This window comes from Halomonas eurihalina, assembly GCF_008274785.1.
In the GTDB taxonomy this organism is placed as follows: Bacteria; Pseudomonadota; Gammaproteobacteria; order Pseudomonadales; family Halomonadaceae; genus Halomonas; species Halomonas eurihalina.
In genome coordinates, this window is the sequence record NZ_VTPU01000004.1 from 108,295 (window position 1) to 222,457 (window position 114,163).

Here is a 114,163-nt window from a genome sequence, read left to right on the forward strand (position 1 = left end):
GACAGGCGAGGAGCGCGAGGCCCGGCAGGCGCGAACGATCCACCATGATCGCATCCATATCATCGCCGAGGGCGCAGACGACGACACGATCTACGGCATCCCGGCCAACGAAGCCGGTTTCAATGACCTGATCACCATCGAGAAGCTGATCGGGGCCGGCGGCGAGGGTTTCTGGAAGACGGCCCGGGGTGCGTTCAGCCTGCACGCCACCGGTGATAACGGCATCGATGTCGACGGGCTGGCCCAGATGTTCGGCGTTGCCGTTGATGAGGTAGGTGACAAGCTCAATGAGGTCGCCGCCGACCTCTCTGCCGGCATGGACAAGCTGCTGATGCTCGGCAACATGGAGGCCAAGGCACTAGCCTACCAGCTACCGCAGCCCGAGCAGTTCTTCGCCGTTACTATGCAGTCCTATGCAGCCAGCGTGTCATGCCCTGTGCCCGAATTGATCGGTCAGCAGATTGCGCAGCGTTCCAGCGACGAGAACTCGCGTGCGTTCGCCAAGACGATCATGACGCGCCGCCGGCGAACGATAGGCCCGAATATCGAGCAGTTGATCGCCAAGCTGATGCGGTTCGGTGCGCTGCCGGCGTTCGACTTCTATGTCGCCTGGGACGACCTGACCGACGCGACATTCGAGGAGAAGCTCGGCAACGCCAAATCGATGTCAGAGGCCAACAAGTCCTCGGTGGGCACCGGTGAGCCGCCTCCATTCCGAGCCAACGAGATTCGGGATGCCGTCGGCTTCGATGCCGATACCGACCTGGACGATGACGACGACGATCCGGAGGGTGGCAATGCCGGGGCAACCGATAGTTCCGCGCTCGACGAATAGCCCGGCCCAGACCACCCGGCAGCTAAAGGCGGCCAGGCGCTCCATCCGGGAGTCGTTGCGCGTTGTTCGTGACGGTGTCATTGAGCGCATCCAGCACGACATGCGGATGATGCTCGGCAACCGGTCGGATCGATACCGCTACCTGCTGGATCAGGGCCAGCTCGATGCCATCAACGACTACATCGCTGGCCTGATTGCTCAGGAGGTGATGCGGGGCAACCAGGGTGACCCGATCATCGTCCAGCAGTCGGTTACTGCCTACGAGGCGGCCACGGCAGCGGCGGTGACTAACATCACCACCCAGTCTGAGCAGGCGTTCCGCAACGTCGAGCAAACGCTGATGTCGGAGCCGTACCGCCGGCGGATCGGTTATGTGCGTTCTCGCGTGTTCGAGGAGATGCAGGGATTTACCGATCAGACCCGGACGGACCTGGCGCGAGTGCTGTCCGAGGGGATGGCTCGCGGTGAGTCGCCAACCGAGATCGCTGGCAGGATCCGTGATCGTGTCGGTGCGGCCATGTCGCGTGCCGAGAAGATTGCCCGCACTGAGATCAACACCGGACACCGCCGGGCGATCTGGGATCAGGACGAACAGGCCAATGCTGATGGCATCAATACTCGGTTGCTGCACTCGTCGGCTTTGATCGCGGGGCGTACCCGTGAGACGCATGCGCGGCGCCATGGCCGGGTGTACACTCGACAGGAAGTCGAAGATTGGTACAGCCGCGACGGGAACGGCATCAACTGCTTATGCACGCAGACCAGCGTGCTCGTGGACGCCAACGGCAGGCCGCTGAGCAGCCGTCTCCCGAAGAAGATGCAGAAGCGCGGCCAGTCGTTCAGAGCCGAGGCCTATGGACACGCCTGACCACCCCGATTACATCATCTGCTATGTGCAGGGCCTGTTCGAGTTCCGCCGCATCGAAGAATGGCGGACCCTGCAGGGCATCGATGGCAGGTTGCGCAAGCGACCGATCCCGGAACTGCACCCGGGCGAGGTGCTTGCCGTAGAGCCGCACAAGTCCACGTATCACATCATCAAGCACGACGACTGACACCACACAGACATCCAGGCCCAGCCATCGCGCTGGGCTTTTCTATATCTGGCCCTGCCACTCGGCGGGGCCTTCGTGTTTCTGGAGGCCCCATGCCCAAGCAAGTCCACGCGCACCTGGTGACACAGGTCAACGCCTCGAAGATCACCAAGGAGGTGATCGACGGCGAGGATCACTATCGCATCCCGTCGGCGACGCTACCCGACAACGTGGTGATGAATGGCGGCCTGTATCCGGCTGACGAGATCGAGAAGGCCTATCGCGGCCTCGAGGGCACGCCAGCGCCGCTCGGCCACCCGAAGGCGGGCAATCAGTTCGTGCCGGCCATGTCGCCGCGCGCGATGAACCGCTACAGCGTTGGCGCCTGGAACGAGAACGTCCGGCGCGAGGCTGGCCGGGTACTGCTCGACAAGGTGGTGAACATCCGGGTCGCCAATCAGACCGAGGGTGGCCGCCAACTGATCCAGGCCATCGAAAAGCAGGAGCCGATCCACACCAGTACCGGCCTCACGCTGCAGCAGCGCACCGGCAACGGTGAGAGCAACGGCAAGCCTTATACCTGGATCGCCACCCAGATGAACTTCGATCACGACGCCATCCTCCTGGGCGAGCCCGGCGCGGCCACTCCATCCGAAGGCGTAGGCATGTTTGTCAACGCCGAAGGCAATGAGTCCGAGGTGCTGACCGCCAATGTCGAGCTCACAGACGACGAAGAAATGGCCATCACCGAAATGGCCGAGCACATCATCGGCATCGCGGATCGTGCAGAGCGCCGCGAACAGAACAAGGGCCGTATCGACAAGCTCGTTGCGGCCATCAAGAGCGCTTTCGGGGGCGCGCAGGAAGCCTCCGCCGTTAACCACGAAGCCCCGGAGGGCGAAGAGATGTCACTGACGAAAGAAGACCTGAAAGAAGCGATCCAGCCGCTGGTCGATGCGCAGAACGCTCAAAAGGCCCAGATCGATGAGATCAAGTCCAACCAGGACAAACAGGGCGAGACCATCGGCGAGCTCAAGACCAATGCCGACGAGCAGAAGAAGGCTGCCAATGCTGAGCTCGACGAGAAGCTCAAGGCTGCTGGCTTCGAAGATGCGGACCTGGAAGGCATGAGCGTCAACGCCAAGAAGAAGGTGCTGGCTAAGCAGCCGGCCGCCAGCGGCTTCCATCTCAACACCGCCTTCGGCAACGGTCAGCAGGCCGAAGACACCAACACCCTGCCGGAGTAAGCCGCCATGACCAACTTCACCAAGTACGGCAAGAACGTGATCTTCTGCGCGCCTGCGCAGATGCTCGATCAGCCGCTCCGCAAGGAGGCGCCGGTCGCAGCCGCGCACCTGCCCGGCACAGTGGTGCACCTGGACGGTGATGGCAAGTTCGGCGCCGGCCCCGGTGGTGTCAGCTATGTGCTGGACAAGGACCACCTGGGCCAAGGCTTCGTCGATACCGCCTACGAGATCGATGATCGCGCCACGGCGCTCTATGGCCAGTCTGGGCTGATCTTCAACGTCCTGGCGGACGGCAGTCAGACCATTGCCGAGGATGCCCCGCTGTGGGCGCAGGGAGGCGGCACTCTGACGGCCACCGATCCCGCCGACGGCTCGGCCCCGTATGGACATGCCGCCGAATCCATCACCACGGGCACTGGCGCCGAGCTGGTCGCCGTCAAGTTCATCTAAGGAGCGCTCCATGTGGATTTTCGACAAACCGAGCGTGGCGGCGAACCGGAACCTGCGAGGGCAGTTTGAGTACCTCCAGGCTCACCGGTCCCTTCACGCCAACCAAGAACAGTCGTTCGCCAGCGTTCCGCTGCCGGGCCTGACGGGCAATGCCTCGTCTCCGGTCCCGTACCCGGTCTATGCCGAGATGGACCAGCAGACTAAGGCCATCATGCGCGATCCCAACGTTGATGTGCTGCTGAATGACCTGATGCCGCTGGCCCGCTCGCTGAACATCGGCAAGATGTTCCACCAGTACCGCCAGGCCGGCGACGGCGGCGCCGTGACTACCAGCATGTCCGGTCTCGAGCCGATCCCCAATGATCAGACCCAGTACAAGCACGATGGGGCGATCATCCCGGTGCACCAGTCCGGCTATTACCGCGAATGGCGCGAGCTGGCTGGCCAACGCTCCGAGGGCTGGGACGATCTGCTGGATGACCAGGCGGCCTCTACTCGCACCGTGCGGGAGAAGATGTCGGCCTACATTCTCGATGGCCAGGAAGGTCTGGAATTCAAGGGCATCCAGTCCTATGGCATCCGCACCGGTGCCAACTCGGCCAAGGCCACGATCAGCATCGATCTGACCTCGAATGCCACGCCTCCGGATGAGGTTCGCAACGAGTTCATCCGCCTGCGCGACATCATCCGCCGTGACAACCGGGTGTCTCTGGACCTCAACGTCTATGTGTCGCCGGAGATCGCCGCGACCCTGGATCGCTACTACGTGCTCGAGGGTCAGGTGACCGCGACTCGCACGCTCCGCCAGGAGCTGGAGAGCCTGGAAGGTATCGGCGCTATCAAGGAGCTGTCCGGCCTTTCCGGCAATGAGCTGACCATGGGCGCCCTGTCTCAAGAGTACATCATGCCCCTGGTTGGCCAAGCTGTGTCGAACCTGGCGCTGCCGCGCCAAACCCCGTTCGCTCGCCACCAGTTCCTGGTGTGGTCCGCCCTGGGCCTCGAGCTGCGTGTGGACTACAACGGTCGCACCGGCTGGCTGTACGCCTCCGGTAGCTGATCATCGATCACCGGCCCCTTCGGGGGCCGCATTTCGTAGGAGCGCATCATGAAACTGCGTGTGACGAAGCCGAACCTGTATCGCAACAGCCGTCGCTGCCATATCGGCGAGCAATTCAGCGTGGAAGGCGACACCATCCCGACCCTCTACAAGGGCAAGGTCGAGGTCGTGCCCGAGCCGGTTATGGAAGTGGCCACGCCCGACGCTCAGGCCAATGACACCGGCAACCAGGGCAATGGTGATACCGGTGCCGAGGCCGACGAGCAGCGCCGGCAGTGGCTGCTGAACCAGATCGAGGAACTGACCGGCAAGCGCCCGGGCTCGAACAGCAAGATCGAGACCCTGGAGGCCAAGTTCGAAGAGGCCAAGCTGGCCGCTGAGAAGGAGTAATCATGGCCGCCACGATCACCGTCGAAGACGTGCAGAACTACGGCATCACCGGCGCCGCCGCCATGCTGTCTGACTACATCACGGTGGTCGATGGCGCCGATGACTGCCTCGATGCCCGGGGCGTGCCGGAGTCCACGCAGCGGATACTTAAGATCAATGCGGTGGGGCACCTGGCCACGCTGGCCGCCGGCGGGCAGATCAAGAGCCAGTCGGCGCCATCCGGTGCGTCTCGGTCGTTCGCCACTCCCCAGGGGCAAGGCATCGACTCCACGAACTGGGGCTCGGCGCTGCGCTCGCTGGATCGGTATGGGTGCGTGACTCGGCTGCTGGAAGCTGACAAGCCCAAGACATTCATGATGAGCGTCGGGCCTGGTAAGCGGAGGGCATGCTGATGTCGGCCACGGCACGATGGAGTTACACCAACGACGCCACGATATGGCGCCAGGGGCCGCGTGATCCCGTGACACGCGAACCGACGTGGGGAGCGCCCACCACGATCAAGTGCACGTTCGAGACCAGTGGTGGCGTGCAGACCGACGACAACGGGCAGGAGTTCGTGCCTGCCGATACGGTATGGCATGAGGACCCGACGCCGATCTCTGTCGGCGACCGGATAGTGATCGGCGAATCTCTGACTGATGACGAGCCGCCATCTCGCGCGAAGACGATCCGCAAGCTCGGAACCTGGGATATGTCGTTCTTCGGCGAGACGCCAGATCATGCGATCTATACGGGGTGAATGATGCCAGTCCGTGGAGGCCGCAACGTGCGGCGCAACGCCAAACGCCATATCGGCCGTATCGCCGGCAGCCAGACCGAGCGGGTGGTCACCGAGATCCTGATCATCGGCGAAGGCTATGCCGTTGATCTGACGCCAGTCGATACAGCGAACCTGATCAACAGCCGGTACCGTCGCATCACGAACGAGCAGACCGGTACTAAGGGGGTGATCGGCTATACCGCCGAGTATGCGGCCGCTGTCCACGATGGCGGGCCGAAGAACTGGCAGAAGCCCGATGCCGAGGACCAATTCCTGCGTCGCGGCTTTGAGCGGGACGGCATGGGCGACATCCGCGCCCACATCCGACGGAGCTACCGCAACTGATGCTGAATCTCCTCAACACCGTAAAGGGCCACCTCGACCAGGGTGGCCTTTTTGATGGCTGGTCGGTCGTTTTCTACCGCTGGTATGACGACGACACAGCCGCTGATGCACCGCCGACGGTGCTCATTCGGCCTGACGGTGGCGGTACGTCCGACCAGTACGGGCAACGCCCCGACGTGGTGATTGCCGCCATGGGGGCCGTCAACGACCCGGTGACGCCGGGCGATCTGATGCAGGCGGTCAAGCTGTACCTGCTCGAGCATTTCTCCGCGCCCCAAATCGTCAACTTCGAAATCCTGGGCGACGTCGCCGGGCCGATGATGTCGGCAAACGGGCGCCCTGTGTATCAACTCAACGTCCGCTGCTGGACAGAAAACCTCTAAGGAGCCGTCACCATGGCTATGGATCCCGTGAAGAAATACCTGGGCCGCGAGGCGCTTGTCGAGCTGGCCTTCACTGACCCCAACGCCAGCACCGAGCCCGGTGAGTGGCTGACCATTGGCGCCATGCGCGGCAAGGAGTGGGGCGCCGAATGGCAGACCACTGATGCCACGACCGATGACAGCCCCAACCTCACGCAAGAGAACCTGGTGACGTACAAGTCGAGCGAGATCAGCTTTGACGGCCTGGCCACCAAAGACACCACCAAGAACGTCGACGCGGTCGAAGACTTCGTGAATGACCCGGTGGGCAACAACAGTGAGACTGGCTACCCCCACGTCTATCTGCGCATCACCGTGCCGCGCCCAAATGGTGACCTGCGCACCTACACCGGTACCGCGCTGCTGACGTCGTTTCGCAATACCGCGCCCCACGACGACGTGGCTACCTGGTCACTGTCCGGCAACTCGTTTGCCTACACCATTGCCACTGAACCGGCGGGCACCTGATGGCCAACACCTACGCGGGCGAGGTCGGCATCGACTGGCGAGGGCAGGAGTATCTGTTCCGCCCCTCGCTGGCCGCCATCGCGTCGCTGGGCACGCCGGCCGAGCTGGTTCAGTTGCTCACGCGCTGCCAGTCGGCAGGGCCTGATGGATTCCTGGCGTCACTGTCGGTCCTGCTGGCCTGTTACCAGGGCGACCCCGACGACCTGGATCGGCTGGCCGGCTACATCCGGGAGCATCGGGGCAGACTCCGGTTCGTCATGGGCGCCATGCAGCCCAGCGAGGTGCATATCATCGGTGCCCGGCTGGCCGTGGCTGGCATGGTCGGCGAACCCAAGCGAGGCAAGGGTGATGGCAAAGAGGCCGTCGAGTTCGATCCAGCCGAGTACGTTGGTGTCGCACAGGCGCACCTGGGTATGTCATCCGTCGAGGCCTGGCAGATGACCATGATCGAGCTGCAGCGAGCGATCGATGCCAAGTTCCCGCTGAGCGAGGAGGAAAAGCGCAAGGAAGAGATGCCGACCGAGGAGCAGGCCGAGGCTGTGGTGGCGCATGTGCAGGCGCTGAGGGAAAAGCGGAAGAAAAGATGAGGGGAGGGGAACGGGTGGCATCCTTGCCGCCCATCATGAGTGATGATCTTTAGTAAGAGTTACAGGCGCTTGCAGTGGTCACATTTCCGCTTGCCGCCTGTACCTGACTTGCGATTCCGATCCTCAATATTGTTTCCTTCAGTGCATTGGTTGTTGTCGTGGTATACGTCGCTATCCTCAGCGTGAAACGGACTTACCTTGGCCATGTTTCAGCTCCTGCGTTGCTCTATTTGTTGTGTGCAGGGCGTGGTTCGCCCTCAAACTCAGGCTAGACCACTCCCACGCGCCCTCAACTGACCTTCCATCCATGCTGGATGGGTGGCCAGGTGTGGCTTTCTTTACCCTATGGCGCCTCTTGCCTCCCTGCGATACGCTGATCAGAGAGCCGCCAACCAAGGCGGCCGGCTAACAATACGCAAGGGAGGCTCTACCATGGAGCTGAAGGAAAAACTTTCTGGAATCGCTCGCCGCGGGCAAGAGCAAGCTGGCCACATCAATAATGAGGAGGCGACCAAGACGGCGCTAGTGCTGCCATTCATTGGGGCTCTAGGGTACGACCCTTTCGACACACGAGAGGTGGTTCCCGAGTTTACCGCCGATGTTGGTACCAAGAAGGGAGAAAAGGTTGATTTTGCGATAAGGACTGATGGGGCGCTCTCAATTTTGGTCGAGTGCAAGCCTATAGGTACAGATTTGTCGAACGTTCAGTACAGCCAGCTGTATAGATATTTTGCTTGTACTGATGCAAAATTTGCCATTCTGACGAATGGTTTTGAGTACCGATTTTATTCAGACCTGGATTCCGAAAATAAACTAGACAATCGCCCTTTTTTTACGTTCAATCTTGATGAGTTAAGCGATCAAGATATCGATGAGCTTAAGAAATTTTCTAAGCCGAATTTCGACATAGACTCTATTCTTGGTACAGCGAATCGCCTGAAGTACACGAATCTGGCTAAACAGGCTATAGATTCAGTCTTCCATGAGGCACCCGAAGAATTTATAAAATTTATAGTCAGTCAGATATACGATGGTAGACAGACGCGCCAAGTGATTGAGGAATTTACGCCCATAATCAAGGATGCCTGTAGGCTATATATCCAAGAACAAGTAGCTCTGAGATTGCAAGGCGCTCTCGTCAGGAACGCTGGTGCCGATGCATCACATGTCGAAGACGAGCCATCAGAAGACGAGCCGGATGAAAATGATGACGGCATTGTCACTACTCAGGAAGAGATCGACGCTTACAATATCGTTAGATCTATCCTCGCCGAAGATGTAGACATCAGTCGTATTGCTATGAGGGATGCGAAGTCATATTGCGCAATACTGTTAGATGATAACAACCGAAAGCCGATTTGCCGCCTGCATTTCAACTCAAAAAGCGTCAAGCGCGTTGGGTTCTTCACTGAGAAAGACGAAGATAGAGTTGAGGTGAAAGGGGTGGCTGATATATTCCAGTATCGCGACAGGTTGAAGACGACCCTGAGTGAATATCAGGATTGAGACGAGAGGTATGAAGAAACGGGAAACAGCGATGGTAGCCGGGCTGGTGGTGGCGCTGGCGAGTTCCAGATGACCCTGGCACTCGACGCCGCCTGACTTCACCTCGCCTTGCTGCCCCGCTATGCTGGCGGGAACCGATGACGCAGAGAGGTCGGCTACGTGCAGGACGACGCCCTCAAGGTTCGCGGACAGCCAGTTCATACCCTATTCGCCAAGCACAAGAACGATCTTGATGTGATGCTTGCCTGCTGTGATGCGATAGAGGCGAACTGCCGGAAGCATGGCTGCCGCGTCTTCCCGGTGCCTGCTTATTTCGAGCGGGGCGCGATACGCTCCAGAAAGCTCAAGGACTACGAGACAGAGGTCTCGATCCTGCGTCGCTGGGTGGTGCTTGAGGATGCGTATCTCTCGCAGGCTGGCAAGCGGCCTTCCGGCAACACGAAGCTGCGCGAGCGTCTGAAGAAGGCGGAGAGAATAAAAGGAGGCTGTGCGTGAACGATATTTTGCATACTGTTAGCGGCATACCAGGGCATCCGCTGCTGTGGCTAGCGGTTTTGGTGGCTGGCTATTTCCTGCCTTTGATAATTGCCGCGTGGCGAAATATGCCCAATGCAGTAGCTATTAGTGTGCTGAATGTAGTCGCTGGCTGGACATTTGTCGGGTGGGTAGTTGCCTTGGTGTGGTCGTGCCTAGATAAGCCTGATAGTAGATAGAATCTTTTCCGAATTGAGCAGCCATAGCCCCGCCTTTGAGCGGGGCTTTTTATTGCCCGGAGGCAGTATGTCAGAGTCAGTCGGCTCCATTTACTACACGGTCGATGCCCATACCCGGGGGTTGCTGGAGGCCGAACGAGACATCAATCGCAGCACGCAACGAATGGGGCGAGACTTCGAACACGTAGATGAGCGCTCCTCGCGTGCATCTAAGTCCATGAGCCGGCTGACCCCCATCGCTGGAGCCGTGAAGGCGGCGGCGGTCGGTGGCGCGGTGGCGCTCAGTGGATTCTCGGCTGCCCTTCTGGTGGTTGCTCGGTCGGCTGCTACTGCTGCGCGCGAATTGGAGAACCAGGCACGGCTTGCCGGTGTGTCAGTCGAGGCTTTTCAGCAGTTGGCCTATGCCTCCAAGAGCGTGGGTGTCGAGCAAGGCAAACTCGCCGACATCTTCAAGGACACCCAGGATAAGATCGGCGACTTCCTGGCGACGGGTGGCGGTGAGCTGAAGGACTACTTCGAGAACATCGCGCCGTTGGTCGGCCAGTCTGCGGATGAGTTCCGTGAGCTGTCCGGCCCTCAAGCATTGATCAAGCTTCAGAAGGGCCTCGATGCCGCTAATCTTTCGATGGAGCAGCAGGTCTTCTACCTCGAGTCGGTGGCGGATGAAGCATCATTGCTCCAACCGCTCCTCAGGAACAATGCCGAAGGCCTCCGGCAGATGGCCAAGGAAGCTCGTGACCTGAATGCCGTCCTATCGCAGTCGGAGGTGGACCGCCTGAGCGAGCTGGCTCAGGGGTTCGACCAACTGGCCCAGCAGATCCGCACCGAAACGTCCCGGGCCATTCTGCAGTTTGATGATCTGATCAAGGGTGCACTCGAGAGTGCCAGCGAGGGCCTAACGGCTCTGGCTCGTGGCTTCAACGTCTTCATGGATTCATTCCGCGAGGATGCGGCCAAGCGATCGATCGCTGGCATCAACGCTGAGCTGGATGAGGTCTTCGATAACAAGCGCCGCCTCGAAAAGCGAATCGACATGTTCGGGGAGGAGTCGGCGCAAGGACAGCAGGCTGCCGGCGCGCTGCGTGAAGTAAAGGCTGAATACGACGCTCTGATAGACCGCAAAAAAGAACTGCAGACCACTGGCAGTGGGGTCACCGTGCCGGATGAGCTGAATCTGGAGCGGATAAAGCCTTCGGGCAGCCGGCTGCCAGGACTTGGCGGAGGTGGCGGAAGTGGTGACCCCGACGCCGCCAAGAAGGCTCGCAAGCGATTCGAGGCTCTGAAAAAGCAGCTCGAAACCGAGCGCGAGACCATCGAGCGTGAATATCGTGAACGGAACGCGCTGATCCGCCGGTTCACCGAAGAGGGCTCGAGGGAGCAAGTCAGGCTTCTAGAGCGGAGCTCTAAGGAACGCCGCGAGGCGCTACAGGGCATCTCCGAGGAATACCAAGGCCTGATCGACGAGCTATATCCGGTTCGTGCGGCCCAGCGTACATTCCGGGAAGAGATGGAGCGCCTGGAGCTGGCCCAACAGATAGGGATGATCGACGATCTCACGGATGCCCAGCGGCGCCTGCGCGAGTCTATGCGCAGCGACGAGAGCTGGCAGGACGCCTACGGGTTCAGCCCTGACGATACCAAGCAGCTCGACAAGGCCAATGATGCCGCCCGCGAGCTCGGCATGACGTTTTCGTCGGCATTCGAGGACGCGATTGTCGAAGGTAAGGGCTTCCGAGAGGTGCTCCAGGGCATCGCCGAGGATGTCCAGCGCCTCATGATCCGTAAGAGCATCACGGAGCCGGCAGCCGACGCCCTGGGCAGTATTGACTGGGGCGGCATGGTGGGCAATTTCGCCGGCAGCCTCTTCGGTGGAGGCGGCGCCACGGTCAATACATCCGGCGTCCAGGCCATGGGGTATAACACCGGCAGCTTTGCCGATGGTGGTTATACCGGCGCCGGGGGCAAGCATGACATTGCCGGCGTTGTGCACCGTGGCGAGTACGTCATGCCCAAGGACGTGGTTGAGCAGCCAGGCATGCTCCCTATGCTCGAGAAGTTGAAGAGCACGCGCGGGTACCTCAAAGGCGGCTTAGTAGGTGGTGGATCATCATCAGTACCCGCTGGCTCAAGCGTCGTCGTCAATGTCCATACAGATAGCGGATCGCAAGTCACCCGGCAGGAATCCCAAGGCCAGAGCGGCACCCGGCAGATCGATCTCTACATCGAGCGCAAGGTCGAGGGAACCGTCAATCGCATGTTCGATAGCGGTCAAATGGACCGCCGTATGCGCCGTTTTGGCGCGCGCCGCCAATCCACCTGATAAGGAGCCGTCATGCCCACATGGCCCGCATCGCTGCCACAGCACCCCTTGATCAAGGAATACGCGGAGACGCCACAGAGCAACGTCATCCGGTCACCAATGGATGTAGGTCCAGCGAAGACTCGCCGCCGCTCCACGGCCACGACCACGGAAGCCGAAGTCGTGTACCTCCTGACAAGTGGTCAGCGGCAGACATTTCTGGACTGGCTCAATAACGACATAGCCGGCGGCGCGCTGCCGTTTGAGTGGCCGCGGCCTCGAGCCGGCGTTGAGTCAGTCCTGATCAAGGGCGACCCGCCGTACAACATGGAACCTGCCGGCCAGAAATGGCGCCTCTCCATGACCCTCGAGATCCAGCCGTAAGGCGCGAATCACTCATCGCGCAGTGACGACAGTGCTATCTCCAGTGCCTCGGCATACTCGTTATTCGCCACAGCTCTGGCTGCACTTTCCTCAAGATACTGCTGTGCTGCTGATTCGGTCTCAAACGTCTGGAATTCGGATAGGGACTGGATCAATTGAGGGGTCAAAGTATCCAGTTGGGGACGGATGTCATTGGCCAGGTTCGGTGGATTGCCGAAAGGTGGTTGCGATTCCTTCTGCCACTGCTGATGCAACTGCTTCTGGACCGCCTTGCTAGCATCGAACTGGTCCTGGAAGAAGGCGCGCGCCAATTGGTGGTCAACTCCCTGATGCTGCGCCTCTTCCACCACTTGTTTCAGAATCTGTGCCTCACGCTCTGGCACGTTGATCGGTGCCTCGGAGTTCCATTTGGCCATGGCCACATCGGGAGCAATGGACAGACGTTGCTCTACCTGTGCAATCAGTCCATCTACCGTCTCCTGGGCTTCATCGGAGGCTTGCTGATCCGCCGCCACAACGAAGCCGCTGATAAGCAGGCCTGCTGTAATCCAGCCCAGGTGGCGAAGCCCCAGGCGTCCGGTTCCCAGTAAAGCTCGATTCATGACTTGTCTTCCTTGTGGTCTTCGGGATGTTTCAAGTGCCCAGTCCGAACCGATCATCTGCCATCACTGTTCTCCCTGCAACCAGATGCCCCGATCTGAATACCCATCCATGCCCCGCCTCGAGCGGGGCTTCTTGTTTCTGGAGCCCCTATGTCAATCCGCCAGATCAGCGCCGAGGGGCTGCGTGACATGTTCGCGCAGAACACCGATGCGGCGGTTTTCGCTCTGTTGACGTTCACGCACCCCAGTCTGTCGACGCCGGAGCGAATCGCGAACAACACCGAGGCCATCACCTACGACGGCCATGAGTACATGGGATTCCCGTTCAAGTTCACGCCCCCAGCGGAGGACGAGGAGCGCGAGGCCGTGGCCACGGCGAGGGTGAGCAACGTGGATCGTCGCCTGGCCGAGGTACTGCGGCAGATCCAGGGCCTGGCCGGCGTCGACATTCAGGTCGTTCGTTGGAAACAGGGTGCCGTCACTCGCGAGATGCACATCCCGGGCATGTACCTGATGAGCGCTGACATCGACACCGAGACGGCGTCACTCCAGATCAGCCACGCCTTCGACATCCTCAACGAGCCGGCGACCCAGGACATTCTCAATCCCGGCACTGCACCCGGCCTGTTCCGATGATCGACGTCACCGAGTACATCGGCCTGCCGTTCGAGTCGGGTGGCCGAGGGCCGCGCTATGACTGCTGGGGCATCATCCGGCGCGTCTACGCCGACCACCTCGACATCGAACTGCCCCTGCACACCGGCTACGCCGACACGCTGACCGACGACACGTCCCGGCTGATGGTCGCCGCCCGCTCCGAGTGGCGCGAGGTCACCGACCCCGAGCCATGGGACGTGGTGATGTTCAACGTCGACGGCAAGCCCAACCACATCGGCCTCGTCATCGCCCCCGGCCTGATGCTGCACACCACGCGGCACAAAGACGCCTGTATCGAGAGTTTCTCGGCCCCGCAGTGGCGGGATCGATTGGAAGGAATATATCGCTATGACCACGATTGTCGCCCGCCCGAGCCCGGTTCGCTCTGACCTCTACACCGCCGAGATTCCCGATGGCACCAGTCTGTCTGCTGTCCTCGGTGAGGCGCCGGAGAGCGTGCGGGCACAGATCGATAGTGAGGTCATTCCACGCGAGTGCTGGGCCGACCCGCTGCCCGCCGATGCACAGGTGCTGATCACTGGCACGCCCGAGGATGATGGTATTGGCCGTGCCATCGCGATGATTGCGGTTGCCGTAGCGTCCGCCTACACCGGCGGCGCTGCTGCGGCTGCAATGGGGTTCACCAAAGGAACGGCGGCATTTGCTGCAGCGTCAGCGGCGACATCTGCGGCGGTTACCGTGGCTGGCACTCTGGCCGTTAATGCTCTGATCCCGCCGGAGATGCCGAGCGAGAAGTCCCCGACATCCCCCAACGTCCGTAACTCCATCACCGGCACGCGCAACCAGATCGACAAATACGGCGTCGTGCCGCGCGTCTACGGCAACCCGCGCTGGTATCCGAAACTGGCGGCCAATCCGGTGACCGAGATCGCCGGTAATGACCAGTACCTGCGCATGCTGCTGGTGCTGGGCTATGGGCCGCTGGAGGTGGCGGGCCACCGGGTGGGCGACGGCTACAGCGTGCTCAAGGATGTCGACGTCGGTGATGCCATCACCATCGGCGAGACCAACCTGGGCGATTACGAGGACGTTGAGTGGGAGATCGGCATGCCCGATCAGCTTACGCTGATGACGCCCGACATCGCCGAGGAGCAGGTCGGCGTCGCGCTGAATGCTCAGGGTGAGCCCCAGGCCGACACTTGGGTGTCGGATGGCAATAGTGCCACCCGCACCACGGGCCCGGGCGCCAAAGAGATCAGTATCGATCTGGTGTTTCCCCAGGGCTTCTTCTGCATCAACGACAACGGCACCCGCTCGGGGCTCGACGTCGAGTTTCGCATCGAGTATCGCGAAGCGGGCACCAGTGCGTGGACGGTGCAGGACGACGCTTGGCGGATCGGTGGCGACCAGGGCACCAAAGACACCTATCGGCTGAACCGTCGCTGGAGCGTGCCCAAGGGCCAGTACGACGTGCGTGTGACCCGCGTGCGTTCCCGCCATGGCGGCGTCCAGGCGATCTACACCGACTGCCAGTGGTCCGTGCTGCGTTCTGTCCAGGATGGCCCGGCCTATACCGGCAACCATGTGCTGATGGGCCTGCGCATCCGCGCCACGGACCAGCTCAACGGCGTGATCGATCAACTGCGCATCCGCACTCAAGCCGTGCTGCGCGTGTGGGATGGGTCTGCCTGGGTGATGCAGGCCACCAACAACCCCGGTTGGGCCTACATCGATGCGATGACCGGGCAGCAGGTCGGCAACCCTATTGGCGATGATCGTCTGCACCTCGAGGACATCGTCAACTGGGCCGCGTTCTGCGACAACCAGGGCCTCGAGTATCACCACGTGCACGACGGCGACGAGACCGTGCTCGACCGCGCGCGCTCGATTGCCGCCGGCGGACAGGGCAGCTTCGCGTTCCGCGATGTCGGCTTCAGTATCGTGTTCGACGACCCCAACACGCCCGTCGTGCAGGCGATCACCCCGCGCAACGCCAGCGGGCTCAGCTCGAGCATCCAGTACAAGGACCTGCCCCACGGCATCCGCGTCAAGTACGTGGACCCGGACACCTGGTCCGACGCCGAGCGCATCGTCTACCGCGATGGCTACGACGAGACCAACGCCACCCGTTTCGAGGACTTCCAACTCCAAGGCGTGGCCAGCGCCGACCAGGCCTGGCACCACGGCAACTACCACCTGCGCCAGGCCATCCTGCGCCCGGAGACGTTCCGCGCATCGATGGACTGGGAGCACCTGGCCCTCGTGCGCGGCAACCGCGCCTTGTATCAGTTCGACGCCATCCTCGTGGGCCTCGGCAGTGCCCGGGTGAAATCCGTCAGCGGCAACACCATCACGCTCGACGAGCGCCTGGAGTACACCGAGCAGCGCGCCTACGGCGTTTCCGTGCGCGGGGTCGACGACGGCCAAGGCGCGCCGGCGCTGATGGCCAGCCAGGTCACCGGCGACACCATCGGCGAGACCGACACCTTCACGCTGGTCGAGCCGCTCGACGTCGCGGTGGGCGACCTGGTGGTCTACGGCGAGATGGGCAAAGAGTCCATCGACGCCAAGGTCACCCGAATCGAGCGCGGCCCCGACTTCACGGCTGACCTCACCTTCGTGCACGCCGCACCGGACATCTACGACTACAGCTCCGCGCCGGTCTTTGATCCGGGCATCACCAACCCGATTCCGCCGGACCGCGTGCGTCCGCCGATCCCGCAGATCACGTCAGTGCGCGGCGACGAGACAGCGGCCCAGCAGCGCCAGGATGGCTCGTTCACCACGCTTATTCGCGTGGCGTATGCGTTCAACACTCAGGTCGGGCTGCCCAATCTCCAAGTCGAGGCGCGTTATCGCGTCGTGGGCAGTGGTGAGTGGGAGCACGCCGGGCCGTTCACGGCGTCCGGCAACCTGACGATCCGCGATGTCGATGAAGAACTGGACTACGAGATCCAGTTGCGGGCGCTCAATGGCTCCATGGCGTCCGTGTGGTCGCAGACCGCGACGCTGACGGTCACCGGCCAGGCCGTGCAGGTGCCACAGTCCATCGAGGTGCAGCGCGGCACGTTCTCGCTGACCTTGATCCCCAAAGGGCTGTACAGCGGCGCACAGTACGAGTTCTTCCGCTCGTCTGCGCCGCTCGCCCTGGGCGACGTCGAGACAAGCGCCCAGCACTTGAGCGTGGGTGCCGTGCTGGTCGATACCGACCTGATGCCGGACACCACCTATTACTACTACGTCCGGCAATGGACGGTGTCCCGGGTATCCGCGTTCGCCGCTGTCGAGGCGACAACGCGCAACGATCCGGCTGCCGTGATCAGCAACATCTCGGGCGAGATCAAGCAGGGTGACCTCTACCCGGCGCTCTCCGACGAAATCGACAAGATCGGCGCCAACGCCGGCGCTATCGCTGGCATCCAGGACGACCTGGACCAGACCCAGCAGCACCTCAGCGATGAAGCAGCACGGCTCGACGACCGCGTCGATGGAGTCCAGTCGAGCCTCGATCAGACCCAGCAAGAGTTGGATAGTGAGACAGCCCGCCTGGATGACCGGGTCAACACCGTCCAGGGCGACCTGGCTGACGAGTCGGCCCGGCTCGATGGCCGGGTGAGCAGTGTCCAGAACTCCCTGGAAACTACCCGCAACAACCTCGAGGCGGCCGATGCCGACCTCGATCAGCGGCTCGGTGAGGCGGAGACCGCTATCGTCGAGGAGGCCGAAGTTCGTCGGACCGAAGACGAGTTCACCGCGTCTCGTCTCGAAGGGCTCCAGGACACCGCCAATGACCACGAACTGCGTATCGGCTCCCTCCAGCGAGTGCAGCAGGAGGGTGATCAGCTCGACGCCATCATCTATGAAGCGCTGAATGCTGAGACAGCGAACCGCCGGGCGAGCATCCGCACCGAGGAGCGGATTCGCATTGATGGCGATAGTGCTCTGGCCATGCGTGCGGACTCCCTCGAGGCCAGTGTCGGCGACCTAGATGCAGCGATCACCACCGAGCAACAGGCCCGGGCCGACGAGGACAGCGCTCTGGCGTCGCAGATCGGTGAGCTGAGCGCCAAGGTGGACGCCCTGCCGCAGTTCGCCAGCGGCTTCGAGAGTGGCAGTGACTACGATCAGTGGACGGCAGCCGGCGGCTCCACACTGACGGCCGAGACAGACAGCGTCTACGCCGGGCTGCAATCCGGCCTGATCACCTCGACGGACGCCTCTCCCAACCCTTGGGGCACAGACAATGCCGTCTATGTGCGCATACCCGCCGGAGTGACCGAGGCGTTCGAGGGTTTCGAGATTACGATCAGCATCGCAGCAAGACAGCCCGATACCAATGCGGCTGCCGAGATCGCTGTCGCCTACTCGACCGACGGGGCTGGCAATTCCGGCTGGCAACATTTCACGCCGGACTCGACGTGGAGCGTTTTCGAGTTCAGCTACACCGTGCCGGAAGGCGCGAGTGGGTCGCGTGACATCCTGCGCATTTGGGCTGACACGTCCGGCTCAGGTCTCGGTGTGATCATCGATGGCGTGCGCGTCAAGCGTGTGGCCGGCGAGGTGCAGGAGATCACCGCTGCGCTCGAGCAGGAACAGCAGGCCCGGATCGATGGCGATGACGCGCTGGCTAGTGACCTGTCCGCCCTGACGACCCGTGTCGGCGATAACGAGAGCGGCCTGACGGCCGAGCAGCAGGCCCGGGCGGATGCCGACTCAGCCATGGCTTCGGACATCCAGGACATGGGTGCTCGAGTCGGTGATGTCGAATCCGGCCTCACAACCGAGCAGCAGGTCAGGGCAGATGCGGATAGCGCCCTGGCCAGCCGGGCATCGTCCCTCGAATCGCGCACCGATGATGTCGAGGCGGGGCTGACGAGCGAGGAGCAGGCGCGCACCAATGCCGATGAGGCCCTGGGTTCCCGGCTGACCGCTGTCGAGGTCACCAGCGGGGACAACACGGCAGCGATCACCGGAGAAGCCGAGGCGCGCGCGACCGAAGATGAGGCCCAGGCTCGCACGCTGGAGAAGGTTTCGTTGACCAGTCAGCAGCAGTCCGCCGCGATTGCCGCACTCCAGCGCCTCCAGCAGGAGGGCGAGGCCATCGAGGCCATTCAGTTCGAGTCGATCAACGTCGAGACGGCCAATCGTCGGGCGTCGATTCGGACCGAGGAGCGTGTGCGCACCGACGAGGATAGTGCCCTCGCCGTCCGGGCCGATCAGCTCGAGGCCAGCATTGGCGACAATTCAGCGGCGATCACTGCCGAGCAGCAGGCTCGAGTAGACGGTGATAACGCCCTGGCCTCGGATCTCTCCAGCCTGGACACCCGAGTTGGGGATGCCGAGTCATCGCTGACGCAGGAACAGCAGGCCCGGATCGATGGGGACCAGGCGCTCGCGTCTGATGTCTCCAGTCTCGACAGCCGCATAGGCAGTGCTGAATCGGCGATCACTGCCGAGCAGCAGGCGCGCATCGATGGTGACAGCACCCTCGCCAGCCGGGCCAGCTCGCTGGAAACCCGGATGGGTGATGCAGAGACGAGCATCACCGAGGAAGAACAGGCACGCATTGACGGCGATGATGCGCTCGCGAGCCGGGCATCGAGCCTCGAGACGCGCATGGGGAGCGCGGAAACCTCTATCACCGAGGAACAGCAAGCGCGCACCGACGGCGACGAGGCCCTGGCGACTGACATCTCCGGGCTGCAGGCGCGGGTCGGTGATACCGAGTCGGCGATTCAGGCTGAGGAACAGGCCCGTGCAGACGGTGATGAGGCCCAGGCTACGCGTACTGATACGGTCATCGCCCGGATTGGTCGCATGCCGACCTGGGCCTCCTCGTTCGAGCCTGGCGACGACAAGGATCGCTGGTCGGCTGGCACCGATACAAGCATCCTCGACGCCGCCGTCACGCCGAAGGCAGGCACGAACTGCGTGCGCATCCATTCTAGCCGGGCCAGCGCCGATCCCTGGAACGGGAGTCATGCCGCCTCCGCTGCCATCCCCGAGGACACGGCGATGGCGTTTGCTGGCAAGCGCATTCGCGTGACGATCTTCGCCCAGCGCTACGACTCGAACCCAGCTCCCCAGTTTGCGCTGTCCTACTCGACCAACAGCGCCGGCAACTCGGGCTGGCATCATTTCGAGGTTGCTGTGTCGGGCGAGTGGCGCCGGTTCTCGTTCATCTACGATGTTCCGGAGGCGGCCACCGGCAATGCGCAGATCCTTGTCTGGGGTGACTCAAGCGGCAGCACCGAAGGCCGGGCGACAATCGTCGACGCGCTGTCCATCGAGGCGGTGGCCAACGCCGAGGACATGCCGGAGATCGCCGAGAATCAGGCAGCGATACAGCAGGAGCAGCAGACGCGCATTGATGGTGACGAGGCACTGGGCCAACAGATCAGCACGGTCCAGGCCCAGCTCGGCGAGGACATCGCGAGCGTTGAGCAGACGGCTCAGGCGAACATCGATGCCCAGGCGGACCGCATCAATGCGATGTGGACGCTTCGCCTTGACGTCAATGGCCGGGTGACGAGTGTCGGGCTGGCGAACGATGGCGAGGAGACAGAATTCGGCATCATCGCGGACCGAATGTTTATCGCCGACCCTGACGACCCGGCCAGCGCCGATGTGCCGTTCATCTTCGATAACGGCCGCCTGCTGCTGAAAGAAGCCCTGATTGATCAGTTGACGTTTGGCAAGCTGACCGACGGTTCAGGCAACTTTATCGTCGACAGCAATGGCCGGATCAAGGGCGAGTATCTGGTGGTTGATGCGGCGGAGTCGTCAAATTACCAGGCTGGTCAGTCAGGATGGAAGCTCGGGAAAGACGGCAGTGCCGAGCTGAACAAAGTCAACGTCCGAGGGAATATCGATGTCCGTGGGCTGACGGTTTATAACTCGGCTCCCTCCTTCGTTATCACCGACTCGTACAGTGGTAACAATACCATTCACTATATATGGGGCCAGTCTACAACTGACGCCAATGCCCCATTGGTCGATTGGAGAAGTGAGCCTGAAGGGATTAGATATTGGGCGACGGATCCGTACAGTGGCACGGATGCTCTAACATTCACCAATTTGATTGATAGAACTTATGCAGTGAATGCAAGGGGGGCATCATCATCAGCGTATATAAACCTTGATGTTGATCTTCAATACTATATAAGAGCATTTTTAGATGACTCTGATAGGTCAACAGCCAGGGTAGAGTTTGATGGAGAACTCTTGGTGTATGACGGAAGCGATCTCGTCAGAAAATCAGTTATTATCCACGGAGAAGATAGTTCACGAAATTTTAGGACAGAAGCTGTTGCAACAGAGGGTGTAAACACCTCGACCACAGTAGCGATAAAGCTAAAAGAAACTGATGGAGACCTTCGTGTTGTGTTTCGGCTGCGTGGGTATTGCTACACGCAGCGATATGCCGATGGCCACAACGCCACGTTCATCTTTGAATCACGACGCTGTGAAATGGATGCCCTGATTTCACGAATCTAATCGACTTACCAAGCCGCCCTCGAGGCGGCTTTTTTATGGGAGGCCCCATGACGGATGCCGATGCCATCACGCTGCTGCAAGACCTCTCTGCCGAGGCGCAGGCCGAGCAGGACGCGCTCGCCGGAGCACGCAGCGACTTCGACGACGCCAAGCAGGCGCTCAACAACTCAATGACGGCGGTATCCGGGCGCCTGGCGTCAATGGACCGCCACGTCCGCTACGCCATCGACTTTTTCGGAGTGTAATCCATGGCAGAACTTGACCCCGCTTTGCAGGATGAGATCAGCAATCTGCAAACACGACACACGGCTCTTGTCGACGCGGTGCGCAACTACTCCGGCGGCAGCATCGCGCAGGCGACCAACGACCTGCTGGCCGCCCAGGCGCAGACCGAGAGCACGATTGATGAGCGCGAGACGGCGCTGCTCGGGTTGATCCAGCAGCAGACCGACAAGCCGGTGCCATCGCTGATGCTCGATTTCCTGGAGCGGATCTACATGCGGGGTGCTCGTCGCCTCGAGCACGGCATCGACCCGTATAGCATTCTTTCCGTCAACCGTGGGTCTACTAAGTGGGTGTGGGGATCACAGGGAAAGCTCGAGGAGATCCCAGCCGACACCATAGCCTATGAATACAGCCCCACCACTGGAGAGCCATTAGGTCACCTCAACGAGCCGGTGTCTACTAATGAAATACCTGAGTGCAACAACTGGGGTGTCAACACTAATGAGGTTGACCGACCTGGTGGCGCAGATGCCTTTCCCGGAGGTAAGAGTGGCACGACCGCAGATAGAATCGTACCCACTTCAGTGTCTGATAACCACTTCGTACGCCAGCCTAACAACCCTGACAACACTGATGCTGACATCTCATATTACTTTCACTTCAAGCCACAGGGTTACGAACAGGTCCAGATCAGGGTTAATGGATTCGGCGGATCAGTTGGGGCTACATTCCACGCCGGGTCTGAGACGGTCACTTGGATGGCCCCTGACACGACTTATGTCAGGATAGTGCCTCTTCCTGATGGGTGGTATCGGTGCGAAGTTGCGGGAACGGTGGTTACCGGAGGAAATGGCTCCTTCGTCCACATCTTCATTATGGACGGTAACGATAATAAGTCTTTCGCCGGCGACGGCACTAGCGGCATCGATGTTTATTGGGGGCAGCTTGAGATTCGGAACGCTCCTACGTCGCCGATCTGGACAAATGGTTCTACAGAAACACGGCAGTCCGACAATATCCAAGTTGTCGCTGATGGTTGGCAGAACCGTCGCCAAGCCTCTCTTCACGTTGAAATGTCTGTCAAAGAGGGCGGTGAGAAAGAAGATAATGTCGCCACGCTTGGTGCCGGCCGAGGCAATGAGCGCATGGTGTTGTCGAAAGAAGGCCAGATGTATGTGACGACCCCCGAGGGAAGTAATTTCAATGGAAATTCTTACGACCTGAACTTTCATCCAGAATTTACCAGATACGCCGTAAGTTACGAAGAAGCCGGGTCAATGCATATGACTATCGACAATGGAGCCAACTCTCGCTCTCCCGGCGCGATGAACGGTAAACATTTGGACGTTACGCGCATGACTCTAGGAACGCAGCACACGAGCGCCACCGATGTGATCAATGGCTATATCCGACGGGTGCATTACTACCCGTTCATGATGGACCTGGCTGATCTGGAGGCCCTGCAATGATCGACGCGATTCTCTATATCCCGGACTTCTCAGCTCTCCTCCAGGAACTCAAAATGTATCACCCCGAGTACCTCAAGCAGCGCACTGACACCGGTGAGGCCGTAGAACCACCGGAGATCGTCAATCTGGCCCACACGCCGCTGATCCGACAGGGTGACGCGGCTATGACCTATGTGCGGCTGCGCGAGCACCAGGTCGAAGCGTGGCGGGCTCTGTCCAGCGTCGAGATGCTGGCCAGGGCTGAGTACGTGGGCGAAGGCACAGCCGATGTGGTCTATGCCCAGGTGCTCGACGATCCTGAGCGCCTGGCCACGTACGACAGCGTCTACGACCGGACGCCGAGGGAGGTGCCGGACGGTGAGGGCGGCACGATTACGTGCACGCCCCCGGATCGGTTCGGGATCATTGCGGGAGCGTGATCAAAGAAAAAAGACGTGTGGCCGACCAGAGCGGCCGCTCTTCTTTCTAACGTGTAGGGTAGTGACCGTACATCCGTCTATACGATTCCGCTGAAATATGGTTGTCGGCTAAAATTCTTAATTTCTGTCGACTTACAACCTCGTCTTTGTGGTAAATAGGTTCTTCATCTAGGGTATCGAGGACCAACTCCTGTATGGCCAGAAAAAAATCATCTTTATCACCTACCCACTCCTTATTATCAAAATACTTCTCTCCGGATATGAAGACGCATTCTTGGTCATCTCCATTTTTATCGTAATCTTCATATTTATAAGCGTAAACCTCGAATAGTTCATTCGGAAAAAAATCGACTAGTTCTTCAGGAGGTTTTCCGATTAGGTAAAGACAGCCGGAGTTAGGTGTTGGCCTATACGCATCTTCAATGGTGAGGTTTATTACTCCAAAATTATATTCAAAGTTCATTTTAAACTCCTTTGGATAATAGTCGATGAGTTTCATCTGTCAGCGTAGGATTTCTATATTTTGACGGCAGTATGTAATTTGTTTGTGCTTTGTAAATAGCTTTATGTTTCCTTGGGCGTGTGAATGTAAATTATGCCGTGACTCATTTTTCAGATATGGGGCTAGGGAAGAAATTTAGGTTAGTGGTATGGTGTGCAGCCTGTAGCCTTGAGGTCGCGAAAGTGGTCTCGTACATACTGCACAACCTGCCAAGAGCGGACTATGCTTGCCATGTAGTAGCGCTCACAGCATGCGGCGCTGATCAACTCGTTGACATGATCGTCACCGCAGGACTGCGCGGTGACGATCCCCAGCAGTCTCTCCGAAAGATGTGCACTAATGGCCGATGAGATCGCGCAGGGGGTCGTGGTATACACTAACTCGATAATCTTTGTATCCGAGAATGTATCCGTCAGTTGCGGGATCCGACGTCAACCACGCCCCGATAAGCACGACTTCATGTGTGAGGTTTCTAAATTCCCCCATCCAAAAATGGAAATCTTTTGGGTTTTCCTTGGTCGGATTGCTGGCAGCCCAGTCACCCAGCGGGTTTTCAGAGCACGACCCAGTGCGCACAATCTTAACGGTGCGTCTTTCTTCACTCACTGTATAGACGGTAGCCTCACAATTTTCTTCATGCCCGGGAAGCACTGCGGGGCCTTCTTTGAGATCACCCATTCGGACGACCCTCCTCTCCTGTCGATTGATGGGCAGGCAGGAGATACTTTCGCCATGCCTGCCATTTTGTATTTGTAAAATACCACGGGGATCTCAAGCTTCCTTTGTGACGCTAGGAAAGTCTTGAGTCGCGAAATCGTTCAAGTGTTCGGTAAGTTTTTAAAGTTTTTGATTGTCAGTTGTAGAAAAATATTTATGTTAGCATGTTTGATCAAGGATTGTTGTCGTGGTGATAATCGCGATTGCCTGTTATAGGCAAGGATATTTAAACACCGTAGCTTTTAAGGTTCTATCTGGCAACATATGAATGTTTTAAATTGTATCAATGGGTTTCTTTGCTTTTCCTGAGGTAGGTCAATGAAAATGATGCCATGAATTTTTCGGTATTGGTCCGGTGAGGGCATTTAGGTTATCGGTATGGTGTGCAGTCTGTAGCTCCGGGGGCGTGATGGCGATTTCCTACATGACGGGCCGGACATGTCGCACAAGTAGCCCGCCAAGCGTGGACGATGCTGTAGCTCGGGTGACGCCCACAGTATGCGGCCCCAGGGACGAGGTCGCCGCCACGGATGATAGTCTCGTCACGGTGACCTCAGGCAGCTCCAGGCCAAGGATGGCCGCCCCTAATTAGGACCGCCTTACAACGCTTTTGCCATAAAGTGGGGTTGTGAGGCGGCTCCATGACTCACGTGTGTACTATTGCGGCGGTGCTGAGTAGTTGAGAAGAGAGGAGCGCTCACCCGCCCGTAGGTTGACGACGGTCAGGGGGCATGAGCACGGCCATGCTCTCTGGCTGGATCGGCGTGGCCGCGGAAGCGTGGTGGTTGGGTAAGTCTGGTTAACGCACATAGCATACCCAGATCATTATCAGATCGCTCTCCAAGCGACGCGCTTAATATTGTCTTTTGGGCCGGTTCTGATGTAGCGGGCCGGCCCAGTTATCGTATCAGTGCTGTGACTGGCAGGTAACGTGTCTTGATATTTATCAACTATCAATGTTCCGCGTAGGTGGTTGCTGCGTACTTCACGAAGTAACGCCACTTCAATATCGATTGGCGAACTTGTTATTGGGTAATAGTTAGACCCTTTTCGCACCTCATTCCACCCTTCTTTAAGTAGCTGACTGAATACTTCGTTAGCTTTCATGTGCGCTCCAGTTATGCGTTATGCGAAGGCGGTTCGGAGGTTTTGTTTTTGTGGTTCGTCGTTTTGTTGTAGCACTTCTGGTTTTTTCGGGATGTAGTGGGTTTGCTTCTTTAAGTCGTTCTGTTGTTGTCTTCCGCGTTGTGGTTGTGGTGGTTTCCTCGACTGCTAAATAGTTTTTATTTAATAATATCCGCCCCTGCTATGGGCAAGGGCGGTAAGCATTTTTCGAGTTGATTCCGTTGTTTTCCTTTTGGCAGCATTGACTCCTCTTTTATAAGGGAGCTACGGCGTTGTAGTCGGATTGTACACCACCATCCTCGACAATGGGGCCATCATCGAGGATGCCACCAGTACCTACCCTTTCGGCGTTGTAATTAGACTGTACGCCACCATCGTTGACAATGGGCTCGTCATCGAGGATACCGCCAGTGTTTTTCCTTTCGGGGTTGTAGCCGGATTGCACGCCGCCGTCTTTGACGAGGGCTTCGCCGTCGTTGCTCCCCATCTTGGACATGTCGTGGGATTGGCCAGCATGCCCGTCGTCTGACATTCCGCCTTCATGGTGGTCTGCCATGACCATGCTGGAGAGTAGGGCCATTGCGCCCATCAGTGCTGCTGCTTTAATGACATGCATCATGGTGAACCTCGCATATATTAGTTGCTCTATCCATGTCGGGGGTTGTCCGCAACGGAGATACTCAACCTATAGTCGGATGGGATTACTGTGCGGTGATGGTGGTCATCACGAGGTTTCCGTCCATCTTGATCGGGCCGTCTTCCGAAGCGCCGAGCGTATACTCGAACACGCCGGTCTCCATGCCGCCTTCTTCGCTGTGAACCATCAACATCAGCTGATCGCCGGAACTGACGTCCTCGGTCAGCAATGCGGTGACGTCCATGTTCTCGCCCTTCTTGAGCGGGGCATGGCCGACCACGGGGCCTGGTTTCATGCTGTCGTCAGTTCGGTGTACTACCAACCAGCCATTGCTGTTCGCCATGACCTTCTCGGCGGACACCGAGCCATCTGCGGTAGACTGGTCATCGGCCCAGACTTGCGGATGCATGTCTGCTTGAGCGAGGGAAGCACCGGCGAGCAGAGCAGTGGATACGAATGCGCTTGCCATGAACTTGGTCATCATCATTCTCTCCTTGTATTCCGAAGCACGCCCTACCGATCAAAGGGTTTATGGAGGGCGTGTTCGTAGTTACGAGTGGAGAGCGCGCAAGGTTTCAAGTCAGCATTAAAAAAGTTATAGGTGTTGCGACCTCCCCCTTTGGTCGGTGGGATAGAGGTAGCCGTGGATTGCAGGGCCCGTCGGTTGGCCGGTAGGAGAGCCGCCCGGAGGTTCAATGCTGATGCCGAAGGTGGCCTGTTTAAGCAGGTCGGGATCGTAGTCGCGTAAGGCATCGGCATCCAGGCTGAGGTCGTCGTTCAGCACGCCCACAGAGCGAGGGTCAGGTCCGAGCTCGGCTGACTTGATCCACAGTTGATAGGTGCGATCCGGCAGTGGTTCCGCCGTCACCGGCTGTACGTTGAGCCGACGGTTGTCGAGGTCAACGGCGAGCATGAAGGCTGGCTGCTGGTCGTTCTGTGAAAATACGGCCACGAAAGGGGGCTGGGGCGGTGTCGAGTCGAACGGTACGACCAGCATGATGGCTAATGCCAGTGCTGCAGCGGAAGCGAACGCAGTACTCCAGCGCCAGAATCTAAGGCGACGATGCAGCCCGAGCAACTGCGTCGTGCTGCTTTCACTGGCGTCTTTTTCGGTCTCGAGTACCGCGATGCGGCGCTCGATCCGCTCTAGAAGATCCGGCCCCGGGGCTACATCTTGGATTTCGTTGCAAAGCGGGGCAAGACGAGCTTCCCAGGCTAGAATTTGTGCGTCCAGGTTAGAATCATGCTTCCGACGTTGGGCTGCCTCAGCACGCTCGTCGACCTCGAGGGTGCCCAGCACATATTCGGCGGCCAGCATATCGATGTCGTCGTGTCCAGTCATGACGCCAGGCACCCCTTGAGTTGCTTTAAGGCTCGGTGGAGCCAGGTCTTGACGGTATTCACCGGCTGTTCGAAATACGCAGCTAAATCAGCGCGCGACCAGCCATCCAGGTACGCCAAGCGCACCATGTTCTGGTGATTGGCTTCGAGTTCCTCCAAGCAGGCGTGCAGTTGCCGGGCATCTTGTTCGTGCTCAATGTGTTCGTGGGCGCCGGTCTCGTCAGCGGAAATCTGTGACAATACGTCCTCAGACTCATGAGGAGCCCTAGACTGGCGGCGCAATTCGTCGATGGCTGAATGGCGAGCGATGGCTACCATCCAGGTAATGGGGGAAGCCCGACTGGCTTTGAATTGTGCCGCCTTCTGCCAGATCGTGACGTAGACATCCTGGATGACATCGTCCGTTCGACTCCGCTCTTTCAAGATACGCAGCACCGTGCCATAGAGTTTCGCCGAGGTGGCCTCATACAGCTGGGCGAAGGCGGGACGATCGCTTTGGGCAACGAGCTGGAGCAGGTTGCGGAGGTGATCGTTGGGCGATGGCGTCGCGGGTGAGGTGTCGCCGCAATGCGTTGAAGAGGGCTGTGGGTTATCGGACATACCATCTTCCCTGTTGATGTCATCGAGCAAGCGCCATGCAAGGACAGACTAGCGTGTCGCCGCCGTGCAGGCCAATTCGGGGTCATGTGAGAGCATGGCGTGGAGGCTTTGAGCGCTGCAGGCCGATCCCCCCTTGCGCTCGATCCGCTTTCGCCACTGCGTGATCTGGTACTGCGTGGCCACGTCACGTCACGTCTCAGTCGTCACCCAGCTGACCAGCCAGCCCTCGTCTGCGCGTGTCACATCTACGTTCTCGTTCTCGCTGATCTCATCGATCAGTCGATCCCAGTCGTCGAGGTTGTCGCCCTCGGCTGGCTGGAGCTGGACCTGGCGTTTCTCCCGGCGGTTTGCCGCGGCGATCTCGGTTTGAATGCGCTGGCCGAGCAGCTCGTATGAGGTAGGGCGATGCTTCTTGGCCATGGTAGAGACTCCCTAGTTTGAGGCTGTGTAAATATACAGCATCGGCAGGAAGAGGGGGAGGGTGGCAAATGGTGGCGAGTAGCAGGTCGCTGATGAAGAGAAAAAGCGGGGTGTACCAATACTGTACCAACCCCTCATGAAGCCCGCGCTATGCGTGCTTTGTCGTCCAGTCCATCATAGGCGCGACGGAAAACCGGCGAGCCCTATCTGCGGCGTTATTTAACGACATATCAGCTAATTACCCTTCGTATCGGTATTCGTCCGATCACGTTCAATACCTCTAATACCGCCCAGAACCGACCTTGGTGTACCTTCCGCGCACGGAGTGTTTTGCGGTGCCTGGCTTCAACAGGCGGGGTGGTGCGCCATAGGCGATATGCCGGAAGCGCGGTGTTCAATGGCGGGTATTGTACGTAAGAAGGGCTATTCGGCCCAGACCAGGACGCTTTCGCCACTAAGGGGTAGGACGTGACCTGCTGGACCGCGTTGTCGCGTTTGAACGCCGATGCCGGTTGCTGTGTCGGTGACATGGGCCATGGGCTGGCGACCGGCTAGGGGCGTGGTCCGGGAATGTCACGCTCACTAGGTGTCGGTTTCTATACATTCATGTGGCTTGGCGTCAGGGGCTTCTGCTTAGATGTGTGCGGAAACGCTCGGCTGGTTCATGTGCCAAGGACGTCGGGCTCTCCCCGTCGTGACACTCCAGATACCTGCCGATCAAGGCATACCCAAGGCTATAGCCAGCCCACGGAGGCTGGTCGCCTTGACCAAAGAACCATGCTCCATGGCAATAGTTGGAGGTGTTCCAATATCGCTGCGCCTCTTTCTCGCAGATTGCCAGTTCTGCTGTGCTCAGTGCTCGCTCCCAAGGTTCGGGTGCAGAACCATAGAGCTGACGACTGAAGTGCCCCGCCAGTCCTTCGGATACTAGTGCCTCTCCGAGGGTTTCCCCGTATCCTGGGCCTTGCCAACGCATGACATGATGAAGTTCATGAGCCACCATCCGCTCAAACGGCTCACCCATGTTCCGGGCGAAATTCTCATTACCTGGATCGAGGGTGAGTTGCATCATGGTTCCTGTCGGGGCATAACCGGCGAAGCCCATAATATCGATGACTCGTCCAGGCCAGACCTGTACGACGATATCCAGGTTGATGGCCGTCGAAACCCGTTCCGCACGGTGACGTGCGGCTGATATTCCCTTGTCAATGCGGTCGAGCCAATCGTCCAGTTGGCCGCAAGCGTTGGCATAGTGCACGATCCATTGTGTCATTTTGCACTCCTTCACGCGGAGTAGTGAGAGGGTGATAGCGACGCAGGCGTGAGGAGGGGGATCGGCTGTGCTTTCCTTTCCGGGGCGCGAGATGTGGCTTGATCGTGAGCTGTCGCCGGATAGTGGCATGGAACATTCTTGTGCTGCGATGGTCATTGCAGTAACTTGGAAATGCTCACGTTTGCATCCTATTTTATCTTCTCTCCGGGTGATGCGTCTGTCTATGCGTCGTTTTGTCACTGCTTGTCTAGCCTTGCTGGTCTTCGGGGCCATGCTTTCAACTGCGCCTATGGGTGTGGGAGAGGTGCCGGCTGCGGACAAGGCGTTGGTAACCTTTTCGTGGGGGGATGTCTCTCCCGCGGCGTTGCTGCCAGATACAAGTGATGGGGATATCGACGAGCTTGCAGGCTCCGCCTTTCTCTCAGCGAGGATCACCCCTGCATCGAGCGTGGTGCCGCGGCCTTCCGCAGAAGTCCTGCACCATCGCGCGGCTCAGTCCATTCGGGCTCCGCCACAGTACCTCTGAATTCTTCTCTCCAACATCCTGGCTCTTCTCTGTATTAAGTTATGAGCCGCTTTTGAGAATGTCCCGCGCGCCTTGCCGACGTGGGTTCTATTCAGAGGTTTGCGAAATGAAATTCTTGCCCTTGTCACGACTCGATACCGCCGATCACCTGGTGACTCCCCAGGAGTTCTTCGACATTGAAAGAAGTTCTCCGGCTCTCAATCTGATGATGGACTTCCGGCAGTATCACCCTCATGCCATCAGTGCTTCGATGCCGGCACTCTGGGCTGCCAGCCTGATGGAGACTGAACAGGTGGATTGCAAGCTGGTGGTCGATCGCCAACGGGAATTCATCGGCCTGTTGACCCAGGAGCGCCTCTCGGAGCAGAGCCTGATTGCTGCCCAGGCGAAGTTCGGCATTGACCGCAAGAGCCTGACCGTTACCGACTTGATGCTGCCTCGTTCTGCCATGCCGGCACTGGACTACGACGACCTGGTGAGAGCTACCGTGGCGGATCTGGTGGCGACGCTGCGTGAGGCGGGCGAGCCCTATTGCCTGGTGCGGGATAACACGCAGCGGCAGATCCGAGGGTTGATCTCCGTGAGGGAGCTGTCCGCTCGCCTGCATCAGCAGGTGTCACTCAAGCCCCAGGCCTCTGTGCTCAACGTGCTGAATGCGCATGGTTGATAGAAATGCTCTTCCGAGCCATATGAGCGGGCTTTCCCGAGCCCGCTCTGGCATCTCTTGCCGTTACCCGATGCGAGATAGGGCGAGTAAACTGAATAACGCGCTTCAATGTATCGGAAGAGACGAGGTGGAGTGATAGTCTGACCGCTCATCCTCGGGTCGAGGGAGCGTTCATGAATGGATGGCATCGAGTCATGGCGAGCATCATGCTGTCGCTGTTGGCGGGGTGTGGCAATGGCGAAGAGCAGGGGAATGACTCTGCCGAACGGCTTGGTGGGGTGGCCCAGCCAGAAGAGGAGCGAGACACCGAGCCCGCGTCCGAGCTGGAGCCCTTCGATCAGGATGTTGCTCTTGGGGTGTCGGTACGGTTGGATGAAACGAGTCGATTGCGGGTCGAGGGTACGACCAATCTGCCGCCGGATACCCGATTGCGTGTGATGGCCCAGCGAAATGCCAGTGGGGTGAGTTGGCGAGAGAGCGTCGTGGTCGAGGAGGGCGGTTTCGCCGCAGGCCCATTCGGGCCAGGAAGTGGCCTACCGGAAGGTGCTTATCGCATTCGTGTGACAATGCCGCCGATCAGTGTTCAGCCCGTTTCCGTGCAGTCTCGTCTGGGGCGGCAGGGGGAGCACCTTGGAGGGCCTTTGGTTGTGGGTACGAAGCATGGCCAGGGGCGGGTCATCGAAGCCCAGTGGTCGTTGCGCATCGTGCCGGGCGTTGGTGTCCAGATGTCGCCATGACGTCCAGTTCCGGGCCTTGTGAATGCCCCGGTGGATGTGTGCTGCCGGGTGTTGGCCAGGTGCGTATAATGTGGCCAATCGCCCTGATGGCAGGGGCTACTTTTCACCGACCGGACCTAGGACGACATGACCGTACGTACTCGTATCGCGCCATCTCCCACCGGGGATCCCCATGTAGGCACGGCCTATATTGCCCTGTTCAACCTTTGTTTCGCTCGTCAGCACGGCGGCCAGTTCATTCTGCGCATCGAGGATACCGACCGCCTGCGATCCACGACGGAGTCCGAGCAGATGATCCTGGACTCTCTGCGCTGGCTGGGGCTCGAGTGGGATGAAGGGCCGGATGTGGGAGGCCCTCATGGCCCCTATCGGCAGAGTGAACGCGGCGATATCTATGCCGAGTATGCCCGGCAGTTGCTCGATGCCGGGCATGCCTTCAAGTGTTATCGCACCAGTGAAGAGTTGGATGAGCTGCGCGAGGAGCGCAAGGCAGCCGGCCAGCACCTGGCGTTGAAGCCTGATGACTTGGCCTTGCCCGAAGCAGAGGTCGCGCGTCGCGAGCGTGAGGGATGGCCCCACGTGGTACGCATGAAGGTACCGACCGATGGCACCTGCGTGGTCGAGGACATGTTGCGCGGTACCATCGAAGTGGACTGGGCGCAGGTGGATGCGCAGATTCTGCTCAAATCCGATGGCATGCCGACCTATCATCTGGCCAATGTGGTCGACGATCATCTAATGGGGATCACGCATGTGCTGCGTGGCGAGGAGTGGATCAACTCGGCGCCCAAGCATCAGTTGCTCTATGAGTACTTCGGCTGGCCGATGCCGGCGTTGTGCCACATGCCGCTGCTGCGCAATCCGGACAAGTCCAAGCTTTCCAAGCGCAAGAATCCCACCTCGATCAACTACTATCGCCGCATGGGCTTTCTGCCCCAGGCCGTGGCCAACTATCTGGGGCGTATGGGCTGGTCAATGCCCGACGAGCGGGAGAAGTTCTCTCTCGACGAGATGATGGCGCATTTCGATATCCAGCGTGTTTCGCTGGGTGGGCCGGTCTTCGACCTGCAGAAATTGACCTGGCTCAATGGCCTCTACATTCGTGAGGATCTCGATGACGATGCGCTGCTGGAGGCACTGAAGGAGTGGGCCTTCAACGAAGCTTATGTGCGCGAGATTCTGCCTCAGGTACGCCCTCGGGTGGAGACCTTGTCTGAAGTGATGCCGCTGGCCGGACATTTCTTCTCCGGACTGCCGGCGATCGATGAAGAGAGCTTCGCTAAGGTCAAGCTAGAACGTGAGCCCTTGCTCAAGCTGTTGCAGTTTTTGGTCTGGCGTTTCGAGGTCGTTCCGGCCTGGAACAAGGAGGCGCTGCTCGGTGAGGTGAAGGCATTGTCCGCTCACTTCGAGCTTAAGATGAAGGATTTCCTGGCGCCGGTGTTTATCGCCGTTACGGGTTCGTCCTCGAGTACCTCGGTCATGGACGCCATGGCTATCCTGGGATCCGACATGACGCGTGCGCGCTTGCGCCATGCCATCGAGGTGCTGGGTGGCGTCTCCAAGAAGCAGGCCAAGCGCTTCGAAAAGGAATTCCGCGAACTCTAATGTCATAGGAAAACGCTGAAGTTCCGTCGCGAGCGACGGTAGACTGGTCGCCGCCGCAGCGCAGCGCCCGGAGTGTACCTGCTACATGAGGAGCGCGAGTACCGCCGGCGGCCAGGATATCGAGCGCAGCAGGAAATTCTCGTTTTCCCGTTGACGAAGATGGGGCGTGTGGGTAATATACGCACCGTCTTCACGAGATGCGGGGCCTTAGCTCAGCTGGGAGAGCGCAACACTGGCAGTGTTGAGGTCAGCGGTTCGATCCCGCTAGGCTCCACCAGTATCTCACTTCGAAGTCGATGCGTCCCATTCGTCTAGTGGTCTAGGACACCGCCCTTTCACGGCGGTAACAGGGGTTCGAACCCCCTATGGGACGCCACTCTTTCTTTTGCTTCTCTATCCAGAAATCCCCTTCTCTGCTTGGTGACGCTGGGCCTTGTTGTGTCCATTCGTGTCGATACTCGGCATGCGTATGTGTCTCACTCAATGCTTCTAAAGCCTGATTTCAGGCTTGACTTGTCCACGTCTCCCGTTCTCGCCGCTTGGCAGTCAGTATGACTCGCCGCTAGCCCGCATGGTGCTGGGCTTCTCTTGAAAAATGTTTAAAATCAATTGCTTATCATCGGGTCAAAAATTGATCAATTTAAGAGCGGGCCGCTGTTCATGGCGATTCAGGGACGTTTTGGAAAGGTTTTGAACAGGGTTATCCACAGAATGTGTGGAAAAGGCTTCAGGGGTGCTGGAGGGCGCCGAGCAGGAGGATAGCGGGGTGTTGTTCCTCCTGCTTAGAGCGGTATCAGTGTTCAGTCAAAGGCGCGTAGTCGGCGCAGCAGGGCGGAGGTATCCCAACGTCCACCGCCCATAGCCTGAAGGTCAGCGTAGAACTGATCCACGAGGGCGGTGACGGGAAGACGGGCCTGGAGGTGGCGTGCTTGTTCCAGGCAGATCGCCAGGTCCTTACGCATCCAGTCGATGGCGAAACCGTGGTCATATTCGTCGTCGATCATGGTGCGATGGCGATTCTCCATTTGCCAGGAGCCTGCCGCGCCTTGCGAGATCACCTCGACGACCCTGGATGGGTCAAGCCCGGCGCGTTCGGCGAAGTGCAGCCCTTCCGAGAGCCCCTGGACCAGGCCGGCAATGCAGATCTGGTTGACCATCTTGGTCAGTTGGCCGCTGCCGGCCGGCCCCATCAGGTTCACGGCACGCGCATACTTAGCGAGCAAGGGCTCGACCCGTGTGAAGTCGGCCTGGCTACCGCCGCACATGATGGTCAGGGCGCCATTCTCGGCGCCTTGCTGGCCACCGGAAACCGGAGCATCGAGAAAGCCGATAGCGCGTTCGCGGCAGGCCGTGTCGAGGGATTCGGCCAGGCTGGCGGATGCCGTGGTGTGGTCGACCAGCAGACTGCCCGCCTGCATGCTGTGCAGGGCGCCGTCGTCGCCAAGAGTGACCTCTTTCACGTCATCGTCGTTGCCCACGCAGAGCAGTACCAGGTCGGCCTGTTTCGCGGCCTGGCGCGGTGTCGCATGGTGATGGCCGCCGTGGCGTTCGACCCAGTCTTCGGCCTTGGCGGTCGTGCGGTTGTAGACGTGGATCTCCAGGCCGGCTCTGGCCAGGTGGCCGGCCATGGGGTAGCCCATCACGCCGAGGCCGATGAAGGCGATGCGGTTGATTGTCTGGCTCATGTGTTGCTCCCGAGTGCAGGGGGGGAGTGATTGGTTGTCGGCGATACCGCCGAAGACGAAAAAGGCCACCGCGAGGGTGGCCTTTTCTGTACTGGGTTCACATCGTCGGCGAACGATCAGTCGGTGGGGTAGTCGCGCTTGTCGTGCCCCACGTAGAGCTGGCGCGGACGGCCGATCTTGTAGCTGTCGCTGATCATCTCGTGCCAGTGGGAAATCCAGCCGATGGTGCGTGACACGGCGAAGATCACGGTGAACATGTTCTTCGGAATGCCCATGGCCTTGAGGATGATGCCTGAATAGAAATCGACGTTCGGGTACAGCTTGCGCTCGATGAAGTACTCGTCTTCCAGGGCGATCTGCTCGAGGCGCTTGGCGATCTTGAGCTGTGGATCGTCGGCGCGGCCGAGTTGTTCCAGTACCTCGTCGCAGGTCTCTTTCATGACCTTGGCGCGCGGATCGAAGTTGCGATAGACCCGGTGGCCGAAGCCCATTAGCTTGAAGGGGTCATCCTTGTCCTTGGCGCGGTCGATGAAGCGCTGGATGTTTTCCTCGCTCTCGTCGCCGATCTCGTCGAGCATGTTCAGCACCGCCTCGTTGGCGCCGCCGTGGGCCGGGCCCCAAAGGGCGGCAATGCCGGCGCTGATGCAGGCGAAGGGGTTGGCGCCGGTGGAGCCGGCCAGGCGTACCGTGGAGGTGGAGGCGTTCTGCTCATGGTCGGCATGGAGCATGAAGATGCGATCCATGGCCTTGGCGTACACCGGGTTGATCTTGTATTCCTCGCAGGGGTTGCTGAACATCATGTAGAGGAAGTTCTCTGCATAATTCAGGTTGTTGCGAGGATAGTTGAAGGGCTGGCCGACGTTGTACTTGTAGGACATCGCCGCGAGTGTTGGCATCTTGGCGATCAGGCGGATGGCGCTGATCTCGCGATCTTCCTGCTTGGTGATGTCCAGGTGGTCGTGATAGAAGGCTGCCAGGCCGCCGACCACGCCGCACAGGACCGACATCGGATGGGCGTCGCGGCGGAAGCCCTTGAAGAAGTTGGCCAGCTGCTCGTGCACCATGGTGTGCGAGGTGACGCGGTTCGCGAAGTCTTTATATTCGGCCTTGCTCGGCAGTTCGCCGAACATCAGCAGATAGGACAGTTCGACGAAGTCGGAATGCTTGGCCAGTTGATCGATGGGATAGCCACGGTGGAGCAGCATGCCCTTGCCGCCATCGATGTAGGTGATGGCGGACTGGCACGAGGAGGTCGCCATGAAACCAGGATCGTAGGTGAAGAGACCTTCCGCGCCCAGGCCGCGAACGTCGACCACGTCCGGCCCAAGGGTGCCGGAGTAGATCGGCAGCTCGATCGCCTTGTCCAGGCCCTCTACCGTCAAAGTCGCTTTCCTGTCAGCCATGATGGCCTCCTCTGCGTGTTCATGATGAGCCGATAAGTCCTTATCTCGCAGAACTTGCCGGCAAAAAGGTTTGCCCACTATAGAAGCGTGCTCACGATTGTCAATTGGCCTATTGGCGCCATTAGTTCTACCGATTTATCAGTACTGTATGGTCTTTGTACATGAAATGGTGCTTCGCACCATGCATGACGCGGTCTTCGTGTCGGCGGTGAGGGAGGGGAGGTGGCGCGGCGAAGCCGCCGATTTTTTCCGCCTTGATGCTCCACTCTATAGGCGTGTGGGCCGAGGGCTAATTTGTCAGAGGCCGGGGCATGACCCTATAATCTTGTCCCGCGACTGGCAGGAAACGGCAATCGTGACCGCGTCGGTCACGATTGCCCCTTCCCGAAACCACCGCCCGCTTCGGGGCATGCCCAAGTGCCCAGCGGCGGGCCAAGAGAGTGTGTATAGAGCCGTGAATAGCAAACGACCCGTAAACCTGGATCTGTCCACGATACAGTTCCCCCTCCCCGCCTTGACGTCCATTGTGCACCGCATTACCGGCGTCATCCTCTTCATTGGCTTGATCTTCGGCTTCTGGGCGCTGGATGCGTCGCTGTCGTCGGCTGAAGGCTTCGCGAGCGTGCAGGACGCCCTGGCTCACAACTTCCTGGCGAAGTTGATTGCCTGGGGGCTGCTGTCCGCGCTGGCCTTCCACTTCGTGGCTGGCATCAAGCACCTGCTGATGGATATCGATATCGGCGTGACCCTCGAGGGGGGCGTCAAGAAGGCGCAAATCACCGTGGCGGTGAGTGCGGTCCTGATCATTCTGGCGGGAGTCTGGGTATGGTAACCAACATCACGAACCTCGGGCGCAGCGGGCTTTCCGACTGGCTCGTACAACGTGCCTCGGCCATCGTCCTGGCTCTCTATACACTCTTCATCGTCGGCTACCTGCTGTTTTCCCCGGGGCTGGATTACGCCACCTGGAGCGGCCTGTTCGCCCAGACCTGGATGCGGATCTTCTCGCTACTGGCCTTTGTGTCGCTGTCGGCTCATGCCTGGGTTGGTCTGTGGACCGTGACCACTGACTACCTCAAGCCGACCGGCATCCGTATTGCCGCCCAGTCCATCATCATCCTGGCCATCTTCGTGTTCCTGGTCTGGGGCATTCAAGTTCTGTGGGGAGCCTGATCCATGTCCAACATGCGTAGTCTGACATTCGACGCCATCATCATCGGCGGTGGCGGTTCCGGCATGCGGGCCGCCCTGGAGCTGGCCAAGTCCGGCAAGAAGACCGCCGTGCTGTCCAAGGTCTTTCCGACCCGTTCGCACACCGTGTCCGCCCAGGGGGGTATTACTTGCGCCATCGCCTCGGCCGACCCCGATGACGACTGGCGCTGGCATATGTATGACACCGTCAAAGGCGGCGATTACATCACCGACCAGGAAGCGGCCGAGTACATGTGTTCCGAGGGTCCCAAGGCGGTCTTCGAGCTCGAGCACATGGGGCTGCCATTCTCGCGTTTCGAGAATGGACGCATCTACCAGCGTCCCTTTGGTGGTCAGTCCAAGGATTTCGGCAAGGGCGGGCAGGCGGCCCGGACCTGTGCGGCGGCTGACCGTACCGGCCACGCGCTGCTGCATACCCTTTACCAGAATAACCTGAAGAACCAGACCACCTTCCTCAATGAGTGGTATGCCGTCGATCTGGTCAAGAACGCCAACGGTGACGTGGTGGGCTGCATCGCCATGGATATCGAGACCGGCGAAGTGGTGCACGTCAAGGCCAAGGCCACCGTGCTGGCAACCGGTGGTTCCGGTCGCATCTACTCGTCCACAACCAACGCTCTGATCAATACCGGCGACGGTATCGGCATGGCGCTGCGTGCCGGCATTCCGATGCAGGACATGGAAATGTGGCAGTTCCATCCCACCGGCATCTATGGCGCTGGCGTGCTGGTCACCGAGGGTTGCCGTGGCGAGGGTGGTTATCTGGTCAACAAGGACGGTGAGCGCTTCATGGAGCGCTACGCTCCCAACGCCAAGGACCTGGCCGGTCGCGACGTGGTGGCGCGTTCTATGGTCATGGAAATCCTCGAGGGGCGCGGTTGCGGCGAGAACGGCGATCACGTCTACCTCAAGCTCGACCACCTCGGCGAGGAAGTGCTTGGCAAGCGCCTGCCCGGCATTGTCGAGCTGTCCAAGACCTTCGCCCATGTGGATCCGGCCAAGGAGCCGATTCCGGTGGTACCGACCTGCCACTACATGATGGGGGGCGTGGCCACCAATGTGCATGGCCAGGCCATCGCCCAGGATGCTGATGGCAACGATCATATCGTCAATGGTCTGTACGCGGTGGGCGAGGCGGCGTGTGTCTCTGTGCATGGTGCCAATCGTCTGGGTGGTAACTCGCTGCTCGATCTGGTGGTGTTCGGTCGTGCCGCCGGCATGTTCATCGAGAGCGCCCTCAATGAAGGGATCGACTATCTGGCGGCCAGCGACGATGACATTGAAGCTGCCATGCGCCGGATCAATCGCTGGAACGAGTCCGAGGACGGCGAGAGCGTGCCCGAACTCAAGCGTGCGCTGCAGGAGATCATGCAAAGCGATTTCGGCGTCTTCCGCCAGGAAGACAACATGCAGAAGGGCGTGCAGCAATTGGCCGAACTGCGTGAGCGCATCGCCAATGCCTATCTGCCGGACAAGTCGAATGCCTTCAACACCGCGCGTGTCGAGGCGCTGGAACTGGATAACCTGATGGAGGTCGCCGAGGCCACCGCCATCGCTGCCCTGGAGCGCAAGGAGAGCCGTGGCGCGCATTCCCGCTACGACTATCCGGATCGCGACGACGCCAACTGGCTGAAGCATTCGATGTACTTCCCGGCGGAGAAGCGTCTGGGGCAGCGCGAGGTCAATTTCGCGCCCAAGACCGTCGACATGTTCGAGCCGAAAGTTCGCACCTACTAAGGGGGAGTCACGATGTCCACGCTTCAGGTATCTCTGTACCGCTACAACCCGGAAACGGACTCTGCTCCCTACATGGAAGAGTTCCAGATCGACACTCAGGGCCGTGACATCATGGTCCTGGATGTTCTGCACATGGTGAAGGAGCAGGATAGTGGCCTGGCCTTTCGCCGTAGCTGCCGTGAAGGAGTTTGCGGCTCCGACGGCATGAACATGAACGGCAAGAATGGCCTGGCCTGCATCACGCCGCTGTCCGAGGTGGTCAAGAAGGGCAAGCTGACGCTGCGTCCGCTGCCCGGCCTGCCGGTGATTCGCGATCTGGTGGTCGACATGGGGCTGTTCTACAAGCAGTACGAGCGCATTCAGCCGTACTTGCAGAACGAGACCCCGGCGCCGGCCATCGAGCGGCTGCAATCACCGGAGGAGCGCGACAAGCTCGACGGTCTCTACGAGTGCATCCTGTGTGCCTGCTGCTCGACCTCTTGCCCGTCGTTCTGGTGGAATCCGGACAAGTTCGTCGGCCCGGCCGGTCTACTGCAGGCCTACCGCTTCCTGGCGGATTCCCGCGACGAGGCCACGCGCGAGCGCCTGTCCGAACTCGAGGATCCGTTCAGCGTGTTCCGCTGCCGGGGTATCATGAATTGCGTTGCGGTCTGCCCGAAGGGACTCAACCCGACACGCGCCATCGGCAAGATCCGTGAGATGTTGCTGGCCAATGCCACTTAAATGATGGCTCGCGGCTTGTTATCATACTCACCGGCCCTGAGTTGCGGCGCATCGTCGCAACCCTGACCCGGTGATTCGTTGAAAGCCGGTGCCCTGTGCACCGGCTTTCGACCATCGAAATCAAGGGCGGGTCCACCATCGGTGGCCGCCACCGATGTCGTCACGGATGAGCCGTGCGACGCCGATACCACCCCATCAGTGCAGGGTGACCGAGAGATGCAACAAGGCATAATGGAGTTGATGTGGCGCTCCTCGCACGTTAGTGGTAGTAACGTCCACTACGTGGAAGCGCTCTACGAGCAGTATCTGGATGATCCCGCGGCCGTTCCTGATGAATGGCGAGAGTACTTCGATACACTGCCTAGGCTCGATGGCAGCGCCGCCCCCGACGTTCCGCTTGCCCCTACCCGCGAACAGTTCTATCAGCTAGGTCAGCAGCGACGCACCGCTCAGGCCGCCTCGCCCGACAGCGGCGAGAACAAGAAGCAGGTCAAGGTCCTGCAGCTGATCAACGCCTACCGTGTTCGCGGACACCAGAAGGCCGATATCGACCCCCTGGGCCTGCGCAGTCCGACGCCCGTTCCCGATCTCGACCTTTCCTTCCATCAGCTCTCCAAGTCCGACCTGGACACCGAATTCCAGACCGGCTCGTTCTTTCTGGGCGCCGACAAGGCACCGCTGAAGGAGATCGTCGAGGCGCTGCAGCAGACCTACTGTCGCAGTATCGGCTGCGAGATCATGCATATCGTCGACACCGAGGAGAAGCGCTGGCTGCAGCAGCGCTTCGAGTCGGTGCGCAGCGCACCGAAGTTCAGTGAAGATGTGCGCAAGCATGTGCTGGAGCGTCTGACCGCCGCCGAAGGACTGGAAAGCTACCTGGCCTCCAAGTATCCGGGGACCAAGCGTTTCGGTCTGGAAGGGGGGGAGTCCTTCATCCCCATGATGGACGAGCTGATCCAGCGCAGTGGCGGCTACGGCACCAAGGAAGTTGTCATCGGCATGGCCCACCGTGGCCGTCTCAACATGCTGGTCAACATCCTCGGCAAGAACCCCTCCGAACTGATCGACGAGTTCGACGGCAAGAAGGTGGTCGAGCGTGGCTCCGGCGACGTCAAGTATCACCAGGGGTTCAGTTCCAACGTCATGACGCCGGGAGGCGAGGTCCACCTGGCGCTGTCGTTCAACCCGTCGCATCTGGAGATCGTCGCGCCGGTGGTCGAAGGCTCTGTACGGGCCCGCCAGGATCGCCGCAACGACCCGGATGGCGGCAAGGTGCTGCCGGTCAACGTGCACGGTGATGCCGCCTTCGCCGGTCAGGGCGTGGTCATGGAGACGTTCCAGATGTCCCAGACCCGCGCCTACGAGACCGGTGGCACGATACATATCGTGATCAACAACCAGGTGGGGTTCACGACCTCGCATCCCCGCGACTCGCGTTCCACCGAGTACTGCACCGATATCGCCAAGATGGTCCAGGCGCCGATCTTCCACGTCAACGGCGACGACCCGGATGCCGTGCTGCATGTGACCCAGGTGGCGCTGGACTACCGCCAGCAGTTCAAGAAGGACGTGGTCATCGACCTGGTCTGCTATCGTCGACGCGGCCACAATGAGGCCGACGAGCCTTCCGGCACCCAGCCGATGATGTATAGCAAGATCAAGGACCACGCCTCCTCGCGCGCCCTGTACGCCAAGCGCCTGGTGGGTGAAGGCTTGCTCTCCGAAGATGAGATCAAGTCGATGGTCGAGACCTACCGAGACGACCTAGTGGCCGGCAACCATGTAGCCAATGCCCTGGTCCAGCAACCCAACACCGCCCTGTTCGTCGATTGGAAGCCTTATCTCGGCCACGAATGGTCCGGCTATACCGACACCAGCATCGACCTGAAGCGCCTGCAGCGGCTGGCGGCGAAGATGTGCACGATCCCCGATGGTGTCGCTGTCCAGCGGCAGGTCGCCAAGATCTACGACGACCGTCGCAAAATGCAGGCCGGTGGCATGGCGGTCAACTGGGGCTTCGCCGAAACACTGGCCTATGCCACGCTGCTGGATGAGGGGCATCCGGTTCGCCTGACCGGTCAGGACAGCGGTCGCGGAACCTTCTCCCACCGCCATGCGGTCATACACAACCAGAACGATGGCACGACCTATGTGCCATTGCAGCATATCGCCGAAGGGCAGCCGGCCTTCACCATCCACGACTCCTTCCTCTCGGAAGAAGCCGTACTGGCGTTCGAATACGGCTACTCCACCACCGCGCCCAATGATCTGGTGATCTGGGAAGCCCAGTTCGGCGATTTCTTCAACGGCGCCCAGGTAGTGGTCGACCAGTTCATCTCGTCCGGCGAGACCAAGTGGGAGCGGCTGTGTGGCCTGACCATGCTGTTGCCCCATGGCTACGAAGGGCAGGGGCCCGAGCACTCATCGGCGCGTCTGGAGCGCTTCCTGCAACTGTGTGCCGAGCACAACATGCAGGTCTGCGTGCCCACCACGCCGGCACAGATCTATCACCTGCTGCGTCGCCAGGTCATCCGCAAGCTGCGCAAGCCGCTGATAGTGATGTCGCCCAAGAGCCTGCTGCGCCACAAGGAAGCAACATCGGACCTCGACGAGCTGGCCAATGGCCACTTCCAGATGGTGTTGCCCGACCAGGGCAAGCGCGATGCCGCCAAGGTGGAACGTATCATCATGTGTGCCGGCAAGGTCTATTACGACCTGGCCAATTGGCGCGAGGAAAATGCCCGTGACGATGTGGCCATCCTGCGGCTCGAACAGCTCTATCCCTTCCCCGAGGAGGAGCTCTTCGAGGCGATCAAGGACTACACCAACGTCAACGAGGTGGTGTGGTGTCAGGAAGAGCCGTTGAATCAGGGCGCCTGGTACCCCAGTCAGCATCATATGCGGATCGCTGTCGAGCGCCTGAAAGCCGGGCTGGGTGGACGGCTCAAATTCGCCGGTCGGCCGGCTTCTGCCGCCCCCGCCGCGGGCTATATGTCCGTGCATACCGAACAGCAGCGCCAGTTGGTGGAAGACGCCTTCAACCTGTAAGGCGACCCACCAGGACGAGAGAGAACACACAAGGGATACGAAATGGCTACCGAGATCAAGGCACCCACCTTTCCGGAATCCGTTGCCGAAGGCAGCGTGGCCGCCTGGCACAAGAAGCCGGGCGATAGCGTTGAACGTGATGAACTGATCGTCGAGATCGAAACCGACAAGGTGGTGCTCGAGGTCGTGGCACCCGAGGCCGGCACCCTGAGCGAGGTGCTGGCGGAAGAAGGCGACACCGTGACATCCGAGCAGGTCCTGGGTCGCCTCGGCGAGGGTCAGGCGAGTGGTGAGTCGCAGGACGCGGACAAGTCCGAAGATAAATCCGAAGAGTCCGAGGGTGACAAGCCGGCCGCCAGTGGCGCTCAGCATGAGGTGAAGGCGCCGACCTTCCCCGAGTCCATCCAGGAAGGCACCGTGGCCAGCTGGAACAAGCAGGTCGGCGAAGCGGTCAAGCGTGATGAGGTGCTGGCCGAGATCGAGACCGACAAGGTGGTGCTCGAAGTGGTCGCGCCTGCCGATGGTGCTCTGGTCGAGATCAAGGCCGAAGAAGGCAGCCAGGTCGAGTCGGAAGCTGTTCTGGCGGTATTCGGCGAGGGTGCCGGTGGTGATGCCGCGCCGAGCGTCGGCGAAGGCAAGGCAGCGGCCTCTGCCGATGATGGCGCAAGTGACGAGAAGGTCGGCGACAAGATCCTCGCACCGGCAGCGCGCAAGCTGGTCGCCGAGCACGATCTGGACGTCAACAAGATCGAAGGCACCGGCAAGGGCGGGCGTATCCTCAAGGAGGATGTGCAAAAGGCCGTGAAGGATGGCTCCGCCAAGAAGACGGCTGCCAAGTCCTCCGCCGGTTCCAAGCCGGCCACCGCGGCGGCACCGGCTGTCGAGGGAGAGCGTGCCGAGAAGCGCGTGCCGATGACCCGCTTGCGTCAGACCATCGCCAAGCGTCTGGTCCAGGCCCAGCAGACCGCCGCCATGCTGACCACCTACAACGAGGTGGACATGGGCGCGGTGATGGACCTGCGTGCCCAGTACAAGGACACCTTCCTCAAGGCCCACGACACCAAGCTCGGCTTCATGGGCTTCTTCGTCAAGGCGGCCTCCGAGGCGCTCAAGCGTTTCCCCGATGTCAACGCCTCCATCGATGGCACCGACATCGTCTATCACGGCTATCAGGACATCGGCGTGGCCGTCTCCACCGACCGTGGCCTGGTTGTGCCGGTGCTGCGTGACACCGACAGCATGAAGATCGCCGATGTCGAGAAGGGCATCGTCGACTTCGGCAAGCGGGCACGCGACGGTAAGCTCGGCATCGACGAGATGCAGGGCGGCACCTTCACCATCACCAATGGCGGCATCTTCGGCTCGCTGCTGTCGACGCCGATCATCAATCCGCCGCAGACTGCGATCCTTGGCATGCACAAGATCCAGGAGCGCCCCATGGCGGTGAACGGCAAGGTCGAGATCCGCCCGATGATGTACTTGGCGCTGTCATACGATCACCGCATGATCGATGGCAAGGACGCGGTGCAATTCCTGGTGACCATCAAGGAACTGCTCGAGGACCCGGCGCGTCTGCTGCTGGACATCTGAGCCGCGGGATAACGAGCCTCTCAGCGAAGAGCAACGATAGGAGCCGACATGGCTGACAAGTTTGATGTAATCGTCATTGGCGCGGGCCCCGGCGGGTACGTTGCCGCTATCCGGGCTGCCCAACTGGGCCTGAAGACCGCCTGTGTCGAGAAGTGGGTCAACAAGGAAGGCAAGACCGTTCATGGCGGCACCTGCCTGAACGTGGGCTGTATCCCGTCCAAGGCGCTGCTCGAGTCGTCCCACAAGTTTGTCGAAGCGCGTGACCACTTCGCGGAAATCGGCATCGACATGGACGCGCCTACGCCGAACATCGCCAAGATGCTCGAGTTCAAGGAAAAGGTGATCGCCAAGAACGTCGGCGGCATCAGCGCGCTGTTCAAGGCCAATGGCGTGACCGCCATCGACGGTACTGGCAAGGTCACCGGCAGCAAGGAAGTGGAAGTTACCGATCACGATGGCAAGGCCACGACCTACGAAGCCGACAACATCGTCGTCGCCGCCGGCTCCGTGCCGGTGGAGATTCCGCCGACGCCGCTGACCGACGACTTGATCGTCGATTCTGCCGGTGCCCTGGAATTCCAGGAAGCGCCGAAGCGTCTCGGCGTGATCGGCGCCGGCGTCATCGGCCTGGAGCTCGGCAGCGTGTGGAGTCGTCTGGGCAGCGAGGTCACCATCCTCGAGGCCATGGACGACTTCCTGCCGATGGTCGACAAGACCATCGCCAAGGATACCCAGAAGCTGCTCAAGAAGCAGGGCCTTGATATCAAGCTCGGCGCCCGCGTCACCGGCTCCGAGGTCAAGGGTAGCGAGGTCGTGGTCAAGTACTCCGACGCCAAGGGCGAGCAGGAGATCACCTTTGACAAGCTGATCGTCTGTGTCGGTCGTCGTCCCTATACCAAGGGTGTGATCGGCGAGGGTGTCGGGGTCGAGCTGGACGAGCGCGGTTTCATCAGCGTCGATGACCAGTGCCGCACCAACGTGCCGAGCGTCTACGCCATCGGTGACTGCGTGCGTGGCCTGATGCTGGCGCACAAGGCCTCCGAAGAAGGCGTCATGGTGGCCGATATCATCGCCGGCCATAAGGCAGAGATGAACTACGACGCGATCCCGAGCGTGATCTACACAGCGCCGGAAGTCGCCTGGGTCGGCATGACCGAGGAAGAGGCCAAGTCCGCCGGCATCAAGGTGGAGACCGGTTCCTTCCCGTTCTCTGCCAACGGTCGCGCCCTGGCCAACAACGCGCCGGATGGTCAGGTCAAGATCGTCACCGACGCCGAGACCGACCGTATCCTGGGCGTGCACATTCTCGGCCAGCATGCCGGTGAACTGATCGCCCAGGGCGTGATCGCCATGGAATTCGGCTCCAGCGCCGAAGACCTGGCGTTGACCTGCTACGCTCATCCGAGCACCTCCGAGGCGGTACACGAGGCAGCGCTGGCGGTGGGCGGCCATGCCATCCACATGGCCAACCGCAAGAAGCGCAAGTAAGACAACAAGCGCCACCTTCGGGTGGCGCGTCGTTTCCGGCCATGAATCGGAAGCGAACGGTGATGGTCCGGCCTCGAGCCCTTGCGACGAGCCTGCTGGACCATCGTTCGAGTCACATGCAACCAATGGCATGAATCGATGAACCTTCACGAGTATCAGAGCAAACAGCTGTTTGCCGACTACGGCTTGCCGGTATCCAAGGGCTTTGCCGTCGACACCCCCGAGGAAGCGGCGGAAGCCTGCAAGAAGATCGGTGGCGACAAGTGGGTCGTCAAGGCCCAGGTGCATGCCGGTGGCCGCGGCAAGGCCGGCGGCGTCAAGCTGGTCGAGAGCCCGGAAGAGGCCAGTGCCTTCGCCGAGCAGTGGCTGGGCAAGAACCTGGTGACCTTCCAGACCGACGAGAAGGGCCAGCCGGTCGCCAAGATCCTGGTCGAGAACTGCACCGACATCGCCGATGAGCTCTATCTGGGCGCCGTGGTCGATCGCGGCACGCAGCGCGTGGTCTTCATGGCTTCCACCGAGGGTGGTGTCGAGATCGAGAAGGTCGCCGAGGAGACGCCCGAGAAGATCCTCAAGGCCGAGATCGATCCGCTGGTCGGCGCTCAGCCGTACCAGGCCCGCGAGCTGGCCTTCAAGCTGGGGCTGTCCGGTGATCAGGTCAAGCAGTTCACCAAGATCTTCCTGGGCCTGTCCAAGCTGTTCCACGACAAGGACCTGGCGCTGCTCGAGATCAACCCGCTGGTGATCACCGAGGAAGGCAACCTCCACTGCCTGGACGCCAAGGTCAACCTGGATGGCAACGCCCTCTATCGCCATCCGGACCTGCAGGCCATGCGCGACCCCTCCCAGGAGGACGAGCGCGAAGCCGACGCCGCCAAGTGGGACCTGAACTACGTGGCTCTGGAAGGCAACATCGGCTGCATGGTCAACGGCGCAGGCCTGGCCATGGGCACCATGGACATCATCAAGCTCCATGGCGGCCAGCCGGCCAACTTCCTCGACGTGGGTGGCGGTGCCACCAAGGAACGCGTCGCCGAAGCCTTCAAGATCATCCTCTCCGACACCTCCGTGAAGGCCGTACTGGTCAACATCTTCGGCGGTATCGTGCGCTGCGACATGATCGCCGAGGGCATCATCGGCGCCGTCGAGCAGGTGGGCGTCAATGTCCCGGTCGTGGTGCGTCTGGAAGGTAACAACGCCGAGCTGGGTGCCGAGAAACTGGCGTCCAGTGGTCTGAACATCATCGCTGCTACCAGCCTGACCGATGCGGCTCAGCAGGTCGTCAAGGCAGCGGAGGGCAAGTAATGAGCATCCTCATCGACAAGAACACCAAGGTCATCTGCCAGGGCTTCACCGGTGGCCAAGGGACCTTCCACTCCGAGCAGGCGATCGCCTACGGCACCCAGATGGTCGGTGGCGTGACGCCGGGCAAGGGCGGCCAGGAGCACCTGGGCCTGCCGGTGTTCAACACCGTTGCCGAGGCCGTCGAGGCGACCGGCGCCGAGGCCAGCGTGATCTATGTGCCGGCCCCGTTCTGCAAGGACTCCATCCTCGAGGCCGCCAACGCCGGCATCAAGCTGATCGTCTGCATCACCGAAGGCATTCCGACCCTGGACATGCTCGATGTCAAGGTGAAGTGCGATGAGCTCGGCGCGCGCCTGATCGGCCCGAACTGCCCGGGCGTGATCACCCCGGACGAGTGCAAGATCGGCATCATGCCCGGCCACATCCACAAGGCGGGCAAGGTCGGCATCGTGTCGCGTTCCGGCACCCTGACCTACGAGGCGGTCAAGCAGACCACCGACCATGGCTTTGGCCAGTCGTCCTGCGTGGGTATCGGCGGCGACCCGATCCCGGGTTCCAACTTCATCGACATCCTCGCCGAGTTCGAAAAGGACCCGGCCACCGAGGCTATCGTGATGATCGGTGAGATCGGCGGTACCGCCGAGGAAGAGGCCGCGGCCTACATCAAGGAGAATGTCTCCAAGCCGGTGGTCGCCTACATCGCTGGTGTTACCGCGCCTCCCGGCAAGCGCATGGGCCACGCCGGCGCCATCATCGCTGGCGGCAAGGGCACGGCCGACGAGAAGTTCGGCGCCCTCGAGGCTGCAGGCGTGAAGACCGTGCGTTCACTGGCCGAGATCGGTGACGCGCTGAAGGAAGCCGCTGGCTGGTAAGCCGAACCAGCGTCTTTCGATGCAGGAAAAGGGCACCTTCGGGTGCCCTTTTCTCGTTGAAGGGGGGCGTGCGAGACGTTACCCGGCGAATCGCTGTCTGGCGCGGAGTATCGTGAATGCGAGTGTCGTGAATGCTGCTGGTCATGACGCTAATGGAAAGACGCCGTTCGTACCAGGCCGCATCATGGCGAGCACAAAATCAACAGCCTCAGGGTTTTCGTCGCCATGATCTATACGCTTGCGATCCTGTTCAGCCTGATCGCCTACTTCGTCATCGGTCACTGGGCCGGTCGCCGGGTCAAGCACCTGGACGACTATCTGGTCGCCGGTCGCAATGCACCGACCTTTCTCATCCTCGGCACCCTGGTGGCCAGTTACCTGAGTACCAGCGCCTTTCTCGGGGAAACCGGCTTTGCCTATCAGGGCTATCCTTTCGTGATGCTGATCTTCGCTGCCCTCAGTACCTCGGGATGCCTGCTCGGTGCGCTAGCGTTTGGTCGTTACCTGCGGCGTAGCGGGGCACTGACGGTGCCGGAATTCTTCGGTAAGCGCTTTGCGTCACGGCGCGTTCAGGTCATCGCTGGGTTGACCACCGTGGTCGGGTTGGGGGCCTATCTGCTGGGCGTCATGCAGGGTGCCGGCATCATGTTCGCCGAGTTGACCGGCATGCCGTACTGGGTCGGTCTGGTGCTGGTATGGCTGACCTATACGGGCTTCATTCTCTATTCGGGCTCGCCTGGCGTCATGCTGACCGATACCGTCATGTTCGTGATCTTCTCCGTGGCGGCGCTGGGGGGCTCGCTGTACATCATCCACGACCTGGGAGGCTGGTCGGGCGTCATCGAAGGACTCTTGGCCCAATCGGCGAAGCCGGGTATCGCGCTTTGGCATGGTGTCATCGAAGGGGAAGGGGCGACGTTCAGCTCGCCCGGCGAAGCCCTGACATGGGGGCTGACGCTCGGCCTAGTGTGGGCGGCCGTGCTGGCAGCGAGCCCCTGGCAGTCGAGCCGCTATCTGATGGCGCGCAACGAGCATGTCGTCATGCGCTCGGCCATGCTCACCGCCGTGGCGCTGGCGATCTTCTATGCCTTGATGATGATGACCGGGGCGGCCATCAATCTTTACGACACGGGGCTCGATTCCGAGCGGGCCATGGTGTGGTCGGCGCTCAACATCCTGCCGCCCTGGCTCGGCGTGATCATCCTGACCGGCGTGTTCGCCGCCGGGCTGTCGTCCTGCTCGACCTTCCTGTCGATCATCGGCTTCAGCCTTTCCAATGACATCCTGCCTGCCGCTCGCAACGAGGCGTCGGCAATGCGTGCCAGCCGCATCGCTGTACTGGCGGCTGGCTTGATCGCCTTGCTGCTGGCATTGTTCCAGCCGCCGGCGGTGATGGCCGTGGTGTGGTTCGCGGCAACGCTGTTTGCCTCGTCCTGGGGACCGGTGGCGCTGATGAGCATCTGGAGTCGCCGGATTACCGCCGCCGGAGCGGGCTGGGGCTTGACCGTGGGCTTCGTCGGCAATCTCATCCTGTCGTTGGCGGACCAGGCCGGTTGGGTGCAGTTGCCGGTCTATCTGCATCCGGTGGCGATCAGCACGCTGGTGGCCCTGGTGGTCATCCTGGTGGTATCGCGCCTGACGCGGGTGAGCGAGGAAGAGCGCGAGTACCTGGCCTTTCTGCATCGGCATGATGCGAGCCTGGAGGCCAACTGGAGCAAGGGCTCGCGCCGGGTGGCGATCGTCACCATGCTCTCGGGCATCGGTGTGGGGCTCTTCCTGTGGCGCCAGTACGCCGAGACACTGGCCAGCCTGGCCGAGGGCTATGGCGTTTCCCAGGGCGCGGTCCTGGGGGCCTATGGCCTGGCCCTGGGGTGCGGAGTCATGCTGCTCATCGCGGGTGGCGTGGGCTATCGGGTGGCGCGCTCGCGGAAGGTTGCCGAACGTAGCGCGAGCGTTGCCGGGATACCGGAGTGAGTGTCGAGGTATTGCCTGCGTCGGGACCCGACGGGCGTTTCAGCCAGCGCCCTACCAGGATCACGAAGGCCGGTGCGCCGGCCAGCAGGTAGAGGTGATAGGTGACCAGCCGCCATACGACGACGGCGGCGGCGGCCTGGGCAGCGGGCATCAACGGCATCAGCAGTGTGCCGACGCCGAGTTCGGCGGCGCCGGCGCCGCCGGGCAGGATGCTGATCTGGCTGGCCGCCATGGCCAGCATCTGGGTCAGGAAGGTCCAGGCCCAGTCGACATGGGCGCCCACGCCGAGCACGGCCAGGTAAAGCAGGCTGTAGCGCAACAGCCAGTGCGCCGCGCACAGGCCGAGTATGCTCGCCAGCCGGGCGGGAGGCAGGCAGAGCGTGGCGATCAAGGCCAGGCGGCAGCTGAGCAATCGTCTGGCCAGCCAGCGGCGCCGCCGGGAGGAGAGGCGGCGCAGCCACCAGCTCGGGCGCTGACGCAGCAACTGGGGCAGGCGCAAAAGCGACAGGCCGACCAGCAGCATCAGCCCGACCAGGCTCAGCATGGCGACGGCGAGCAGGCCTTGATGTGGCCAGTTCACGTTGCCGCTCAGCGATATGCCGATCAGCACGCCGAGCATCGCCAGGAAGAACAGCATGTCGCAGCCCTGGTCGACCAGGAACACCGCCGACCCTCGTGACGGGGAGAACCCCCGTCGTGCCAGCAGGGCCAGCAGGGTGACGGCGCCGCCACTGCCGCCGGGAGTGGCGCAAAGGGCGAACTTGGCGGCCATCTCGATGGCCAGTGCCTGGCCCTGTCCGAGCCGGCCGGCGCGTCCGTCCAGCAGCAGGCGCAGGCGAAGGGCGTTGAGATTCCAGCAGGTCACGGTCATGACCAGCATCAGTGCCAGGATGCCGATCGGAAAATCAGCCAGGGCATCGAGGACATCCTTGCCACCCAATAGCCAGGGCACCACCAGGGCCATGGACAGGGCCAGCCCCAGCCAGCCCCAGCGGGCCAGCAGGTTGCGTTCTCTGCGTGGTCGATCCAGCCGCTCAGCCATGCCGTGAGAAGCTGGAGGCTGCGGTGTTCGGGACCAGGGCGGTGTAGTGGTCTAGCAGGCCGTCGATGACGTTCTCCCAGCGGAAGCGACGCTCGACATAACGGCGCGCGTGCCGACCACTCGCCTGGACGTCGTTGATGAATAGCTCCTCGACCGCTCGGGCCATGTCCGTCGGATTCTGTGGCTCGCAGAGGATGCCACCGCCCAGCGGGACGTTTTCGATCAGGGCGCCGGCGCGGGCGGCGATGATCGGCAGGCCGCAGGCCATGGCCTCCAGGGCCACCAGGCCAAAGGTTTCCCGGGTGCCGGCATGGATCATGGCATCGGCGCTGGCCAGGGCGCGGGCCACCTCGCGGCTGTCGCAGCAGCGGGGCACCACGGTGACATTGTCGGGAACCCGGGTCGGCATGCCGGGCCCCATCAGCAGCAGGTGGTAAGGCGAGCCGAGCCGTTGCATCACATCGAGCAGTACATCGACGTTCTTCTCGCGGGAATTGCGCCCGGCGAAGGCCAGCAGGCGGGTCTGCTCGGACAGGCCCAGGGCGGCACGCAGGCTTGGGTCGGCGCAATCCGGGTGAAAGGTCTCCAGGTCCACGCCGAGAGGCTGGACGCGCACGTTATCCACGCCCCATGACTCGAGGCGCTCGGCCATGGCCCGGCAGGGGGCCATCACGCTGTCGAAACGGCCGTAGAGATCGGCCACATAGCCTTTCAGCCGGCGCTTCACGGCACCGCCGAAGCGATCTCCCATCAGGCGTGGCAGGTCGGAGTGATAGAACCCGACCACCGGCACGCCCAGGCGCTGACCGGCCTCGAGGGCGGCCCAGGCGGTGACGTAGGGGTCGCCGGCCTCGATCAGATCGGGCGACATGGCCTCCAGAGCTGCCTGCCAGGGACGGCGACGTAGGGGAAAACGATAGCCTTGGCCTAGCGGCAGGCGCAGGGCAGGCAAAGTGTGCAGGTCGCCCAGGGCATCGCGCTCGGCGCCGGGCACCAGCAGGCTGGTGCGGATGCCGTCGTGGCCGGAAAGGCAGCGATGCTTGGCGCTCAGGTAGGTGCGCACGCCGCCGCTGGCGGGGGCGTGGAACATGGTGACGTCGACGAGATGCAAGAGACCTCCCGGTAGTGCCGGTAACTGTCTCCAGTCTATGCATACTTTACGACAGTTCGACGACACGAGACTTTGATGAAAAGTGCCTGTGCTCGTCGACTTTTCTGATGGGGCTCAATGCAAAACGGCGGCCCGAGGGCCGCCGTTCGTTCTTGTCGCATCGGGCGGAGGCGTCCGCTCAGTCGGCGGGGCGACCCACCAGCGAACGCGTTTCCTCGCGGGCTTCGGTCAGCGCGACCCGGACCGGATCGCCGAGCTTGAAGCGCTCTTCGCCCTCGATCTGGATGCGGCCTTCCTTGTCGTCGATCACCACCTTATCGCGGTCGCTGTGCATCAGCGGGGCGGGCACGAAGGCGGTGGCGCCATTGGCGGTCAGGCGCACTCGCATGCCGCCACGGTTGATGGCGATGATCTCGGCGTCGAAGGCCTCGCCGGATTCGGCGTGGGTGCCAAGGTAGCGCACATAGAGCCAGTCCTTGACGTCACGTTCGGCCATGCGGTTCAGGCGGCGGCGCTCGGTCAACTGCTCGGTGAGCTCGAGGCTGGCTTCCGCCGGGGCCTGTTCGCCCTTGAGCACGCGCTTGATCAAGCGGTGGTTGACCATGTCGCCGTACTTGCGGATCGGCGAGGTCCAGGTGGCGTAGGCAGACAGCCCGAGGCCGAAGTGCGGCCCCGGGCGGGCCGACATGCTGGTGAAGCCCTGGAAGCGGCGCAGTCGCGCGTCGAGCCATGCGTCGTCGCGGCCTTCCAGCTCGCGCTTGAGTTCCTTGTAGCGCGGCAGTTCGGTGAGGGCTTCCAGCGCCACCTCGATGTCCTGATCGGCCAGGAATTCGCGGGCGGCTTCGGCCTTGTCCGGCTCGAAGGCGCGATGAACATTGAAGATGCCGTGGCCGACATGCTCGGCCAGCAGGTGGGCGCAGCAGGCATTGGCCGCGATCATCGATTCCTCGATCATGCGGTTGGCGATGCGCCGCTGCTCGGTGCGGATGTTCAGCACGTTGCCGGCATCGTCCAGGTCGAAGACGTAATCCGGCCGGTCCTTGAAGACCAGGGCATGCTCGGCGCGCCAGGCGGTGCGAGCCTCGGTCAGGTCGCGCAATGCCTTGAGCTGCTCGCCGATGGCCGGCTCGGGAGCCCACTCGCCCTGGTCTTCCAGCCAGTCGGAGACATCGTCGTAGGCCAGCCGAGCGTGAGAACGCACCGTGGCGGCAAAGAACCGGTAGTCGCCGAAGGAGCCGTCGGCTTCCACGTCCAGGGTGCAGGCCAGGGCGGGGCGGTCCTGGTTCTCCCATAGCGAACAGAGGTCGTCGGCCAGGTGCTCCGGCAGCATGGTGACGTTCTGTCCGGGCAGGTAGACGGTGAAGGCGCGAGTGCGCGCTTCCAGGTCGACGCCATCGCCTTCCGCGACATAGGCGGTGGGGTCGGCGATGGCAACGGTCAGTCGCCAGCCGCCGTTGTCCCGGGGCTCGATGCGCAGGGCATCGTCCATGTCTCGGGTCTTGGCGTTGTCGATGGTAAAGAAGGGCGCCTCGGTGAGGTCCTCACGCTGCAGGCCCTCATCGCGCAACGGCCAGTCATCGCCGCCTTCGGGGCTGGCCTGTTCCAGAGCATGGCGAGCCAGGGTCACGCGCCAGGGCACGGCCGGGTTGTCGTGCTTGGCGACCAGCTCGTCGATCTGGGCGAAGAAGGCACGGTCATCCGGCTTGAGCGGGTGACGCACGAGACGGGCCTCGACCCAGTCGCCATCGTCGAGCGATGCCTCGTCGAGGCTGCGCTTGACGCGCGCCTTGAGGACGTTGCTGATCGATGGGTGGTCGGGGATCACCGCCAGTCGACCATCGCGCTTGCGCACCCGGGCAATGAAGCGCTCCAGGCCCTGCTCGATCAGGGTGTCCGGCTCCACCGACTTCTTCTCGCCTTCCTCGTGGAGGATCGCTCCGACACGGTCGCCATGCAGTACCTGCTTCATGGCGGGGGGCGGCACGAAGTAAGAGGTGCCGTCCTCGGTTTCGAGAAAGCCGAAGCCTCGCTCGGTGGCCTTGATCACGCCTTCGACTCGAGGCGTGTTGTCGCGAATCTGTTGCTTGAGCTGAGCAAGCGCCGAGTTGTTCTGCAGCATGATAACGATCGAATGGCGGGATAGGAGGGTCACTATACGGATTCCGTCGGCCCACGCCAATCGTGGCAGGGCGCTCTTGGGGCTTCTGGCGCCTCGGCTCCGGCATGCTCTCGTTTGGCATGGGTTGCGGGTAGCGGTTCGGACCAAGGTATAAGATAAGTGGTATTTAATTGGTATTGTTAGTGGTCTATATTGGTCCTATATCGATGCTGCACGAGAGCGACCATGGATCGCCGATTTCAACAACTGCGACTCGATCCTGAGCTGTCCACGCCGCTGTACCACCAGCTGGCGAGCCGGCTGGAGGAAGCCATCGAGGAAGGAGCTTGGCAGGCCGGCGAGGCGCTGCCTTCGGAGCGGGCCCTGGCCGAGGCGCTGGATGTCTCGCGGATCACGGCCCGCAAGGCGCTGGACCGGCTGGCCGAGCTTGGTCTGATCCGGCGTACCCGAGGCTCCGGCACCTTCATCACGCCGCGTCTCAATCAGCCCCTGACACGCCTGGCGAGTTTCACCGAAATGCTGACCCAGCGTGGCTTCACGCCGCGTTCGTGCTGGCTGTCGCGATGCCTGGCCGCCCCTTCGGCCGACGAGAGCCTGCGCCTGGGCCTGAGCGGCGATGCCCGCGTCGCGCGGCTCAAGCGCCTGCGCCTGGCGGATGGCGTGGTCATGGCGGTCGAGGAGAGCTGCCTGCCGCAGTCGGTACTCGACGATCCCCAGGGGGTGGGGGATTCGCTGTATGCCTTCCTGGAGGAGGCGGGCCGCCCGGTGGCACGCGCACTGCAGCACGTTACGGCAGTCAATGCCGACGCCGAGCTGGCGCGGCTGGCCGAAGTGCCGGAAGGCCAGGCTCTGCTCAAGGTGACCCGTCAGGGCTATCTGATCGACGGCACGCCGGCGGAGCTGACCGTTACCTACTGCCGCACCGATTACTACGACTTCATCGTCGAGCTGACACGTTGAGCCCTGACGCTGAGTTCTGACGTTTAGAACGAACCGGGAGACACCATGCGCTACGGCAATATCCTGACACCCGACGGTTGGCGGCTCGGCGAGTTGCACTGGCACGACGGACACATCAGCCGCATCGACGGCGAGCCGGTCGATCCTGAGCAAAACGATCTGCCGCGCCTGTTGCCGGGGTTCATCGACCTGCACGTGCACGGTGGCGGCGGCGCCGATGTCATGGAAGGCGGCGCGGCGGTGGCCACGGTGGCGCGGACCCATGTGCGTTTCGGCACCACCAGCCTGCTGGCGACCACCATGACGGCACCGGATGACGATACCCGGCGCGTGCTGGGGGACGTCGGCGCCTACATGGAAGCGCCGGACCCGTCGGCCACTCGCGTGCTGGGGGTGCATCTGGAAGGCCCCTACATCAATCCGGGCAAGCTCGGTGCCCAGCCGTCCCATGCCCGGCTCGGCGTGCTCGAGGAAGTCGAGGAACTGCGCCGGCTGGCGCCGATCGTGCTGTTGACCCTGGCGCCGGAACTGGCCGGTCACCTGACGCTGATCGAGCAGCTCAGCGAGCGGGGCGTGCGCGTGCAGATCGGCCACACCCTGGGCAGCTACGAGGAAGGCGTGGCGGCGCTGGAGCATGGCGCCCATGGCTTCACCCACCTGTTCAATGCCATGTCCGGACTGCATCACCGCAAGCCCGGTATGGTCGGGGCGGCCATGGCGCATGCGGAGTATGCCGAACTGATTCCCGATCTGTTGCACGTGCATCCCGGTGCCATTCGCGCCGCCTTGCGCTGCATTCCGCATCTCTATGCCGTGACCGACTCCACCGCCGCGGCGGGCATGCCCGATGGCGAATACCGCCTCGGCGAGCAGGCGGTCACCAAGTGCCTGGGCGGCGTGCGGCTGGCCGATGGCACCCTGGCCGGCAGTACCCTGACCATGGATCAGGCGCTGCGCAACCTGGTCGATCTCGGCCAGACGCTGGCCGAGGCTTCCAACCGACTTTCCCGCTATCCCGCCGATTTCCTGGGTCGCCATGACCTCGGCCGCCTGGCCGAAGGCGCGCGCGCTGATCTGGTGGAACTGGATTCCCGATTGAACCTGAAAGCCGTCCATGTCGGCGGTCGACTCGTCGTCGAAGGAGACGCTCATGTCACTGATGCTTGAAGAAGCGCGCAACGCCCCGGAGCGCGTGCGCGGCCAGTTGCAGCGCAACGCCGACGTACTGGAATCATTGGGCGCCCGACTGCGCGAGCAGCCGCCGTCCGGCGCCATGACCGTGGCCCGGGGTAGCTCCGATCACGCCGCGGCCTATTTCGCCTATCTCTGCATGAAGCACCTGGGCATTCCAGTGGCTTCGCTGCCGCCCTCGCTTTCGACCCTGGCCAAGGCGCCCTGGCGCCTCGACGGGCAACTGGCGGTGGCGATTTCGCAGTCCGGGCAGAGCCCGGATCTGGTGGCCACCCAGGAAGCCTTGGCGCGGGGCGGGGCTCGCACCCTGGCGCTGGTCAACACGCCGCAGTCGCCATTGGGCCAGGCCAGCGACCTCGAAGTGCCGTTGTATGCCGGCGAGGAGCGCAGCGTGGCCGCCACCAAGAGCTACCTGGCGACGCTCTCTGCTGCTGCCCAGTTGCTGGCGTACTGGACTCGGGATAGCGACCTGCTGGCCGCCCTGGACAGCTTACCGGAATGCCTGAGCCGGGCGGCCGATCAGGACTGGAGCGAGGCGGTCGAGGCACTCGTCGACGCTGATCGCCTGATGGTGATCGGACGCGGTGCCGGCCTGGCGGTGGCCCAGGAAGCAGCCCTCAAGTTCAAGGAAACCTGCGCCATCCAGGCCGAACCCTTCAGTGGCGCCGAGGTACGGCACGGCCCGATGGCCCTGATCGAAGCCGGCTATCCGGTGCTGGTGTTCGCGCCTCCCGGTGTCGAGCAGGCCGGCCTGCTGGAACTCGCCGACTGGCTCGGCGGAGTCGGAGCCCGAGTACTGCTGGCTGCCGACGAGTCGGTGGCCGGGCGCCATCTGACGTTGAGCGACGCCGGCCACGAGGACCTGCAACCGCTGTCGGTGATCCAGAGCTTCTATCGCATGGCGGCGGAACTCGCCGAGGCCAGGGGCAGCGACCCGGACAAGCCACGTCACCTGCGCAAGGTTACCTGCACGTTGTAAGCCTCGGGCTGCGACAACAACAATGTATCGGAGTCGATCATGTCTTCCTCCAAACTGACCCTGGTGGCCCCGGCCACTGGCATCGTGACGCTCTTGTCCGATGTTCCCGACCCGGTCTTCGCCGGCGGAACTCTGGGCGAGGGCATCGCCCTGGATCCGCTGGAGCCCGTGCTCCACGCGCCTTGCGACGGCGAGGTGGTGCAGTGCGCCAAGACCCGGCACGCCCTGACGCTGAAGACCGAGCAGGGCGTCGAGGTACTAATTCACCTGGGACTGGATACCGTCGAACTTCAGGGCCAGGGCATCGAACTGAACGTCGCGGTGGGGCAGCAGGTGAAGACCGGCGAGCCACTGTGCCGTTTCGATCCCGAGCTGCTGGCCGAACGGGCCCGGTCTCTGATCACGCCGCTGGTAGTGACCGATGACGCCGGCTGGCGCCTGCGTCTCGAGGCGAACGCCACGGGCGGGTATGTCGAACGTGGCGCCGCGCTGATGAGCCTGACGCCCGCGGCGGCGTCCGTCGCGGCAACGACCGAGCGCACAGGGCCCTGGCAAGAACGCCGCGTGACGCTGGCACTCGAAGCCGGCTTGCACGCCCGGCCGGCCGCCCGGGTGCGCGCCATCGTGAAGCGGCACGACGCCGAGGTGCGACTCGTGCATGGCGATGCCGAGGCGCGCGGCGACAGCGTGAGTGCCCTGATGAATCTCGGCCTGGCCGAGAGTAGCGAGGTGGTCCTGCACGCCCGGGGCGACGATACCCAGGCTGTATTGGCGGCCATCGCCGAGCTGCTGACCACGCCGGAAGGCGCCGAACCGCAGCAGGAAGCGGCGATGCCGGCCTCCGTGGCCGAAGGTGAGTTCGCCGGTCTCGTCGCCAGTCCGGGTCTGGCGATCGGCCCGCTGGTGACGGTGAGCCTGCCGCTGCCGGCAGTGCCTTACGACGGACGTGGCGAGGCGGTCGAACGCGAGGACCTGCGTGCCGCCCTGGAGGGGGTCGGGCGTTCCCTGGAAAACGCGCGCGAGCAGGCCGAACGGCAGGGTCAGCGCGCCGAGGCGGATATCTTCGAGGCGCACCTGGCCTGGCTGGACGATCCGGGGTTGCTCGAGTCGGCCACGGCCCGCATCGAGGCCGGCCGCAGTGCCGGTCAGGCCTGGCGCGAGGCGCTGGATGACGAGGCCGAACAACTGCGGGCCACCGGCAATGCCTTGCTGGCGGGACGCGTGGCCGATCTGCGCGACCTGCAGCGCCATGTCATGGCCGAGTTCGCCGAGGCCGGCGTGGCCCCGCTGCCCGATGTTCCCGAAGGGGCCATCCTGGTAGCCGATGATCTCTCTCCCTCGCAGTTCGTCGCCCTTGCCGAGCGCGGTCCTGCCGGGTTGTGCCTGAAGGCCGGCGGCACGACGTCGCACGTGGCGATCCTGGCCCGGGCGCGCGGCATTCCCTGCCTGGTGGCAATGGGCGAGGCACTCGAGGACGTGAGCGGAGAGCGTGCGGTGCTCGACGCCCATGCCGGGCGTCTCGAGCCCGCGCCCGACGAGGCGCGCCTGGCAGCGGTACGCGAGGCCCTGCGCCGCGATGCCGAGCTCCGCGAGGCCGAACGCGCCGAGGCCTTCGAACCGGCGGTCACGCGAGACGGTCGCGAGATCGAAGTGGCGGCGAACATCGGCGACAGCAGCGAAGCGCGCCTGGCGGCCGAATCCGGCGCCGACGGCGTCGGCCTGATGCGCAGCGAGTTCCTGTTCCTGGGCCGCGATACCGCGCCCGACGAGGCGGAGCAGCGCCACGAGTACCAGACCAGCCTGACGGCGCTCGGCGGCAAGCCGGTAATCATTCGTACCCTGGATATCGGTGCCGACAAGCAGCTGCCCTATCTGCGACTGCCCGAGGTGCCCAACCCGGCGCTCGGCGTGCGTGGGGTGAGGCTGTGGCATGACCAGCCGGCACTGCTCGATACCCAATTGCACGCCTTGCTCGGCGTCGTGCCGCTGGATGCCCTGCACATCATGGTGCCGATGGTCAGCGAGGTTGGCGAGCTGGCCTGGGTGCGCGAGCGGCTCGAGGCCGTTGCCGTGGAACGAGGCCTCACGGAGCGGCCGCGTCTCGGCGCCATGGTCGAGGTGCCCAGCGCCGCCCTGTGCGCGGCGAACCTGGCCGAACAGGCCGACTTCCTGTCGATCGGCACCAACGACCTGACCCAGTATGCCCTGGCCATGGATCGCGAGGATTCGCGCCTGGCGGCCCGTGCCGATGTCCTGCATCCCGGTGTGCTGCGCCTGATCCAGGCCACCGTCGAGGGCGCCGCCGGACGCTGCCCGGTCGGGGTGTGCGGCGCGGCGGCCGGCGATCCGCTGGCCGCCTCCCTGCTGGTGGCGATGGGTGTCGATGAGCTGTCCGTCGAGCCGGCCCGGGTGGCCGCCATCAAGGCGATGATCCGTTGGCTCGATGCCGCTTCCCTGGCCCGCGAACTGCCAGATCTGCTGGCGATGCCCGATGCCGCAAGTGTGCGTCGGCGTCTCGCCGAGATCCATGAATCCGTTTCCGACACCACAACAACAACTCCCGAGAGGATCCCATCATGATTCGAGAACTCGGCTCCCGCCTCATGGCCGGGCTGCAACTGCTCGGACGTTCCTTGATGCTGCCCATCGCGGTGCTGCCCGTAGCCGGCCTGCTGTTGCGACTGGGCCAGCCCGACCTGCTGGATATTGCCTTCGTGGCCGCCGCCGGCCAGTCGATCTTCGACCATCTGGCGCTGATCTTCGCCATCGGCCTGGCGGTCGGTTTCGCCGACGACAGTAACGGCGCGGCTGGACTGGCCGGGGTGGTCGGCTACCTGGTGCTGGACGCGGTGCTGCACACCATCAACCCCGACATCAACATGGGGGTACTGGCCGGGGTGATTATTGGCTCCGTGGCAGGGTTGATCTACAACCGCTACCGGGCCATCCAGTTGCCGGAATACCTGGCCTTCTTCGGCGGGCGGCGTTTCGTGCCGATTGCCACGGGCCTGGCGGCGGTGCTGCTTGGCATCGTCTTCGGCTGGGGCTGGCCGGCGATCCAGGCGGGCATCGATAACCTGGGCCATTGGCTGATCGAGGCCGGCGCGCTCGGCAAGTTCGTTTACGGAGCGCTCAATCGCCTGCTGATCGTTACCGGGCTGCACCATGTGCTCAACAGCTTCGTGTGGTTCGTGTTCGGCAGCTTCGATGGCGCCACTGGCGATCTGAATCGCTTCTTCGCCGGCGATCCCAGTGCCGGAGGCTTCATGGCCGGCTTCTTCCCGGTGATGATGTTTGGCCTGCCGGCCGCGGCGCTGGCCATGTATCACGCCGCGCCCAAGGCACGCCGTGCCCAGGTGGGCGGCCTGCTGATGTCGCTGGCGCTGACCGCGTTCCTGACCGGGGTGACCGAGCCCATCGAGTTCACCTTCATGTTCCTGGCGCCGCTGCTCTATGTGTTCCATGCGCTGATGACCGGCCTGTCCATGGCACTGATGCAACTGCTCGACGTGAAGCTCGGTTTCACCTTCTCGGCCGGCGCCTTCGACTACGCCCTTTCTTATGGCCTTTCCACCAATGGCTGGCTGATGCTGCCGGTCGGCCTGGCTATGTTCGTGCTTTACTACGGTGTCTTTCGCTGGACGATCCAGCGCTTCGACCTGCCCACGCCGGGCCGCGACGAGGAGACTGCCATGTCCCGCCCGGCGGAGGGGCAGGCCAGCGAACGGGGACCGGCCTTCGTCGCCGCGCTCGGCGGGGCAGTCAACCTGCGCAGCGTCGGTGCCTGCACTACGCGGCTGCGTCTGGTGCTGGCCGATGCCGACGCCATCGACGAGCCGGCCCTCAAGTCGCTGGGATCGCGCGGCGTGATGCGCCTCGGCGGTGGCGGCCTGCAGGTCGTGCTGGGACCCATCGCCGATGGCGTGGCCGACGAGATTCGTGCCGCCGTGGCCGCTGCCGGCGTCGAGCCGCCGGTATCCGAGGCCGGCACGCCGCATCAGCCGGTGGAAGAGACCGCCGAGGCATCGCTGTCCGACGATCAGGTCGCCGCTTGGCTGGCCGCGCTCGGCGGGCGCGACAACCTTCGCAATCTTGCCGCCCGGGCCGGGACTCGCCTGCGCGTCGAGCTGCATGACGAGGCATCCCTCGATACGGCAGCACTGAAGGCGCTGGGGTGCTTCGGTTCGATGGCCGTCGGCGAGCGCACCTGGCATCTGGTGGTCGGCCCGCAGGCCTCCGCCATCGCCACTTCCCTGGCGGCGCGGGGCTGAGCGTCGACCCTCTTGTTGACAGCACGGTGGCCGCACGGCAAACGCCAGTCATCCCGTTCGGGGCTTCGCCCTGGACGGGCTGTTAGACTGGCGGCTCATTCATCGTGTGAGGGACAACGCATGACGGCTCACCTGATTGTCACGGATCTCGACGGAACCCTGCTCGGCGCCGATCACGCCCTGGCGGATGTGACGGTCGATACCCTGCGCGCCCTGGCGGGGCAGGGGCATCGCATCGTGCTGGCCTCCGGTCGACATTATCGCGACATCCTGGCATTTCGCGATCGTCTCGGCATCGAGGCCCACATCATCAGCACCAACGGGGCCTATACCCATGCGCCGGATGGCCGGCTGATCGAGGCGCGCCACCTGCCGAGCGGGCTGGCGCGCGAGCTGATCCGGTTGCCGCGCCCCGAGGCGGTGCGACTCAACCTCTATCATGACGATGAATGGCTGATCGATGCGCCGGCGCCTGAGTTGCTGGCCTTGCATACGCATACTGGCTTCGGCTATCGGGTGGCCGAACTCGACGGCTTGGATGGCGAGGGCGTGGGCAAGGTGCTCTACATCGGTGAGCCCGCCATGCTCGGCGAACTGGAGCAACAGGCGCGACGTCGCGCGGAGAGGGAGCTGCACATTACCTACTCCATGGACAACTCGCTGGAGATCATGGCCGGCGGGGTCAACAAGGGCACGGCGCTGACCGCCTTGCTGGCGCAACTGGAGATCCCGGCCGAGCGCTGCCTGGCCTTCGGCGACAATCGCAACGACATCGAGATGCTCGATCTGGTCGGCGAGGCCCACGTGATGGGCAATGCCCACCCGGCCTTGATGGAAGCGGTGCCCGGTGCGTTGCGCATCGGTTCCCACGACCAGGCTGCCGTGGCGCAACGCCTGATCGAGCGCTTCGCGCTCTAGGAGCTCCGGGGCCGGCGTTGTCCGCTGTTGCCACCTTGGTGGTATCGCCAGCGTGTGGGGAGGGGCCTAGAGTATCGAGCATGATGATGTTCGACACGGCGCTCATTGAGCGCCACCGCTGCCGGTGACAGTGCCGATGACGACTCCTGCCGCCACCCTGGTCGTGGTCGACGATGATCCGGAGATCCGCGACCTGCTCGCCGATTACCTGACGCGCCACGGTTACCGTGCCCTGATGGCTGAGGACGCGGAGGCGTTGCGTGCCTTGCTTGCTACCGAGCGTCCCGACCTGTTGATCGTCGACTTGATGCTGCCCGGCGACGATGGCTTTGCCATTTGCCGCGAGGTACGCCGGGACAGCGAGGTACCGATCATCATGTTGACCGCCAGCCCCGACGAGACCGATCGGATCCTCGGGCTGGAGCTCGGTGCCGATGACTATCTGGGCAAGCCCTTCAATCCCCGCGAGCTGCTGGCGCGGGTCAAGGCGGTATTGCGCCGTTGCCGGCCCCGCGGCGACTCGGCCGGCCCGGAGATGGCCCGAATCGTGGCCTTCGGCGACTGGCGTCTGGACCGCGTGACGCGTGAGCTGATCGACGAGCGTGGCGCACGTAGTGCCCTGTCGGGGGCCGATTTCTCGCTGCTGCAGGTCTTCCTCGAGCATGCCGAGCAGGTGCTCTCGCGGGAGGCCCTGTTCGACCTGACCCGTGGGCGTCCGGCGCCGCCGCTGGATCGTTCCATCGACGTGCATGTCTGCCGGCTGCGCCAACGGCTGGGTGAAGACGCCCAGCACTCGCAGCTGATTCGCACGGTGCGTGGCATGGGCTATGTGCTGGCGGCCCGGGTGGATGCGATCGCGTGAGGCGTGCCACCAGGCGACACTGGCGACGTTCATTGGCACGGCTGCTGCCGCGCTCCCTGCGTGGCCGTTTCCTGTTGATCATGGTGGTCGGAGTGCTGGGCGCGCAGCTCGCCAGCTACGCCATCTGGACGGCCCAGGCGCGCGATGGCCAGCTCGCCCGGCTCGACGAACTATCGCGCAATATCGCCTACAGCGTCGCCTCCACGGTGCGCTTCTTTCGCTCCCTGCCGTATGACTATCGCCATATTGTGCTCGACCAGCTACGCGACATGGGCGGTACGCGCTTCTTCGTCAGTGTCAACGACCACCGTATCGAGATGAACGATATCGGTGAAGGGCCGGCGAAGGCGCTGGTGATCGACAACTTTCACGATGTGCTGCGCGATGAAATCGGCGTGACGGACGCCGAGGTAACCTTTACCCGGCCCGATACCCTGCGCTTGCTCAACAACGAGGTGTTGCTGCACGACATGCCGCCGCGCTGGGGGCAGCATAGCCTGATGAGTGCGCCGCTCTCGCAGCCAATCCTGGTGATACAACTGCCGCTGGAGCGCGGCCAGTGGCTGTATGTCGCCACGCTGCTGCCGGTGTCGGATGTCTTCCATGACGGCGGCTGGCTGTCCGGTGACCGGCTGTTCGTGGCGTTGATGGTGCTGCTGACGGTCATCGGCCTGTCGTGGCTCGGCATTCGCAGTGCCACCCGAACCCTGGCGCGACTGTCGCGGGCCGCTCGCCGGCTGGGCGATGATCTCGACAGTCCGCCGCTCAGTGAAGGAGGGCCCCGCGAGGTGGCGGCGACGGCCATCGCCTTCAACCGCATGCAGCGGCGCATCCAGCATCAGGTGGAGGAACGCGAACGGCTCTTCTCGGCGATTTCCCACGATCTGAAGACGCCCATCACCCGCCTGCGCCTGCGTGCCGAAATGCTCGACGATCCGGTACTTCGCGAGCGTTTCTGCGCTTCTCTGGACGAACTGGATCAACTGGTCCGGGGCGCGCTGGATTCGGTCAAGGGCCTCGACATGCACGAAGAGGTCGAGATGATCGAGCCGCTCGCCCTGTGCGATGAACTGGCCGGGGAGATGGCATTGCAGGGCGGCGAAGTGCGGGTGATAGGGAAGGGCGCGCCAGTGGCCGTCAAGCCGCTGGCCTTCAAGCGCTGCCTGACCAACCTGCTGGAGAATGCCATCTTCTATGGCCAGCGCGCCGAGGTGCGGCTCGAGGATACGCCGGACAGCCTGCAGATGACGATCCGCGATCATGGCCCCGGCATCGAGGCGGCGCAGCGCGAGCGAGTCTTCTCGCCCTTTGTGCGGCTCGAGCCGTCGCGCAGTCGCCATACCGGTGGCAGCGGCCTGGGGATGGGCATTGCCCGGCATATCATCCAGGCCCACGGCGGCCGGCTGGCGCTGGACAATCACCCCGAGGGTGGACTGGTGGTGAGCCTGACGTTGCCCAGGGCAGACCCTGAAACGCTGTAATACTTTGCAACATCAGCAAAGATGGCGACATCGTCGCCGAGCCGTACAGTGGATCGGCATGCCGGAAGGTATCGGTCCCGGTCCTTGATCCCATTCCCTGTCCTTGACCTCATTCGTAGGGAGAGCCTCGTGAACATCTTCGATCCCGACTTCCTCGATGCCCATGTGCGCAAGACCATGGCGTTCTACCACCCGCGCGCCATCGACCCGCAGGGTGGCTTCTTTCATTACCTGCGCGACGATGGTGCCATCCTCGACCGACGCCATCGCCACCTGGTGTCGAGCGCCCGCTACGTGGTGACTTATGCCCGCTTCGCGCGGCACAGCGGCGAGCCGGAGTATCGCCACTGGGCGCGGCACGGGCTCGACTACCTGGAACGGGCCCATTTCCAGACGGCCTATCAAGGCTACGCCTGGACCCTGTCGAACGGCGAGGTGGAGGACGACACCAACCACTGCTACGGGCTGGCCTTCGTGTTGCTGGCCTACGGCGAAGCGCTCAAGGTCGATGTGCCCGGGGCACGGCAGGGCCTCTACGCGACTCACGCCATGCTGCAGCGGCGGTTCTGGGAACCGCAGCACGGGCGTTTCGCCGACGAGGCCGACCGCCAGTGGCGCGTGTCTGGCTATCGAGGCCAGAACGCCAACATGCATGCCTGCGAGGCGCTGATCTCGGCTTACGAGGCCACCGGAGACGCGGGCTTCCTGACCCAGGCGATGACCATCGCCCGGGCCATCGTCGGCGCCAATCGCGACCATGAACATGGCTGGATCTGGGAGCACTACGATGCCCAATGGCGTCGTGACCTGGATTACAACCGTGACGACCCGAGCCACCTGTTCCGCCCCTGGGGCTATCAGGTGGGGCACCAGACCGAATGGGCCAAGTTGCTGGTCATGCTCGAGCGATACCGGCCCGAGGCCTGGCTGTTGCCCACCGCCGAGCGCCTGTTCTCGAGTGGCGTGGGGGCCGGCTGGCATCCGCAGACGGGGGGCCTGGTCTACGGGCTCGACCTGGACGGGCGGATCAGCGACGCCGACAAGTACTTCTGGGTGCAGGCCGAGAGTTTCGCCGCGGCGGCCATGCTGGGCGAGCGGACCGGCCGCGATATCTACTGGCGCTGGTATCGACGGCTCTGGGACTTCAGTTGGCAGCACATGATCGATCATCGTCACGGCGCCTGGTATCGACTGCTCGATGCCGACAATCACCGCTATTCCGACATCAAGAGCCCGGCGGGCAAGGTGGATTATCACACCATGGGGGCTTGTCAGGACGCCATGGCAGCATTGAAGGCGAGGCCATACCGCTAGGGGGCCGGGGACAAGCCGAAGAGGAGGTCCGACGCCAGTGAAGGCGTCGGTAGCGTACAGGGAGGTATCCTCGCAGGCTTGTCGGCGGATCAGCTCCGAGCGACCCCCCTGTCTGCAATAACCTTGGGCCTTGCTGGCGAGGAGTTATGTTACCGGTCTGTAACATTGTTTCGGCATTGCAATAGTTCGGCAACACTATTCAGTACTTGGTAATCCCCCGGGACGGAGGAGTGCGCTAGCGTGATGGGAGCCGCTTCGGCGGCGCATGACAACAACAATTCAGGAGGCACGTCCTATGCGCGCATTGATGCGATTCTCTCCACTCCGCCACACCCTGCTGGGGCTGGCCGTGGCCGGCGCCCTGGGCGCCGCCGGGCAGGCTCAGGCCGGCGAGGTCGAAGTTCTGCACTGGTGGACCTCCGGCGGGGAGGCCAAGGCGGTGGGCGAATTGCGCGACCTGCTCGAGGCGGAGGGCCATGAATGGAAGGACTTCGCCGTGGCCGGTGGTGCCGGCGACAGCGCCATGACGGTACTCAAGTCGCGCGCCATGTCCGGCAACCCGCCGGCGGCCGCGCAGATCAACGGGCCGGAGATCCAGGAGTGGGGCGAGTTGGGCCTACTCGGCAACCTCGACGATGTAGCCGAAGAAGGCAACTGGGACGAGCTGTTGCCCGAGGTGGTGTCCGACATGATGCGTCACGACGGCCATTATGTGGCGGTGCCGGTGAACGTGCACCGCGTCAATTGGCTGTGGGCCAATCCCGAGGTGCTCGATGATGCTGGCGTCGAGATGCCGACCACCTGGGACGAGTTGTTCGCCGCCGGCGAGACGCTGCGCGAAGCGGGATACGTGCCGTTGGCCCATGGCGGGCAGCCCTGGCAGGATGCCACCACCTTCGAGAGTGTGGTGCTGAGCCTCGGCGGCAGCGATTTCTATCGTCGCGCCTTCGTCGACCTCGATGAACAGACGCTGCAGAGCGACACCATGATCGAGGCGCTGACCACCTTCAAGCGCCTGCGCGAGCTGATGGACGAGGGCATGCCGGGGCGCGACTGGAACCAGGCCACCGGCATGGTGATCGACGGCGAGGCCGCCATGCAGATCATGGGCGACTGGGCCAAGGGCGAATTTACCGCCGCCGAGATGCAGGCCGGCGAGGATTATGTCTGTGCGCCGGTACCGGGCACCGAGGATGCCTTTACCTTCAATATCGACAGCTTCGCCATGTTTCAGCTCGACGACGAGTCCGCGCGGCAGGCCCAGCAGACCCTGGCTCGGCTGATCCTGGAGCCGGATTTCCAGAAGACCTTCAACCAGATCAAGGGCTCGATCCCGGCGCGTCCCGATCTCGACATGAGCGGCTTCGACAGTTGCGCCAAGCGCTCCATGGAAGCCTTCCAGGCGGCGCGTGACGCCGACACCCTGGTGCCCAGCATGGCGCATCGGATGGCCATGCGCAGCGATGTGCAGGGTGCCTTCTTCGACATCATCACCAACTACTTCAACTCGAGCGACATGACCGCCGAACAAGCCGCCGAGCGGCTGGGGCAGGCCGCCAAGCTGGCCATGTGATGTCCATGCGGCGCCCGCCGGAGCGGGTGCCGTATTCTTCTCGAGCCTGAGCTAGCCCTTGAGGTAGCCCTATGAAATCCGTTTCGACTCCCGGGGAGGCGGCGCGGCCTGTCGGCGCGCCGGTCTCGCGTCCCAGCGTGACCGGTCATCTCCAGGCCTGGTTGCCCAAACTGGTGCTGGCGCCGTCCGTGGTGATCTCGCTGTGCTTTGTCTATGGCTTCATGCTGTGGACCTTCGTCCTCTCCCTGACCGATTCGCGCATGCTGCCGAGCTACGACTTCGTCGGCTTCGCCCAATATGCGCGACTGATGAACAATGAACGCTGGTGGGTGGCGGCCACCAACCTCGGCGTGTTCGGTGTGCTCTTCGTTGGCCTGTGCCTGGTACTGGGGGCGGGGCTGGCGATCCTGCTCGATCAGCGCATCCGTCGCGAGGGCATGCTGCGTACTCTCTACCTGTATCCCATGGCGCTGTCGTTCATCGTCACCGGGGTGGTGTGGAAATGGCTGCTCAATCCCGGTCTCGGTATCCAGGCCATGGTGCGTGGCTGGGGATTCGAGTCCTTCACCTTCGACTGGCTGGTGGACCCGGACATGGCCGTCTACACCCTGGTCATCGCGGCGGTATGGCAGGCCTCGGGCTTCGTCATGGCGCTGTTTCTGGCCGGGCTGCGCGGCATCGACGACAGCATCCTCAAGGCCGCCCAGCTCGATGGGGCCAGCCTGCCTCGCGTCTACTGGCGGGTGGTGATGCCTTGCCTGCGTCCCGTGGTGTTCAGCGCGGTGATGATCCTCTCGCACATCGCCATCAAGAGCTTCGACCTGGTGGTGGCGCTGACCGGCGGCGGGCCGGGCTATTCTTCGGATCTGCCGGCGACCTTCATGTACGCCCATGCCTTCACCCGCGCCCAGATCGGCATGGGCTCGGCCAGTGCCATCCTGATGCTGGGAGGCGTGCTGGCGATCCTGGTGCCTTATCTCTATTCGGAATTGCGGAGCCGTCGACATGGATAACGTGATTCGATCCCGGACCCCGGCGGCGCGTGTCTGGCGCCTGATGCTCCACCTGACGCTGCTCGTGGCGGCGCTCTGGTACCTGCTGCCACTGGCGGTAATGGTACTGACCTCCATCAAGCCCCTCGGCGAGATCGGTGCCGGCAGCCTGCTGGCCTTGCCCGAGAACCCGACGCTGGCCCCCTGGCTGAAGGCCTGGGGATCGGCCTGCACCGGCATGCGCTGCGATGGGGTGAGCGGTTACTTCTGGAACTCCTTCGCCATCGTGATTCCCGCCGTGATCATCGCCACCCTGATTGGTGCCCTGAACGGCTACGCCCTGACCAAGTGGCGCTTCAAGGGGGCCGAACTGGTGTTCGCGATGATGCTGTTCGGCTGCTTCATACCGTTTCAGGTCATCCTGCTGCCCATGGCCCAGACTTTGGGCTGGCTGGGGCTGTCGAGTTCGCGGGCCGGTCTGATATTCGTGCATGTGGTATTCGGCATCGCCTTTACCACGCTGTTCTTCCGCAACTTCTACGTCTCGATCCCCGACGAGCTGGTCTCGGCGGCCAAGCTCGACGGCGCGGGCTTCTTCCGTATCTTCTGGCGAATCCTGCTGCCGGTGTCCAAGCCGATCATCGTGGTCTCGGTGATCTGGCAGTTCACCCAGATCTGGAACGACTTCCTGTTCGGCGTGGCATTTTCCGGGCACGACACCCAGCCGGTGACGGTGGCACTCAACAATCTGGTCAACACCTCCACCGGCGTGAAGGAATACAACGTCGACATGGCCGCGGCGATGATCGCCGCGCTGCCGACCCTGGTGGTCTATGTGCTGGCCGGCAAGTATTTCGTCCGGGGGCTTACCGCCGGTTCGGTAAAAGGATAACAACGCGAGGTAATTCGCCATGTCAGCTCTGGAAATCGACAATGTCTGCAAGGATTTCGGTACGACCCGGGTGCTCGAGGAGGTCAGCCTGGCTATCGACTCCGGGGAGTTCCTGATCCTGGTGGGGCCTTCAGGGTGCGGCAAGTCGACCCTGATGAATGCCATCGCCGGCCTGGAGCCGGTCACGTCGGGGCGCATCCTGGTCGGCGGCGACGACATCACCTGGCGAACCCCCGCCGAGCGCGACATTGCCATGGTCTTTCAGTCCTATGCGCTATATCCGAGCATGACGGTGCGCGGCAACATTGCCTTCGGCCTGGAAATGCGCAAGGTGCCCAGGGCCGAGCGCGAGGCCGCCGTGGAACGGGTCGCCGACCTGCTGCAGATCTCGCACCTGCTGGATCGCAAGCCGGCGCAGCTTTCCGGCGGCCAGCGTCAGCGCGTGGCCATGGGGCGCGCCCTGGCGCGGGAACCGCAGATCTATCTCTTCGACGAGCCGCTTTCCAACCTGGATGCCAAGTTGCGCGTCGAGATGCGCACCGAGATCAAGAAGCTTCATCAACGGCTTGGCACCACCATCGTCTATGTGACCCACGACCAGATCGAAGCCATGACCCTGGCCGACAGCATCGCCGTGATGCGCGATGGTCGGATTCTGCAGCTGGGTACGCCAGACGAGGTCTACAACAACCCGGTGGACAAGTACGTGGCGGGCTTCATGGGCTCGCCGTCGATGAACTTCATCGAGGCGGAACTGGCGGGCGAGCCCGGGGCGTATCGATTGCATATCGCCACCGAGGGTGAGGCGGCACTGACGCTACCGTGGCCGACATCGCGCGAGACACCGGCCTTGGCCGAGCGCCTCGGGCAGACAGTGACGCTCGGCCTGCGCCCCGAGCACTTCGCCGAGGAAGATACCCGCCTGGGCGATCGGGCCGAGGGCACGCCGCTCTCGGCCAGGGTCAGCGTGGTCGAGCCCACCGGTGCCGATATCCTGCTGCGCCTGCCGCTTGGCGATACGGAGATCACCGCCCGGGTGGGCCCGGACTGCCAGGTCGCACCGGACGAACGGCTCGGACTGCGTGTCGACATGCGACGCGCCGTGCTGTTCGATGCCGACACCGACGCTCGCCTGGCCTGAGGAGAAACCGCCATGACACAGGAATTCCCTGAGCTTTCCGAGACGATTCGCGAGACCAAGCGGCGCCTGAAGCGCGACCTGCCCCATTACCGCGACGCCTTCGAGCGTGCCCGAGATGACATCCTGGCGCAGGTCGAACGCATCCAGGCGGAGCGCGCCGCCGGCGAGCATCCGATTCCCCGCTTCGCGGCCGATGACCTCATTGCCGGGCGGCTCTCCGAGGTCGAGCGGCAGCACATTCGCCAGCGTGGCGCCTGCGCTGTCGCCGGGGTCTTCCCGGTCGAGCGAGCGCAGCGCTGGAACGCGCAGATCGGTGATTACCTCGAGCGAAATCACTTCATGCAGCGTCTGGCGAATGCCGCCGACGACCCCTATTTCGGTGAACTCGAGCAGGGCAAGCCGCAGATCTACGGTGTCTACTGGTCGCCGCCCCAGGTGCAGGCGCGCCAGGACGGGCGGTTGCGCGACGTCCAGGTATTTCTCAATCGCCTGTGGGATGCCGGCGAAGAATTCGATGCCGGTCATCTGGCCTGCTATGTCGACCGGCTGCGCCGCCGACCACCGGGCTCAGGAAGCCTGGGGCTGTCGCCGCACGTCGATGGGGGCTCCGTGGAGCGCTGGCTCGACGACGGCTTCCGCTACGTCTATCGCCATGTCTTTCGCGGGGTGCCCGAGCGCTTCGACCCCTTCGCGGCTCTGGGGCGTACTCAGGTGCGCGAGATCGCTTCGCCGGCGGTATGTTCGATGTTCCGCACCTTCCAGGGTTGGACGGCGCTGACACCGCAACGCTCGGGCGCCGGCACCCTGAACCTGATTCCCATCGCCAATGTGATGAGCTATCTGTTGTTGCGGGCCTTGCAGGACGATGTGCCGGAGGATGAGCTGTGCGGTGCCCGGCCCGGTCGCGCGCTGTCGATCGATCCCCATTGGCACGCGCCGCTGCTGGAAGCGCTGACGCCGATTCCCGATCTCGATCCCGGCGACACCATCTGGTGGCACTGTGATGTGGTGCATGCCGTGGATCCCGAGCACACAGGCGAGTACGACAGCAACGTCATGTACATTGGGGCCGCGCCCTGGTGCGACAAGAACGCGGCCTACCTGCCGGGCCAGTGGCAGGCCTTCATCGAAGGGCGCACGCCGCCCGATTTCGCGCCGGACGACTTCGAGGTCGACTTCACCGGCCGCGCTCGGCCGGCGGATCTTGGCGAACTGGGCCGCCAGCAGATGGGCGGGTGAAGCGCCTGCGGCCTGGATGCCTCAGGACGGGCGCTTGTCCTTGTTCTCGAGGCGGCGCAGTTGCTGCCAGAGATCGCGGCGCAGGTCGTTGAGGCGGGGCCGTTCGGCCTCATCGAAGGCCAGCGGCCGGGTCAGGCGCTGGGTGCGCAGCCCGAGCCGTGCCCCCAGAAGGCCGACGCCGAGGCCCTGGGCGGCCCGGGTGGAAAGCCGGCCGGCGAGATCCAGCGAGAGCATCTGCATGCTGGCGTCGCTGGCCAGTTCCGTGGCGCCGGCGAAGGCCATCTGACGGAAAACATCGCGCAGCAGGCTAATCCGGGCGGCATAGCCGAGCTCCAGCCCGTAGAGTCGGCACAGCCGGTCGATCATGGCCAGGTGGCGCCAGGCGACCAGGCCCATGTCGACCAGGGTCAGTGGGCTGACCGCCACCATGACGGCGGTCTCGCCGCTCATGCGCGATATCAGCCGCCGTGCCTCGCGGTCGCGCGGGGCGAGCAGGTGATGGGCCAGCAATGGGGCGAGATCCTGACCGTCGTGATGCGGCTCGCGCGAGGCGAGAAAGGCCTGCCAGTGGGGGTGGTCGTCATGCAGGTCGAGTTGGGTCTTGAGGTGACGAGCCAACGCCATGGCTTGTTCGGGCGAGCACTCGGGCAGCCGTGCCAACGCCTCGCGCAGGCGATCGTGCCGGCCGAGGCGGCGCAGTCGCCAGAGCTCGCGCAGGATCGCCAGGCCGCCGAGCCCCACGGCGGCGAGGCCGAGCAATTGCCAGCCGGTGGTCAGCCAGTCGCCGCTGGCCAGGCTGGTGGGCAGGCCGGTGATGAATTCGGCGGCTCCCAGGCCCAGCGCGCCGGTGAGCACGCCTAGCAGCCCCCAGCGGCGTTTGCGAGGGCGGCCGAGGTGCACCGCCGGGTCCGGCTGTCCAGGGGCATCCGACTCGTTGTTCGGGGCCAGGGCGCGGCTCGACAGGTCACTTTCGAAGCGATGGGCCGGCGCGGGGTCCGGCTCGCGAGAGGGCGCCCGGGAATCAAATCGCTGGCCTGGCCGGGGATCCGGCGTGTCCTGGCGTGGAGCGTCATTCATGTCAACTTGTCTCCGATCAGCCAGTCGAGGGCGGCGTCCATGCGAATGTGCGGCAGTGGGCCGGGCTCGCGTGGCAGGGGGCGAAAGGTCGTGAAATTGAAGCCCTGGCGCGACCAGAAATCGGCATTGGGCAGGCGCGTTGGCACCTCGCCGGGGAAGGTCAGCACGCTCTCGCCATTCATGTCGGTGCCGCGCAGGGCCGGCGTCGCGCGCCCATGCTGGGTGACCTCGCGGACCTCGGTGGCGCGTACCGAGGCCAGGGAGAACGCCTTGACGGGCACGTTGGCGAAGCGCAGGTCCTTGAGCGGCTCGACCAGCAGGGCCTCAAGCAATGCCACCAGGCGCACATGCTGCTCGGGAGTGACATGGTCGGCCTTGGTGGCGGCAATGGCCAGACGGTCGATGCGCGGTGTGAACAATCGCGACAGCAGGCTGCGCTGGCCGTAGTCGAAGCTCTGCATCAGGCGCGACAGGGCGCGTGAGAGATCCTCGAAGCGCTCCGGACCGGCATTGAGCGCCCCGAGGACATCGACGAGCACGATCTGGCGGTCGAAGCGGCGGAAATGATCCCGGTAGAAGGGCCGCACGATGTGCTGCTGATAGTAGGCGAAGCGCCGCGCCAGGGTGGTGTATAGGCTGGTGTCGGGCAGGGCCGCCAGAGCCTCGGCTGTCCAGGCGTCGAGGCCGGGCAGGGGGAAGAATTGTAGTACCGGGGCTCCGGCCAGCTCGCCGGGCAGCAGGAAGCGGCCGGGCTGCAGGTCGGAGAAGCCGGCCTCGCGGGCGGCACGCAGCCCCTCGGCGTAGTGTTCGGCCAGTTCGGCGAGATATGCCTCATCGACCTCGCTGGCCGGGTCGAGATCCGCGATGGCGGCATGCCAGTCGGCGAACAGGGCGCGTCGGGCGGGGCCGTTGCCCTCGCATTGCGTGCGACTCCAACTGGCAAAGTCATGATCGAGCAACGGCAGGTCGAGCAGCCATTCGCCGGGATAATCGAACAGGTCGAGCGTCAGTTCGGCGGTGTTGCCGCGCCACCAGTTGGCATGGGCACGGCGGTAGCGGATCTTCAGGCGCAACTCGCTGATGCCGCGGGTCGGCGTCGGCCAGTTCGGCGGGTCCGCACCGAGGGATTGCATGGCCTGGTCGTAGGGAAAGCGCGGCACGCCGAGGTCCTGCTGGGCTACACGCTGGGCGCCGAGCAGACGCTGTTCGCGGGCAGCGCTGAGCAGGTCGAGCCGCGCCTCGAGGCCTGCGTGTCGCAGCTGGTCGACCAGCGAGGTGAGAAAGGCCGTCTTGCCGGCGCGTGAAAGCCCGGTGACCGCCAGGCGTAGCTGTCGGTCACGGCCGCGTTCGATCAGGTCCTGCAGCTCACGTGTCAAATCCTGGGGCATTCAAGGGTCCGCCTGGCGTCCATGTCGTCAGCCTCTAATTTGTGGGCGATGGACGCGGAAGGCAAGACCGAGCAGTACCAGCGGCACGGCGCACATCGGGATCAACAGCACATTGAGCAGCGGCCAGCCAAGACTGGAGACCGCAGGGCCAGCCAGCAGGGCGGTGATGGCCACGGTGGAGAATACCAGGAATTCGTTGGCGGCCTGGGTGCGGGCCTTCTCGGCGGGGCCATGCGCTTCGGTGAGCAGGCCGGTGGCCGGCAGGAAGGTGAAGTTCCAGCCCACGCCGAGCAGCACCAGGCCGGCATGGAAGCCGGCCAATCCGGCATCGAGCTGGGCGGTCAGGGCGCTGGCGATCAGCAGCAGGCAGCCGCAGACGATCATGCGTGAGGCGCCGAAGCGGGCCGTCAATCGGCCGGTCACGAAGGACGGCAGGAACATGGCCACCACGTGCCACTGGATGGTGGTCGAGACGTGATTGAAATCATGGCCGACCTTGGCCATGGCCAGCGGAGTGGCGGTCATCGCCAGGTTCATTACCCCGTAGCCGACCATGGCGCTGATGACTGCCAGCATGAAGACCGGTTGGCGAACGATCTCGCCCAGTGGGCGCTGCTCGCCGCTGCTGGTGTCGTGGGTGCCGGCGGGCATGCGCACGAAGGCCAGCAGCACCAGGGCACAGAGATAGAGCACGCCGAGGCCGATGAAGCTGCCCAGGTAGGGGGTGTCGGCCAGGCTGTGGCTGTTCCGTGCCAGCCACGGGCCGAAGAAGGCCGCCAATACGCCGCCGCCCATCACCAGGCCGATGGCACGATCGCGACCGCCCTCGGGCGCGGCTTCGACGGCGGCGAAGCGATAGAGCTGGCCGAAGCCGATACCGATGCCGATCAGCCAGGTGGCGACCAGGAACAGGTCGAAGCGTTGCGTGTGCAGAGCCAATACGGCGAGAGCCGCCCCGGCGATGCCCGTCAGGTTGCCAAGCACGAAGCCTCGACGACGGCCTAGCCTGGCCATGATCAGGGAGGCCGGAATGGTGGCGCACATCAGGCCCAGCCATTGCGTAGCCACCGGGGCGGTGGACCAGGCCGGGGCCGGGGCGAGCTGGGCGCCGATCAGCGGCGAGACGGCGATCAGCAGGATGTTGCCGCTTACCAGCAGGGCCTGGCAGAGCGAGAGCAGGGATACGGTCAGGGGCATGGAACCTCCTCGGTGGTGAGCGTGGTGGGGCCGAAGCGTTGGCGGTAGACCGATGGCGAGATGCCGTACTGGCGGTGGAAGAGGCGCCGTAGTTGCTCGGCACGCCCCAACCGCCACTGCTCGGCCAGCCGTTCGAGCGATGGAGCGGGGCGGGCATTGAGCAGGTGCATCCGTGCGCCCTCCAGTCGCAGGCGAGTCAGGTAGGCGCCGGGCGTGGTGTCCAGGTGACGCCGAAACAGCCGCGACAGATGGCGCGGCGTGACCGACATGCGCGCCGCCATGCTCTCCAGGTCGTGATCGGCGGCGGGATCGGCATGCAGCTGGTCGAGCAGTTCACGCAAGGGGCCAGTGGCGCGTTGCTGGCCCAGAAGCGCCTCGCTGAACTGGGCCTGGCCACCGGGGCGATGCAGGAACATCACCAGCTCGCGGGCGACGCGACCCGCAAGGGCGGCACCGTGGTCGGCCTCGACCATCGAAAGGGCTAGATCGATGCCGGCAGTGACGCCGGCGCTGGTGTAGCGGCCCTTGTCTTCCACGTAGAGGGCATCGGGGATGACGCGGAGTCGCGGATAGGTTCGGGCCAGGGCGTCGCAGTGGCGCCAGTGGGTGGTGGCCTGGTGGTCGTCCAGTAGCCCTGCTTCCGCCAGCAGGAAGGCACCGCTGCAGATGGCGCCCAGCCGCCGGATGTCGGGAGCGAGCTCGCGCAGCCCATCGATGTGGTGGCGTTGTCGGCACTGCTGAAAGACGCCACTGCCGCCGGCGACCAGCAGGGTATCCGGGGCGCCGAGTGTCTCCAGCCCTTGCCAGTCGAGATCGGCCATCATCGCCAGGCCGCCGTTGGTGACCAGGGTGCCGGGGGCGCGGGCGACCAGGTTCAGTTCGTAAAGTGGCTGTCCGGCAAGTGTGTTGGCGCTGGCGAAGACCTGCCAGGGCCCGGAAACATCGAGGACCTGGCAGTCGGGATAGGCGAGCAGCACTACGCGACGTGCATGGGACGGTGGGGAGGTCATGGCAACTCCAGGCTCAGCAGGATGACTCGAGTCTGGCGGAAGGCTGGAATGTCCACAATGACCAATATCCCACTTATAAGGACATGGTGGTTAGCGACATGGCAGTTAGCGACATGGCAGTTAGAGACATGGGATGCTGAAACAACGATGCCCCGCAGGGAAGCGGGGCATCGAAGTCATACGCGAGATGCGTGTCTCAGACGGCGAAGGCGGCATACATGATGACGACCAGAATCACCAGGATGATGCCGACGGGCACTGCTCCCTTCCAGGGCGTGAGATCGACCGCGCCGCTGTCCTGATGGACCCAGGCCTCGGGGCGGGGGCGCAGCTTGCCGATGATCAGCATGCCGATCACCAGCAGCAAGAAGACGGCGCCAACGAAATGGAACTCATGGATGACCTGGGGCAGCTTGTCGAACGGCGGAATGAAGTAACCGGCGAAGATCAGCAGGCAGCCGCCGACCAGGGCAATCTTGGCGGCCATGGCGGGCACGCGGCGCGTCAGCAGGCCAACCAGTACCACCGCCAGAATGGGGATGAAGTAGATGGCATTCATCTTCTGCAGGTAGCCGAACAGGCTTTCCTGGCCGGCCAGCAGCGGGGCGATGGTCATGGCGATCACGGCCATGATCCAGCCGAAGATCTTGCTGGCGCGTACGACCTGGGCCTCGCTGGCTTCCTTGTTGAGCACGCCCTTGTAGAAGCCGAGACTGAACAGGGTGGTGGTACTGTTCAGAGCCGAGTTGAAGGACGACAGGATGGCGCCGACCATCACGGCGGCGAAGAAGCCGGTGAGGTAGGGCGGCAGCACGTTGAACACCAGGTGACCGTAGGCTTCGTCGGCCTTGACACCCTGATCGGCATAGAGGTGGTAGGCGATGATGCCTGGCAGTACCAGGTAGATGGGGCCGAGCAGCTTGAAGAAGCCGGTCAGCAGCACGCCTTTCTGGCCTTCGGCCAGGTTCTTGGCGGCGAAGGTACGCTGGATGATCTGCTGGTTGGTAGTCCAGTAGAAGACGTTGATCAAGAAAACGCCGGTGAACAGGGTGAAGAAGGGCACCTGCTGGTCGGACCCGCCGATAGAGTTGAGTTTGTCGGGATGGGTCTGCTTGAGGGTATCCCAGCCGGCCATGATGCCGCTGCCATCACTGATCGCCTGCAGGCCGAAGTAGACGATGACGAAGCCACCGACCAGCAGGCCGATGCCATTGAGCGTATCGGAAACGGCGACGGTACGCAGGCCGCCGAACAGGGCATAGACCGAGCCGATCAGCCCCACCAGCCAGACGGTCAGCCACAGCAGCAGCGTCGGCGACTCGATGCCGGTCAGCCCCTGCAGATCGAGCATGCCCTGTAATCCCATGGCGCCCGAGTAGAGGATGATCGGCAGCAGAATCACCGCATAGGCGAGCAGGAAGATCACGTTGGTGATGCGCTGGGTAGCCTTGTCGAAGCGTATCTCCAGCAGCTGCGGCACGGTAGCGATGCCGCTGCGCAAAAAGCGCGGCAGGAAGAACAGTGCCAGCAGCACCAGGGCGATGACGGCGACCACTTCCCAGGCCATCACGCTCAGGCCATCGCTGAAGGCGGAGCCGTTGAGCCCGACCATCTGTTCGGTGGAGAGGTTGGTCATCAGCAGCGAGCCGGCAATCAGCGGGAAGGTCAGGCTGCGACCGGCCAGGAAGAGTCCGTTGGCGCTCTTGTGATCGTCGCGACGGGTGATCCGCCAGGTGATAAGGGCCACCAGACCCGTGAAGAACAAGAAAGAAGCGAGTGTCAGGGCATGCATGTCAGAGGATTCCGTAAACATCAGGGTTTATTGCCGTGTCGCTCGCGCCTTGCGAAGTCAAATTTCGTAAATTTACAGCGACGCAGGGAGTTTATGAGCAGTGCAAGCAGATGCCATACGCCTTTCGTCTAGTATCTTCCCTCTAATAGCTTTCGTCTGGCACCTATTGGCTGACACCTTCTGGTAGTGCGCCGCTTGCCAGCGTGGCGAGCTGCTAAGCTGGATGACGGGCCGAACGGTCATGACACAGGGAATGACGGAATGATGACGCACGAAGAGCCAAGACGGGTACTGGCGTTCTGGTTCGAGACGCTGGGCCCGGCCCAGTGGTTTCGCAAGGATCCTGCCCTGGATGCCGAGATCGCCGAGCGTTTCGCCGATACACTGGAAGCGGCGCTGCGCGGCGAGCTTTGGCAGTGGCGCGAGACATCCCAGGGCCGGCTGGCGGAGGTGATCGTGCTTGATCAGTTCTCGCGCAATATCCATCGCGACACGCCTCGGGCCTTCGCCGCCGACCCCGTCGCCCTGGTCCTGGCCCAGGAAGCCGTGGCCCGGGGCGATGATCGAGTGCTCGAACCCGGGGAGCGCGCTTTCCTCTATATGCCTTACATGCACAGCGAGTCGCGGGTCGTTCATGACGAAGCGCTACGCCTTTTCGACCAACCCGGTCTGGAGCGCAACCTGGAGTTCGAGCATCGGCATCGTGCGATCCTCGAGCGCTTTGGGCGCTATCCGCATCGCAATGCCATCCTGGGACGAGCCTCGACACCCGAAGAGTTGGCATTTCTCGAGCAGCCAGGGTCTTCCTTCTGACATCCTGGCAAGGCACCATCATTGACGCCACCAACCGGAAAGGAGAACGGCATGAGTATCATTGCATGGTTGATCATTGGAGGACTGGCGGGCTGGATTGCCGGCAACATCATGCGTGGCGGCGGCTTCGGGCTGCTGGGCAATATCGGCGTGGGAGTCGTCGGCGCAGTGGTCGGCGGTTTCCTGTTCAGCCTGCTCGGGCTGTCATCCGGCGGTTTCATCGGTTCGCTGGTGACCGCTGTGGTGGGAGCCGTGGTGCTGCTGTGGGTCATCGCCAAGGTCAAGAAGGCCTGACGCGGACACCTTGTCCGGCATGACGCTTGTTTGTCGTGAAAAAGCGCCGCCCTTCAGGGCGGCGCTTTGCTGTGGTAGCCAGATCCAAGCTTGGCTCAGGCGGTGGCGGCGCTCTGCTGGCCGGCCAGTTCCTTCAGGCAGGTCTCGATGATGTCCAGGCCTTCCTCGAGGATCGCGTCCTCGATGGTCACCGGCATCAAGAACCGGATGGTGTTGCCGTACATGCCGCAGGACAGCAGGATCAGGCCCTTCTCGCGGGCTTTCTTGCACAGCGCTGCGGTTAGTTCGGCGTCCGGGGAATGCGCGCTCTTGTCGGCGACCACGTCGAAGGCGGCCATGGCGCCCATGTTGCGGGCATTGTCGATGCAGGCGAAATCGCGCTGCCAGGTGGCAAAGCGGGCGGCCAGCTTGTCGCCCAGTGCCTGGCTCTTCTCGAGGATGTTTTCCTGCTCGAAGACCTCGAGCACCGCCAGGGTCGCCGCGCAGGACACCGGGCTGCCCGTGTAGGTGCCGCCCAGGGAGTTGCCGCCGGAGGCATCCATCACCTTGTCGGTGCCGACCACGGCGGAGATCGGCATGCCGTCTGCCATGCTCTTGGCCATGGTCATGATGTCGGGCTCGACGCCGCTGTGCTCGATGGCGAACAGCTTGCCGGTACGGCCGAAGCCGGACTGTACCTCGTCGATGATCATCAGGATGCCGTGTTCGTCGCAGATCTCGCGGATCGCCTTGAGGAAGCTGGGCGGGGCCGGATAGAAGCCGCCTTCACCAAGCACCGGCTCGAGTACGATGGCTGCGGTGTCCTTGGGATTGGCGTCGGTCTTGAGGGTCATCTTCAGGCCGCGCAGGGCTTCGTCTTCGCTGACGCCGTGATAGGGCACGGGGAAGGGCGCGCGGAAGACATTGCCCGGCATGCTGCCGAAATCGGTGGAGTAGGGGGCGACCTTGCCATTCATGGCCATGGTCATGAAGGTACGGCCGTGATAGCCGCCGTCGAAGCAGATCACGTTGTTCTTGCCGGTGGCGGCACGCGCGACCTTGACGGCATTCTCCAGGGCCTCGGCACCGGAGTTGGCTAGCATGACCTTGGCATGGCCGCGTACCGGCGTCACCTGGCTGAGCTTCTCGGCCACCTTCACGTAGCCTTCATAGGGCATCACCGTCTGACAGGTGTGCATGACGCGATCCAACTGTGCCTTGACGGCCTCGACCACCTTGGGATGGCGATGACCGATGTTGAGTACGCCGATGCCACCGGCGAAATCGATGAAGCGGTTGCCGTCGGCATCCCAGATCTCGGCGTTCTCGGCGCGATCGGCGAACGCGGTAGCGGGGCTGGCGGCGCCGCTGGCGACATAGCGCTGCTTGAGTTCATTGAGCTGGGCGTTATTCATGACTGTCTCCTGGGATCGAAAATATGGGGGGCGATTACAAGCCGCCGACACAGACGTATTTTAGTTCAGTGTATTCATCCAGACCGTGGTGCGACCCTTCGCGTCCCAGCCCGGATTCCTTGACGCCGCCGAAGGGCGCAAGCTCGGTGGAGAGGAGGCCTTCATTGACCGCCACCATGCCATATTCCAGCGCTTCCATGACATGCCAGATACGGCGATAGTCGTTGGCGTAGAAGTAGGCGGCCAGGCCGAATTCGGTGGCGTTGGCCATGGCGATGGCCTCTTCGTCAGTGTCGAAGCGGAAGACCGGTGCCAAGGGGCCGAAGGTCTCCTCGGTGGCCACGCGCATGCTGTCGTCGACGTCACCGATTACCGTGGGCTGGAAGAAGGTGCCGCCGAGTTCATGGGGCTGGCCGCCGCAGATCAGGCGCCCGCCCTTGTCGAGGGCATCGGCGATATGCTCGCGAACCTTGTCCACGGCGGCATCGTTGATCAGTGGCCCCTGGACCACGCCGTCCTCCAGGCCATTGCCGACCTGAAGTTCGGCGACGCGAGTGGCCAGCTTGTCGAGAAAGGCCTCGTAGACGCCGGCCTGCACCAGCATACGGTTGGTGCACACGCAGGTCTGGCCCGAGTTGCGGAACTTGGAGGCCACCGCGCCTTCCACGGCAGCGTCGAGGTCGGCATCGTCGAAGACGATGAACGGAGCGTTGCCGCCGAGTTCCATGGACGTCTTCTTGACCGTGCCGGCGCACTGGGCCAGCAGCCGTTTGCCCACGGCGGTGGAGCCGGTGAAGGACACCTTGCGTACCCGCGGATCAGTGGTGAGCACCTCGCCGATCTCGGCGGGACGGCTGGCAGTCACCACATTGATGACGCCCGCGGGAATACCGGCGTCCTCGGCCAGCTTGGCCATGGCCAGGGCGGTCAAGGGCGTCGCCTCGGCGGGCTTGACCACCACCGTGCAACCGGCTGCCAGCGCCGGAGCGCACTTGCGGGTGATCATCGCCAGGGGGAAGTTCCAGGGCGTGATGGCGGCCACTACGCCGATGGACTCGCGCAGCACCAGGATGCGCTTGTCGGCGCCATGGCTGGGCAGCGTCTCGCCGGCTACGTGCTTGGCCTGTTCGGCGTAAAACTCGACGAAGCTGGCGCCATAGGCGACTTCGCCGCGCGATTCGGCCAGCGGCTTGCCCTGCTCGCGGGTCATCAACCGGGCGAGGGCTTCCTGGTTGGCCATGATGAGCTCGAACCAGGCGCGCAGCAACGAGGCACGCTCCTTGGCGGTCTTGCGGCGCCAATCTCGCCAGGCCGTCTCGGCGGCGGCCACGGCCTGACGCGCGTCTTCGGCATCGAGGTCAGGGACATTGGCCAGCGTCTCGCCAGTAGCGGGATCGGTGACGGCGAAGCGACGCTCGGCGTCGCGCCACTGGCCGGCCACGTAGGCCTTGTCGATGAGCAACGGGATATCGGCGTTCATGAGGCAGACTCGCTTGGGTGGTTATCTTGTTTGACGAGTGTGCATTATTTACAACAACGCGCCAAGTCCCCACGAGATCTTTCCCTGCAAGGGCTTCTAGCATCGGCGTAGCGCCTGCTTTCCGTTACACTGTGTCGCCGAATTCATAGGGGCGCGTCTTGCGCTCCCTGATCCTGATGTGTGGCGAGGTGTGCCTTGGTCGATCCCTTGAATGCCTGGTGGGCCCAACAGCTGGTGCTGTGTGGTTGGGCCTTTGCACCCGATCCTCTGGCGCTCGAGCCGGAGATGGCGCGCACCCGTCTGGCGAGTCTTGACGTTGTCGATCGCGGGGAACTGGGCTGGCGCCTGCTGGAGGCGCTGGATAGCGCCCACCCTGATCCGGCACGCTTACTGGCCGCACTGGAAGTGACGGCCCTGGCAGGGGCGGCCGAGTGGCTGAGTGAATCGCGGGCCCGGCAATGGGGACAGCGCCTGGCCGAGGAGATTCACGCCCACCACGCCGGCCTGGACGACTGGCTAGCGGCGTTGCGTCGCGCGCGTAACGATGAGGGGTGGGTCCGCGGCGATGACGGCTTCGCCGAGGCCTGCGAGGCCCTGGCCACCCTGGAGCACGATGGCGAGGGCGTGACCTGGGAAATGCTGCGCGACTGGTTGCTGGCCAATCGGCAGACGCCGGCACTGTGGCCCGAGGAGGCCGAGGCTCGGGTATGGCGGCTGAGAGCCGCCTTCAGCCCGGTGCTTGAGACGCCGGCATGCACGCTGGACTGGCAGGGGCTCGAGGCCTGGTTGGCCGAGTCGTGGCAGGTGACAGGGCGCGACGAGCTGATTCGGTTGCTCTTGTGGCTGGGTTCTCAGGGCGACCGGCAGGGCTGGGATCTCGATGCCAATCGGTTGCTCGAGGCCAATGCCGAGGCGCGCCGTCGCTGGCATGCCGGGCTGGCGCCCCGGGACCGCGATTTCGGTCGTGTCCTGCTGGGCTTCGTGGAAAGGGGCGAGCCGCTGGAATGGGCGGCCTGGGATTGGCTGCGGATGATCGACCTGGCCTGGGCCGGTGCCTGCCTAGGCTGGCTTGCCGATGACGAGGCCCGGGACGTCGCGCTGCACGGTGCGGATCTGGTGCTGCACCGTTATAGCGACTGGCCAGCACTCGCGCGGGCCTATCAGCGAGGGCGCAGCCTGTTCGAAGGGCAGGATCTACTGGGCGACTTCGAGGCCGACTGGCGCTTGCTCCTGCATGCCCCGGTGAGTCCCTGGAAACCCGCCCTGCAGGAAATGATCGATGCCGAACTGATCGAAGCCTCCCGGGAACGCATACGCGGCTGGCGTCGCGATCCGCGTCATTGGGTGCTGGCCCTGGCGGCGGTACGCGAGCCCGAGCTGGCGTTGCGCCAGGGAGTGGCGCCGAGCCTGCCGCTGGCACGTTGTGAGGACGCGCGCGGCCACTTGACCGAGACGCTCGACCTGCATGCCGACGAAGGCGTGGAGGCGCTGACGCGCTACTGGTTGCCGGCCCAAGCCCATCATCTCAATCAACTCGCGGCGGACGCGGCCCATGGCGCCTTGCCGTCGTCCCAAACGCCCTTCGGCCAGATTGCCGCCGGCGATCAGGCAGGGCGCGATGCACTGGGGCGCGCCAGTCGCCACGCCGCGACCATCCATATGGCGGAGAAGTTCGCATTCCACCTGCAGATGGCCATGGACAGCGAGTGGTTCGAGGCGCCGCGCCTGGCGGAGTTGGCGACGGCGTTACAGGGTTCATTGTGCCGCTTCTATCCCGATGCTCGCCGTCTGCTGTCGGCCTGGGCGCATTGGGAGGCCTTGCTGCCCGAGCCCGAGCAACCCTCCCTGGAGGCGGAGATCCTCTGGCACCGCGATGATCCGGGCAGCCTCTTCCATTGGCTCGACTGGCGTGGTGGCGCATGGCGGGAGCCGGGGCCACGCCCGGGACTCAGCCAGTTTACCGCCATGGCCCTGGTTGGGCCTCTCAACAGTGCGATCTGGAGCCTGCCGCAACCGGAGAGCGAGCGTGAGTGCGTCTCGATCCGCGAGTGGGTGGATGGCCATTACGCTGTACATGGCCCGGAAGGGCTGGCGGAGTTCATCGATTACCTGCTGGAGGTCGGTGACCGTCAGGAATACCAGATCAACTACGCGCCTTATACCCTCAACCCGGCACGCCTGGCCTCGGAGATTGCGACCCTGGAAAGCGATGACTGTGGTGAAGAGGAGCGCAACCACCTGTTGCGCCTCGAGCGTGTGCGCGCCAATGAGGATGGCTGCAACGACCTGGACCTCGCTGCCTGGGATCTGGCCCAGGCCGTGGATCTTGCCATTGCCGGCCGTCAGTTGGACTGGCTGAGCGAGGAGGCGTTCTTCGCCAGGCTGCGGCGTGCTCACACACTGGCCGCCAGCCATTACGGTGGATGGGAGGAGTACGCGCGCGGACTTTACGCCGGTTTTTCCTTCTTCATGGGGGAGACTCCCGAGCGCGAGGCGTTCCTGGGCGGCTTTCGCCAGGCCCTGGCCAGTTGGCTTGCCGCCGCGCCGCCGCTGACGGGCCCCTGGGCGAGTCTAGACTTTCCCGGCGCGCGTCCGCGTCATTGGGCGCCGATGCATGTGGATACTCTCCCGGGGGATGAGAGGCTGCTGCATTGATCGCGTGTCAAGAAAACCATATCAAAGACAACAATGTTGAAATATCGGCACCTATAAGTCGTTGTTCTTGGCTATTATGCGAAAAATGTCTATGCTGAGGCGCGATAAGTCCATCCGCGCATGAGCGGGTCTGGCCTGCCGGGTCATCGCCAATGCTTGGCGGAGCGGGAAGCATTGCAAGATGCCGTATAGGGTGGGCAGTCACGAGTGGTGAACGATGTCGCTAGGCCGGTTTTTGCTTGAGATGGCCGGCTGTGACTCGTCCTGAATGATGCTCAGAAAGAAAGCCAAACCAGGAAGCAATCAAGGAGTATGACAGGGTGAGGGAGCAGGGATGATCAATCCAGGGTCGCGTCGCCTCGTTCCCGTGGCGTTGTTGTGTGTCATGCTGGCGGGTTGTGCCGCCTCGGGCGGTTCCCCGTCTCCGGAAGAACCAACGGGCAATTACTTCGCCCGTGACCTGCCGGGGCTGCCCGGAGGCCCGATGATGTCGCCGGCAGATAATCCCATCCTGCAGGCTCGCCAACTGGGTAATCCGCCCCCCACCCTGATTCGCCAGGCCCTGCTGGCCCAGCACGAACACTGGTTGGGCACTCCCTACCGACTGGGCGGCACCACGCGCAGCGGCATCGACTGTTCGGCACTGGTGCAGCATGTCTTCGCCGATACTTTCCGTCTCGAGATGCCGCGCACCACGGCTCGCCAGGTGCATGAGGGACGACAGATCTCGCGGGATGAATTGCGTCCCGGCGATCTGGTGTTCTTCCGTCCCCCCGGTGCCTATCGGCATGTGGGCATCTATGTCGGCGAAGGCCGTTTCCTGCATGCGTCTTCCTCGCGCGGCGTCAAGCTCTCCTCTCTGGATAATCAATACTGGCAGCGCTATTACTGGCAGAGCCGGCGTGCACTGGATACCCGGCATCTGGCGCAGCGTCTCGACAGCAGTGTGATCGCCTCCGGCGAGGGGTGATGAGCGGGCGTTCAGCGATTGGCGATCACGAAGTCGACGAAGGCCTGCTCCGCCCGTGACAGGTAGGCGCCTTCGGCCCAGGCCAGCGACAGGTCCATCCAGCTCGGTGGCGCGAAGGAGACGGCTGTTAGTTCCGGTTCCTCCACGACGCGTCGCAGGAAAGTGGTGATGCCGAAGCCGCGGCGCACTATAGCCTTGGTCAGCGGTATCAGGTTGGATTCGAAGGCGATATTCGCCTCGGTGCCGCAGTGCTGCGACAAGGCATCGATGAATTCGCGGTGAAAGTAGCCATCCTGGAACAGCACCAGGGGTTCGGCGAAGAAGGCCTCCGGCGTCACGCTGTCGTAGTCGGCGAAGGGGTGCTCCCGCGGTACGCAGACGACCATTTCCTCCCGTGTCAGATGGCGTTTCGCCAAGTGTCGACTGGCACCGTCATCGATGACCACGCCCAGATCCAGCTCGCCACTGGCGATCATGTGCTGCAAGCGTCGCGCGCCGGCTTCCACTACGGTCAGCCGGATGCCGGGATGCTGTGCCTTGAAGCCCATCAGCAGTGGCGGGAAATAATAGGACCCGAGCATCGAGGGGATGCCGATGCGGACCTCGCCCTTGACCAGATCGTGGAGTTCGCGCATGGCCAGGTGAGCGGTTTCGGCGCGCTCGAGCAGCTGACGGGCATGCTCGACCAGCGCTTCTCCCTCCGTGGTGAGCGCGATACGACGTTCGTGGCGATGAAACAGAGTCAGTTCGAGACGGCGCTCCAGGTTGGCGATGGATTGGCTCACCGCGGATTGCGCGATGTGCAGCTCCCTGGCGGCGGCCCCGAAACCGCCCTGGTCGACGACCGCCAGGAAGACCTGCAGGGCGCGAAGGTCGAAGGGTAGGGTCATAAGCCTTGATGATGGACGTTATCATAATATTCTGTTTGGCTTATCATCTTAACCGGACGATCATGGCCATCCAAGCCGGAGGTACTCATGATCGTCGTTCGTAGCCGCGCCTGGTGGCGCGCCACCCTGGCCTTGTGCCTGGGATCCTTGCTGGTCTTTCTCAATCTCTATGTCCCGCAGCCGCTGCTGCCGTTGATGCGTGAGGCCTACGGGATTTCGACATTGGCGGCCAGTCTGACGATGTCGGTCTCGACGCTGGCCCTGGCCGCGGCGCTGCTGGTCTTCGGCCCCTTGTCGGATGCCGTCGGACGTGCCGGCATCATGCGCCTGACGCTGATGCTTGCCGGGTTGCTGTCGATCGTTCTGGCCTTTGCGCCGAGTTTCGAAACCCTGCTGATCCTGCGTGCCGTGCAAGGTTTCGTGCTGGGCGGGCTGCCGGCGGTGGCGATCGCCTGGATGGGCGATGAGTTCGACAGGCCTGCGCTGTTGTCGGCGGTCGGGCTCTATATCGGCGCCAATACCCTGGGCGGCATTGGTGGACGTGTGATCGGTGGCTCGATGGCCGAGATCGGTGGTGTGTCGGCCAGTTTCCTGGCGGTGGGGGCGCTGACCCTGGTCGGGGGTGCGGTATTCTGGCGCCTGCTGCCGCCGGCCAGGCGTTTCGAGCCGCGCCGCTTTCGTCTGCGCGAGGCGCGGGCCGGTCTCGCCGGGCATCTGCGCAATCCTGTGCTGCTGGGTGCCTATCTGTTGGGAGGGTTGAATTTTCTGATCTTCATCAACCAGTACAGCTACATCACCTTTCGCTTGGCAGCGCCTCCTTTCGAACTGGGAGAGCAGTGGCTCGGGCTGCTGTTTCTGACTTATCTCAGCGGTACCCTGGGCTCGACGCTGTCCGGCCGCCTCTCGCGGGCGATTCCCCAGCCGACATGCATGGCGTTCGGTATCCTGCTGCTGATGGCGGGCACGGCCCTGACGCTTTCCGATCATCTCTTCCTGATTCTGGCGGGATTGACCGTCAATGCCTTCGGCTTTTTTCTCGCCCATTCGATGGCCTCGAGCTGGGTGGGGCGCCACGCACAGCATGATCGGGGCAGCGCCTCGGCGCTGTATCTGGTGTTCTATTACACGGGGGCGAGCCTGGGAGGGTTTTGGCTGGAGCCTTTCTGGTTGATGGGGAACTGGTTGGGCGTAGTGTTTGCTTCCTGGCTGATTCTGGCCATCACCTTCGCGATCGCCTGGTGGTTGCGCCGCGGCGAGCGTCGCCATTCCATGGCGAACGAGCCGATCGGGGGCTGACGGCGGTATCAGGGGCGTGCGCTGGCTTCGGCTTCGTCGCCCCAGATCTCTTCGAGACGATCCGAGCGTCCGCAGGCGGACTTGTAGAAGTGGTAACGCAGCGGGTTCTTGTCGTAGAAGTTCTGGTGGTAAGTTTCGGCCGAATAGAAGGCCTTGAAGTCGCTGATCTCGGTGGCCACTTTGCGGTCGAAGCGTTCGGCCACCGCCTCGCGGCTGGCTTCGGCCAGTTGCCGTTGTTTAGCGTCCATCGGGAAGAGGGCGCTGCGATAGGATGGGCCCTCGTCGCAGAATTGCCGATTTTCGGCGAAAGGGTCGACATTGCGCCAGAACACGTAAAGTAAAGTGTCATAGTCCACCCGGGTAGGGTCGTATTCGACCTTGACCGCCTCGGCGTGGCCGGTGCCACCGGCGACGACTCGATCGTAGCTGGGATCGGCCACGTCTCCACCGCTGAAGCCCGAGGTGGTGGAGATCACGCCCTCGACCTTGTCGTAGGCCTCCTCGACGCACCAGAAGCAACCGGCCGCGAAAACGGCACTGGCGGTATCGGTGTTGTCGGCCATGGCAGAAGGGGCGAGGCCGGCGATCAGCAGCAGCGGCCAACATCGTGCGGGGAGTGGCGAGATTGGCATGATGGCGATCCTCGAGACGGCGCCTGTCGGCAATATATGGCAAGGGCTGGCGAATCCCCTGTAGATTCGATGTCTATAGGATGTCAGGGTTCCTCGCAAGCCCTGCAAAGGGCTCACATCGCCGTGACTGTCATCATCGCAAGGAGGCTCCCTATGCTAGATCGCTGGACCATGCCGCTGACCCAGGCCCCCTTGCACTGGATGGCGTGGGGGCTGGCGCGCTTGGGTGTCCGGCCCGACCAGGTGACCCTGGTAGCGTTCTTGATCGGCATGCTGGCGTTACCCTTGCTGGCATGGCAGGCCTATGCGGCGGCGCTGGTCATGATCCTGCTCAACCGGCTGGGCGATGGTCTGGATGGTGCCCTGGCAAGATACATCGGCCGTGCCAGCGATGCTGGCGGATTTCTCGATATTGGCCTCGACTTCGTCTTCTATGCCGCCGTGGTGCTGGGGTTCGTCCTGGCCGATCCGGCCGTCAATGCCCTGGCAGGTGCATTCCTGTTGTTCTCGTTCATCGGCACCGGGACGTCCTTTCTGGCCTTTGCCATCATGGCGGCCCGCCATGGGCTGGAAAGACCGCGCTTTCAGCGCAAGGCCTTCTATTACCTGCATGGCCTGACCGAGGGTACCGAGACGGTCGTGGCGCTGATGGCATTCTGCCTGTGGCCAGGGCAGTTTCCAGTTCTGGCGACGCTGTTTGCCGTGGCCTGCCTGATCACGACCGCGACTCGCCTGTGGGGCGGCTATCGAACCCTGGCCGCGCTACCGGTGGAGAACCACGATGCGGTTTGAGGGGATTGGGGGAGGGAGGAAAAGCAGACACAAAAAAGGGAGCGACCCGCCGGTCGCTCCCGCTATCGAACCGTTGGCTCGGCGCGGACAGGGCACTCAGTGCTCCTGGTCGCCCTCGCCATGCACGTGGCCATGCTCGATTTCTTCCTGGCTGGCTTCGCGAACCTCGGCGATCTCGACGTCGAAGTTCAACTGCTGGCCGGCCAGCGGATGGTTGCCGTCGACGGTGACGGTGTCGCCTTCGACCTTGGTCACGGTGACCATCAGCGGTCCACCCTGGGTCTGGGCCTGGAACTGCATGCCGGGTTCCACGTTTTCGACGCCCTGGAAGGCATCCCGCGGGACTTCCTGCACCAGCTGCGGCTGCACCTCACCGTAGCCTTCTTCCGGCGTGACCTGGGCTTGAAGCTTGTCGCCAGCCGCGCGGCCTTCCATTTCCTTCTCGAGGCCCGGAATGATGTTGCCGGCGCCATGGAGATAGGTCAGCGGCTCACGACCCTCTGAGCTGTCCAGCACTTCACCTGCATCGTTGGTCAGGGTGTAGTGAAAAGCGACAACCGAATTTTGCGCGATCTGCATTGATGAACCTTTGGTGAGTGCATGTAAGATGGCATGGTAACGTGGGATATCCGGCTCTGTCAGTGGCTCTGGGGATTTTTCAGGTTATCGCGTACGTGCCTGAAGTGGATTCACGTCACGAGTCGCCGGTTGCGTGCCGTGGCGGGTGGGGATACCCTTTGGAGATCACATTTTCCCCGCCGTCTTCCCGACCTCTTGTGGAGAACTTCATGATCGTGACCTTGATCTGGGTGATCGCCTTCGCCGTGATCCTGTTGCTGTGCCTGAAACGCTGGGAGACGTCCGTCAGTGGCGCGGTGGGCAAGCTGCTGCCCGATATCCTGCGCAGCGAGGATGATCGCTGGGTCTGGAGTCCCGCTATCGCAGTGCTGGGGGCCACGGCTATCGTGCGTCCGGTGGACATGATCTTGACGCTGTTGATCATCGGCCTGCTGGTGCTGATTGGTGGCAAGCTGGTGTGCTGGGCGATGAGCAAGATCGACTTCCACTGACGCTTGCGTCTCGATGCTGACTGACGAACAGGGCCCGCGGATGATTGATCCGCGGGCCCTGTTGCGTGTAACGGTGTCGTGGACCGTTAGCTGATATCAGATATCAGTAGGGCGCGACGCTGACGTTGCGGCCGGTGCCGATCAGACGCACTTTCTGGCCCACCTGGAAGCTCTGGTCCGATTTTTGTACCACGACGACCTGCTCGCCGTTGTTCTTGCGGATCTCGAGTTCCGTGGCATTGACCATGTTGGTGGATTCCTCGATCTTGGTGCCGGCCACGGCACCGCCGATGGCGCCGGCTGCGGTGGCGAGCTGGCGTCCGGAGCCGCCGCCGATCTGATTGCCGAGCAGGCCACCGATGATGGCGCCGCCGCCACTACCCAGCAGGCCTCCGGCCCGGCTGTCGGCTTGGATCTGCACCGGGCGCATGGCAGTGATGGTGCCGATGGTGACGCTCTGGGCAGACTTTGCCTGGTTGCCGGAATAAACGTTGCCCGAATAGGGCGAGGTGTTGGCACAGCCGGCGAGTGTCAGGGTGCTCAGGACCAGTACGGGGAGAAGACGCTTCATGTGTGACCTCCTTGCCAAAATGGTATGCGTGACAGCGATGTTGGCCGGTGATGTGCTGTCTGAACGCGGCAAACGGTGAATGGATGTGTTTCCGAGTCTATCTCGGAGGCATGAGTTTGACCAGTGATCGGCGGGGTCGTGCGTTTGAACCATAAAACCCCCGCGCCTGATGGCGGGGGGTGGGGTTGGGCATGCGCGGGCATTTTTACAGTGCTTGTGCTCAGAAATCGCCGGTCAGCACTTCGTCCCAGGCATCGTCGAGCGAGTAGCCCACACGATTATCGATGGTATCGATGACCTTGACGGCATGTTGTAGAGACTCGTGATTGCCCTTCAGGGCAAGTACCAGTTTGGCCAGATCCTGCTTGCTGAACGTGCTGGCAATGAGGTCGGCTTGTTGGCTCAGTTCGTTGCAGTTCATGTGTAACACCTCTTGATAGGGCCATCTGACAGGGCCATTTGTTGCCAGGATAACGTCTCGTCTGAGTCCGCCACCTGTCATGGCATTGGCGTATGTTTGCTACTCATGCCGGGCCGGGTAAGTGCCCTGTGCTGCAGTTGCGAAATGGTCACAAGCTTGGAAAGACCATCGCCTTTGGCGCCCGGATCATCAGGAAAGCGCCGCGGTTTGTAGCCCAGAGCAGGGTCGCGAATCGGGATAACGAAACGTTTGCCTGCTGCTGTGATTTCAATATGGTGCAGGACAGCAAATGCCACAATGCCTCCTTGGGTGCACGCCGGGTTGTAACTCGACTACATGTTGTCCAAAGAGTGGATATTGCTGTCGGTAAGTTTCATGACAGTGGTCGAACACCTGCACGAACGCATGAACATGAAGGCATGAAAAAGGGGAGGCCAAGGCCTCCCCGGAATGAATCGGTGATATCTCGGTCAACCGAACTGGTTCATGGTGTTGTCCTGGCCACCGGCCTTGAGTGCGGCTTCGCCGTGGAAGAATTCCTTGTGATCGTCGCCGATGTTGGAGCCGGCCATGTCCTGGTGCTTGACGGTGGCGATGCCCTCGCGGATCTCGCGGCGCTGCACGCCTGCCACGTAGGCCAGCATACCCTCGTCGCCGAAGTAGCCGCGTGCTAGGTTGTCGGTGGACAGGGCGGCGGTGTGGTAGGTCGGCAAGGTGATGAGATGATGGAAGATGCCAGCCTCGCGTGCGCCGTCGCGCTGAAAGTTCTGTGTCCACTCGTCGGCCAGGCGGCCCAGTTCGGTCTCGTCGTACTCGGCGCTCATCAGGTTGGCGCGGTCGTAGGCGGAGACGTCCTTGCCCTCGGCTTCCCAGGCGTCGAACACCTGCTGGCGGAAGTTCAGGGTCCAGTTGAAGGACGGCGAGTTGTTGTAGACCAGCTTGGCGTCCGGGCAGATCTCGCGGATGCGGTCCACCATGTGCTTGATCTGGCCGACATGGGGCTTTTCGGTCTCGATCCACAGCAGGTCGGCGCCATTCTGCAGGCTGGTGATGCAGTCGAGCACCACCCGATCCTCGCCGGTGCCCGGCTTGAACTGGTAGAGACCGGACGCCAGGCGCTTGACCTTGACCAGCTTGCCGCTCTGCTTGATGACCACATCGCCGTTGGCGATATCGTCCGCGGAGGCGATTTCGTCACCGTCAAGGAAGGCATTGTACTGATCCCCCAGGTCGCCGGGCTCATGGCTGACGGCGATCTTCTGGGTCAGGCCGGCACCCAGGGAATCGGTGCGGGCGACGATCACGCCATCTTCCACGCCGAGCTCCAGGAAGGCGTAACGCACGGCGTTGAGCTTGGCGATGAAGTCCTCGTGGGGCACGGTGACCTTGCCGTCCTGGTGTCCGCACTGCTTTTCGTCGGAGACCTGATTCTCGATCTGGATGCAGCAGGCACCGGCTTCGATCATCTTCTTGGCCAGCAGATAGGTGGCCTCGGCATTGCCGAAGCCGGCATCGATATCAGCGATGATCGGCACAATATGCGTCTCGAAGTTATCGATTCTGCCGAGCAGTTCCTTGGTTTTCAGCTCGTCGCCGGCCTGCTGGGCAGCGTCCAGTTCGCGGAAAAGATGGTTGAGCTCCCAGCTATCGGCCTGGCGCAGGAAGGTGTAGAGCTCCTCGATCAAGGCCGGCACGCTGGTCTTTTCATGCATCGACTGGTCGGGAAGCGGGCCGAACTCGGAGCGCATGGCGGCGACCATCCAGCCGGAGAGGTAGAGGTAGCGCCCCTTGGTTTCACCGAAGTGCTTCTTGATGGAGATCATCTTCTGCTGGCCGATGAAGCCGTGCCAGCAGCCTAGCGACTGGGTGTACTGGCTGGTATCGGCGTCGTAGGTGGCCATGTCGTCGCGCATGACGGCGGCGGTGTAGCGCGCGATGTCCAGGCCGGTGCGAAAGCGGTTCTGCAGGCGCAGGCGGGCGGCGTGATCAGGGTTGATGTTGTCCCACTTGCCACGTTGGGCCTCGCGGTGCTGGGCCAGTGTCTGACGTTCGTCGTTGAAAGCTGCCATGGGGTGATCCTCTCGTTCAGGTCAAGGAACTGCTTGGTCACATTTTGTGCTGCAACCGCGAAATAGCGTTCTCTTTCATGGCGGACGGCATGGTGGTTTTTCGTGCCTTGCTCGTCCCCTGACGAGTGCGCTTGTTATATCGCTGGTTGAGGGGAATATCGCTCAGTGCGTGTTGGCGCACTCGTCTTGTGGATCACTATGGCCCCGTATGACGGGCTTTCACCATTGGTATTTGGGAGCAGGAAGGGTTGTAGCTCGACGACAGGAACCCGTTTGAGCGAGGGGTTCCTGTAGTCTTTTTTCGCGGAGGGAGATGAGAAAGGAAGGTCAGTCGCGCAGGGATAGCGTCATGTTGCGATGCGGAATTCCGGCGTCCAGGAAGGTGTCGCCATGGGCGTGGAAGCCGAGTCGTTCGTAGAAGGCGAGGGCGTGGGTCTGGGCGGCCAGGGCCACATGGACATCGCCTCGGCGACGGGCCGAGGCGATGGCGGCTTCCATCAGCGCGAGGCCGATGCCTCGGCCTCGCGCGTCTTTCAGCACGGCCACCCGGCCGATATGGCCGTCGGGCAGCAGGCGCGCGGTGCCTAGCGCTTTGCCGGCGGCGTCGAGTGCCAGGAAGTGCCGGCACTCGTCATCGCGGCCGTCCCATTCCTCCTCTTCGGGGACCTGCTGCTCTTCGATGAACACCACTCGGCGGATCTCGCTGGCAATGTCACCGAGTTCGCTCCAGTCGCCTTCGCGGATTTCCAGTGCGTGCATCATGCGTTCATTCCTCGTCGAGACCGGTCCAGTCGAGGCTGCCGGCATCCAGTAGATGGACCAGGACCCGTGGGGCCTCGGCATGCTCCAGCAGGTGGGCGTCGAGCGTCGCGGTTCCGGCCAGTTCCCGGGCCAGCCCGGTGGGGCAGTCGAGGCCATCGCCATCGACGAACAGGGTCGCGCGCTCGTCGTCCAGGGCACGCCAGGCGAAGCGCGAACCGAGGCTGCGCTCCAGCGTCTCGCCGGCTTGTAGTGCGGCGACAAGCTCGGCTTCCTCGGTGGGCGTCTCGTTGGGCACCAGTTGGTCGACGTACTTGGGCTGGGTCATGACCCGGCCGAACCATTGGGCCAGCTGGGCGGGGTCGTCGAGCGTCTCGAGGATCAGGGCGCGCATGCGGGACAGCGCGGCGTCGTCGAGTTGCGCGGGATCCTCGGGGACGTCCATGCTGGCATCGGCGTAGCGATGCGAGGCGGGGAGCTGCTCTCCGATGTAGTCGGCAAAGGAGGTGATGGCTTCGTCCGCCGAGGGGGCGCGGAAGCCAACCGAGAACGTCAAGCAGTCATCGGACTGGCTGACGCCGTGGTGCGCCCAGCCCGGCGGGAGATACAGCATGTCGCCGGGTTCCAGCACCCAGTCCTGACCGGGCTGCACCTCGAAGCGCTCGAGGATGCGCAGGTCGATTCCGGCGATGATCGGGGCGTCTTCCGGCACGCGTCCGCCGAGCTGCCAATGGCGTTGACCGCTGGCCTGCAGCAGGAAGACGTCGTACTGGTCCACATGGGGGCCGACGCTGCCGCCGGGAGGCGCATAGCTGATCATGATGTCGTCGAGCCGCCAGCGGGGCAGGAAGTCGAAGCGTTCGAGCAGTTCGGCCACCCCGGGAACGTAGTGATCCACCGCCTGGACTAGCAGCGTCCAGTCCCGCTCGGGCAGCCGGGCGAAGGTGGCTTCGTCGAAGGGGCCGTGACTGACCTGCCAGGGGCCTTCGGGGCCGTGTTCCTCGACCAGGCGCGCCTCGATGTTGTCCTCGCAGGCCAGCCCGGCCAGCTCGTCGGGGGAGAGCGGACTCTCGATATCGGGAAAGGCGCCGCGGATCAGCAAGGGCTGTTGCTGCCAGTAGTCGCGCAGGAAGTCGGCGGCGGACAGGCCGCCCAGCATCGTGAGGGGCGAATCGGGTGACATAGGCTACCGGGTCGTCGAGAGGTTGAAGGCTAGCTGTAAGCTATAAGCTGTAAGCCATAAGATAAACCCCCGCTGATATGCGGGGGCTATATTCTACGTTTACGGCTTACGGCTCAAAGCTTGCGCTTGTTCGCTGGCGTTGCCGATGTAGGTCGCCGGCGTCAACGCCTTGAGATCTTCCTTCACCGCGGCGGGGAGTTCCAGCGTATCGATGAAGGCGGCAAAGCCGGCCTGGTCGATGCGCTTGCCGCGGGTCAGTTCCTTGAGTTTCTCGTAGGGCTTCTCGATGCCGTAGCGGCGCATCACCGTCTGGATCGGCTCGGCCAGGACTTCCCAACTGGCGTCCAGGTCCTCGGCCAGGCGCGCGGCGTTGGCCTCGAGCTTGCCGATGCCCTTGAGCGAGGCCTGGTAGGCGATCAGCCCGTAGGCCAGGCCGATGCCCAGGTTGCGCAGCACCGTGGAATCGGTCAGGTCGCGCTGCCAGCGGGAGATCGGCAGTTTCTCCGCCAGGTGGCCGAGGATGGCGTTGGCGAGCCCCAGGTTGCCTTCGGAGTTCTCGAAGTCGATGGGGTTGACCTTGTGCGGCATGGTCGAGGAGCCGATCTCGCCGGCCACGGTGCTCTGCTTGAAGTAGCCCAGCGAGATGTAGCCCCAGACGTCACGATCGAAGTCGATCAGCACGGTGTTGTAGCGGCACACCGCATCGAACAGCTCGGCAATGTAGTCGTGGGGCTCGATCTGGGTGGTGTAGGGGTTGAAGGTCAGGCCGAGCTCCTCGACGAAGGTGCGGGCGTTGGCCTCCCAGTCGATCTCCGGGTAGGTGGTCAGGTGAGCGTTGTAGTTGCCCACCGCACCGTTGATCTTGCCGAGGATCTCCACCGACTCGATCTGCTTCAACTGACGACGCAGGCGATAGGCGACATTGGCCATTTCCTTGCCCAGGGTGGTGGGGCTGGCTGTCTGTCCGTGGGTGCGCGAGAGCATCGGCTGTTCGGCGTGCTCGTCGGCCAGGTGCGCGATCTCGTCGGCGACCCGATGCATCACCGGCAGCAAGGTGGCCAGGCCATCGGTGAGCATTACGCCGTAGGAGAGGTTGTTGATGTCTTCGCTGGTGCAGGCGAAGTGCACGAACTCGGTGACGGCGTGCAGCTCCGGCGTGTCGGCGATGCGCTCCTTGATGAAGTATTCGACCGCTTTGACGTCGTGGTTGGTGGTGCGCTCGATGTCCTTGATGCGTTCGGCATCGGCCACCGAAAAATCACGTACCAGAGCATCCAGTGCCGTGCTGGCCTCGGCAGAAAGCGCCGGGACCTCGGCGATGCCGGGATGGGTGGCGAGACGTTGCAGCCAGCGAACCTCGACGGTGACGCGGGCACGGATCAAGCCGAATTCGCTGAAATGCTCGCGCAGGATATCGGCCTTGCTGCCGTAGCGGCCATCGACGGGAGAAAGGGCGGTGAGGGCGGACAGAGGAAGAGACATGGTTCGTGTTCCGGTCGGTTACAGGGTGTCGAGAGCTTTCTTCAGGGCGTTGCGCTGGAAGATCAATTTCCAGCGACGTCCGCCCTGCTGATGCCAGAGCAGTCCGAAGCGGACGCCGGCCAGCAGGCAGGCACGCACGCGTTCCGGCATCATGCGGCTCTGCAGCAGGGAAGGGTCGCCCTGGACGACAATGCGTGTCTTGAGGGTGGAAAGGGTCTGCTGATAAGCCTCGCCGAGGCTGGCGATGATGTTCTCGTGGGTCTCGCCGAAATGCTCGGCCTGGCCCTGGACGCGCGTCAGGTGCTGTCCGAGGTCGTCCATCATGGCGTTGTTGCCGCGCAGCTTGTTCATCAGCATCAGCAGTGAGAAACCGTAACGCATCACCACCGGATTGGCCTGGCGGCGTCCGAGCACTCCCTCGAGCGTGTCGAGCCCCAGGCGCAGGTTGTTGGGATGCCCGCCGTAGATGGCTTCAAAGTTTTCGGGATTGGTGTCCAGGGTGGCGTGGATCAGAGTGTCCCAGGCGCGTTGCTCGACCTGTCCGGTGCGGGCGAGTTCGTCGACCAGGCTGGCGGCCTGGAAGACGCCGGCCAGGGCCAGGGCCTGGCGCCCGACTGGTGTGTCGGGCGCCGGGTGGATGGGCGTGGATGCATTCATGCAGCCGCCTCCGTGGCATTCCAGGTGGCACGGATCACACCGCCGCCAAGGCAGATGTCCCCGTCATAGAGCACCAGCGACTGGCCGGGGGTCACGGCGCGCTGCGGATCGTCGAAATGCACCTCGACGCCACCATCCTCGGCGACTCGCATGGTGCAGGGCACGTCGTCCTGGCGATAGCGGGTCTTGGCCTGGTAGCGTCCTTCGGGCGCGGGAGGCGTGCCGGCTACCCAGTCCATGGCCTCGGTGGCCAGGCTGTCGGTATAGAGCAGAGGATGATGCTTGCCCTGCACCACGGTGAGCACGTTGTGCTCGAGATCCTTGCCGGCCACGTACCAGGGGGCATCGGGATAGTTGGTCAAGCCGCCGATGCCCAGGCCCTGGCGTTGCCCGAGGGTGTAGTACATCAACCCCATGTGCTCGCCGATGATGTCGCCATCCGGCGTTGCGATGGTGCCCGGTTGGGCGGGCAGATACTGTCGCAGGAAATCGCGGAAACGGCGCTCGCCGATGAAGCAGATCCCGGTGGAATCCTTCTTGCGCGCCGTCGCCAGGTCGTGGCGCTCGGCGATGTCGCGGACTTCGCTCTTTTCCAGCTCGCCCACTGGGAAGAGGCTACGGGCGATGGCGGCCTCGGGCACGGCGTGCAGGAAGTAGCTCTGGTCCTTGTTGGCATCGAGCCCCTTGAGCAGGCGCGCATGGCCGTCGCGCTCGGCGCGGCGCACATAATGACCGGTGGCAATCCACTCGGCACCGAGCATCTCGGCGTACTCGAGGAAGACCTTGAACTTGATTTCGCGGTTGCAGAGGATGTCCGGATTCGGCGTGCGCCCGGCCTGGTACTCGGCGAGGAAGTGCTCGAAGACGTTATCCCAGTACTCGGCGGCGAAGTTGGCGGTGTGCAAATGGATGCCGAGCTTGGCGCACACGGCCTCGGCATCCGCCAGGTCTTCCTTGGCGGTGCAGTATTCGGTGCCGTCGTCCTCGTCCCAGTTCTTCATGAACAGGCCTTCGACATCAAAGCCCTGTTCGAGCAGTAACTGGGCGGATACGGAGGAGTCGACACCGCCGGACATGCCGACGATGACCTTGCCGTTGCTGGCTGACATGGCGCTCTCGGATTGAATGGGTCGCAAATGGGGAGAGATTATACCTGATTCGAGTTCGAAGCTCGAAGATGGCGCCAGAGGTAGATCGCGGCTGACGCCGCTGGAAGAGACAAGAACGGCGCTTGGTGCCAGAGGTAGATCGCGGCTGACGCCGCTGGAAGAGATAAGAACGGCGCTTGGCGCCTTTAAGAGAGAAGAAAATCCTTGAGGCTCCAGATCTTGGGGCCAACCTGTCTTCCCTCTTCCCTCTTCCCTCTTCCCTCTTCCCTCTTCCCTCTTCCCTCTTCCCTCTTCCCTCTTCAGCGCTCGTGAATCGTATCCATGGGGTAGAAGCGTTCGGCGATGGCGTCACGGATGCGGCGCATGACCAGAGGGCTGCGCATGCGACCCTCGCGCTCCAGGGCTTCCAATTCGTCCAGCGGGAGCCAGTGTACCGCCCGGATCGCCGGGTCGAGCTCATTGCCGAGATGGGCGAGTGCCATGCCGTGGAAGCCGTGGCTGTGAAAGGTCTTGCCATCGGGCGCCTGATAGACGTATAGCCCCAGGTAGTCGGTGATGCCCACCTGCCAGGCGGTTTCCTCGCGTAGTTCGCGCAGGGCGCCGTCGCGGATGCGTTCGTCGGGTTCCAGGTGGCCGGCGGGCTGGTTGAAGAGGGTCTGCGGGCCGCCGCGATCCTCTTCAACCATCAGGTAGCAGCCGGCGCGCTCCACCACGGTGGCCACGCTGACGATGGGATACCAACGGCTCATGTGCGCTTCCTCATGGATGAGCGGCGGGGCTTGTGGCGCGGCGCGTTGAGCGTCTCGCAACGCCACTGTCCCGGCGCCAGGCCGTCGAGCGTCCAGGGGCCGATGGCTGTGCGCACCAGGCGCAGTGTTGGATGTCCGACATGCGCGGTCATGCGGCGTACCTGGCGATTGCGTCCTTCGGTAATGATGAGCTCCAGCCATTGGGTAACGGGATGGCGGCGCGGGTCCACTGCCGGTTGGCGGTCTGGCAGGGACACGCTTTCCAGCCGGCGAACTCGGGCAGGGCGGGTGCGCCCGTCCTTCAGTTCGACGCCGTTGCGCAGTGCCGCCAGGGCATCGTCGCTCGGCGTCCCTTCGACCTGGACCCAGTAGGTCTTGGGCTGCTTGTGTTTCGGGTGGCTGATGCGGTGAATCAGTTCGCCGTCGTCGGATAACAGTAACAGGCCCTCGGAGTCGTGATCGAGCCGGCCGGCCGGATAGATGCCGGGCACGTCGATGTGCTCGGCCAGCGTTGCGCGCCCTTCACGATCAGTAAATTGCGAAAGCGTGCGATAGGGCTTGTGGAAAAGATATAAGCGGCTCATGAGGGTATCTTACCGGTCGCTGCGCCGGGATGGCAGGGATCGTCTTCGATCCGGGTTCATGCGTTGGCGACGGCGGGCTGATATACTGCGCCTCGCTCGCCGGAGCGCCTTCGTCGCTTTTCTGGATCTGGCGTGACCAGCCCCGAGTGATGACCGATGCCTCGTTGTGACTGTTGTGCCGGGCTGTTCTCACCCCATGGTTCCTGTCTTCCAGACATTGTGAGCGAGCGCTACCGATCCCGTTTCATGCACCGCAGTGTTCAGAGAGATCTACGCCAACATGTCAAAAACGCCGAAGATTATCTATACGCTTACCGACGAAGCGCCGGCCCTGGCGACCCGTTCCCTGCTGCCGATCATCGACGCTTACACCGATTCGGCCGGCATCACCGTCGAGACTCGTGATATCTCCCTGGCCGGGCGTATCATCTCGCAATTCCCCGATTGCCTTTCCGACGCGCAGCAACTCGGCGATCACCTGGCCGAGCTGGGCGAGCTGGCCAAGACCCCGGAAGCCAACATCATCAAGCTTCCCAACATCAGCGCCTCCGTGCCACAGCTCAAGGCGGCCATCAAGGAGCTGCAGGGGCAGGGGTATCCGCTGCCGGATTATCCCGACGAGCCGAGCGACGACGCCGAGCGTGACGTCAAGGCACGTTACGATCGCGTCAAGGGCAGTGCGGTCAACCCGGTGCTGCGTGAAGGCAACAGCGACCGTCGCGCGCCAAGCTCGGTCAAGAGCTATGCCCGCAAGTACCCGCACCGCATGGGTGAGTGGCAGGCCAGTTCGCGCTCCCACGTTGCCCACATGAGCGAGGGGGACTTCTACGGCAGCGAGAAGTCTGCCCTGATCGCCGCTGACGGCGCGGTCAAGATCGAACTGATCGGACAGGACGGCAGTGTCCGCGTGCTCAAGGAACAGACGCCGGTGTTGGCAGGCGAGGTCATCGACGGCGCGGTAATGAGCCGCAAGGCGCTGAGTGCCTTTGTCGCCGAGCAAATCGACGATGCCAAGCAGCAGGATGTGCTGTTCTCCCTGCACCTCAAGGCGACCATGATGAAGGTCTCCGACCCGATCATGTTCGGTATGGTGGTCGACGAGTTCTATCGGGACGTGCTGGACAAGCATGCCGAGGCCCTGGAAAGCGTCGGCTTCGATTCCAGCAATGGCATCGGCGATCTCTATGCCACGATCGCCAAGCTGCCGGAAGCCAAGCGGGCCGAGATCGAGGGTGATATCGAGGCGCTCTATGCAGAGCGGCCGCGTCTGGCCATGGTCGATTCCTACAAGGGCATCACCAACCTGCACGTGCCGAGCGACGTGATCATCGACGCCTCCATGCCGGCGATGATCCGGGATTCTGGCAAGATGTGGGGCGCTGACGACGCGCTGCATGATACCAAGGCAGTGATCCCCGATCGTTGCTATGCGGGCATCTATCAGGCCGTCATCGACGACTGCAAGCAGCACGGTGCCTTCGATCCGACCACCATGGGCAGCGTGCCCAACGTCGGTTTGATGGCTCAGAAGGCCGAGGAGTACGGCTCCCACGACAAGACCTTCCAGATCCCCGCCGACGGCACCGTGCGCGTCACCGATGCCGCCGGAGAGGTGCTGTTCGAGCATGCGGTCGAGCAGAGCGACATCTGGCGCATGTGTCAGACCAAGGATGCCCCGATCAAGGATTGGGTCAAGCTGGCCGTGAGCCGTGCCCGCGAGAGCGACACGCCGGCGGTGTTCTGGCTCGATGCACAGCGCGCCCACGACGCTCAACTGATCAAGAAGGTCGAGAACTACCTCCAGGATCACGATACCAGCGGCCTGGACATTCGCATCATGGCGCCCATGGAGGCGATGCAGTTCTCTCTCGAGCGTATCCGCAAGGGCGAGGACACCATCTCGGTGACCGGCAACGTGCTGCGCGATTACCTGACCGACCTGTTCCCGATCATGGAACTGGGCACCAGCGCCAAGATGCTCTCCATCGTACCGCTGATGAACGGTGGCGGCCTGTTCGAGACCGGTGCCGGCGGCAGCGCGCCCAAGCATGTCCAGCAACTTCTCGAGGAGAACCACCTGCGTTGGGACTCCTTGGGCGAGTTCCTGGCGCTGGCCGCTTCCCTGGAGCATCTGGGCAAGACCTTCGACAACGCCCGTGCCAGGGTGATGGCCAAGGCGCTGGACGAAGCCAACGGCGAGTTCCTCGACAGCAACAAGTCGCCGTCGCGCAAGGTCGGCGAGCTGGATAACCGCGGTAGCCACTTCTACCTGGCCATGTACTGGGCCGAGGCGCTGGCCGCTCAGGACGAGGACACCGAGCTCAAGGAGCTGTTTGGCAAGCTCGCCACGGAACTGCGAGCCAAGGAAACGGCCATCGTCGAAGAGCTCAGTGGTGTGCAAGGGCAGCCGGTTGATATCGGCGGCTACTATCATGTCGACGGTGCGCTGGCGGATGCCGTCATGCGTCCCAGCCGCACCCTTAATGCTGCCCTGGAGCTGGTGGCCAAGCGCTAAGCGCTTCCCTGATCAGCGTGAACTGACGTGTTCCGGCCCCGTCCTGGTTCAAGGGCGGGGTCGCTGCATTGAGGGATGCATGAAACTGTAGCAGGGTAAAACCATGATGAACCCGCGTGCGCCGTCGACGTCCAATTATCCGTCGAAGGGCATCGATGGAGGCTTGTCGAGAAGCGAAGTGGTGCTTATGTTCAGAAGAGAGGAGAGAGTGATGGCGGACCGCCTAGCTTCGTACCGGGCCGGAATGACGCGCCCTCCGGAGCCTGATGAAGGCGACGGCGATGTCGCGGTGCAGTCGTCCGAGCCGGAGCTGGCGCACCCTCCGATGTATAAAGTGGTCTTGCATAACGACGACTTCACCCCAATGGAGTTCGTTGTCGAGGTGCTGCAGACCTTTTTCCATATGGATAGCGAGACGGCCGTGCAGGTCATGCTGGCGGTTCATACCCAGGGCAAGGCCACTTGTGGCATCTTTACCCGGGATATTGCGGAAACCAAAAGCCACCAAGTCAATCAATATGCACGAGAGTGCCAGCACCCGTTGCTGTGCGATATCGAGGCGACGGACGATTGAGCATCGGCATGGTCCAAGGGGAAAATGGCGAAACAGCGTTGGAGAAGTCACTTGCAACGTTGTCGTTTGTACCCGATGTTGATGATGCCGGACCGAGAAAGATCCGACGCGAGCCCTAAGCGGCGAGAAGGGGACTGCCATGCTGAGCAAAGAACTTGAACTGACCCTCAACACGGCCTTTACCGTAGCGCGTTCCAAGCGTCACGAGTTCATGACCGTGGAGCACCTGCTGCTGGCTTTGCTGGATAACGCCTCCGCGGCGGATGTGCTCAAGGCCTGCGGGGCCAATATCGATAAGTTGCGGTCCGACCTGCAGGATTTCATCAATTCCACTACGCCGCTGATTCCCGAGGACCAGGGGGATCGCGAGACGCAGCCGACGCTGGGTTTCCAGCGCGTGCTGCAACGTGCCGTCTTTCATGTGCAGTCCTCCGGCAAGAGCGAGGTCACCGGCGCCAATGTGCTGGTAGCGATCTTCTCCGAGCAGGAGAGCCAGGCGGTCTACTTCCTCAAGCAGCAGAATGTGGCCCGGGTGGATGCCGTCAACTACATCGCCCATGGTATCTCCAAGGTTTCCGGCCATGACGAGAACGCCTCTTCCTCGCCGTCGCCCGATGCCGAGGACGTCGAGGAGGCGGGCGGCGAGACGAGCGGCAACCCGCTGACCGGCTATGCCACCAACCTCAACGAGCAGGCGCGCATCGGCAAGATCGATCCTCTGATCGGTCGCGATCACGAGCTCGAGCGGGTCGTGCAGATCCTGGCACGCCGGCGCAAGAACAACCCTCTGCTGGTGGGCGAGGCCGGTGTCGGCAAGACTGCCATCGCCGAGGGCCTGGCCAAGCGCATCGTCGAGGAGGATGTGCCCGACGTGATCGCCGATGCCGTGGTCTATGCCCTGGACATGGGTGCGCTGCTCGCCGGTACCAAGTATCGGGGCGACTTCGAGAAGCGTCTCAAGGGGCTACTGGCCGAGCTACGCAAGCAGCCCAACTCCATCCTGTTCATCGACGAGATCCATACGGTGATCGGTGCCGGAGCGGCCTCGGGAGGCGTGATGGACGCTTCCAATCTGCTCAAGCCGCTGCTCTCCTCGGGCGAGCTGCGCTGCATTGGCTCGACCACCTTCCAGGAATTCCGGGGCATCTTCGAGAAGGATCGGGCACTGGCGCGTCGTTTCCAGAAGGTCGATGTCATGGCGCCCTCGGTGGACGATACCGTGCGTATCCTCAAGGGGCTGCGTTCGCGCTTCGAGGAGCATCACCAGCTCAAGTACACCGATGAGGCTCTCGAGACGGCCGCACGGCTGGCGGATCGCTACATCAACGACCGTTTCCTGCCGGACAAGGCCATCGATGTCATCGACGAGGCGGGGGCGCACCAGCGCCTGTTGCCGCCGGAAGTGCGGGTCGATTGCATCGATGTGGATCAGGTCGAGGCGGTGGTGGCATCCATTGCGCGGATTCCGCCAAAGAGTGTTTCCAGCTCGGATCGCAAGTTGCTTGCGAACCTCGACCGCGACCTCAAAATGCTGGTGTTCGGCCAGGACGAGGCTATCGACAGCCTGTCCGCGGCGATCAAGCTGTCTCGTGCCGGGCTCAAATCGCCGGACAAGCCGGTGGGCAGCTTCCTGTTCGCCGGGCCGACCGGGGTCGGCAAGACCGAGGTGGCGCGCCAGCTGGCGCACATCATGGGCATCGACCTGGTGCGCTTCGACATGTCCGAGTACATGGAGCGACACACGGTGTCACGCCTCATCGGCGCACCGCCAGGATATGTCGGCTACGATCAGGGCGGGCTGTTGACCGAGGCGATCACCAAGCAGCCGCATTGTGTGTTGCTGCTTGACGAGATCGAGAAGGCGCATCCCGAGGTCTTCAACCTGCTACTGCAGGTCATGGACCATGGCAAGCTGACCGACAACAACGGTCGTGAGGCGGACTTCCGTCACGTGATCCTGATCATGACCTCGAACGCTGGCGTTGAGTTGACCACGCGCCGTTCCATCGGCTTCCAGGTGCAGGACCACTCCACCGATGCCATGGAGGCAATTCGCAAGACCTTCACGCCGGAGTTCCGCAACCGCCTGGACGGCATCATCCAGTTCCATTCCCTGCCCACCGAGGTGGTGCGGAGTGTGGTGGACAAGTTCCTGGTCGAACTTCAGGCCCAACTGGACGAGAAGCGCGTGCAGCTCGATGTGGACGAGGCGGCTCGCGACTGGCTCGCGGAACATGGCTACGACCCGGATATGGGGGCGCGGCCGATGGCTCGCTTGATTCAGGAAAAGCTCAAGAAGCCGCTGGCCGAGCTGATTCTGTTCGGGGAACTGGCCGAACAGGGCGGTGCGGTACACGTCAGTGTCGAGGACGACGAGCTGCACCTGGCCTCGGAATCGGAGTTGGCCGACGCGCCCTGAGGCGGCGCGTCAACCGTTCCCATGAACCCACGCCCTGTCTGCGGACGGGGCGTTGTTCGTTCTGGGCTCGCGAATAGGACGCCTCTTGGCGCCTGAAGGGCTCAGCGGGAGCGGTAGACGATGCGCCCCTTGGACAGGTCATAGGGGGTCAGCTCGACCTTGACCTTGTCGCCGGTCAGGATACGAATATAGTTCTTGCGCATCTTGCCCGAGATATGGGCGGTCACCACGTGGCCGTTCTCGAGTTCGACCCGGAACATGGTGTTGGGAAGGGTATCGACGACGACGCCTTCCATTTCGATATGGTCTTCGCGTGCCATATAGGCGATTCCTCGCTGGTAATGTCGGACAACAAAGCGGCACATGGCGAAAAGCCGGCTGTGCCGATAAGGATAGCGCGATATTGTGCCGCATGCCGCTCGCCAAGGCAAAAGGTGGCGGCGTTTTCAGTCGAGGATCAGGCGCCGCCAGTGTCGACCATCGAGCCGTTCCAGAGGGCGGAAGCTCTGCTTGTAGGCCATCTTGCGGCATTGCTGGATCCAGTAACCCAGGTAGACGTAGGGCAAGCCCAGGTAGCGGGCGCGCTCGACCAGGCTGAGGACCGCATAGGTACCGAGAGAGCGGCGCTCGAACGGGTTGGCCGGGTCGAAGAAGGTATAGATCGCCGACAGGCCATGCTCGAGCTGATCGAAGGCGGACACGGCGAGCAGGCGGTCGCCGAGTCGCAGCTCGAGTAACTTGGCGTAATCCTGGTCCAGTGTCAGGAAGGTGCGGTACTGGTCTTCGCTCGGCGGATACATGTCGCCGTCGCTGTGTCGCGTGCGAATGTAGTGGGCGTAGAGCGCGTAGTGTTCGGCATCGAAGACGGCGGGGCGCACGTGTTCGCTCACGTCGGCGTTGCGATGCATGAGCTTGCGCTGGGTGCGGCTTGGCGCGAAATCGTCCACCGGAATGCGTACCGAGACACAGGCGCTGCATCCTTCGCAATGCGGGCGGTAGAGATGGTGGCCGCTACGCCGGAATCCCAGCAGTGTCAGGGCGTCATAGACACCGACGCCCGGGGACTGCTGAGGATCGAGGAACAGCGTGGTTGCCTCGCGCCCCTCCAGATAGCTGCATGAGTGCGGCACCGTCAGGAAAAAACGCAGATCGCGTATCGGCTGCCGGGGAGTGTTACTGCTCAAGGCTGCCGTCTCCTCTCGTTCGTGGCCCTGTCATGTTGTCTCGCCGAGCCGTGTGAACGACCAGGTTGGCGGGGCGATGGTGCTCGACTCCAGGACGTGCTCGCCTTCCGGCATATCGCCCAGCCACTGTTCAAGATAGCCGATGAATTCGGCTCGGGCGATGTCCCGGGCACCCAGGCTGGCCAGGTGAGCGGTATGCATCTGGCAATCGATGAGGCGTCCGTCTTCGCGGGACATGGCCCTGGCCAGCGCCACCAGGGCGATCTTGGAGGCATCGGCCTCGCGCGAGAACATCGACTCGCCGAAGAAGACTGGCCCCAGCGCGATACCGTAGAGCCCCCCCACGAGGCTGTCGCCGCGCCACACTTCCACCGAGTGCGCCGTACCGAGTTCGTGCAGGCGACCATAGGCGGCGCGCATTTCATCGGTGATCCAGGTGCCTGGCTGGTCGTGGCGTGGTGCCGCGCAGGCGCTGACCACGGCATCGAAGGCGGTGTCGGCGGTGACATGGAAGCCCCCGTTGCGCAGGCGCTTGGCGAGGCTGCGACGGACCCGAATCTCGCTGGGCAAGAGTACCATGCGGGGATCCGGGCTCCACCAGAGGACCGGCTGCCCTTCGCTGTACCAGGGGAAGATGCCGTGCCGATAGGCAGTCAGCAGCCAGGCCGGGCTCAGGTTGCCGCCCGCCGCCAGCAGACCGCCTGGATCGTCCAGGGCGGTGTCGACCGGGGGAAAGTGGATGGGGTGTTCGGGCAGCCAGGGGAGCATGCGGGGTATTTCCTTGCGTCGGGGGCGCCAGTGTGACGGGCGTCAGAGCGCCACTCAAGCACGAAGCCCCTGTGACGGCGCGGCCAGGCTCGGTATGATTGTCCTTTGTGGAATCTGGAAGACGCCATGTGGCGCAAGGGGATGGCCGCTTGACTGCCAATAAGAAGTCCGCGTCGCACAGCCGTGCGGCGAATGCCAAGGAGAGGGCCAAGCGCTTCGGCCTGCGGCTGCAGGGGTCGACACGCGAGGGCGTGGTGATCCTGTTGCTGGCGGCCTGCGTGTTTCTGCTGCTGGCCCTGTTCAGTTTCAATGCCGGTGATCCTGGGTGGTCGCGCAGTGGGCCGGAGACCGAGGTGGCCAACTGGATGGGGGCCTTCGGGGCTTGGCTGGCCGATGTGCTGTATTCACTGTTTGGTGCCAGTGCCCTGTGGTGGCCCGCCATGCTCGGGTTTGCCGCCTGGTGGTTGATACGCTCCCGACAGGTGGACTTCGAATGGGATGCCACCCTGCTGGCGGTTCGCTGTGGCGGGCTGGTGCTGTTGCTGCTGGGTACCACGACACTGGGTGCCCTGCATTTCTATCGTCCCGATAGCCCCTTGCCCTATGCGGCAGGGGGAATCCTCGGCGAGGGGCTGGTCGGGGCCTTGCTGCCCATGCTGGGTAGTGGCGGCACGTCGCTTCTGGCACTGGCCTCGATGCTGTGCGGGGTTCCGCTGTTCACGGGACTGTCCTGGCTGACCATCATGGACGAGCTGGGGCAGCGTGCCGTGGTCGTGTGGCGTTGGGCATCAAACCGTTTCTCCGTGACGCCATTTGTCCAGAAGCACGGAGAATCCGACGCCGAGAATGCCTCGTCCGAGCCGAGCCGGCCACGAAGCCGTCGATCGTCGTCATCCGATAACGACGAGGTGACGGCCAAAGAAGCTGAAACCGAGAGCGAGACCGAAAGCGGGCCGCTGCGCGGGGCCTGGTGGCGACGCCTGGTGCCGGGATTCGACAGTGGCGAGTCGCCGGTGCTGGAGGGGGCGGGCCGTCGCGATCCTGGCTTCGGGGATGACGGCAAGACCGAGATTCCCTGGGAGGTTCCCGACCGCACGCCATCGGCGAAGCGTCCCGAGGCGGCGTATACCGCTCAGGCCTCCGAGGGGCCGAAGGAGCCGACCATTTCGCTGTCGTCGAGCAAGGCCGAGGCCACGCCGCCTCCGGCGACCGAGCGAGCACCGAGCGAGAGCCCGGCTCCGCGGGCCTCGGCGTTTGTCGCGCCGTCTCCCTCCGAGCCGTCCGTCGGCGCGTCGTCGATGTCGGCCCGTGAAGAAGATGACTCGAGCGTTACCGAGACAGCCGATGCACCAGCGAACGAGGCTTCATCGCCGCGCGAACCGCAAGTGCAAGCGCCGCCGATGTCGGCCCGGGAAGACGACGCGAGCGCTAACGAGCCAGCCGATGCACCGGTGAGCGAGGTTTCATCGCCGCGCGAACCGCAAGCACCGCGTCGAGAACCGGAAACCGTCCCTGAGCCGATATTGCCGGATGACGACCAGATTCCGTCCTCCCTGCGGCGTGTCCCGGATGCCTCGTCTGCCGAGCGCAAGTCCAGTCACGATGATACGGCGTCGCGTCCGGTCGAGACGCCCCGGGATCCGGTACCGTCGAAGCCGGCGGCTCCCGCCGAGCCTGCGGGTGAAAGTGACGAAGCCGCCGTCGAAGTTCCCGGGGCGGGTGAAGCTACCACCTCCCCGTCGCCTTCACCGTCGAAGCCGGAGCAAACGCGTTCGCCCATGACGGCTGACGAGGCCGAGGAGAGCGAAACGCCGGGAATCGCGACGGCCGATCAAGCAAGGGAAGCGGCGGATGACGCCGGCCTCACGCTATGGACCGTGGAGCACTTGCAGAGCCAGCGACCTTCCTTCGAGGAGTTCTCTGAGCCGGACGGCGAGTTGCCGAGCCTGCGCCTGTTGACGCCTCCAGAGCCGCATCAGCCCAACTACACCGACGAGCAACTGGCCGATATGGCCGAGCTGCTCGAGACACGGCTTCGTGAGTATGGCGTCAAGGCCGAGGTGGTCGACACCTGGCCGGGGCCGGTGATCACGCGCTTCGAAATCAAGCCGGCGGCCGGGGTCAAGGTTTCCAAGATCAGCAACCTGGCCAAGGATCTGGCGCGCTCGCTGATGGTCAAGAGCGTACGAGTGGTGGAGGTGATTCCGGGCCGGCCCACCGTGGGCATCGAGATTCCCAACCCCAACCGCGCCATGATCCGGCTGCGCGAGGTAATCGATTCCGATCGCTATCAGCACGAGGCTTCGGCATTGACCGTGGCCCTGGGCCAGGACATCGGCGGCGCTGCGGTGGTGGCCAACCTTGGCAAGATGCCGCACTTGCTGGTGGCCGGGACCACCGGGTCGGGCAAGTCGGTGGGGGTCAACGCCATGTTGATCTCCATGCTGCTCAAGGCTCAGCCGGATGAGGTCCGCATGATCATGGTCGACCCCAAGATGCTGGAGCTGTCGGTCTATGACGGCATTCCGCACTTGCTGGCGCCGGTGGTCACCGACATGAAGGAAGCCGCCAATGCCCTGCGCTGGTGCGTGGCCGAGATGGAGCGCCGTTACAAGCTGATGGCGGCCATGGGGGTGCGTAACATCGCCGGTTTCAACGACAAACTCGACGAAGCCGAGCGTGCCGGCGCCCAGGTCGCCGATCCACTGTGGGAGCCGCAGCCCTGGGAGATGCATCAGGCGCCGCCGGTACTCGAGAAGCTTCCCTATATCGTGGTGGTGATCGACGAATTCGCCGACATGTTCATGATCGTTGGCAAGAAGGTCGAAGAGCTGATCGCGCGCCTGGCGCAGAAGGCCAGGGCCGCCGGCATCCACCTGATCCTGGCAACCCAGCGTCCGTCGGTGGACGTGGTGACCGGCCTGATCAAGGCCAACATTCCCACTCGCATGGCCTTCCAGGTTTCGTCTCGGGTCGACTCGCGGACCATCCTCGACCAGGGGGGCGCCGAGAACCTCCTGGGGCACGGTGACATGCTCTACCTGCCCGCTGGGGCCGGCATGCCCAGTCGGGTGCACGGTGCCTTCGTCGATGACGACGAGGTACACCGCGTGGTCGAGGACTGGAAGCGGCGCGGGGAGCCGGAGTACATCGAGGAGATCCTGTCCGGCGGTGTGTCCGCCGATGCCCTGGCCGGTCTCGAGGCCGAAGGTAGCGGCGATGGTGATGATGCCGAGCAGGATGCCCTCTACGACGAGGCGGTGCAGTTCGTCACCGAGAGCCGGCGGGCCTCGATCTCAGCGGTGCAGCGTCGTTTCAAGATCGGTTACAACCGTGCCGCGCGGCTGGTCGAATCCATGGAAGGGGCCGGCGTGGTCTCGAGCATGGGCACCAACGGCGCCCGTGAAGTGCTGGCGCCGCCGCCCGTTGGCGACTGAAGGCCATCGTGCAATCACCATGCAAGTTCGGGCGGGGGCGCAACTCGCCCGAATCACCGGGGTCCGAACGAGACAGGACGCCACCACGGACCCTTTCAGGGAGATGACGAAATGACAGTGAAAAAGAGCCTTGCCGCCTGCGCCTTGCTGACCCTGACACCGCTCACGGCGATGGCCGACGAGGGTGCTGAACGCCTGACGCGGATGCTCGAGCCGGTCAAGACCTACGTGGCCGATTTCGACCAGGAAATTCTCGATAGCAGCGGTCAGCAACTCCAGGAGGCGAGCGGAAGAATGTGGCTGGCTCGCCCGGGCCGTTTCCGCTGGGAAGTGGATGCCCCCTATGAGCAGGTCGTGGTGTCGAACGGCGATGAAGTCACCCTCTACGACCCTGACCTGCAGCAGGCCACGGTCCAGGCCCTCGACGAGCGTGTGACCCACACGCCGGCGCTGCTGTTGTCCGGCAGCACCGACGAACTGACGGAAAGCTACGAAGTGACCCGCTCGCAGCAGGGGACCGCCGAGACCTTCACCCTGACGCCGCGCGATGGCGATACGCTGTTCGAGTCGTTGAAGATGACCTTCTACGGTGAAACCCTCGGCCAGTTGCAGATGACCGACAGTACGGGGCAGCGTACCGCCATCGAGTTCGATGATGCACAGCAGAACGTCGATGTAGCAGATTCCCGCTTCCAACTCGAGTTGCCGGACGGAACCGATGTGATTCGCGAATCGCCCTGAACGACCCTCTGAGCCGTGTAACTCTCTCAAAGCTCGCTATCATCGCCCCCGGCGGGTTCATCCGCCGGGGGCGATGTCGTTTTCGACGCTCTTGAGCTGGGTGGAACCCTGGCGCCCTAGGTGTCGGCTCACCGCCAGTACCGAGACGAGTAGGAGTACACCGAACAGCGTCAGGGCCGAAGCATGGCCGAGCCGGTCCACCAGTACGCCGGTTACCACCACCGGCACGCTGAAGCCGATGTAAGCCATCAGGAAGAAACCGGCACTGGCGCGGGCATGCTGGCCATCGGCCGCGTCGAGTACACCGCTTAGCCCGCCGAGATAGATGAAGCCATAGCAGGCACTGCTGGCGGCGAGAGCACCGGCCAGCACGCCAATCAGGCTGCCGGTGAGGGCGCCCCAGGCAAGCATCGCGTAGGCTAGCGGCAGAATGAACAGGCCGAGGCGAACGGAGGCTATGGAGGGCAGGCGCCTCGCCAAGGGCTGGAACAGCACGCCGCCGCTGCAGATACCCAAGGTTGCGAACCCGGACCAGACGGAAAGCTCGTGCCGGTCGAGAATGGCAGGGAGCACGGCGATGACCACCCCCACGGTGGCCCAGGCCAACAGAATCGCCAAGCCGAACGGCAGGCTGCCCGCTGGATAGGCGGGAAGGCGCAGGAACGGGGCGCCGGGGGAAACCGAGCCAGGCGCGTCCTTGAGGCCCAGCAGCAGTATCAGGGCCAGCCCTGCCATGCCCAGGTACCCCCACAGGCTGGGCGGCGTCAGGCTGGGCTCATGCAGCAGGAAGAGGCTGGTCGCAGCCGCACCCAGCCCGAAGCCGAGAGATGTGCTGGCCGTGACCCAGTTCGTCGGGCCTCGGCTGTCCGTGGTGTCGAACAACGCGAGCATGTAGGCGGGAGCCGATATTGACGTCAGGGCGGCGGCGATGCCCATCAGCAGCCGGGCCACGCCAAGGCTGACGACTCCGGGCGCCACCAGGGTCAAGGCGGTGGCGATGGCGCACAGGCACAGTGCTGTCAGGATCAGTGTCCGCCGGCCGACGCGATCCGGCAGAGCGCCGAGCAATATCAGTACCGGCAGTATGCCGAGCACATAGGCGGCGAAGGCCACCGAGGTGGCGGCGACACCGAGTCCATCGTGGGCCGCCAGGGCGGCGTAATAGGGGGCCTGAAGATTGACGGCGCTGGTGATCACGCATAAGGCGAAGGCGAGTCGCAAGGCATTGGAAGAGCGCATGGGATATCCCGGTGGCAGACATGAAGCTGCCAAGCTCTCACTGATGCCCGTGCCGGATAAGATACACTCACGAACGATTTTGCGGGAACTGTTCAGGATTTTGGCGGAACGGTGGACGGAGACAAGGTATGCAGTTGCAGATCGAGCCGGATGGAGACAGGCCGCTGGTCCAGCAGGTGACCGAGGGGCTCCGGGAATGGATCGAGCGACATGAAAGCAGCGGTGTGCGCTTGCCGTCGATCCGGCGCCTGTCCTCGGAACTGAATGTCAGCCGCAACATTGTCATCGAAGCCTACGAGCGGCTCGTTGCCCTGGGCTGGGTTCGCTCCCGGCCGGGCTCGGGGTTCTATGTC

The 114,163-nt window shown here is 62.9% G+C and carries 104 protein-coding genes and 2 tRNA genes (2 of these 106 running past the window's edge); 66 read left to right on the forward strand and 40 right to left on the reverse strand.

Going from position 1 to position 114,163, the window contains the following annotated elements; translation table 11 throughout:
• The 18 genes from FZZ93_RS05745 to FZZ93_RS05825 form a co-directional block, all read left to right on the forward strand.
• A protein-coding gene (locus tag FZZ93_RS05745) for an anti-CBASS protein Acb1 family protein (RefSeq protein ID WP_149321378.1) crosses the window boundary here: on the forward strand, positions 1–835 show its 3' portion. 533 nt of this gene lie to the left of the window's left edge; the window shows 835 of its 1,368 coding nt (coding positions 534–1,368); the start codon falls outside the window, past its left edge; the stop codon is at positions 833–835.
• Positions 798–1,703 carry a phage minor head protein gene (locus tag FZZ93_RS05750; protein WP_187774470.1) on the forward strand — a complete coding sequence of 302 codons (906 nt, stop codon included), beginning with the start codon at positions 798–800 and terminating at the stop codon, positions 1,701–1,703. Before FZZ93_RS05745 ends, FZZ93_RS05750 begins: the two co-directional genes overlap by 38 nt.
• The gene (locus FZZ93_RS18300; protein ID WP_187774471.1) at positions 1,690–1,890 is read left to right on the forward strand and encodes a hypothetical protein; all 201 of its coding nucleotides are present in this window, start codon (positions 1,690–1,692) and stop codon (positions 1,888–1,890) included. Before FZZ93_RS05750 ends, FZZ93_RS18300 begins: the two co-directional genes overlap by 14 nt.
• A gap of 92 nt (positions 1,891–1,982) precedes the next feature.
• A complete protein-coding gene (locus tag FZZ93_RS05755; RefSeq protein ID WP_187774472.1) occupies positions 1,983–3,116 on the forward strand; it encodes a DUF2213 domain-containing protein in 1,134 nt (377 codons plus the stop codon).
• Positions 3,117–3,122: 6 nt separating this feature from the next.
• On the forward strand, positions 3,123–3,566 hold the full coding sequence (locus FZZ93_RS05760; protein ID WP_149321381.1) for a hypothetical protein: 444 nt from the start codon (positions 3,123–3,125) through the stop codon (positions 3,564–3,566).
• A 10-nt stretch (positions 3,567–3,576) separates the two neighbouring features.
• Positions 3,577–4,623 (forward strand): major capsid protein, encoded by a 1,047-nt coding sequence (locus FZZ93_RS05765; RefSeq protein ID WP_149321382.1) that lies wholly within the window; start codon positions 3,577–3,579, stop codon positions 4,621–4,623.
• Positions 4,624–4,671: 48 nt separating this feature from the next.
• A complete protein-coding gene (locus FZZ93_RS05770) occupies positions 4,672–5,013 on the forward strand; it encodes a hypothetical protein (RefSeq protein WP_149321383.1) in 342 nt (113 codons plus the stop codon).
• 2 nt (positions 5,014–5,015) lie between these two features.
• Positions 5,016–5,405: a DUF7370 family protein gene (locus FZZ93_RS05775; RefSeq protein ID WP_149321384.1), complete on the forward strand. Its 390-nt coding sequence runs from the start codon at positions 5,016–5,018 to the stop codon at positions 5,403–5,405.
• Positions 5,399–5,752, forward strand: coding sequence for a hypothetical protein (locus FZZ93_RS05780; protein WP_149321385.1), 354 nt, complete (start codon positions 5,399–5,401; stop codon positions 5,750–5,752). Before FZZ93_RS05775 ends, FZZ93_RS05780 begins: the two co-directional genes overlap by 7 nt.
• Before the next feature lie 27 nt (positions 5,753–5,779).
• On the forward strand, positions 5,780–6,118 hold the full coding sequence (locus tag FZZ93_RS05785; RefSeq protein ID WP_223111770.1) for a hypothetical protein: 339 nt from the start codon (positions 5,780–5,782) through the stop codon (positions 6,116–6,118).
• Positions 6,118–6,501 (forward strand): phage tail termination protein, encoded by a 384-nt coding sequence (locus FZZ93_RS05790; protein WP_149321387.1) that lies wholly within the window; start codon positions 6,118–6,120, stop codon positions 6,499–6,501. The genes FZZ93_RS05785 and FZZ93_RS05790 overlap by 1 nt, the downstream gene beginning before the upstream one ends.
• A 12-nt stretch (positions 6,502–6,513) precedes the next feature.
• Positions 6,514–7,008 (forward strand): phage tail tube protein, encoded by a 495-nt coding sequence (locus tag FZZ93_RS05795; protein ID WP_149321388.1) that lies wholly within the window; start codon positions 6,514–6,516, stop codon positions 7,006–7,008.
• The gene (locus FZZ93_RS05800) at positions 7,008–7,595 is read left to right on the forward strand and encodes a DUF6246 family protein (RefSeq protein WP_149321389.1); all 588 of its coding nucleotides are present in this window, start codon (positions 7,008–7,010) and stop codon (positions 7,593–7,595) included. Before FZZ93_RS05795 ends, FZZ93_RS05800 begins: the two co-directional genes overlap by 1 nt.
• A 432-nt stretch (positions 7,596–8,027) precedes the next feature.
• Positions 8,028–9,101 carry a type I restriction endonuclease gene (locus FZZ93_RS05805; RefSeq protein ID WP_149321390.1) on the forward strand — a complete coding sequence of 358 codons (1,074 nt, stop codon included), beginning with the start codon at positions 8,028–8,030 and terminating at the stop codon, positions 9,099–9,101.
• Positions 9,102–9,260: 159 nt separating this feature from the next.
• On the forward strand, positions 9,261–9,596 hold the full coding sequence (locus FZZ93_RS05810; protein ID WP_149321391.1) for a hypothetical protein: 336 nt from the start codon (positions 9,261–9,263) through the stop codon (positions 9,594–9,596).
• 62 nt (positions 9,597–9,658) lie between these two features.
• A complete protein-coding gene (locus FZZ93_RS18765) occupies positions 9,659–9,814 on the forward strand; it encodes a superinfection immunity protein (protein ID WP_425460611.1) in 156 nt (51 codons plus the stop codon).
• A gap of 67 nt (positions 9,815–9,881) precedes the next feature.
• Complete coding sequence (locus tag FZZ93_RS05820; protein ID WP_149321392.1) at positions 9,882–12,134, forward strand: phage tail tape measure family protein; 2,253 nt, start codon at positions 9,882–9,884, stop codon at positions 12,132–12,134.
• A gap of 12 nt (positions 12,135–12,146) precedes the next feature.
• Positions 12,147–12,497, forward strand: coding sequence for a hypothetical protein (locus FZZ93_RS05825; protein ID WP_149321393.1), 351 nt, complete (start codon positions 12,147–12,149; stop codon positions 12,495–12,497).
• Between the two features lie 8 nt (positions 12,498–12,505).
• Here the strand turns inward: FZZ93_RS05825 and aroQ are convergent, their stop codons facing one another.
• Positions 12,506–13,099 (reverse strand): gamma subclass chorismate mutase AroQ, encoded by a 594-nt coding sequence (aroQ, locus tag FZZ93_RS05830; RefSeq protein WP_187774473.1) that lies wholly within the window; start codon positions 13,097–13,099, stop codon positions 12,506–12,508.
• Positions 13,100–13,249: 150 nt separating this feature from the next.
• Here aroQ and FZZ93_RS05835 point away from each other — a divergent pair, with 150 nt between their 5' ends.
• From FZZ93_RS05835 to FZZ93_RS05860, 6 genes are read left to right on the forward strand one after another with little or no spacing between them, the layout of a single operon-like run.
• Complete coding sequence (locus FZZ93_RS05835) at positions 13,250–13,735, forward strand: DUF1833 family protein (protein ID WP_149321395.1); 486 nt, start codon at positions 13,250–13,252, stop codon at positions 13,733–13,735.
• On the forward strand, positions 13,732–14,145 hold the full coding sequence (locus tag FZZ93_RS05840) for a C40 family peptidase (RefSeq protein ID WP_149321396.1): 414 nt from the start codon (positions 13,732–13,734) through the stop codon (positions 14,143–14,145). Before FZZ93_RS05835 ends, FZZ93_RS05840 begins: the two co-directional genes overlap by 4 nt.
• Positions 14,105–21,214, forward strand: a complete 7,110-nt coding sequence (locus FZZ93_RS05845) for a host specificity factor TipJ family phage tail protein (RefSeq protein ID WP_149321397.1) — start codon at positions 14,105–14,107, stop codon at positions 21,212–21,214. The genes FZZ93_RS05840 and FZZ93_RS05845 overlap by 41 nt, the downstream gene beginning before the upstream one ends.
• Positions 21,215–21,261: 47 nt before the next feature.
• Positions 21,262–21,459, forward strand: coding sequence for a hypothetical protein (locus FZZ93_RS05850; protein WP_149321398.1), 198 nt, complete (start codon positions 21,262–21,264; stop codon positions 21,457–21,459).
• Positions 21,460–21,462: 3 nt separating this feature from the next.
• Positions 21,463–22,908, forward strand: coding sequence for a phage head spike fiber domain-containing protein (locus tag FZZ93_RS05855; protein ID WP_149321399.1), 1,446 nt, complete (start codon positions 21,463–21,465; stop codon positions 22,906–22,908).
• The gene (locus tag FZZ93_RS05860) at positions 22,905–23,327 is read left to right on the forward strand and encodes a hypothetical protein (protein ID WP_149321400.1); all 423 of its coding nucleotides are present in this window, start codon (positions 22,905–22,907) and stop codon (positions 23,325–23,327) included. Before FZZ93_RS05855 ends, FZZ93_RS05860 begins: the two co-directional genes overlap by 4 nt.
• Before the next feature lie 46 nt (positions 23,328–23,373).
• Here the strand turns inward: FZZ93_RS05860 and FZZ93_RS05865 are convergent, their stop codons facing one another.
• From FZZ93_RS05865 to FZZ93_RS05905, 9 genes are all read right to left on the reverse strand, one after another.
• Positions 23,374–23,790 carry a hypothetical protein gene (locus FZZ93_RS05865; RefSeq protein WP_149321401.1) on the reverse strand — a complete coding sequence of 139 codons (417 nt, stop codon included), beginning with the start codon at positions 23,788–23,790 and terminating at the stop codon, positions 23,374–23,376.
• A 375-nt stretch (positions 23,791–24,165) separates the two neighbouring features.
• The gene (locus FZZ93_RS05870) at positions 24,166–24,507 is read right to left on the reverse strand and encodes a hypothetical protein (protein ID WP_149321402.1); all 342 of its coding nucleotides are present in this window, start codon (positions 24,505–24,507) and stop codon (positions 24,166–24,168) included.
• Between the two features lie 867 nt (positions 24,508–25,374).
• Positions 25,375–25,653: a hypothetical protein gene (locus FZZ93_RS05875; RefSeq protein WP_149321403.1), complete on the reverse strand. Its 279-nt coding sequence runs from the start codon at positions 25,651–25,653 to the stop codon at positions 25,375–25,377.
• Positions 25,654–25,924: 271 nt separating this feature from the next.
• A complete protein-coding gene (locus tag FZZ93_RS05880) occupies positions 25,925–26,290 on the reverse strand; it encodes a hypothetical protein (protein ID WP_149321404.1) in 366 nt (121 codons plus the stop codon).
• Between the two features lie 82 nt (positions 26,291–26,372).
• On the reverse strand, positions 26,373–26,792 hold the full coding sequence (locus FZZ93_RS05885) for a DUF7282 domain-containing protein (RefSeq protein WP_064702560.1): 420 nt from the start codon (positions 26,790–26,792) through the stop codon (positions 26,373–26,375).
• A 111-nt stretch (positions 26,793–26,903) separates the two neighbouring features.
• Entirely contained in the window at positions 26,904–27,650 is a 747-nt protein-coding gene (locus FZZ93_RS05890; protein ID WP_149321405.1) for an anti-sigma factor, read from the reverse strand.
• Positions 27,647–28,249, reverse strand: coding sequence for a sigma-70 family RNA polymerase sigma factor (locus tag FZZ93_RS05895; protein WP_149321406.1), 603 nt, complete (start codon positions 28,247–28,249; stop codon positions 27,647–27,649). Before FZZ93_RS05895 ends, FZZ93_RS05890 begins: the two co-directional genes overlap by 4 nt.
• A 189-nt stretch (positions 28,250–28,438) precedes the next feature.
• Positions 28,439–28,669, reverse strand: a complete 231-nt coding sequence (locus FZZ93_RS05900; RefSeq protein ID WP_149321407.1) for a DUF1654 domain-containing protein — start codon at positions 28,667–28,669, stop codon at positions 28,439–28,441.
• A 619-nt stretch (positions 28,670–29,288) separates the two neighbouring features.
• Positions 29,289–29,942, reverse strand: coding sequence for a DUF2268 domain-containing putative Zn-dependent protease (locus FZZ93_RS05905; RefSeq protein WP_187774474.1), 654 nt, complete (start codon positions 29,940–29,942; stop codon positions 29,289–29,291).
• 632 nt (positions 29,943–30,574) lie between these two features.
• Between FZZ93_RS05905 and FZZ93_RS05910 the strand changes: the two genes are divergently transcribed.
• From FZZ93_RS05910 to FZZ93_RS05930, 5 genes are all read left to right on the forward strand, one after another.
• Positions 30,575–31,135 carry a CBS domain-containing protein gene (locus FZZ93_RS05910; RefSeq protein ID WP_149321409.1) on the forward strand — a complete coding sequence of 187 codons (561 nt, stop codon included), beginning with the start codon at positions 30,575–30,577 and terminating at the stop codon, positions 31,133–31,135.
• Positions 31,136–31,308: 173 nt separating this feature from the next.
• Positions 31,309–31,872, forward strand: a complete 564-nt coding sequence (locus tag FZZ93_RS05915) for a hypothetical protein (RefSeq protein WP_149321410.1) — start codon at positions 31,309–31,311, stop codon at positions 31,870–31,872.
• A 126-nt stretch (positions 31,873–31,998) separates the two neighbouring features.
• On the forward strand, positions 31,999–33,477 hold the full coding sequence (gene gltX, locus FZZ93_RS05920; RefSeq protein ID WP_149321411.1) for a glutamate--tRNA ligase: 1,479 nt from the start codon (positions 31,999–32,001) through the stop codon (positions 33,475–33,477).
• Between the two features lie 201 nt (positions 33,478–33,678).
• Positions 33,679–33,754: transfer RNA gene (locus FZZ93_RS05925), tRNA-Ala, on the forward strand.
• A 23-nt stretch (positions 33,755–33,777) separates the two neighbouring features.
• Positions 33,778–33,853 (forward strand) — tRNA-Glu (locus tag FZZ93_RS05930).
• 424 nt (positions 33,854–34,277) lie between these two features.
• On the opposite strand, the gene FZZ93_RS05935 is transcribed toward FZZ93_RS05930, so the two are convergent.
• Both FZZ93_RS05935 and gltA read right to left on the reverse strand, forming a co-directional pair.
• Complete coding sequence (locus tag FZZ93_RS05935) at positions 34,278–35,162, reverse strand: NAD(P)-dependent oxidoreductase (protein ID WP_187774475.1); 885 nt, start codon at positions 35,160–35,162, stop codon at positions 34,278–34,280.
• Positions 35,163–35,278: 116 nt separating this feature from the next.
• A complete protein-coding gene (gltA, locus tag FZZ93_RS05940) occupies positions 35,279–36,565 on the reverse strand; it encodes a citrate synthase (protein WP_149321412.1) in 1,287 nt (428 codons plus the stop codon).
• A gap of 454 nt (positions 36,566–37,019) precedes the next feature.
• On the opposite strand from gltA, the gene sdhC reads away from it, so the two are divergent.
• From sdhC to FZZ93_RS05990, 10 genes are all read left to right on the forward strand, one after another.
• Entirely contained in the window at positions 37,020–37,397 is a 378-nt protein-coding gene (sdhC, locus tag FZZ93_RS05945) for a succinate dehydrogenase, cytochrome b556 subunit (protein ID WP_223111772.1), read from the forward strand.
• Positions 37,391–37,738: a succinate dehydrogenase, hydrophobic membrane anchor protein gene (sdhD, locus tag FZZ93_RS05950; protein WP_149321414.1), complete on the forward strand. Its 348-nt coding sequence runs from the start codon at positions 37,391–37,393 to the stop codon at positions 37,736–37,738. Before sdhC ends, sdhD begins: the two co-directional genes overlap by 7 nt.
• Positions 37,739–37,741: 3 nt before the next feature.
• Positions 37,742–39,514 carry a succinate dehydrogenase flavoprotein subunit gene (sdhA, locus tag FZZ93_RS05955; protein ID WP_149321415.1) on the forward strand — a complete coding sequence of 591 codons (1,773 nt, stop codon included), beginning with the start codon at positions 37,742–37,744 and terminating at the stop codon, positions 39,512–39,514.
• 12 nt (positions 39,515–39,526) lie between these two features.
• Positions 39,527–40,237, forward strand: coding sequence for a succinate dehydrogenase iron-sulfur subunit (locus tag FZZ93_RS05960; protein ID WP_149321416.1), 711 nt, complete (start codon positions 39,527–39,529; stop codon positions 40,235–40,237).
• A 216-nt stretch (positions 40,238–40,453) separates the two neighbouring features.
• Entirely contained in the window at positions 40,454–43,285 is a 2,832-nt protein-coding gene (locus tag FZZ93_RS05965) for a 2-oxoglutarate dehydrogenase E1 component (RefSeq protein WP_149321417.1), read from the forward strand.
• 42 nt (positions 43,286–43,327) lie between these two features.
• Positions 43,328–44,875, forward strand: coding sequence for a 2-oxoglutarate dehydrogenase complex dihydrolipoyllysine-residue succinyltransferase (odhB, locus tag FZZ93_RS05970; protein ID WP_149321418.1), 1,548 nt, complete (start codon positions 43,328–43,330; stop codon positions 44,873–44,875).
• A gap of 48 nt (positions 44,876–44,923) precedes the next feature.
• Complete coding sequence (gene lpdA, locus FZZ93_RS05975; RefSeq protein WP_149321419.1) at positions 44,924–46,363, forward strand: dihydrolipoyl dehydrogenase; 1,440 nt, start codon at positions 44,924–44,926, stop codon at positions 46,361–46,363.
• Between the two features lie 138 nt (positions 46,364–46,501).
• On the forward strand, positions 46,502–47,668 hold the full coding sequence (gene sucC, locus FZZ93_RS05980) for an ADP-forming succinate--CoA ligase subunit beta (RefSeq protein ID WP_013332865.1): 1,167 nt from the start codon (positions 46,502–46,504) through the stop codon (positions 47,666–47,668).
• Entirely contained in the window at positions 47,668–48,540 is an 873-nt protein-coding gene (gene sucD / locus FZZ93_RS05985; RefSeq protein WP_013332864.1) for a succinate--CoA ligase subunit alpha, read from the forward strand. Before sucC ends, sucD begins: the two co-directional genes overlap by 1 nt.
• Before the next feature lie 225 nt (positions 48,541–48,765).
• Positions 48,766–50,514 carry a sodium:solute symporter family protein gene (locus FZZ93_RS05990; RefSeq protein ID WP_149321420.1) on the forward strand — a complete coding sequence of 583 codons (1,749 nt, stop codon included), beginning with the start codon at positions 48,766–48,768 and terminating at the stop codon, positions 50,512–50,514.
• On the opposite strand, the gene gpgF is transcribed toward FZZ93_RS05990, so the two are convergent.
• The 3 genes from gpgF to FZZ93_RS06005 form a co-directional block, all read right to left on the reverse strand.
• Entirely contained in the window at positions 50,429–51,556 is a 1,128-nt protein-coding gene (gpgF, locus tag FZZ93_RS05995) for a glucosaminyl phosphatidylglycerol flippase (RefSeq protein ID WP_149321421.1), read from the reverse strand. The two genes, FZZ93_RS05990 and gpgF, sit on opposite strands and share 86 nt — an antisense overlap.
• Positions 51,549–52,667, reverse strand: a complete 1,119-nt coding sequence (gene gpgS / locus FZZ93_RS06000; RefSeq protein WP_149321422.1) for an N-acetylglucosaminyl phosphatidylglycerol synthase — start codon at positions 52,665–52,667, stop codon at positions 51,549–51,551. Before gpgS ends, gpgF begins: the two co-directional genes overlap by 8 nt.
• 178 nt (positions 52,668–52,845) lie before the next feature.
• Positions 52,846–54,786: an exoribonuclease II gene (locus tag FZZ93_RS06005; RefSeq protein ID WP_149321423.1), complete on the reverse strand. Its 1,941-nt coding sequence runs from the start codon at positions 54,784–54,786 to the stop codon at positions 52,846–52,848.
• A gap of 225 nt (positions 54,787–55,011) precedes the next feature.
• Between FZZ93_RS06005 and FZZ93_RS06010 the strand changes: the two genes are divergently transcribed.
• From FZZ93_RS06010 to FZZ93_RS06075, 14 genes are all read left to right on the forward strand, one after another.
• On the forward strand, positions 55,012–55,746 hold the full coding sequence (locus tag FZZ93_RS06010; RefSeq protein WP_149321424.1) for a GntR family transcriptional regulator: 735 nt from the start codon (positions 55,012–55,014) through the stop codon (positions 55,744–55,746).
• A 45-nt stretch (positions 55,747–55,791) separates the two neighbouring features.
• Positions 55,792–56,913 (forward strand): N-acetylglucosamine-6-phosphate deacetylase, encoded by a 1,122-nt coding sequence (locus tag FZZ93_RS06015; protein ID WP_149321425.1) that lies wholly within the window; start codon positions 55,792–55,794, stop codon positions 56,911–56,913.
• A complete protein-coding gene (locus FZZ93_RS06020) occupies positions 56,897–57,916 on the forward strand; it encodes an SIS domain-containing protein (RefSeq protein WP_223111773.1) in 1,020 nt (339 codons plus the stop codon). Before FZZ93_RS06015 ends, FZZ93_RS06020 begins: the two co-directional genes overlap by 17 nt.
• A gap of 39 nt (positions 57,917–57,955) precedes the next feature.
• A complete protein-coding gene (ptsP, locus tag FZZ93_RS06025) occupies positions 57,956–60,496 on the forward strand; it encodes a phosphoenolpyruvate--protein phosphotransferase (RefSeq protein WP_149321426.1) in 2,541 nt (846 codons plus the stop codon).
• Positions 60,493–62,187 carry an N-acetylglucosamine-specific PTS transporter subunit IIBC gene (nagE, locus tag FZZ93_RS06030; RefSeq protein ID WP_149321427.1) on the forward strand — a complete coding sequence of 565 codons (1,695 nt, stop codon included), beginning with the start codon at positions 60,493–60,495 and terminating at the stop codon, positions 62,185–62,187. The genes ptsP and nagE overlap by 4 nt, the downstream gene beginning before the upstream one ends.
• Before the next feature lie 120 nt (positions 62,188–62,307).
• Entirely contained in the window at positions 62,308–63,105 is a 798-nt protein-coding gene (locus tag FZZ93_RS06035) for an HAD family hydrolase (protein WP_149321428.1), read from the forward strand.
• Positions 63,106–63,241: 136 nt separating this feature from the next.
• The gene (locus FZZ93_RS06040) at positions 63,242–63,967 is read left to right on the forward strand and encodes a response regulator (RefSeq protein WP_149321429.1); all 726 of its coding nucleotides are present in this window, start codon (positions 63,242–63,244) and stop codon (positions 63,965–63,967) included.
• The gene (locus FZZ93_RS06045; protein WP_149321430.1) at positions 63,964–65,448 is read left to right on the forward strand and encodes an ATP-binding protein; all 1,485 of its coding nucleotides are present in this window, start codon (positions 63,964–63,966) and stop codon (positions 65,446–65,448) included. Before FZZ93_RS06040 ends, FZZ93_RS06045 begins: the two co-directional genes overlap by 4 nt.
• Before the next feature lie 129 nt (positions 65,449–65,577).
• Positions 65,578–66,762, forward strand: a complete 1,185-nt coding sequence (locus FZZ93_RS06050; RefSeq protein ID WP_149321431.1) for an AGE family epimerase/isomerase — start codon at positions 65,578–65,580, stop codon at positions 66,760–66,762.
• Between the two features lie 295 nt (positions 66,763–67,057).
• A complete protein-coding gene (locus FZZ93_RS06055; RefSeq protein ID WP_149321432.1) occupies positions 67,058–68,335 on the forward strand; it encodes an ABC transporter substrate-binding protein in 1,278 nt (425 codons plus the stop codon).
• 71 nt (positions 68,336–68,406) lie between these two features.
• Positions 68,407–69,348, forward strand: a complete 942-nt coding sequence (locus FZZ93_RS06060) for a carbohydrate ABC transporter permease (protein WP_149321433.1) — start codon at positions 68,407–68,409, stop codon at positions 69,346–69,348.
• Entirely contained in the window at positions 69,341–70,219 is an 879-nt protein-coding gene (locus FZZ93_RS06065; protein WP_149321434.1) for a carbohydrate ABC transporter permease, read from the forward strand. The genes FZZ93_RS06060 and FZZ93_RS06065 overlap by 8 nt, the downstream gene beginning before the upstream one ends.
• A 19-nt stretch (positions 70,220–70,238) precedes the next feature.
• Positions 70,239–71,360, forward strand: coding sequence for an ABC transporter ATP-binding protein (locus FZZ93_RS06070; RefSeq protein ID WP_149321435.1), 1,122 nt, complete (start codon positions 70,239–70,241; stop codon positions 71,358–71,360).
• Between the two features lie 12 nt (positions 71,361–71,372).
• Complete coding sequence (locus FZZ93_RS06075) at positions 71,373–72,599, forward strand: YbiU family protein (protein WP_149321436.1); 1,227 nt, start codon at positions 71,373–71,375, stop codon at positions 72,597–72,599.
• Positions 72,600–72,620: 21 nt separating this feature from the next.
• On the opposite strand, the gene FZZ93_RS06080 is transcribed toward FZZ93_RS06075, so the two are convergent.
• The 5 genes from FZZ93_RS06080 to FZZ93_RS06100 form a co-directional block, all read right to left on the reverse strand.
• Positions 72,621–73,676 carry a YcjF family protein gene (locus FZZ93_RS06080; RefSeq protein WP_149321437.1) on the reverse strand — a complete coding sequence of 352 codons (1,056 nt, stop codon included), beginning with the start codon at positions 73,674–73,676 and terminating at the stop codon, positions 72,621–72,623.
• Entirely contained in the window at positions 73,673–75,064 is a 1,392-nt protein-coding gene (locus FZZ93_RS06085) for a YcjX family GTP-binding protein (RefSeq protein ID WP_149321438.1), read from the reverse strand. Before FZZ93_RS06085 ends, FZZ93_RS06080 begins: the two co-directional genes overlap by 4 nt.
• Positions 75,065–75,091: 27 nt before the next feature.
• Positions 75,092–76,261 (reverse strand): MFS transporter, encoded by a 1,170-nt coding sequence (locus FZZ93_RS06090; RefSeq protein ID WP_149321439.1) that lies wholly within the window; start codon positions 76,259–76,261, stop codon positions 75,092–75,094.
• Positions 76,252–77,271: a GlxA family transcriptional regulator gene (locus FZZ93_RS06095; protein ID WP_149321440.1), complete on the reverse strand. Its 1,020-nt coding sequence runs from the start codon at positions 77,269–77,271 to the stop codon at positions 76,252–76,254. Before FZZ93_RS06095 ends, FZZ93_RS06090 begins: the two co-directional genes overlap by 10 nt.
• Before the next feature lie 196 nt (positions 77,272–77,467).
• Positions 77,468–79,063, reverse strand: coding sequence for a solute:sodium symporter family transporter (locus FZZ93_RS06100; RefSeq protein ID WP_149321441.1), 1,596 nt, complete (start codon positions 79,061–79,063; stop codon positions 77,468–77,470).
• Positions 79,064–79,324: 261 nt separating this feature from the next.
• On the opposite strand from FZZ93_RS06100, the gene FZZ93_RS06105 reads away from it, so the two are divergent.
• Positions 79,325–79,876 (forward strand): DUF924 family protein, encoded by a 552-nt coding sequence (locus FZZ93_RS06105; protein WP_149321442.1) that lies wholly within the window; start codon positions 79,325–79,327, stop codon positions 79,874–79,876.
• A gap of 51 nt (positions 79,877–79,927) precedes the next feature.
• Entirely contained in the window at positions 79,928–80,170 is a 243-nt protein-coding gene (locus FZZ93_RS06110) for a GlsB/YeaQ/YmgE family stress response membrane protein (protein ID WP_013332839.1), read from the forward strand.
• A 95-nt stretch (positions 80,171–80,265) separates the two neighbouring features.
• Here FZZ93_RS06110 and gabT read toward each other — a convergent pair whose 3' ends face one another.
• A complete protein-coding gene (gene gabT, locus FZZ93_RS06115; protein WP_149321443.1) occupies positions 80,266–81,564 on the reverse strand; it encodes a 4-aminobutyrate--2-oxoglutarate transaminase in 1,299 nt (432 codons plus the stop codon).
• A gap of 34 nt (positions 81,565–81,598) precedes the next feature.
• Complete coding sequence (locus FZZ93_RS06120; protein WP_149321444.1) at positions 81,599–83,044, reverse strand: NAD-dependent succinate-semialdehyde dehydrogenase; 1,446 nt, start codon at positions 83,042–83,044, stop codon at positions 81,599–81,601.
• A gap of 195 nt (positions 83,045–83,239) precedes the next feature.
• Here FZZ93_RS06120 and FZZ93_RS06125 point away from each other — a divergent pair, with 195 nt between their 5' ends.
• Positions 83,240–85,699: a DUF1266 domain-containing protein gene (locus FZZ93_RS06125; protein ID WP_149321445.1), complete on the forward strand. Its 2,460-nt coding sequence runs from the start codon at positions 83,240–83,242 to the stop codon at positions 85,697–85,699.
• Between the two features lie 334 nt (positions 85,700–86,033).
• On the forward strand, positions 86,034–86,669 hold the full coding sequence (locus FZZ93_RS06130; RefSeq protein ID WP_246146123.1) for a C40 family peptidase: 636 nt from the start codon (positions 86,034–86,036) through the stop codon (positions 86,667–86,669).
• Positions 86,670–86,680: 11 nt separating this feature from the next.
• Here the strand turns inward: FZZ93_RS06130 and FZZ93_RS06135 are convergent, their stop codons facing one another.
• Positions 86,681–87,559 (reverse strand): LysR family transcriptional regulator, encoded by an 879-nt coding sequence (locus tag FZZ93_RS06135; RefSeq protein WP_149321446.1) that lies wholly within the window; start codon positions 87,557–87,559, stop codon positions 86,681–86,683.
• A gap of 87 nt (positions 87,560–87,646) precedes the next feature.
• Between FZZ93_RS06135 and FZZ93_RS06140 the strand changes: the two genes are divergently transcribed.
• The gene (locus FZZ93_RS06140) at positions 87,647–88,855 is read left to right on the forward strand and encodes an MFS transporter (protein WP_149321447.1); all 1,209 of its coding nucleotides are present in this window, start codon (positions 87,647–87,649) and stop codon (positions 88,853–88,855) included.
• Between the two features lie 8 nt (positions 88,856–88,863).
• Here FZZ93_RS06140 and msrA read toward each other — a convergent pair whose 3' ends face one another.
• The gene (gene msrA, locus FZZ93_RS06145) at positions 88,864–89,487 is read right to left on the reverse strand and encodes a peptide-methionine (S)-S-oxide reductase MsrA (RefSeq protein WP_149321448.1); all 624 of its coding nucleotides are present in this window, start codon (positions 89,485–89,487) and stop codon (positions 88,864–88,866) included.
• Positions 89,488–89,640: 153 nt separating this feature from the next.
• Between msrA and FZZ93_RS06150 the strand changes: the two genes are divergently transcribed.
• Positions 89,641–90,279 carry a CDP-alcohol phosphatidyltransferase family protein gene (locus FZZ93_RS06150; protein ID WP_149321449.1) on the forward strand — a complete coding sequence of 213 codons (639 nt, stop codon included), beginning with the start codon at positions 89,641–89,643 and terminating at the stop codon, positions 90,277–90,279.
• 96 nt (positions 90,280–90,375) lie between these two features.
• Here the strand turns inward: FZZ93_RS06150 and FZZ93_RS06155 are convergent, their stop codons facing one another.
• Positions 90,376–90,858 carry an FKBP-type peptidyl-prolyl cis-trans isomerase gene (locus FZZ93_RS06155; protein ID WP_149321450.1) on the reverse strand — a complete coding sequence of 161 codons (483 nt, stop codon included), beginning with the start codon at positions 90,856–90,858 and terminating at the stop codon, positions 90,376–90,378.
• A 209-nt stretch (positions 90,859–91,067) separates the two neighbouring features.
• Between FZZ93_RS06155 and FZZ93_RS06160 the strand changes: the two genes are divergently transcribed.
• Positions 91,068–91,349 carry a hypothetical protein gene (locus tag FZZ93_RS06160; protein WP_149321451.1) on the forward strand — a complete coding sequence of 94 codons (282 nt, stop codon included), beginning with the start codon at positions 91,068–91,070 and terminating at the stop codon, positions 91,347–91,349.
• Positions 91,350–91,452: 103 nt separating this feature from the next.
• Here the strand turns inward: FZZ93_RS06160 and FZZ93_RS06165 are convergent, their stop codons facing one another.
• The 11 genes from FZZ93_RS06165 to FZZ93_RS06220 all read right to left on the reverse strand — a co-directional run bounded on the left by FZZ93_RS06165 (position 91,453) and on the right by FZZ93_RS06220 (position 100,933).
• Positions 91,453–91,920 carry an outer membrane lipoprotein gene (locus FZZ93_RS06165; RefSeq protein WP_149321452.1) on the reverse strand — a complete coding sequence of 156 codons (468 nt, stop codon included), beginning with the start codon at positions 91,918–91,920 and terminating at the stop codon, positions 91,453–91,455.
• A 220-nt stretch (positions 91,921–92,140) separates the two neighbouring features.
• On the reverse strand, positions 92,141–92,341 hold the full coding sequence (locus FZZ93_RS06170) for a hypothetical protein (protein ID WP_149321453.1): 201 nt from the start codon (positions 92,339–92,341) through the stop codon (positions 92,141–92,143).
• 77 nt (positions 92,342–92,418) lie between these two features.
• Complete coding sequence (locus tag FZZ93_RS06175) at positions 92,419–92,637, reverse strand: hypothetical protein (RefSeq protein WP_149321454.1); 219 nt, start codon at positions 92,635–92,637, stop codon at positions 92,419–92,421.
• Positions 92,638–92,811: 174 nt separating this feature from the next.
• A complete protein-coding gene (locus tag FZZ93_RS06180; protein WP_149321455.1) occupies positions 92,812–94,410 on the reverse strand; it encodes an isocitrate lyase in 1,599 nt (532 codons plus the stop codon).
• A 327-nt stretch (positions 94,411–94,737) separates the two neighbouring features.
• On the reverse strand, positions 94,738–95,172 hold the full coding sequence (locus FZZ93_RS06185; protein ID WP_149321456.1) for a GNAT family N-acetyltransferase: 435 nt from the start codon (positions 95,170–95,172) through the stop codon (positions 94,738–94,740).
• Positions 95,173–95,176: 4 nt separating this feature from the next.
• The gene (locus FZZ93_RS06190) at positions 95,177–96,352 is read right to left on the reverse strand and encodes a cupin domain-containing protein (protein WP_149321457.1); all 1,176 of its coding nucleotides are present in this window, start codon (positions 96,350–96,352) and stop codon (positions 95,177–95,179) included.
• Between the two features lie 99 nt (positions 96,353–96,451).
• Entirely contained in the window at positions 96,452–97,834 is a 1,383-nt protein-coding gene (gene purB, locus FZZ93_RS06195) for an adenylosuccinate lyase (protein WP_149321458.1), read from the reverse strand.
• A gap of 18 nt (positions 97,835–97,852) precedes the next feature.
• Complete coding sequence (gene hflD, locus FZZ93_RS06200; RefSeq protein WP_149321459.1) at positions 97,853–98,491, reverse strand: high frequency lysogenization protein HflD; 639 nt, start codon at positions 98,489–98,491, stop codon at positions 97,853–97,855.
• Positions 98,488–99,600 carry a tRNA 2-thiouridine(34) synthase MnmA gene (gene mnmA, locus FZZ93_RS06205; protein WP_149321460.1) on the reverse strand — a complete coding sequence of 371 codons (1,113 nt, stop codon included), beginning with the start codon at positions 99,598–99,600 and terminating at the stop codon, positions 98,488–98,490. Before mnmA ends, hflD begins: the two co-directional genes overlap by 4 nt.
• A gap of 299 nt (positions 99,601–99,899) precedes the next feature.
• Positions 99,900–100,349 (reverse strand): NUDIX domain-containing protein, encoded by a 450-nt coding sequence (locus FZZ93_RS06215; protein ID WP_149321462.1) that lies wholly within the window; start codon positions 100,347–100,349, stop codon positions 99,900–99,902.
• Positions 100,346–100,933: a pseudouridine synthase gene (locus tag FZZ93_RS06220; RefSeq protein WP_149321463.1), complete on the reverse strand. Its 588-nt coding sequence runs from the start codon at positions 100,931–100,933 to the stop codon at positions 100,346–100,348. The genes FZZ93_RS06215 and FZZ93_RS06220 overlap by 4 nt, the downstream gene beginning before the upstream one ends.
• A 280-nt stretch (positions 100,934–101,213) precedes the next feature.
• Here FZZ93_RS06220 and FZZ93_RS06225 point away from each other — a divergent pair, with 280 nt between their 5' ends.
• The 3 genes from FZZ93_RS06225 (at position 101,214) to clpA (ending at position 106,441) form a co-directional block, all read left to right on the forward strand.
• The gene (locus FZZ93_RS06225) at positions 101,214–103,448 is read left to right on the forward strand and encodes an NADP-dependent isocitrate dehydrogenase (protein ID WP_149321464.1); all 2,235 of its coding nucleotides are present in this window, start codon (positions 101,214–101,216) and stop codon (positions 103,446–103,448) included.
• 211 nt (positions 103,449–103,659) lie between these two features.
• Positions 103,660–104,022 carry an ATP-dependent Clp protease adapter ClpS gene (gene clpS / locus FZZ93_RS06230; protein ID WP_187774477.1) on the forward strand — a complete coding sequence of 121 codons (363 nt, stop codon included), beginning with the start codon at positions 103,660–103,662 and terminating at the stop codon, positions 104,020–104,022.
• Positions 104,023–104,161: 139 nt separating this feature from the next.
• Complete coding sequence (gene clpA, locus FZZ93_RS06235; RefSeq protein WP_149321465.1) at positions 104,162–106,441, forward strand: ATP-dependent Clp protease ATP-binding subunit ClpA; 2,280 nt, start codon at positions 104,162–104,164, stop codon at positions 106,439–106,441.
• Positions 106,442–106,542: 101 nt separating this feature from the next.
• On the opposite strand, the gene infA is transcribed toward clpA, so the two are convergent.
• The 3 genes from infA to aat form a co-directional block, all read right to left on the reverse strand.
• Positions 106,543–106,761, reverse strand: coding sequence for a translation initiation factor IF-1 (gene infA, locus FZZ93_RS06240; protein WP_013332816.1), 219 nt, complete (start codon positions 106,759–106,761; stop codon positions 106,543–106,545).
• Positions 106,762–106,887: 126 nt separating this feature from the next.
• Complete coding sequence (locus FZZ93_RS06245; protein WP_149321466.1) at positions 106,888–107,625, reverse strand: arginyltransferase; 738 nt, start codon at positions 107,623–107,625, stop codon at positions 106,888–106,890.
• 30 nt (positions 107,626–107,655) lie between these two features.
• Positions 107,656–108,393, reverse strand: a complete 738-nt coding sequence (gene aat / locus FZZ93_RS06250; RefSeq protein WP_149321467.1) for a leucyl/phenylalanyl-tRNA--protein transferase — start codon at positions 108,391–108,393, stop codon at positions 107,656–107,658.
• Between the two features lie 149 nt (positions 108,394–108,542).
• On the opposite strand from aat, the gene FZZ93_RS06255 reads away from it, so the two are divergent.
• Positions 108,543–111,830, forward strand: a complete 3,288-nt coding sequence (locus tag FZZ93_RS06255; protein WP_149321468.1) for a DNA translocase FtsK — start codon at positions 108,543–108,545, stop codon at positions 111,828–111,830.
• Between the two features lie 111 nt (positions 111,831–111,941).
• The gene (gene lolA / locus FZZ93_RS06260) at positions 111,942–112,571 is read left to right on the forward strand and encodes an outer membrane lipoprotein periplasmic chaperone LolA (protein WP_149321469.1); all 630 of its coding nucleotides are present in this window, start codon (positions 111,942–111,944) and stop codon (positions 112,569–112,571) included.
• 57 nt (positions 112,572–112,628) lie between these two features.
• Here lolA and FZZ93_RS06265 read toward each other — a convergent pair whose 3' ends face one another.
• Positions 112,629–113,810, reverse strand: a complete 1,182-nt coding sequence (locus FZZ93_RS06265) for an MFS transporter (RefSeq protein WP_149321470.1) — start codon at positions 113,808–113,810, stop codon at positions 112,629–112,631.
• A gap of 128 nt (positions 113,811–113,938) precedes the next feature.
• Here FZZ93_RS06265 and FZZ93_RS06270 point away from each other — a divergent pair, with 128 nt between their 5' ends.
• Positions 113,939–114,163: the 5' portion of an aminotransferase-like domain-containing protein gene (locus FZZ93_RS06270; RefSeq protein WP_149321471.1), read on the forward strand. It continues 1,158 nt past the right edge of the window; the window shows 225 of its 1,383 coding nt (coding positions 1–225); its start codon is at positions 113,939–113,941; its stop codon lies beyond the right edge, outside the window.

What these genes read in the sequence shown, in the direction of transcription:
- FZZ93_RS05750 (WP_187774470.1), top strand. Translation starts at nt 798, where the DNA reads ATGCCGGGGCAACCGATAGTTCCGCGCTCGACGAATAGCCCGGCCCAG.
- FZZ93_RS18300 (WP_187774471.1), top strand. Translation starts at nt 1,690, where the DNA reads ATGGACACGCCTGACCACCCCGATTACATCATCTGCTATGTGCAGGGC.
- FZZ93_RS05755 (WP_187774472.1), top strand. Translation starts at nt 1,983, where the DNA reads ATGCCCAAGCAAGTCCACGCGCACCTGGTGACACAGGTCAACGCCTCG.
- FZZ93_RS05760 (WP_149321381.1), top strand. Translation starts at nt 3,123, where the DNA reads ATGACCAACTTCACCAAGTACGGCAAGAACGTGATCTTCTGCGCGCCT.
- FZZ93_RS05765 (WP_149321382.1), top strand. Translation starts at nt 3,577, where the DNA reads ATGTGGATTTTCGACAAACCGAGCGTGGCGGCGAACCGGAACCTGCGA.
- FZZ93_RS05770 (WP_149321383.1), top strand. Translation starts at nt 4,672, where the DNA reads ATGAAACTGCGTGTGACGAAGCCGAACCTGTATCGCAACAGCCGTCGC.
- FZZ93_RS05775 (WP_149321384.1), top strand. Translation starts at nt 5,016, where the DNA reads ATGGCCGCCACGATCACCGTCGAAGACGTGCAGAACTACGGCATCACC.
- FZZ93_RS05780 (WP_149321385.1), top strand. Translation starts at nt 5,399, where the DNA reads ATGCTGATGTCGGCCACGGCACGATGGAGTTACACCAACGACGCCACG.
- FZZ93_RS05790 (WP_149321387.1), top strand. Translation starts at nt 6,118, where the DNA reads ATGCTGAATCTCCTCAACACCGTAAAGGGCCACCTCGACCAGGGTGGC.
- FZZ93_RS05795 (WP_149321388.1), top strand. Translation starts at nt 6,514, where the DNA reads ATGGCTATGGATCCCGTGAAGAAATACCTGGGCCGCGAGGCGCTTGTC.
- FZZ93_RS05800 (WP_149321389.1), top strand. Translation starts at nt 7,008, where the DNA reads ATGGCCAACACCTACGCGGGCGAGGTCGGCATCGACTGGCGAGGGCAG.
- FZZ93_RS05805 (WP_149321390.1), top strand. Translation starts at nt 8,028, where the DNA reads ATGGAGCTGAAGGAAAAACTTTCTGGAATCGCTCGCCGCGGGCAAGAG.
- FZZ93_RS05820 (WP_149321392.1), top strand. Translation starts at nt 9,882, where the DNA reads ATGTCAGAGTCAGTCGGCTCCATTTACTACACGGTCGATGCCCATACC.
- FZZ93_RS05825 (WP_149321393.1), top strand. Translation starts at nt 12,147, where the DNA reads ATGCCCACATGGCCCGCATCGCTGCCACAGCACCCCTTGATCAAGGAA.
- aroQ (WP_187774473.1), bottom strand. Translation starts at nt 13,099, where the DNA reads ATGAATCGAGCTTTACTGGGAACCGGACGCCTGGGGCTTCGCCACCTG.
- FZZ93_RS05835 (WP_149321395.1), top strand. Translation starts at nt 13,250, where the DNA reads ATGTCAATCCGCCAGATCAGCGCCGAGGGGCTGCGTGACATGTTCGCG.
- FZZ93_RS05840 (WP_149321396.1), top strand. Translation starts at nt 13,732, where the DNA reads ATGATCGACGTCACCGAGTACATCGGCCTGCCGTTCGAGTCGGGTGGC.
- FZZ93_RS05845 (WP_149321397.1), top strand. Translation starts at nt 14,105, where the DNA reads ATGACCACGATTGTCGCCCGCCCGAGCCCGGTTCGCTCTGACCTCTAC.
- FZZ93_RS05850 (WP_149321398.1), top strand. Translation starts at nt 21,262, where the DNA reads ATGACGGATGCCGATGCCATCACGCTGCTGCAAGACCTCTCTGCCGAG.
- FZZ93_RS05855 (WP_149321399.1), top strand. Translation starts at nt 21,463, where the DNA reads ATGGCAGAACTTGACCCCGCTTTGCAGGATGAGATCAGCAATCTGCAA.
- FZZ93_RS05860 (WP_149321400.1), top strand. Translation starts at nt 22,905, where the DNA reads ATGATCGACGCGATTCTCTATATCCCGGACTTCTCAGCTCTCCTCCAG.
- FZZ93_RS05865 (WP_149321401.1), bottom strand. Translation starts at nt 23,790, where the DNA reads ATGAACTTTGAATATAATTTTGGAGTAATAAACCTCACCATTGAAGAT.
- FZZ93_RS05870 (WP_149321402.1), bottom strand. Translation starts at nt 24,507, where the DNA reads ATGGGTGATCTCAAAGAAGGCCCCGCAGTGCTTCCCGGGCATGAAGAA.
- FZZ93_RS05875 (WP_149321403.1), bottom strand. Translation starts at nt 25,653, where the DNA reads ATGAAAGCTAACGAAGTATTCAGTCAGCTACTTAAAGAAGGGTGGAAT.
- FZZ93_RS05880 (WP_149321404.1), bottom strand. Translation starts at nt 26,290, where the DNA reads ATGATGCATGTCATTAAAGCAGCAGCACTGATGGGCGCAATGGCCCTA.
- FZZ93_RS05885 (WP_064702560.1), bottom strand. Translation starts at nt 26,792, where the DNA reads ATGATGACCAAGTTCATGGCAAGCGCATTCGTATCCACTGCTCTGCTC.
- FZZ93_RS05890 (WP_149321405.1), bottom strand. Translation starts at nt 27,650, where the DNA reads ATGACTGGACACGACGACATCGATATGCTGGCCGCCGAATATGTGCTG.
- FZZ93_RS05895 (WP_149321406.1), bottom strand. Translation starts at nt 28,249, where the DNA reads ATGTCCGATAACCCACAGCCCTCTTCAACGCATTGCGGCGACACCTCA.
- FZZ93_RS05900 (WP_149321407.1), bottom strand. Translation starts at nt 28,669, where the DNA reads ATGGCCAAGAAGCATCGCCCTACCTCATACGAGCTGCTCGGCCAGCGC.
- FZZ93_RS05905 (WP_187774474.1), bottom strand. Translation starts at nt 29,942, where the DNA reads ATGACACAATGGATCGTGCACTATGCCAACGCTTGCGGCCAACTGGAC.
- FZZ93_RS05910 (WP_149321409.1), top strand. Translation starts at nt 30,575, where the DNA reads ATGAAATTCTTGCCCTTGTCACGACTCGATACCGCCGATCACCTGGTG.
- FZZ93_RS05915 (WP_149321410.1), top strand. Translation starts at nt 31,309, where the DNA reads ATGAATGGATGGCATCGAGTCATGGCGAGCATCATGCTGTCGCTGTTG.
- gltX (WP_149321411.1), top strand. Translation starts at nt 31,999, where the DNA reads ATGACCGTACGTACTCGTATCGCGCCATCTCCCACCGGGGATCCCCAT.
- FZZ93_RS05935 (WP_187774475.1), bottom strand. Translation starts at nt 35,162, where the DNA reads ATGAGCCAGACAATCAACCGCATCGCCTTCATCGGCCTCGGCGTGATG.
- gltA (WP_149321412.1), bottom strand. Translation starts at nt 36,565, where the DNA reads ATGGCTGACAGGAAAGCGACTTTGACGGTAGAGGGCCTGGACAAGGCG.
- sdhD (WP_149321414.1), top strand. Translation starts at nt 37,391, where the DNA reads ATGGTAACCAACATCACGAACCTCGGGCGCAGCGGGCTTTCCGACTGG.
- sdhA (WP_149321415.1), top strand. Translation starts at nt 37,742, where the DNA reads ATGTCCAACATGCGTAGTCTGACATTCGACGCCATCATCATCGGCGGT.
- FZZ93_RS05960 (WP_149321416.1), top strand. Translation starts at nt 39,527, where the DNA reads ATGTCCACGCTTCAGGTATCTCTGTACCGCTACAACCCGGAAACGGAC.
- FZZ93_RS05965 (WP_149321417.1), top strand. Translation starts at nt 40,454, where the DNA reads ATGCAACAAGGCATAATGGAGTTGATGTGGCGCTCCTCGCACGTTAGT.
- odhB (WP_149321418.1), top strand. Translation starts at nt 43,328, where the DNA reads ATGGCTACCGAGATCAAGGCACCCACCTTTCCGGAATCCGTTGCCGAA.
- lpdA (WP_149321419.1), top strand. Translation starts at nt 44,924, where the DNA reads ATGGCTGACAAGTTTGATGTAATCGTCATTGGCGCGGGCCCCGGCGGG.
- sucC (WP_013332865.1), top strand. Translation starts at nt 46,502, where the DNA reads ATGAACCTTCACGAGTATCAGAGCAAACAGCTGTTTGCCGACTACGGC.
- sucD (WP_013332864.1), top strand. Translation starts at nt 47,668, where the DNA reads ATGAGCATCCTCATCGACAAGAACACCAAGGTCATCTGCCAGGGCTTC.
- FZZ93_RS05990 (WP_149321420.1), top strand. Translation starts at nt 48,766, where the DNA reads ATGATCTATACGCTTGCGATCCTGTTCAGCCTGATCGCCTACTTCGTC.
- gpgF (WP_149321421.1), bottom strand. Translation starts at nt 51,556, where the DNA reads ATGGCTGAGCGGCTGGATCGACCACGCAGAGAACGCAACCTGCTGGCC.
- FZZ93_RS06005 (WP_149321423.1), bottom strand. Translation starts at nt 54,786, where the DNA reads ATGCTGCAGAACAACTCGGCGCTTGCTCAGCTCAAGCAACAGATTCGC.
- FZZ93_RS06010 (WP_149321424.1), top strand. Translation starts at nt 55,012, where the DNA reads ATGGATCGCCGATTTCAACAACTGCGACTCGATCCTGAGCTGTCCACG.
- FZZ93_RS06015 (WP_149321425.1), top strand. Translation starts at nt 55,792, where the DNA reads ATGCGCTACGGCAATATCCTGACACCCGACGGTTGGCGGCTCGGCGAG.
- FZZ93_RS06020 (WP_223111773.1), top strand. Translation starts at nt 56,897, where the DNA reads ATGTCACTGATGCTTGAAGAAGCGCGCAACGCCCCGGAGCGCGTGCGC.
- ptsP (WP_149321426.1), top strand. Translation starts at nt 57,956, where the DNA reads ATGTCTTCCTCCAAACTGACCCTGGTGGCCCCGGCCACTGGCATCGTG.
- nagE (WP_149321427.1), top strand. Translation starts at nt 60,493, where the DNA reads ATGATTCGAGAACTCGGCTCCCGCCTCATGGCCGGGCTGCAACTGCTC.
- FZZ93_RS06035 (WP_149321428.1), top strand. Translation starts at nt 62,308, where the DNA reads ATGACGGCTCACCTGATTGTCACGGATCTCGACGGAACCCTGCTCGGC.
- FZZ93_RS06040 (WP_149321429.1), top strand. Translation starts at nt 63,242, where the DNA reads ATGACGACTCCTGCCGCCACCCTGGTCGTGGTCGACGATGATCCGGAG.
- FZZ93_RS06055 (WP_149321432.1), top strand. Translation starts at nt 67,058, where the DNA reads ATGCGCGCATTGATGCGATTCTCTCCACTCCGCCACACCCTGCTGGGG.
- FZZ93_RS06060 (WP_149321433.1), top strand. Translation starts at nt 68,407, where the DNA reads ATGAAATCCGTTTCGACTCCCGGGGAGGCGGCGCGGCCTGTCGGCGCG.
- FZZ93_RS06065 (WP_149321434.1), top strand. Translation starts at nt 69,341, where the DNA reads ATGGATAACGTGATTCGATCCCGGACCCCGGCGGCGCGTGTCTGGCGC.
- FZZ93_RS06070 (WP_149321435.1), top strand. Translation starts at nt 70,239, where the DNA reads ATGTCAGCTCTGGAAATCGACAATGTCTGCAAGGATTTCGGTACGACC.
- FZZ93_RS06075 (WP_149321436.1), top strand. Translation starts at nt 71,373, where the DNA reads ATGACACAGGAATTCCCTGAGCTTTCCGAGACGATTCGCGAGACCAAG.
- FZZ93_RS06080 (WP_149321437.1), bottom strand. Translation starts at nt 73,676, where the DNA reads ATGAATGACGCTCCACGCCAGGACACGCCGGATCCCCGGCCAGGCCAG.
- FZZ93_RS06085 (WP_149321438.1), bottom strand. Translation starts at nt 75,064, where the DNA reads ATGCCCCAGGATTTGACACGTGAGCTGCAGGACCTGATCGAACGCGGC.
- FZZ93_RS06090 (WP_149321439.1), bottom strand. Translation starts at nt 76,261, where the DNA reads ATGCCCCTGACCGTATCCCTGCTCTCGCTCTGCCAGGCCCTGCTGGTA.
- FZZ93_RS06095 (WP_149321440.1), bottom strand. Translation starts at nt 77,271, where the DNA reads ATGACCTCCCCACCGTCCCATGCACGTCGCGTAGTGCTGCTCGCCTAT.
- FZZ93_RS06100 (WP_149321441.1), bottom strand. Translation starts at nt 79,063, where the DNA reads ATGCATGCCCTGACACTCGCTTCTTTCTTGTTCTTCACGGGTCTGGTG.
- FZZ93_RS06105 (WP_149321442.1), top strand. Translation starts at nt 79,325, where the DNA reads ATGATGACGCACGAAGAGCCAAGACGGGTACTGGCGTTCTGGTTCGAG.
- FZZ93_RS06110 (WP_013332839.1), top strand. Translation starts at nt 79,928, where the DNA reads ATGAGTATCATTGCATGGTTGATCATTGGAGGACTGGCGGGCTGGATT.
- gabT (WP_149321443.1), bottom strand. Translation starts at nt 81,564, where the DNA reads ATGAATAACGCCCAGCTCAATGAACTCAAGCAGCGCTATGTCGCCAGC.
- FZZ93_RS06120 (WP_149321444.1), bottom strand. Translation starts at nt 83,044, where the DNA reads ATGAACGCCGATATCCCGTTGCTCATCGACAAGGCCTACGTGGCCGGC.
- FZZ93_RS06130 (WP_246146123.1), top strand. Translation starts at nt 86,034, where the DNA reads ATGATCAATCCAGGGTCGCGTCGCCTCGTTCCCGTGGCGTTGTTGTGT.
- FZZ93_RS06135 (WP_149321446.1), bottom strand. Translation starts at nt 87,559, where the DNA reads ATGACCCTACCCTTCGACCTTCGCGCCCTGCAGGTCTTCCTGGCGGTC.
- FZZ93_RS06140 (WP_149321447.1), top strand. Translation starts at nt 87,647, where the DNA reads ATGATCGTCGTTCGTAGCCGCGCCTGGTGGCGCGCCACCCTGGCCTTG.
- msrA (WP_149321448.1), bottom strand. Translation starts at nt 89,487, where the DNA reads ATGCCAATCTCGCCACTCCCCGCACGATGTTGGCCGCTGCTGCTGATC.
- FZZ93_RS06150 (WP_149321449.1), top strand. Translation starts at nt 89,641, where the DNA reads ATGCTAGATCGCTGGACCATGCCGCTGACCCAGGCCCCCTTGCACTGG.
- FZZ93_RS06155 (WP_149321450.1), bottom strand. Translation starts at nt 90,858, where the DNA reads ATGCAGATCGCGCAAAATTCGGTTGTCGCTTTTCACTACACCCTGACC.
- FZZ93_RS06160 (WP_149321451.1), top strand. Translation starts at nt 91,068, where the DNA reads ATGATCGTGACCTTGATCTGGGTGATCGCCTTCGCCGTGATCCTGTTG.
- FZZ93_RS06165 (WP_149321452.1), bottom strand. Translation starts at nt 91,920, where the DNA reads ATGAAGCGTCTTCTCCCCGTACTGGTCCTGAGCACCCTGACACTCGCC.
- FZZ93_RS06170 (WP_149321453.1), bottom strand. Translation starts at nt 92,341, where the DNA reads ATGAACTGCAACGAACTGAGCCAACAAGCCGACCTCATTGCCAGCACG.
- FZZ93_RS06180 (WP_149321455.1), bottom strand. Translation starts at nt 94,410, where the DNA reads ATGGCAGCTTTCAACGACGAACGTCAGACACTGGCCCAGCACCGCGAG.
- FZZ93_RS06185 (WP_149321456.1), bottom strand. Translation starts at nt 95,172, where the DNA reads ATGATGCACGCACTGGAAATCCGCGAAGGCGACTGGAGCGAACTCGGT.
- FZZ93_RS06190 (WP_149321457.1), bottom strand. Translation starts at nt 96,352, where the DNA reads ATGTCACCCGATTCGCCCCTCACGATGCTGGGCGGCCTGTCCGCCGCC.
- purB (WP_149321458.1), bottom strand. Translation starts at nt 97,834, where the DNA reads ATGTCTCTTCCTCTGTCCGCCCTCACCGCCCTTTCTCCCGTCGATGGC.
- hflD (WP_149321459.1), bottom strand. Translation starts at nt 98,491, where the DNA reads ATGAATGCATCCACGCCCATCCACCCGGCGCCCGACACACCAGTCGGG.
- mnmA (WP_149321460.1), bottom strand. Translation starts at nt 99,600, where the DNA reads ATGTCAGCCAGCAACGGCAAGGTCATCGTCGGCATGTCCGGCGGTGTC.
- FZZ93_RS06215 (WP_149321462.1), bottom strand. Translation starts at nt 100,349, where the DNA reads ATGAGCCGTTGGTATCCCATCGTCAGCGTGGCCACCGTGGTGGAGCGC.
- FZZ93_RS06220 (WP_149321463.1), bottom strand. Translation starts at nt 100,933, where the DNA reads ATGAGCCGCTTATATCTTTTCCACAAGCCCTATCGCACGCTTTCGCAA.
- FZZ93_RS06225 (WP_149321464.1), top strand. Translation starts at nt 101,214, where the DNA reads ATGTCAAAAACGCCGAAGATTATCTATACGCTTACCGACGAAGCGCCG.
- clpS (WP_187774477.1), top strand. Translation starts at nt 103,660, where the DNA reads ATGGCGGACCGCCTAGCTTCGTACCGGGCCGGAATGACGCGCCCTCCG.
- clpA (WP_149321465.1), top strand. Translation starts at nt 104,162, where the DNA reads ATGCTGAGCAAAGAACTTGAACTGACCCTCAACACGGCCTTTACCGTA.
- infA (WP_013332816.1), bottom strand. Translation starts at nt 106,761, where the DNA reads ATGGCACGCGAAGACCATATCGAAATGGAAGGCGTCGTCGTCGATACC.
- aat (WP_149321467.1), bottom strand. Translation starts at nt 108,393, where the DNA reads ATGCTCCCCTGGCTGCCCGAACACCCCATCCACTTTCCCCCGGTCGAC.
- lolA (WP_149321469.1), top strand. Translation starts at nt 111,942, where the DNA reads ATGACAGTGAAAAAGAGCCTTGCCGCCTGCGCCTTGCTGACCCTGACA.
- FZZ93_RS06265 (WP_149321470.1), bottom strand. Translation starts at nt 113,810, where the DNA reads ATGCGCTCTTCCAATGCCTTGCGACTCGCCTTCGCCTTATGCGTGATC.